At 51.9% G+C, this 111958-nt stretch carries 119 protein-coding genes and 1 other annotated feature (2 of these 120 only partly in view); of the genes, 64 read left to right on the forward strand and 55 right to left on the reverse strand.

The window, feature by feature from the left end; all coding sequences use genetic code 11:
- The 6 genes from pspF to sapF form a co-directional block, all read left to right on the forward strand.
- Positions 1–858, forward strand: partial view of a phage shock protein operon transcriptional activator gene (gene pspF / locus AC2FAP_RS06890; protein ID WP_485452893.1) — the 3' portion only. The gene continues 120 nt to the left of window position 1, outside the view; 858 of the gene's 978 nt are visible here — the last part of the coding sequence; its start codon lies off the left edge, out of view; it ends in the stop codon at positions 856–858.
- A gap of 88 nt (positions 859–946) precedes the next feature.
- A complete protein-coding gene (sapA, locus tag AC2FAP_RS06895; protein WP_020882454.1) occupies positions 947–2587 on the forward strand; it encodes an ABC transporter substrate-binding protein SapA in 1641 nt (546 codons plus the stop codon).
- A complete protein-coding gene (gene sapB, locus AC2FAP_RS06900) occupies positions 2584–3549 on the forward strand; it encodes a putrescine export ABC transporter permease SapB (RefSeq protein ID WP_014170348.1) in 966 nt (321 codons plus the stop codon). The genes sapA and sapB overlap by 4 nt, the downstream gene beginning before the upstream one ends.
- Positions 3536–4426: a putrescine export ABC transporter permease SapC gene (sapC, locus tag AC2FAP_RS06905; protein ID WP_014170349.1), complete on the forward strand. Its 891-nt coding sequence runs from the start codon at positions 3536–3538 to the stop codon at positions 4424–4426. Before sapB ends, sapC begins: the two co-directional genes overlap by 14 nt.
- Positions 4426–5418 carry a putrescine export ABC transporter ATP-binding protein SapD gene (sapD, locus tag AC2FAP_RS06910; RefSeq protein WP_014170350.1) on the forward strand — a complete coding sequence of 331 codons (993 nt, stop codon included), beginning with the start codon at positions 4426–4428 and terminating at the stop codon, positions 5416–5418. Before sapC ends, sapD begins: the two co-directional genes overlap by 1 nt.
- 1 nt (position 5419) lies before the next feature.
- Positions 5420–6226: a putrescine export ABC transporter ATP-binding protein SapF gene (gene sapF / locus AC2FAP_RS06915; protein WP_014170351.1), complete on the forward strand. Its 807-nt coding sequence runs from the start codon at positions 5420–5422 to the stop codon at positions 6224–6226.
- A 147-nt stretch (positions 6227–6373) separates the two neighbouring features.
- Here the strand turns inward: sapF and AC2FAP_RS06920 are convergent, their stop codons facing one another.
- The gene (locus AC2FAP_RS06920) at positions 6374–6964 is read right to left on the reverse strand and encodes a TetR/AcrR family transcriptional regulator (protein ID WP_032678285.1); all 591 of its coding nucleotides are present in this window, start codon (positions 6962–6964) and stop codon (positions 6374–6376) included.
- Between the two features lie 132 nt (positions 6965–7096).
- On the opposite strand from AC2FAP_RS06920, the gene AC2FAP_RS06925 reads away from it, so the two are divergent.
- Both AC2FAP_RS06925 and AC2FAP_RS06930 read left to right on the forward strand, forming a co-directional pair.
- A complete protein-coding gene (locus tag AC2FAP_RS06925) occupies positions 7097–7492 on the forward strand; it encodes a RidA family protein (RefSeq protein ID WP_449541682.1) in 396 nt (131 codons plus the stop codon).
- Positions 7493–7564: 72 nt separating this feature from the next.
- Entirely contained in the window at positions 7565–8389 is an 825-nt protein-coding gene (locus tag AC2FAP_RS06930; RefSeq protein ID WP_032680892.1) for a helix-turn-helix domain-containing protein, read from the forward strand.
- A 52-nt stretch (positions 8390–8441) separates the two neighbouring features.
- On the opposite strand, the gene AC2FAP_RS06935 is transcribed toward AC2FAP_RS06930, so the two are convergent.
- Together AC2FAP_RS06935 and AC2FAP_RS06940 are read right to left on the reverse strand one after the other, a co-directional pair.
- Complete coding sequence (locus AC2FAP_RS06935) at positions 8442–9791, reverse strand: sensor domain-containing diguanylate cyclase (RefSeq protein ID WP_252069425.1); 1350 nt, start codon at positions 9789–9791, stop codon at positions 8442–8444.
- Between the two features lie 238 nt (positions 9792–10029).
- Positions 10030–10923: a helix-turn-helix domain-containing protein gene (locus tag AC2FAP_RS06940; RefSeq protein ID WP_014170357.1), complete on the reverse strand. Its 894-nt coding sequence runs from the start codon at positions 10921–10923 to the stop codon at positions 10030–10032.
- A 317-nt stretch (positions 10924–11240) separates the two neighbouring features.
- On the opposite strand from AC2FAP_RS06940, the gene fabI reads away from it, so the two are divergent.
- The 4 genes from fabI to pdeR all read left to right on the forward strand — a co-directional run bounded on the left by fabI (position 11241) and on the right by pdeR (position 17511).
- A complete protein-coding gene (gene fabI / locus AC2FAP_RS06945; RefSeq protein ID WP_020882447.1) occupies positions 11241–12029 on the forward strand; it encodes an enoyl-ACP reductase FabI in 789 nt (262 codons plus the stop codon).
- 156 nt (positions 12030–12185) lie between these two features.
- Positions 12186–13172, forward strand: a complete 987-nt coding sequence (locus AC2FAP_RS06950) for a CMD domain-containing protein (RefSeq protein WP_014170359.1) — start codon at positions 12186–12188, stop codon at positions 13170–13172.
- 88 nt (positions 13173–13260) lie between these two features.
- Positions 13261–15195 (forward strand): exoribonuclease II, encoded by a 1935-nt coding sequence (locus tag AC2FAP_RS06955; protein ID WP_148576730.1) that lies wholly within the window; start codon positions 13261–13263, stop codon positions 15193–15195.
- Positions 15196–15519: 324 nt separating this feature from the next.
- Entirely contained in the window at positions 15520–17511 is a 1992-nt protein-coding gene (pdeR, locus tag AC2FAP_RS06960) for a cyclic di-GMP phosphodiesterase (RefSeq protein ID WP_025204002.1), read from the forward strand.
- Here the strand turns inward: pdeR and AC2FAP_RS06965 are convergent.
- On the reverse strand, positions 17508–18374 hold the full coding sequence (locus AC2FAP_RS06965; RefSeq protein ID WP_014170362.1) for a crotonase/enoyl-CoA hydratase family protein: 867 nt from the start codon (positions 18372–18374) through the stop codon (positions 17508–17510). The genes pdeR and AC2FAP_RS06965 overlap by 4 nt on opposite strands.
- Before the next feature lie 192 nt (positions 18375–18566).
- Between AC2FAP_RS06965 and AC2FAP_RS06970 the strand changes: the two genes are divergently transcribed.
- The 3 genes from AC2FAP_RS06970 (at position 18567) to osmB (ending at position 20027) form a co-directional block, all read left to right on the forward strand.
- Positions 18567–18749 (forward strand): YciZ family protein, encoded by a 183-nt coding sequence (locus AC2FAP_RS06970; RefSeq protein WP_025204000.1) that lies wholly within the window; start codon positions 18567–18569, stop codon positions 18747–18749.
- A 43-nt stretch (positions 18750–18792) separates the two neighbouring features.
- Positions 18793–19545 carry a DNA-binding transcriptional regulator YciT gene (yciT, locus tag AC2FAP_RS06975; RefSeq protein WP_020882444.1) on the forward strand — a complete coding sequence of 251 codons (753 nt, stop codon included), beginning with the start codon at positions 18793–18795 and terminating at the stop codon, positions 19543–19545.
- Between the two features lie 263 nt (positions 19546–19808).
- On the forward strand, positions 19809–20027 hold the full coding sequence (gene osmB, locus AC2FAP_RS06980; protein ID WP_008501216.1) for an osmotically-inducible lipoprotein OsmB: 219 nt from the start codon (positions 19809–19811) through the stop codon (positions 20025–20027).
- Positions 20028–20131: 104 nt separating this feature from the next.
- Here osmB and yciH read toward each other — a convergent pair whose 3' ends face one another.
- The 5 genes from yciH to pgpB all read right to left on the reverse strand — a co-directional run bounded on the left by yciH (position 20132) and on the right by pgpB (position 23781).
- Positions 20132–20458, reverse strand: coding sequence for a stress response translation initiation inhibitor YciH (gene yciH, locus AC2FAP_RS06985; RefSeq protein WP_014170365.1), 327 nt, complete (start codon positions 20456–20458; stop codon positions 20132–20134).
- A complete protein-coding gene (gene pyrF, locus AC2FAP_RS06990; protein ID WP_020882443.1) occupies positions 20458–21195 on the reverse strand; it encodes an orotidine-5'-phosphate decarboxylase in 738 nt (245 codons plus the stop codon). The genes yciH and pyrF overlap by 1 nt, the downstream gene beginning before the upstream one ends.
- A 185-nt stretch (positions 21196–21380) precedes the next feature.
- Positions 21381–22550: a lipopolysaccharide assembly protein LapB gene (lapB, locus tag AC2FAP_RS06995; protein WP_014170367.1), complete on the reverse strand. Its 1170-nt coding sequence runs from the start codon at positions 22548–22550 to the stop codon at positions 21381–21383.
- Positions 22551–22556: 6 nt separating this feature from the next.
- Positions 22557–22865, reverse strand: coding sequence for a LapA family protein (locus AC2FAP_RS07000; protein ID WP_449541684.1), 309 nt, complete (start codon positions 22863–22865; stop codon positions 22557–22559).
- A 148-nt stretch (positions 22866–23013) separates the two neighbouring features.
- On the reverse strand, positions 23014–23781 hold the full coding sequence (gene pgpB, locus AC2FAP_RS07005) for a phosphatidylglycerophosphatase B (protein WP_020882442.1): 768 nt from the start codon (positions 23779–23781) through the stop codon (positions 23014–23016).
- Between the two features lie 197 nt (positions 23782–23978).
- Between pgpB and ribA the strand changes: the two genes are divergently transcribed.
- Entirely contained in the window at positions 23979–24569 is a 591-nt protein-coding gene (gene ribA, locus AC2FAP_RS07010; RefSeq protein WP_003856813.1) for a GTP cyclohydrolase II, read from the forward strand.
- A 44-nt stretch (positions 24570–24613) separates the two neighbouring features.
- On the opposite strand, the gene acnA is transcribed toward ribA, so the two are convergent.
- The 6 genes from acnA to topA form a co-directional block, all read right to left on the reverse strand.
- Positions 24614–27289 carry an aconitate hydratase AcnA gene (gene acnA, locus AC2FAP_RS07015; RefSeq protein ID WP_073397298.1) on the reverse strand — a complete coding sequence of 892 codons (2676 nt, stop codon included), beginning with the start codon at positions 27287–27289 and terminating at the stop codon, positions 24614–24616.
- 164 nt (positions 27290–27453) lie between these two features.
- The gene (gene ymiC, locus AC2FAP_RS07020) at positions 27454–27552 is read right to left on the reverse strand and encodes a small membrane protein YmiC (protein ID WP_032669830.1); all 99 of its coding nucleotides are present in this window, start codon (positions 27550–27552) and stop codon (positions 27454–27456) included.
- 140 nt (positions 27553–27692) lie between these two features.
- Positions 27693–27863, reverse strand: coding sequence for a hypothetical protein (locus AC2FAP_RS07025; protein ID WP_032669764.1), 171 nt, complete (start codon positions 27861–27863; stop codon positions 27693–27695).
- A 2-nt stretch (positions 27864–27865) separates the two neighbouring features.
- Positions 27866–28006: a YmiA family putative membrane protein gene (locus tag AC2FAP_RS07030; protein WP_214579162.1), complete on the reverse strand. Its 141-nt coding sequence runs from the start codon at positions 28004–28006 to the stop codon at positions 27866–27868.
- Between the two features lie 338 nt (positions 28007–28344).
- Positions 28345–29319, reverse strand: a complete 975-nt coding sequence (gene cysB / locus AC2FAP_RS07035) for an HTH-type transcriptional regulator CysB (RefSeq protein ID WP_006175683.1) — start codon at positions 29317–29319, stop codon at positions 28345–28347.
- Positions 29320–29506: 187 nt separating this feature from the next.
- The gene (gene topA, locus AC2FAP_RS07040) at positions 29507–32104 is read right to left on the reverse strand and encodes a type I DNA topoisomerase (RefSeq protein WP_020882439.1); all 2598 of its coding nucleotides are present in this window, start codon (positions 32102–32104) and stop codon (positions 29507–29509) included.
- Between the two features lie 399 nt (positions 32105–32503).
- Between topA and AC2FAP_RS07045 the strand changes: the two genes are divergently transcribed.
- On the forward strand, positions 32504–32755 hold the full coding sequence (locus AC2FAP_RS07045; protein WP_020882438.1) for a YciN family protein: 252 nt from the start codon (positions 32504–32506) through the stop codon (positions 32753–32755).
- Between the two features lie 34 nt (positions 32756–32789).
- Here the strand turns inward: AC2FAP_RS07045 and sohB are convergent, their stop codons facing one another.
- Positions 32790–33836 carry a protease SohB gene (sohB, locus tag AC2FAP_RS07050; protein ID WP_020882437.1) on the reverse strand — a complete coding sequence of 349 codons (1047 nt, stop codon included), beginning with the start codon at positions 33834–33836 and terminating at the stop codon, positions 32790–32792.
- A gap of 249 nt (positions 33837–34085) precedes the next feature.
- On the opposite strand from sohB, the gene AC2FAP_RS07055 reads away from it, so the two are divergent.
- A complete protein-coding gene (locus AC2FAP_RS07055) occupies positions 34086–34847 on the forward strand; it encodes a YciK family oxidoreductase (protein WP_020882436.1) in 762 nt (253 codons plus the stop codon).
- Complete coding sequence (gene cobO, locus AC2FAP_RS07060) at positions 34844–35434, forward strand: cob(I)yrinic acid a,c-diamide adenosyltransferase (protein WP_410389457.1); 591 nt, start codon at positions 34844–34846, stop codon at positions 35432–35434. The genes AC2FAP_RS07055 and cobO overlap by 4 nt, the downstream gene beginning before the upstream one ends.
- Positions 35435–35469: 35 nt before the next feature.
- Here the strand turns inward: cobO and rluB are convergent, their stop codons facing one another.
- From rluB to rnm, 3 genes are all read right to left on the reverse strand, one after another.
- Positions 35470–36345, reverse strand: a complete 876-nt coding sequence (rluB, locus tag AC2FAP_RS07065) for a 23S rRNA pseudouridine(2605) synthase RluB (RefSeq protein WP_008502809.1) — start codon at positions 36343–36345, stop codon at positions 35470–35472.
- 96 nt (positions 36346–36441) lie between these two features.
- Positions 36442–37062 carry an L-threonylcarbamoyladenylate synthase gene (locus tag AC2FAP_RS07070; RefSeq protein ID WP_003856793.1) on the reverse strand — a complete coding sequence of 207 codons (621 nt, stop codon included), beginning with the start codon at positions 37060–37062 and terminating at the stop codon, positions 36442–36444.
- The gene (rnm, locus tag AC2FAP_RS07075) at positions 37059–37952 is read right to left on the reverse strand and encodes an RNase RNM (protein WP_106504174.1); all 894 of its coding nucleotides are present in this window, start codon (positions 37950–37952) and stop codon (positions 37059–37061) included. The genes AC2FAP_RS07070 and rnm overlap by 4 nt, the downstream gene beginning before the upstream one ends.
- A gap of 127 nt (positions 37953–38079) precedes the next feature.
- On the opposite strand from rnm, the gene trpL reads away from it, so the two are divergent.
- From trpL to trpA, 6 genes are all read left to right on the forward strand, one after another.
- Positions 38080–38124 (forward strand): trp operon leader peptide, encoded by a 45-nt coding sequence (trpL, locus tag AC2FAP_RS07080; RefSeq protein ID WP_106993556.1) that lies wholly within the window; start codon positions 38080–38082, stop codon positions 38122–38124.
- Positions 38101–38195: a sequence feature (Trp leader region), on the forward strand. Its footprint overlaps the gene before it by 24 nt.
- Positions 38196–38221: 26 nt before the next feature.
- Entirely contained in the window at positions 38222–39784 is a 1563-nt protein-coding gene (locus tag AC2FAP_RS07085; protein ID WP_032678293.1) for an anthranilate synthase component 1, read from the forward strand.
- Positions 39784–41379: a bifunctional anthranilate synthase glutamate amidotransferase component TrpG/anthranilate phosphoribosyltransferase TrpD gene (gene trpD, locus AC2FAP_RS07090; protein ID WP_014170382.1), complete on the forward strand. Its 1596-nt coding sequence runs from the start codon at positions 39784–39786 to the stop codon at positions 41377–41379. Before AC2FAP_RS07085 ends, trpD begins: the two co-directional genes overlap by 1 nt.
- A gap of 3 nt (positions 41380–41382) precedes the next feature.
- Positions 41383–42741: a bifunctional indole-3-glycerol-phosphate synthase TrpC/phosphoribosylanthranilate isomerase TrpF gene (gene trpCF / locus AC2FAP_RS07095; protein WP_449541686.1), complete on the forward strand. Its 1359-nt coding sequence runs from the start codon at positions 41383–41385 to the stop codon at positions 42739–42741.
- A gap of 10 nt (positions 42742–42751) precedes the next feature.
- The gene (trpB, locus tag AC2FAP_RS07100) at positions 42752–43945 is read left to right on the forward strand and encodes a tryptophan synthase subunit beta (protein WP_020882431.1); all 1194 of its coding nucleotides are present in this window, start codon (positions 42752–42754) and stop codon (positions 43943–43945) included.
- Positions 43945–44754: a tryptophan synthase subunit alpha gene (gene trpA / locus AC2FAP_RS07105; protein ID WP_014170385.1), complete on the forward strand. Its 810-nt coding sequence runs from the start codon at positions 43945–43947 to the stop codon at positions 44752–44754. The genes trpB and trpA overlap by 1 nt, the downstream gene beginning before the upstream one ends.
- Positions 44755–44797: 43 nt before the next feature.
- Here the strand turns inward: trpA and AC2FAP_RS07110 are convergent, their stop codons facing one another.
- The gene (locus AC2FAP_RS07110) at positions 44798–45826 is read right to left on the reverse strand and encodes a zinc-binding dehydrogenase (RefSeq protein WP_333191663.1); all 1029 of its coding nucleotides are present in this window, start codon (positions 45824–45826) and stop codon (positions 44798–44800) included.
- Between the two features lie 25 nt (positions 45827–45851).
- Positions 45852–46628, reverse strand: a complete 777-nt coding sequence (locus tag AC2FAP_RS07115; protein ID WP_047356776.1) for an SDR family NAD(P)-dependent oxidoreductase — start codon at positions 46626–46628, stop codon at positions 45852–45854.
- A 176-nt stretch (positions 46629–46804) separates the two neighbouring features.
- Here AC2FAP_RS07115 and AC2FAP_RS07120 point away from each other — a divergent pair, with 176 nt between their 5' ends.
- The 8 genes from AC2FAP_RS07120 to AC2FAP_RS07155 all read left to right on the forward strand — a co-directional run bounded on the left by AC2FAP_RS07120 (position 46805) and on the right by AC2FAP_RS07155 (position 52355).
- On the forward strand, positions 46805–47719 hold the full coding sequence (locus AC2FAP_RS07120) for a LysR substrate-binding domain-containing protein (RefSeq protein ID WP_223399144.1): 915 nt from the start codon (positions 46805–46807) through the stop codon (positions 47717–47719).
- Between the two features lie 216 nt (positions 47720–47935).
- On the forward strand, positions 47936–48217 hold the full coding sequence (locus AC2FAP_RS07125) for a hypothetical protein (RefSeq protein WP_014170391.1): 282 nt from the start codon (positions 47936–47938) through the stop codon (positions 48215–48217).
- Positions 48218–48255: 38 nt separating this feature from the next.
- Entirely contained in the window at positions 48256–48600 is a 345-nt protein-coding gene (locus AC2FAP_RS07130) for a carboxymuconolactone decarboxylase family protein (protein ID WP_014170390.1), read from the forward strand.
- A gap of 43 nt (positions 48601–48643) precedes the next feature.
- A complete protein-coding gene (locus AC2FAP_RS07135; RefSeq protein ID WP_080346967.1) occupies positions 48644–49327 on the forward strand; it encodes a cupin domain-containing protein in 684 nt (227 codons plus the stop codon).
- Positions 49324–50427: a flavin monoamine oxidase family protein gene (locus tag AC2FAP_RS07140; RefSeq protein WP_449541687.1), complete on the forward strand. Its 1104-nt coding sequence runs from the start codon at positions 49324–49326 to the stop codon at positions 50425–50427. Before AC2FAP_RS07135 ends, AC2FAP_RS07140 begins: the two co-directional genes overlap by 4 nt.
- Before the next feature lie 173 nt (positions 50428–50600).
- Entirely contained in the window at positions 50601–50957 is a 357-nt protein-coding gene (locus tag AC2FAP_RS07145) for a cyclophilin-like fold protein (RefSeq protein ID WP_449541688.1), read from the forward strand.
- A gap of 109 nt (positions 50958–51066) precedes the next feature.
- Positions 51067–51564, forward strand: a complete 498-nt coding sequence (locus AC2FAP_RS07150; protein ID WP_449541689.1) for a (R)-mandelonitrile lyase — start codon at positions 51067–51069, stop codon at positions 51562–51564.
- Positions 51564–52355: a carboxymuconolactone decarboxylase family protein gene (locus AC2FAP_RS07155; RefSeq protein WP_080463575.1), complete on the forward strand. Its 792-nt coding sequence runs from the start codon at positions 51564–51566 to the stop codon at positions 52353–52355. Before AC2FAP_RS07150 ends, AC2FAP_RS07155 begins: the two co-directional genes overlap by 1 nt.
- Before the next feature lie 75 nt (positions 52356–52430).
- Here the strand turns inward: AC2FAP_RS07155 and AC2FAP_RS07160 are convergent, their stop codons facing one another.
- Positions 52431–53330, reverse strand: a complete 900-nt coding sequence (locus tag AC2FAP_RS07160) for a LysR family transcriptional regulator (protein ID WP_014170396.1) — start codon at positions 53328–53330, stop codon at positions 52431–52433.
- 266 nt (positions 53331–53596) lie between these two features.
- On the opposite strand from AC2FAP_RS07160, the gene AC2FAP_RS07165 reads away from it, so the two are divergent.
- From AC2FAP_RS07165 to AC2FAP_RS07175, 3 genes are all read left to right on the forward strand, one after another.
- Positions 53597–54361 (forward strand): SDR family NAD(P)-dependent oxidoreductase, encoded by a 765-nt coding sequence (locus AC2FAP_RS07165; protein WP_449541690.1) that lies wholly within the window; start codon positions 53597–53599, stop codon positions 54359–54361.
- A 143-nt stretch (positions 54362–54504) separates the two neighbouring features.
- Positions 54505–55374, forward strand: coding sequence for an aldo/keto reductase (locus tag AC2FAP_RS07170; protein WP_063156494.1), 870 nt, complete (start codon positions 54505–54507; stop codon positions 55372–55374).
- Positions 55375–55688: 314 nt separating this feature from the next.
- Positions 55689–56945, forward strand: coding sequence for a mechanosensitive ion channel family protein (locus AC2FAP_RS07175; RefSeq protein ID WP_449541691.1), 1257 nt, complete (start codon positions 55689–55691; stop codon positions 56943–56945).
- Between the two features lie 166 nt (positions 56946–57111).
- On the opposite strand, the gene cspE is transcribed toward AC2FAP_RS07175, so the two are convergent.
- The gene (gene cspE / locus AC2FAP_RS07180) at positions 57112–57324 is read right to left on the reverse strand and encodes a transcription antiterminator/RNA stability regulator CspE (RefSeq protein WP_014170400.1); all 213 of its coding nucleotides are present in this window, start codon (positions 57322–57324) and stop codon (positions 57112–57114) included.
- Positions 57325–57912: 588 nt separating this feature from the next.
- Here cspE and AC2FAP_RS07185 point away from each other — a divergent pair.
- Positions 57913–58518: a hypothetical protein gene (locus AC2FAP_RS07185; protein WP_032669825.1), complete on the forward strand. Its 606-nt coding sequence runs from the start codon at positions 57913–57915 to the stop codon at positions 58516–58518.
- A 317-nt stretch (positions 58519–58835) separates the two neighbouring features.
- On the opposite strand, the gene AC2FAP_RS07190 is transcribed toward AC2FAP_RS07185, so the two are convergent.
- Positions 58836–59369 (reverse strand): hypothetical protein, encoded by a 534-nt coding sequence (locus tag AC2FAP_RS07190; protein ID WP_025203966.1) that lies wholly within the window; start codon positions 59367–59369, stop codon positions 58836–58838.
- A 254-nt stretch (positions 59370–59623) separates the two neighbouring features.
- Between AC2FAP_RS07190 and AC2FAP_RS07195 the strand changes: the two genes are divergently transcribed.
- The 4 genes from AC2FAP_RS07195 (at position 59624) to AC2FAP_RS07210 (ending at position 63745) form a co-directional block, all read left to right on the forward strand.
- Positions 59624–60289, forward strand: a complete 666-nt coding sequence (locus AC2FAP_RS07195) for a Crp/Fnr family transcriptional regulator (RefSeq protein WP_020882419.1) — start codon at positions 59624–59626, stop codon at positions 60287–60289.
- Positions 60290–60595: 306 nt separating this feature from the next.
- Positions 60596–61561, forward strand: coding sequence for a nucleoside hydrolase (locus tag AC2FAP_RS07200; RefSeq protein WP_449541692.1), 966 nt, complete (start codon positions 60596–60598; stop codon positions 61559–61561).
- Positions 61551–62534 (forward strand): adenosine deaminase, encoded by a 984-nt coding sequence (gene add, locus AC2FAP_RS07205; protein ID WP_485452894.1) that lies wholly within the window; start codon positions 61551–61553, stop codon positions 62532–62534. The genes AC2FAP_RS07200 and add overlap by 11 nt, the downstream gene beginning before the upstream one ends.
- 62 nt (positions 62535–62596) lie before the next feature.
- Positions 62597–63745, forward strand: a complete 1149-nt coding sequence (locus tag AC2FAP_RS07210; RefSeq protein ID WP_025203962.1) for an MFS transporter — start codon at positions 62597–62599, stop codon at positions 63743–63745.
- Positions 63746–63926: 181 nt separating this feature from the next.
- Here the strand turns inward: AC2FAP_RS07210 and AC2FAP_RS07215 are convergent, their stop codons facing one another.
- Positions 63927–64406: a MarR family winged helix-turn-helix transcriptional regulator gene (locus AC2FAP_RS07215; protein ID WP_025203961.1), complete on the reverse strand. Its 480-nt coding sequence runs from the start codon at positions 64404–64406 to the stop codon at positions 63927–63929.
- Between the two features lie 140 nt (positions 64407–64546).
- Between AC2FAP_RS07215 and AC2FAP_RS07220 the strand changes: the two genes are divergently transcribed.
- Entirely contained in the window at positions 64547–65368 is an 822-nt protein-coding gene (locus AC2FAP_RS07220; protein ID WP_014170403.1) for an alpha/beta fold hydrolase, read from the forward strand.
- A 75-nt stretch (positions 65369–65443) separates the two neighbouring features.
- Positions 65444–66211, forward strand: a complete 768-nt coding sequence (locus AC2FAP_RS07225) for an alpha/beta fold hydrolase (protein WP_020882412.1) — start codon at positions 65444–65446, stop codon at positions 66209–66211.
- A 105-nt stretch (positions 66212–66316) separates the two neighbouring features.
- Here the strand turns inward: AC2FAP_RS07225 and AC2FAP_RS07230 are convergent, their stop codons facing one another.
- Positions 66317–67258, reverse strand: a complete 942-nt coding sequence (locus AC2FAP_RS07230) for an MBL fold metallo-hydrolase (protein ID WP_219373239.1) — start codon at positions 67256–67258, stop codon at positions 66317–66319.
- A 174-nt stretch (positions 67259–67432) separates the two neighbouring features.
- On the opposite strand from AC2FAP_RS07230, the gene AC2FAP_RS07235 reads away from it, so the two are divergent.
- Positions 67433–68329, forward strand: a complete 897-nt coding sequence (locus AC2FAP_RS07235; RefSeq protein WP_014170406.1) for an AraC family transcriptional regulator — start codon at positions 67433–67435, stop codon at positions 68327–68329.
- Positions 68330–68368: 39 nt separating this feature from the next.
- On the opposite strand, the gene AC2FAP_RS07240 is transcribed toward AC2FAP_RS07235, so the two are convergent.
- The 3 genes from AC2FAP_RS07240 to AC2FAP_RS07250 all read right to left on the reverse strand — a co-directional run bounded on the left by AC2FAP_RS07240 (position 68369) and on the right by AC2FAP_RS07250 (position 70848).
- Complete coding sequence (locus tag AC2FAP_RS07240; protein ID WP_063156498.1) at positions 68369–69574, reverse strand: NAD(P)/FAD-dependent oxidoreductase; 1206 nt, start codon at positions 69572–69574, stop codon at positions 68369–68371.
- Between the two features lie 136 nt (positions 69575–69710).
- Positions 69711–70463, reverse strand: coding sequence for a glucose 1-dehydrogenase (locus AC2FAP_RS07245; RefSeq protein ID WP_449541694.1), 753 nt, complete (start codon positions 70461–70463; stop codon positions 69711–69713).
- Between the two features lie 37 nt (positions 70464–70500).
- Positions 70501–70848 carry a MerR family transcriptional regulator gene (locus AC2FAP_RS07250; RefSeq protein WP_020882407.1) on the reverse strand — a complete coding sequence of 116 codons (348 nt, stop codon included), beginning with the start codon at positions 70846–70848 and terminating at the stop codon, positions 70501–70503.
- A gap of 248 nt (positions 70849–71096) precedes the next feature.
- Between AC2FAP_RS07250 and AC2FAP_RS07255 the strand changes: the two genes are divergently transcribed.
- Positions 71097–71987: a GNAT family protein gene (locus tag AC2FAP_RS07255; protein ID WP_449541695.1), complete on the forward strand. Its 891-nt coding sequence runs from the start codon at positions 71097–71099 to the stop codon at positions 71985–71987.
- A gap of 247 nt (positions 71988–72234) precedes the next feature.
- Here the strand turns inward: AC2FAP_RS07255 and AC2FAP_RS07260 are convergent, their stop codons facing one another.
- Together AC2FAP_RS07260 and AC2FAP_RS07265 are read right to left on the reverse strand one after the other, a co-directional pair.
- Positions 72235–73437, reverse strand: a complete 1203-nt coding sequence (locus AC2FAP_RS07260; protein ID WP_449541696.1) for a sensor histidine kinase — start codon at positions 73435–73437, stop codon at positions 72235–72237.
- Complete coding sequence (locus tag AC2FAP_RS07265; RefSeq protein ID WP_020882404.1) at positions 73434–74120, reverse strand: response regulator; 687 nt, start codon at positions 74118–74120, stop codon at positions 73434–73436. The genes AC2FAP_RS07260 and AC2FAP_RS07265 overlap by 4 nt, the downstream gene beginning before the upstream one ends.
- A gap of 105 nt (positions 74121–74225) precedes the next feature.
- Between AC2FAP_RS07265 and AC2FAP_RS07270 the strand changes: the two genes are divergently transcribed.
- The gene (locus tag AC2FAP_RS07270) at positions 74226–75002 is read left to right on the forward strand and encodes a MipA/OmpV family protein (RefSeq protein WP_449541697.1); all 777 of its coding nucleotides are present in this window, start codon (positions 74226–74228) and stop codon (positions 75000–75002) included.
- A 46-nt stretch (positions 75003–75048) separates the two neighbouring features.
- Here AC2FAP_RS07270 and AC2FAP_RS07275 read toward each other — a convergent pair whose 3' ends face one another.
- A complete protein-coding gene (locus AC2FAP_RS07275; RefSeq protein ID WP_032680864.1) occupies positions 75049–75939 on the reverse strand; it encodes a LysR family transcriptional regulator in 891 nt (296 codons plus the stop codon).
- Between the two features lie 75 nt (positions 75940–76014).
- On the opposite strand from AC2FAP_RS07275, the gene AC2FAP_RS07280 reads away from it, so the two are divergent.
- The 3 genes from AC2FAP_RS07280 to AC2FAP_RS07290 all read left to right on the forward strand — a co-directional run bounded on the left by AC2FAP_RS07280 (position 76015) and on the right by AC2FAP_RS07290 (position 78429).
- Positions 76015–76680 carry an NADPH-dependent F420 reductase gene (locus tag AC2FAP_RS07280; protein WP_072059685.1) on the forward strand — a complete coding sequence of 222 codons (666 nt, stop codon included), beginning with the start codon at positions 76015–76017 and terminating at the stop codon, positions 76678–76680.
- Positions 76681–76698: 18 nt separating this feature from the next.
- Positions 76699–77580: a helix-turn-helix domain-containing protein gene (locus AC2FAP_RS07285; RefSeq protein WP_086532424.1), complete on the forward strand. Its 882-nt coding sequence runs from the start codon at positions 76699–76701 to the stop codon at positions 77578–77580.
- Positions 77581–77682: 102 nt separating this feature from the next.
- Positions 77683–78429, forward strand: coding sequence for an SDR family oxidoreductase (locus AC2FAP_RS07290; protein ID WP_020882399.1), 747 nt, complete (start codon positions 77683–77685; stop codon positions 78427–78429).
- Positions 78430–78571: 142 nt separating this feature from the next.
- On the opposite strand, the gene AC2FAP_RS07295 is transcribed toward AC2FAP_RS07290, so the two are convergent.
- The gene (locus AC2FAP_RS07295) at positions 78572–79294 is read right to left on the reverse strand and encodes an SDR family oxidoreductase (RefSeq protein WP_449541698.1); all 723 of its coding nucleotides are present in this window, start codon (positions 79292–79294) and stop codon (positions 78572–78574) included.
- A gap of 98 nt (positions 79295–79392) precedes the next feature.
- Between AC2FAP_RS07295 and AC2FAP_RS07300 the strand changes: the two genes are divergently transcribed.
- A complete protein-coding gene (locus AC2FAP_RS07300) occupies positions 79393–80295 on the forward strand; it encodes a LysR family transcriptional regulator (RefSeq protein WP_485452895.1) in 903 nt (300 codons plus the stop codon).
- Positions 80296–80455: 160 nt separating this feature from the next.
- Here AC2FAP_RS07300 and AC2FAP_RS07305 read toward each other — a convergent pair whose 3' ends face one another.
- Positions 80456–81355 (reverse strand): LysR family transcriptional regulator, encoded by a 900-nt coding sequence (locus AC2FAP_RS07305; protein ID WP_485452896.1) that lies wholly within the window; start codon positions 81353–81355, stop codon positions 80456–80458.
- Positions 81356–81516: 161 nt separating this feature from the next.
- On the opposite strand from AC2FAP_RS07305, the gene attM reads away from it, so the two are divergent.
- Positions 81517–82308, forward strand: a complete 792-nt coding sequence (attM, locus tag AC2FAP_RS07310; protein ID WP_449541700.1) for an AttM family quorum-quenching N-acyl homoserine lactonase — start codon at positions 81517–81519, stop codon at positions 82306–82308.
- Positions 82309–82395: 87 nt separating this feature from the next.
- Here attM and AC2FAP_RS07315 read toward each other — a convergent pair whose 3' ends face one another.
- From AC2FAP_RS07315 to AC2FAP_RS07330, 4 genes are all read right to left on the reverse strand, one after another.
- On the reverse strand, positions 82396–83415 hold the full coding sequence (locus AC2FAP_RS07315) for an NADP-dependent oxidoreductase (protein ID WP_449541701.1): 1020 nt from the start codon (positions 83413–83415) through the stop codon (positions 82396–82398).
- Positions 83412–83822, reverse strand: a complete 411-nt coding sequence (locus AC2FAP_RS07320; RefSeq protein WP_449541702.1) for a hypothetical protein — start codon at positions 83820–83822, stop codon at positions 83412–83414. The genes AC2FAP_RS07315 and AC2FAP_RS07320 overlap by 4 nt, the downstream gene beginning before the upstream one ends.
- Before the next feature lie 4 nt (positions 83823–83826).
- Positions 83827–84645, reverse strand: coding sequence for an oxidoreductase (locus AC2FAP_RS07325; RefSeq protein ID WP_449541703.1), 819 nt, complete (start codon positions 84643–84645; stop codon positions 83827–83829).
- A gap of 98 nt (positions 84646–84743) precedes the next feature.
- Positions 84744–85523 carry an SDR family NAD(P)-dependent oxidoreductase gene (locus tag AC2FAP_RS07330; protein WP_479435852.1) on the reverse strand — a complete coding sequence of 260 codons (780 nt, stop codon included), beginning with the start codon at positions 85521–85523 and terminating at the stop codon, positions 84744–84746.
- Positions 85524–85763: 240 nt separating this feature from the next.
- On the opposite strand from AC2FAP_RS07330, the gene AC2FAP_RS07335 reads away from it, so the two are divergent.
- The 4 genes from AC2FAP_RS07335 to uspF all read left to right on the forward strand — a co-directional run bounded on the left by AC2FAP_RS07335 (position 85764) and on the right by uspF (position 88497).
- On the forward strand, positions 85764–86312 hold the full coding sequence (locus AC2FAP_RS07335) for a TetR/AcrR family transcriptional regulator (RefSeq protein WP_049023770.1): 549 nt from the start codon (positions 85764–85766) through the stop codon (positions 86310–86312).
- Between the two features lie 166 nt (positions 86313–86478).
- On the forward strand, positions 86479–87690 hold the full coding sequence (yedE, locus tag AC2FAP_RS07340; RefSeq protein WP_047744770.1) for a selenium metabolism membrane protein YedE/FdhT: 1212 nt from the start codon (positions 86479–86481) through the stop codon (positions 87688–87690).
- On the forward strand, positions 87687–87920 hold the full coding sequence (gene yedF / locus AC2FAP_RS07345) for a sulfurtransferase-like selenium metabolism protein YedF (protein ID WP_014170428.1): 234 nt from the start codon (positions 87687–87689) through the stop codon (positions 87918–87920). The genes yedE and yedF overlap by 4 nt, the downstream gene beginning before the upstream one ends.
- A gap of 142 nt (positions 87921–88062) precedes the next feature.
- Positions 88063–88497 (forward strand): universal stress protein UspF, encoded by a 435-nt coding sequence (uspF, locus tag AC2FAP_RS07350; protein WP_014170429.1) that lies wholly within the window; start codon positions 88063–88065, stop codon positions 88495–88497.
- A 29-nt stretch (positions 88498–88526) separates the two neighbouring features.
- Here uspF and AC2FAP_RS07355 read toward each other — a convergent pair whose 3' ends face one another.
- Together AC2FAP_RS07355 and ompW are read right to left on the reverse strand one after the other, a co-directional pair.
- Positions 88527–88865, reverse strand: a complete 339-nt coding sequence (locus AC2FAP_RS07355) for an energy transducer TonB (protein WP_080127469.1) — start codon at positions 88863–88865, stop codon at positions 88527–88529.
- A 542-nt stretch (positions 88866–89407) separates the two neighbouring features.
- Positions 89408–90040 (reverse strand): outer membrane protein OmpW, encoded by a 633-nt coding sequence (ompW, locus tag AC2FAP_RS07360; RefSeq protein WP_014170432.1) that lies wholly within the window; start codon positions 90038–90040, stop codon positions 89408–89410.
- A gap of 282 nt (positions 90041–90322) precedes the next feature.
- Between ompW and AC2FAP_RS07365 the strand changes: the two genes are divergently transcribed.
- The 4 genes from AC2FAP_RS07365 (at position 90323) to yciA (ending at position 92588) form a co-directional block, all read left to right on the forward strand.
- A complete protein-coding gene (locus tag AC2FAP_RS07365) occupies positions 90323–90727 on the forward strand; it encodes a YkgJ family cysteine cluster protein (RefSeq protein ID WP_032680849.1) in 405 nt (134 codons plus the stop codon).
- A gap of 25 nt (positions 90728–90752) precedes the next feature.
- On the forward strand, positions 90753–91496 hold the full coding sequence (locus AC2FAP_RS07370; protein ID WP_020882388.1) for a YciC family protein: 744 nt from the start codon (positions 90753–90755) through the stop codon (positions 91494–91496).
- 52 nt (positions 91497–91548) lie between these two features.
- The gene (locus AC2FAP_RS07375; protein ID WP_020882387.1) at positions 91549–92088 is read left to right on the forward strand and encodes a septation protein A; all 540 of its coding nucleotides are present in this window, start codon (positions 91549–91551) and stop codon (positions 92086–92088) included.
- Between the two features lie 104 nt (positions 92089–92192).
- Positions 92193–92588: an acyl-CoA thioester hydrolase YciA gene (gene yciA / locus AC2FAP_RS07380; RefSeq protein ID WP_014170435.1), complete on the forward strand. Its 396-nt coding sequence runs from the start codon at positions 92193–92195 to the stop codon at positions 92586–92588.
- A gap of 37 nt (positions 92589–92625) precedes the next feature.
- Here yciA and tonB read toward each other — a convergent pair whose 3' ends face one another.
- On the reverse strand, positions 92626–93348 hold the full coding sequence (gene tonB, locus AC2FAP_RS07385; protein WP_025203933.1) for a TonB system transport protein TonB: 723 nt from the start codon (positions 93346–93348) through the stop codon (positions 92626–92628).
- A gap of 221 nt (positions 93349–93569) precedes the next feature.
- Between tonB and AC2FAP_RS07390 the strand changes: the two genes are divergently transcribed.
- On the forward strand, positions 93570–93866 hold the full coding sequence (locus tag AC2FAP_RS07390; protein WP_014170437.1) for a YciI family protein: 297 nt from the start codon (positions 93570–93572) through the stop codon (positions 93864–93866).
- A gap of 35 nt (positions 93867–93901) precedes the next feature.
- Here AC2FAP_RS07390 and leuE read toward each other — a convergent pair whose 3' ends face one another.
- The 4 genes from leuE to AC2FAP_RS07410 all read right to left on the reverse strand — a co-directional run bounded on the left by leuE (position 93902) and on the right by AC2FAP_RS07410 (position 95446).
- Positions 93902–94537, reverse strand: a complete 636-nt coding sequence (gene leuE / locus AC2FAP_RS07395; RefSeq protein ID WP_020882385.1) for a leucine efflux protein LeuE — start codon at positions 94535–94537, stop codon at positions 93902–93904.
- Between the two features lie 67 nt (positions 94538–94604).
- Positions 94605–95015 (reverse strand): Exc2 family lipoprotein, encoded by a 411-nt coding sequence (locus tag AC2FAP_RS07400; protein ID WP_410392548.1) that lies wholly within the window; start codon positions 95013–95015, stop codon positions 94605–94607.
- A gap of 12 nt (positions 95016–95027) precedes the next feature.
- Positions 95028–95156 carry a KPN_01571 family protein gene (locus AC2FAP_RS07405; protein ID WP_014170440.1) on the reverse strand — a complete coding sequence of 43 codons (129 nt, stop codon included), beginning with the start codon at positions 95154–95156 and terminating at the stop codon, positions 95028–95030.
- Positions 95157–95272: 116 nt separating this feature from the next.
- Complete coding sequence (locus AC2FAP_RS07410) at positions 95273–95446, reverse strand: YciY family protein (protein ID WP_086463573.1); 174 nt, start codon at positions 95444–95446, stop codon at positions 95273–95275.
- A 144-nt stretch (positions 95447–95590) separates the two neighbouring features.
- Between AC2FAP_RS07410 and cls the strand changes: the two genes are divergently transcribed.
- Both cls and AC2FAP_RS07420 read left to right on the forward strand, forming a co-directional pair.
- Positions 95591–97051, forward strand: a complete 1461-nt coding sequence (gene cls, locus AC2FAP_RS07415) for a cardiolipin synthase (protein ID WP_485452897.1) — start codon at positions 95591–95593, stop codon at positions 97049–97051.
- Between the two features lie 33 nt (positions 97052–97084).
- Complete coding sequence (locus tag AC2FAP_RS07420) at positions 97085–97414, forward strand: HI1450 family dsDNA-mimic protein (protein ID WP_006810881.1); 330 nt, start codon at positions 97085–97087, stop codon at positions 97412–97414.
- A 31-nt stretch (positions 97415–97445) separates the two neighbouring features.
- Here AC2FAP_RS07420 and AC2FAP_RS07425 read toward each other — a convergent pair whose 3' ends face one another.
- The 7 genes from AC2FAP_RS07425 to AC2FAP_RS07455 all read right to left on the reverse strand — a co-directional run bounded on the left by AC2FAP_RS07425 (position 97446) and on the right by AC2FAP_RS07455 (position 105334).
- Positions 97446–98315, reverse strand: coding sequence for an ion transporter (locus AC2FAP_RS07425; RefSeq protein ID WP_032678336.1), 870 nt, complete (start codon positions 98313–98315; stop codon positions 97446–97448).
- Positions 98316–98329: 14 nt separating this feature from the next.
- A complete protein-coding gene (oppF, locus tag AC2FAP_RS07430; RefSeq protein WP_014170444.1) occupies positions 98330–99334 on the reverse strand; it encodes a murein tripeptide/oligopeptide ABC transporter ATP-binding protein OppF in 1005 nt (334 codons plus the stop codon).
- Positions 99331–100344, reverse strand: a complete 1014-nt coding sequence (oppD, locus tag AC2FAP_RS07435) for an ABC transporter ATP-binding protein (protein ID WP_014170445.1) — start codon at positions 100342–100344, stop codon at positions 99331–99333. The genes oppF and oppD overlap by 4 nt, the downstream gene beginning before the upstream one ends.
- Before the next feature lie 11 nt (positions 100345–100355).
- Complete coding sequence (oppC, locus tag AC2FAP_RS07440) at positions 100356–101264, reverse strand: oligopeptide ABC transporter permease OppC (RefSeq protein WP_014170446.1); 909 nt, start codon at positions 101262–101264, stop codon at positions 100356–100358.
- 14 nt (positions 101265–101278) lie between these two features.
- Complete coding sequence (gene oppB / locus AC2FAP_RS07445) at positions 101279–102199, reverse strand: oligopeptide ABC transporter permease OppB (protein ID WP_014170447.1); 921 nt, start codon at positions 102197–102199, stop codon at positions 101279–101281.
- 83 nt (positions 102200–102282) lie between these two features.
- Entirely contained in the window at positions 102283–103914 is a 1632-nt protein-coding gene (gene oppA / locus AC2FAP_RS07450; RefSeq protein WP_020882381.1) for an oligopeptide ABC transporter substrate-binding protein OppA, read from the reverse strand.
- Between the two features lie 772 nt (positions 103915–104686).
- Positions 104687–105334 carry a YchE family NAAT transporter gene (locus AC2FAP_RS07455; protein WP_449541705.1) on the reverse strand — a complete coding sequence of 216 codons (648 nt, stop codon included), beginning with the start codon at positions 105332–105334 and terminating at the stop codon, positions 104687–104689.
- Between the two features lie 479 nt (positions 105335–105813).
- Here AC2FAP_RS07455 and adhE point away from each other — a divergent pair, with 479 nt between their 5' ends.
- Positions 105814–108492, forward strand: a complete 2679-nt coding sequence (gene adhE / locus AC2FAP_RS07460) for a bifunctional acetaldehyde-CoA/alcohol dehydrogenase (RefSeq protein WP_020882380.1) — start codon at positions 105814–105816, stop codon at positions 108490–108492.
- A gap of 65 nt (positions 108493–108557) precedes the next feature.
- On the opposite strand, the gene tdk is transcribed toward adhE, so the two are convergent.
- A complete protein-coding gene (gene tdk / locus AC2FAP_RS07465) occupies positions 108558–109172 on the reverse strand; it encodes a thymidine kinase (protein ID WP_449541706.1) in 615 nt (204 codons plus the stop codon).
- A gap of 549 nt (positions 109173–109721) precedes the next feature.
- On the opposite strand from tdk, the gene hns reads away from it, so the two are divergent.
- Positions 109722–110135, forward strand: a complete 414-nt coding sequence (gene hns / locus AC2FAP_RS07470; protein WP_008502781.1) for a histone-like nucleoid-structuring protein H-NS — start codon at positions 109722–109724, stop codon at positions 110133–110135.
- A 200-nt stretch (positions 110136–110335) separates the two neighbouring features.
- Here hns and galU read toward each other — a convergent pair whose 3' ends face one another.
- Positions 110336–111244, reverse strand: coding sequence for a UTP--glucose-1-phosphate uridylyltransferase GalU (galU, locus tag AC2FAP_RS07475; protein ID WP_014170452.1), 909 nt, complete (start codon positions 111242–111244; stop codon positions 110336–110338).
- Between the two features lie 200 nt (positions 111245–111444).
- A protein-coding gene (gene rssB, locus AC2FAP_RS07480; RefSeq protein ID WP_014170453.1) for a two-component system response regulator RssB crosses the window boundary here: on the reverse strand, positions 111445–111958 show its 3' portion. It continues 500 nt past the right edge of the window; the window shows 514 of its 1014 coding nt (coding positions 501–1014); the start codon falls outside the window, past its right edge; the stop codon is at positions 111445–111447.

Here is a 111958-nt window from a genome sequence, read left to right on the forward strand (position 1 = left end):
GGTAAGGAACTGATTGCTAACCGTCTACATTATTTATCCGGACGCTGGGATGGCCCCTTCATTTCTCTTAACTGCGCGGCGTTGAATGAAAATCTGCTCGACACGGAGCTTTTCGGTCATGAAGCCGGTGCTTTTACCGGTGCCCAAAAACGCCATCCGGGTCGTTTTGAACGCGCCGACGGCGGCACGCTGTTTCTTGATGAACTGGCCACCGCGCCCATGCTGGTACAGGAAAAGCTGCTGCGCGTGATTGAGTATGGCGAGCTGGAGCGCGTCGGCGGTAGCCAGCCGTTGCAGGTCAACGTGCGTCTGGTGTGCGCGACCAATGCCAACCTCCCGCAAATGGTGGCAGAGGATAAATTCCGTGCCGACCTGCTCGACCGGCTGGCCTTTGACGTCGTTCAGCTCCCGCCGCTGCGCGAGCGAAGAAGCGACATCATGCTGCTGGCAGAGCAGTTTGCGATTCAGATGTGTCGCGAGCTCGGCCTGCCGCTTTTTCCGGGGTTCAGCGAGTATGCAAAGGAGACACTCCTCGCTTACCACTGGCCGGGAAATATCCGTGAGTTAAAAAACGTCGTGGAGCGTTCTGTCTATCGCCACGGCAGCAGTGAGACCGAGCTGGATAACATTATTCTTGATCCTTTTCAGCGTAGCCCGCAGCCAGCTTCCGCCCCGCCCATGTCCGGGGCTTCCCCTGCCCTTTCCCTGGATTTGCGGCAGTTCCAGCATGAACAGGAACAACAGCTGCTTGAGCAGAGCCTGAAGGTGGCGAAATATAACCAGAAACGGGCGGCTGAACTCCTGGGTCTGACCTACCATCAATTAAGGGCATTGCTCAAAAAGCATCAAATGCGCTGACAATATCAGCACTTACCCGCAGACATTTTTACGAAGCAGGCGTAAGTGCGATACACTTTGCAGATCGAACCTAAAAACCTTAAAAATTATGCGTCTGGTTTTATCGTCCTTCTTTGCACTTGGTCTGTTCAGCAGCCTGGCGTTTGCTGCGCCCGAACCCGCTACGCAACCTGATATTCGCGACAGCGGCTTCGTCTATTGCGTAAGCGGTCAGGTTGATACATTTAACCCGCAAAAAGCGGGCAGCGGCCTGATTGTGGATACCCTTGCCGCGCAACTCTATGACCGTCTGCTTGATGTGGATCCCTACACCTACCGTCTGGTGCCAGAGCTTGCCGAAAGCTGGGAAGTCCTGGATAACGGCGCGACCTACCGTTTCCACCTGCGCGATGATGTCGCATTTCAGCACACGCCATGGTTTACCCCAACGCGCAAACTGAACGCGGATGACGTGGTCTTTACGTTCCAGCGTATCTTTAACCGTAATCACCCGTGGCATAACGTTAACGGCAGTAACTTCCCCTACTTCGACAGCCTGCAGTTTGCCGATACCGTTAAAAGCGTTCGCAAGCTGGATAACCGCACGGTGGAGTTTTCGCTGAAGCGCCCGGATGCCTCTTTCCTCTGGCACCTGGCCACCCACTATGCGTCCGTTATGTCTGCTGAATACGCCGCGAACCTGAGCAAAATCGATCGTCAGGAGTTAATCGACCGTCAGCCAGTCGGCACCGGTCCGTTCCAGCTGGCCGAATATCGCTCCGGACAATATATCCGCCTGCAGCGCCATGCGCATTTCTGGCGCGGCACGCCGCTGATGCCACAGGTAGTGGTCGATCTTGGCTCTGGCGGGACGGGGCGTTTATCAAAACTGCTGACCGGGGAGTGCGACGTGCTGGCGTGGCCTGCTGCCAGCCAGCTCACCATTTTGCGCGACGATCCGCGTTTGCGCCTGACGTTACGCCCCGGCATGAACATCGCCTATCTGGCGTTTAATACCGATAAGCCGCCACTGAACAACCCTGCCGTACGCCACGCGCTGGCGCTGGCCATTAACAACCAGCGTCTGATGCAGTCGATCTATTACGGTACGGCAGAAACCGCCGCCTCTATTTTGCCGCGAGCCTCGTGGGCCTATGACAGTGAAGCTAAAATTACGGAATACAACCCGGCAAAAGCGCGTGAACAGCTGAAAGCGCTGGGGGCAGAAAACCTGACGCTGCAACTCTGGGTACCGACCAGTTCTCAGGCCTGGAACCCAAGCCCGCTGAAGACCGCCGAGCTGTTGCAGGCAGATATGGCGCAGGTGGGGGTGAAAGTGATCATCGTGCCGGTTGAGGGTCGTTTCCAGGAGGCGCGCCTGATGGACATGAACCATGATTTAACCCTGACAGGCTGGGCGACCGACAGTAATGACCCGGACAGCTTCTTCCGTCCGTTGCTGAGCTGTGCGGCGATTAACTCCCAGACCAACTACGCCCACTGGTGCAACCGGGAATTTGACGGCGTGCTGCAAAAAGCGCTGGCGTCCCAACAGCTGGCGTCACGCATAGACGCCTATGATGAAGCGCAGAAGATCCTTGCCGAAGAGCTGCCCGTGCTGCCGCTGGCCTCGTCCCTGCGCCTGCAGGCCTATCGCTATGATATTAAAGGCCTGGTGTTGAGTCCGTTCGGCAACGCCTCCTTCGCCGGCGTGTCTCGCGAAAAAGAACAAGAGGTGAAAAAACCATGATCATTTTTACCTTGCGCCGCCTTCTGCTGCTGTTGGTGACGCTCTTTTTCCTGACCTTTGTTGGTTTCAGTCTGAGCTATTTCACCCCGCACGCCCCGCTTCAGGGGTCGTCGCTGTGGGATGCGTGGCTCTTCTGGTTTAACGGTCTGCTGCACTGGGATTTCGGTGTTTCAAGCATCAACGGGCAGCTCATCTCTGAGCAGCTGAAAGAGGTTTTCCCGGCGACAATGGAGCTGTGCATTCTGGCGTTCGGTTTTGCCTTAATGGTTGGTATTCCGGTAGGGATGCTGGCAGGGATTTATCGCAACAAATGGCAGGATAAATTTATCAGCGCCCTCGCCCTGCTCGGCTTCTCGATCCCGATCTTCTGGCTGGCGCTGCTGCTGACGCTTTTCTTCTCCCTCAACCTGGGCTGGCTGCCGGTTTCTGGCCGTTTTGACCTGTTGTATACGGTAAAAACGGTGACCGGGTTTGCTATCGTTGACGCCTGGCTGTCTGATTCAGCCTGGCGACATGAGATGATCGTCAGCGCCGTACGCCATATGGTCTTGCCGGTACTGACGCTGGCGGTGGCACCGACAACCGAAGTGATCCGCCTGATGCGCCTGAGTACCATCGAGGTGTTCGATCAGAACTATGTCAAAGCGGCCGCCACGCGCGGCTTATCGCGCCTGACTATCTTGCGCCGTAATGTGCTGCATAATGCCCTGCCGCCTGTGATCCCGCGACTGGGGCTCCAGTTTTCCACCATGCTCACCCTGGCGATGATTACCGAAATGGTCTTCAGCTGGCCGGGGCTGGGACGATGGTTGATCAATGCTATCCGCCAGCAGGACTACGCCGCCATTTCGGCGGGCGTCATGGTGATTGGCTCTCTGGTGATTATTGTTAACGTGATTTCCGATATTTTGGGTGCTATGGCCAACCCGTTGAAGCATAAGGAATGGTATGCCCTACGATAACGTATACAGTGAAAAGCGCACGCCCGGTGCGCTGCGTACCGTGTGGCGTAAATTCTATGGTGACACCACGGCAATGATTGGCCTTTATGGCTTCGCCGGGCTGGTGTTGCTCTGCGTTTTTGGCTCCTGGTTTGCGCCCTATGGTATTGATCAGCAGTTCCTTGGCTATCAGCTGCTGCCCCCATCCTGGTCGCGCTACGGTGAGGTCTCTTTCTTCCTCGGTACGGACGACCTCGGGCGTGACGTATTGAGCCGCCTGTTGAGCGGTGCGGCGCCGACGGTCGGCGGTGCATTTGTGGTGACGTTTGCTGCCACCATCTGCGGTCTGGCGCTCGGCATCTTTGCCGGGTCGACGCATGGCCTGCGCTCGGCGGCACTGAACCACATTCTCGACACCCTGCTCTCTATTCCGTCCCTGCTGCTGGCCATCATTGTGGTGGCGTTTGTCGGGCCACACCTGTCGCATGCCATGTTCGCGGTCTGGCTGGCGATCCTGCCCCGCATCGTGCGTTCGGTATACAGCATGGTGCATGACGAGCTGGAAAAAGAGTATGTCGTCGCAGCTCGCCTGGACGGTGCAACAACCTTAAACATCCTTTGGTTTGCCGTACTGCCGAACATCGCTGCCGGGCTGGTCACGGAGATCACCCGCGCCCTGTCGATGGCGATTCTGGACATCGCGGCGCTTGGTTTTCTCGATCTCGGCGCGCAGCTGCCGTCGCCTGAATGGGGCGCGATGCTCGGTGACGCGCTCGAGCTTATCTACGTTGCGCCGTGGACGGTCATGTTACCGGGCGCAGCCATTATGGTGAGTGTGCTGCTTGTCAACCTGCTGGGCGATGGTATTCGCCGTGCAATTAATGCGGGGGTGCAATAATGCCGCTTCTTGATATTCGCAACCTGACCATCGAGTTCAAAACCGGTGAAGGCTGGGTGAAAGCCGTCGATCGCATCAGTATCACCCTTGCTGAGGGTGAAATTCGCGGGCTGGTGGGTGAATCCGGTTCAGGGAAAAGCCTGATCGCCAAAGCCATCTGTGGTGTGGCGAAGGATAACTGGCGCGTCACCGCTGACCGTATGCGTTTTGATGATATCGACCTGCAACGCCTCTCTCCTCGCGAGCGTCGCAAGCTGGTCGGCCATAACGTATCAATGATTTTCCAGGAGCCGCAATCCTGTCTTGACCCGTCCGAGCGCGTGGGCAAACAGCTGATGCAGAACATTCCCGGATGGACCTATAAAGGCCGCTGGTGGCAACGGTTTGGCTGGCGTAAGCGTCGTGCTATTGAGCTGTTGCACCGCGTCGGGATCAAAGATCATAAAGATGCCATGCGCAGTTTTCCGTACGAACTGACCGACGGTGAGTGTCAGAAAGTGATGATTGCCATCGCGCTGGCCAATCAGCCGCGTCTGCTGATTGCGGATGAACCGACCAACGCGATGGAACCGACCACGCAGGCGCAGATTTTCCGCCTGCTGACGCGTCTGAACCAGAACAACAACACCACCATTTTGTTAATCAGTCACGACCTGCAAATGCTCAGCAAATGGGCTGATAAGATTGATGTGATGTACTGCGGGCAGACGGTCGAAACCGCCCCGAGTGAAGACCTCATCACCGCGCCGCATCATCCGTATACGCAGGCGCTGATCCGCGCCATTCCAGATTTTGGCAGCGCCATGCCGCACAAGAGTCGCCTGAACACCCTGCCCGGGGCTATCCCGCTGCTGGAGTCCTTGCCGATTGGCTGTCGTCTGGGGCCGCGGTGCCCGTATGCGCAGCGTAAATGTATTGAGACGCCACGTCTGACAGGGGCTAAAAATCATCTATATGCCTGTCATTTCCCGCTGAACATGGAGAGAGAGTGAAATGGTCGAAACCTTACTGGAAGTCCGTAACCTGAGTAAGACCTTTCGCTACCGTACCGGACTGTTCCATCGTCAGACCGTTGAAGCCGTGAAGCCGCTCAGCTTTACCCTGCGCGAAAAACAGACGCTGGCAATCATCGGTGAGAACGGTTCCGGTAAATCCACGCTGGCGAAGATGCTGGCAGGCATGGTTGAACCTTCCGGCGGCGAAGTGCTGATAGATGACCATCCGCTGGAATTCGGCGATTACTCTTTCCGCAGCCAGCGTATCCGTATGATCTTCCAGGATCCGTCGACATCGCTCAACCCGCGTCAGCGTATTTCGCAAATCCTCGATTTTCCGCTGCGTCTGAATACCGATCTCGAGCCAGAAGCGCGACGCAAACGCGTTTTTGAAACCCTGCGGATGGTTGGGCTGCTGCCCGATCACGAGAGCTATTACCCGCACATGCTCGCCCCCGGCCAGAAACAGCGTCTTGGGCTCGCGCGTGCGCTGATATTGCGCCCGAAAGTGATCATCGCCGACGAAGCGCTCGCCTCGCTGGATATGTCGATGCGATCGCAGTTAATTAACCTGATGCTCGAATTACAGGAAAAACAGGGTATCTCGTATATCTACGTGACCCAACATCTGGGGATGATGAAACATATCAGCGACCAGGTGATGGTCATGCATCAGGGTGAGGTTGTTGAACGTGGCAGTACCGCAGATGTTATGGCCTCTCCGCTTCATGAACTGACTAAGCGATTGATTGCCGGCCATTTCGGTGAAGCATTAACCGCGGATGCGTGGAGAAAAGATCGCTAGCGCGTTGGTGCAAGGGGCAGATTAACAACGCTCACCACGCGCGAAATCCTCGCGGCGTTCTAGCGCCCCTTATCCGACAAAAAAACCCCCGGCACACCCGTTCCTTTAAGGGTTAAATAGCAGCTCGCGCGCGTTAACCCTTTCCTTTCACTGATGGCGTAACCCGCTGGCAAGCAGGACAAACACCTCAATCGCATGTGGCAACGTCTTCTGTGGATCGTCACTGGCGGCTATCAACAGTGCAGCATTGAGCGCAGCGCCATTTAACAGCTGTGCAGCGACGTTTGCATCCATGTCTTTCAGGACCTTGCGTTCAATCATTTTTTCTATGGTCTGACGGGTAGATTCCAGGCAGCTATTCTGGCTGGGCCAGTGGGCCGGGTCACCCAGAACAGCCGGACCATCACGCAGTACAATACGCTGCACTTCCGGATCGAGCGCCATTTTGATGTAAGCGACGCCTTCGGCCAGCAGTCGTTCCCAGTCATTCTCGGCGCTGGCGGCAATTTCCTTCGCCTTTCGTGCCATTTCGCTGTCTATCTGGGCGACCACCGCAGCCAGCAAGCCTTTCTTGTCAGTGAAATTATGGTATAGCGCTCCACGTGTTAACCCCACGCTTGCGGTCAGTTCATCCATGGAGGCTGCGGCATAGCCTTTCTCGGCAAAAGCTTTGCGCCCTGCCTGTATCATTTTTTCGCGATTTTCCTGGGCCGTTTCGGCACGGCTTTTTGCAGCCATAAGACGTCCTTGGTTACGTTGTGTTTTTCCGTTTGACATACGTGGCGTATGTGGTTTAGATTTTGACATACGCCGCGTATGTTAATACGACCGCGTGATCTCAACAATACCCCCAATCGAAAAGGAAATGCCATGCACCCACGTGAACCTGTATTTCCCGCTAATCGTCATGCCCTCTATGAAGAACATGGCTATTCTGCTGCCATTCGCTCTGGCGATCTGTTATTTGTCTCAGGCCAGGTTGGAAGCCGCAGCAATGGCACACCTGAAACGGATTTCGGCGCTCAGGTACAACTGGCTTTTGATAATCTCCAGGCTACGCTTTCTGCCGCGGGATGTACGTTTGATGATGTGATCGACGTGACGACGTTTCATACCGATCCAGAAAATCAGTTTTCAACCATCATGGAAGCCAAAAAATTAGCGTTCCCCCGCCCCCCTTATCCGAACTGGACGGCCGTGGGGGTAAACTGGCTTGCGGGCTTTGATTTTGAAATTAAGGTCATTGCCAGAATCCCACCGCAATAAAGCAAGTATTTGGCATAAGCCCCACCGGCAATTTATTAATTACGTCATGACGCCACACGCTGTAGATATCGAATGAAAGAAAGTATTAGTAAATATATTCTCACCTGGGTAGAGGAAAATAATTTTTCTATTTTACATATTGATCAATTGGTTAAAGATACCGGGTATAGCAGAAGAACCATGGAAACATGGTTTAAAGAGAAATATCACCTCTCTTTAGGTGAGTACATCCTAAGGAGAAGGCTGAGCCTTGCGGCCATCATGCTCAGAATGACATCGCTTCCCGTTACGGACATTGCTTATTTATTTCACTACCAAAGCAGCCAGGGGTTTTCAAGAGCCTTTAAAAAGATGTCGGGACTCACCCCTTCTGAATACAGAAATGCAAAAGAGTGGGATTTTGATATCCTTCAGCCCTCATTTTTATTAGACGATCTTAAAACACCCGAAATAACACTCTGTGAACTCAATGAGATTTTTCCGTATACCCATGAGATTATAGAGCACGATCATCTTTTTGATACTGCGGTGCACGATGTCACTAAAAAAATCAAAAAACTCCTGCTTGAGAATCGCGATCGGATCCAACAGCTTGCCATAGTGCCGCGCCGACCAGAACGTCTGGGTAAAAGCCGTTCCTATCTGGTAGAAGTCTTAATTTCATATTGTTTAGACAGCACTAAAACAACAAAGAAAGACACACTTTTACTTACCGGAAAATATGCAAAAATGTCCTTTGAAGGCAGCTGGGAATGTTATAGCGCCTATAACAAAATTGCGTTTGTTAAGGCAATGGTGACGAACCGCCTGACGTTGCGCGATGGCATTCATTTAATGCGTTTTAACGCCTGCAGCGATGAGCGCGTTAACTTTGATATTTACATCCCTGTGTTATAACCCCGTTTTTTCTTGCGCGTAAATCACACCGCGGGAGGCGCGCAACGCCGGTTCAGACCGACCCTGCGGCCTGTCTGCACACGGTTCTGTTTTTACCACCGTGCTTGGCCTCATACAGTGCTTCATCCACATCACGAATGATATCGCTACTGTTGACGTTTTCCTGAATGGCTGAGCACACGCCAATACTTAACGTTACCGTCAGGGGCACCGCGTACAGGTTACCCTGCCCGGTGCGTTGCTCAACATTCTTGCGAATACGTTCTGCGACGACTACGGCCATACTCCTGTCCGTGTCGGGCAACAGCAGGCCAAACTCTTCACCTCCCAGTCTGGCAAAGACGTCATTATCACGAATACTGTCTTTAATAATATCCACGACCGCCAGAATGACGCGGTCCCCCACAGGATGTCCCCAGGTGTCATTAATGGTCTTAAAGTTATCGATATCCAGCATCATAATGCTGGTGCCCTTTTCTGTTCTGAGCATGCGGAGCCGCTGAAGTGCCTCAAAAAAATACTTGCGGTTGAAGATCTGCGTAAGGGGATCGCGGTTAACCCGATCGCCAAAAAATCTCAGCAAGCTGAAGACATGTAACAGTAAGGTACAGATAACAAATAGTTTACTGAACACTTCTACCGCCCGGCTGATATACCAGAGCGACAGGTTATACGTATCGAGTAAGAGCAGGAAAAAGTTATAGGTGATCGCAGAAAGGCACACCACGATGATGCTGTTCCAGACGCCAGATGAAAAGCGTGTCACGTAAGTCATGTAGCAGGCCAGGGCCGACCAGAGAACTATCAGAGCGTTAACGTAGCGGACATCCCAGACAGGATGATACTGATCGGGGCGATACGCGGCTATCGTTAATGTCCAGGTTGGATTGTAGCTGCTCAACGCATGGGCCAGCACCGGGAACATAACCAGGGGGATTAACGATATTAGCGCCAGCCAGACCTTATTCCGTAATGTGAACCGTCGCCGTGCCGTGTGTTTCTCCACCCATACAGCAAGCCCCAGCAAAAAAATAAAACTTAACTGGCGGAAAAAATAAAATACCGCCGTATCGTTAGTTTTTAGCGTATGGGTTAACCCTGCGTCTTCAGGAAGCTGAATGACGATAATCGTTTCTATGAAATAGATGAGACCGCTCAGAAACGCCATGCTCAGGATTAACAGGGATAAATGAGACCGGTCAGACGCATACTGCATCTGGATAAAAATAGAGATAATGGTATCCAGAAAAAATAGCGCAATCATGACGATCAAATAGGTTGTCATGGGTACCCTGAAATCTGGATTATCATTAACAAAAAAGGAGTTCACCGCGATCATCAGTGCAAACAGCAGCGCACCGGACAGCACGATCATTTTCTCAGCCAACGTAATGTTATTCATGTTCATTAATACCGCATAAATAAAAGACGTGAAACGGCAGAGCGATTTACACCATTCTCTGCTTAACATCGAGGGGCAAACCGGTCAGGCTTGCCACCTTCTTTTCAGATGCTTCAGTTAACCGACCTCAGTCTGTTGAAGTGGATTATCCCGGTCGATGTCGTACCGAACCGGGATATTCCCTACTGCGCTTTACTCACCAGTGAGATCACCCTTACCGGCAAGGCCAGAGGCAACGCTAGCGCCATGTGCTGACATTCACCACATCGCCGTGGCTATTGAAGTCTACATACAGCCGCTTATTGTTCTGAAACGTCTGATAAACCGATTCCGAAAGCGCAAGGCTCGTTGCCAGCTCCGTCTGGCCTGCCACATGAGAGGCAGGAACGGCGAGATTCTGGTGTCTATAGCGGTTATAAAAATAGTTCTTTTTGCTGAGCTTACCGTAGGCGCACCAGCTACCGTCATACCGCATAACGGCATATTTACCGGAAAAATGATATTCCTGTTTTTGGTGCGACGTATTATCCGGTGACAGATAATCAATTATGACTTCAGCCATGTTTTCCCGGCTTTTATCCAGGCCTTCTGGACGCCGTCCCCTGATGGCGATTTCTTTTACCTCCCCACGATGATCAAGCAAAAGTTTTCTCAGTCTTTTGGTCACATCCTGTATCGCAGGATTAAAAATATGATCATATTCCGTCAGGGTATCGTTATAGGAAAACGTCCGCGCCAGCCGACATATCTTCACGTCAGGTTTACGGAGCCCTTCTAATAACAGTGAAGGATGGTAACGCTGGAAGTCCCATATTTCATCGCTTCGATATTGAGACGGTGTTTTCCCGGTCAATTTCTTAAACGCGCGGGCAAAACCCTGTCCACTATGATACTGAAAAATGTGAGCGATTTCGGTGACCGGCAGCGACGTCATCCTTAATAAAGACGCGGCATAGCTCATTCGTCTCCTGAGCATATACTCACCCAGCGACTGGTGAAATTGGTGTTTAAACCAGATTTCGAGCGTCCTTCTGCTGTAACCCGTTTTTACGACCAGCCGATCGATATGCTCCAGAGATAAAATATTATCTTCAACCCAGTCTATAACGTGTTTGTTAATGATTTCTTTCATGTTTTGACTCTAACTGGATTGTAATACGTAAAATCCACTAAACGGATCATTTTGCGCAAAAACGCCCGCCTCTGGTTGGATGAGGCGAACCGGTCGTGCAGTGATATAATGGACGGATGCCTGTGAAACAGCGTGATAACGCGTTCGCTCACCCCCTTCCATGACATACGTCACGGGCTTTGAGCGAGAAATAGCGTGACACAAGGGGCACTGAGTGGGATATAATTTCGAGCTAATTTCGAATGACTTTGAAATGTTGCCTGTAATGCTATGATTTACAAGGCAAAAAATAAGCAATGAATATAAGGATTAAATCTATGGGTTTTCTTTCCGGTAAGCGCATTCTGGTAACTGGCGTTGCCAGCAAACTGTCCATCGCATACGGCATCGCACAGGCTATGCATCGCGAAGGCGCTGAGCTGGCGTTCACCTACCAGAACGACAAGCTGAAAGGCCGTGTAGAAGAGTTTGCCGCGCAGCTGGGTTCCAGCCTTGTTCTGGAATGCGACGTTGCACAAGACGAAAGCATCGATGGCATGTTTGCTGAACTGGCAAAAGCATGGCCGAAATTCGACGGTTTCGTTCACTCCATCGGCTTCGCTCCTGGCGATCAGCTGGACGGCGACTACGTGAACGCGGTAACCCGTGATGGCTTCAAAATCGCTCACGACATCAGCTCCTACAGCTTCGTGGCAATGGCTAAATCTTGCCGTGCGATGCTGAACCCAGGCGCAGCTCTGCTGACCCTGTCCTATCTGGGCGCAGAACGTGCTATCCCTAACTACAACGTTATGGGTCTGGCTAAAGCGTCTCTGGAAGCAAACGTCCGCTACATGGCGAACGCGATGGGTCCAGAAGGTGTGCGTGTGAACGCTATCTCCGCGGGTCCAATCCGTACCCTGGCAGCTTCCGGTATCAAAGATTTCCGTAAAATGCTGGCGCACTGCGAAGCGGTTACGCCGATTCGTCGTACCGTTACCATTGAAGATGTGGGTAACTCTGCAGCGTTCCTGTGCTCTGACCTTTCCGCGGGTATCTCCGGCGAAGTGGTTCACGTTGACGGCGGCTTCAACATCGCTGCAATGAACGAGCTGGAAATTAAATAAGCTGTGACTCTCTTCCCTCACGGGAAGAGAGTTTTCCTTCCTCCGCCCGACCCCTTCGTTATTCCGTTCAGCTATTTGTTATCACCTAACAATATTTTTCCCCACATCTGCCTTACGCCAGGATATTGATCGCCATTTTGAGATCAAGGAACGCCCATGGAACAACGCCGTTTTTCCGGCAAAGGCCACTGGTACCACGAAACCCAGTCAAACCACGCGCAGACGGATGTTCTGCCTCTGGTGCCCGAAGCCGCTAACGTCGACGATCGTTTTTTGCTCGATTTAGCCCTGCCTGACGAGATTGTCGCCGCCTGTACTGGCTGGCTCACCCCTGCCAGAACCTTATGCCACCTGTTGTTTCCGCTCTCAATCTCCGTTAACCGGCTGCATACGCTCAGCGCCTACGACAGATTGAGTACTGCATTAACGGTCGCGCAGGCCTGTGGCGTCCAACGGTTGTGTAACCACTATGCCGCCCTCCTCGCCCCGCTTCCCGGCCCTGACTCCTCACGCGAAAGTAACCGCCGCCTGGCACAAATCACCCAGTACGCCCGTCAGCTCGCCAGCTCACCTGATGTCATCGATGATAAAGCACAGCAGCAGCTTGATGAGGTGGGCCTGACAACCTACGACATGGTGCTTATTAATCAGATTATCGGCTTTATCGGTTTTCAGGCACGCGTGGTGGCCGTCTTTCAGGCCCTGCTGGGGCATCCTGTACGCTGGCTGCCCGGCCATCATATTCAGCCGCACACGCTGCCAGCCGCTCCTGAGTCCTGGGTGGCGCTTTTACCTGTCGTTGAACTGCGTTATGCCAGCGCGCATCAGCTTGAATCGCTTTCCCGCTGGCAGGCCGAACCCGCCCTTGAAGCGCTGACGCCGGTACTCAGCCATGAGCCCATCCTGCTCGACCTGACGGGTGAGATCCTGGTAAACAGCCATGATGATATTTCTCTTGATTCGCCGGCGCTTTCGGCGGCAATCGACTTGTTGACGCGTTCTCCGGACCGCTTCAGTGCCGCACAGTTCACCCCGCTCACTGAACAAGGACTGCCTGCGGTACGGGCGATAAAACTGCTCACCCGGAGCGCGATGGATGGCTGGCTTGAACGCCTGAAAGTCGCGTTTGGCAAAGGGGAATAACCATACTAATTACCCAAAGACCGCTTGCTGTGACAGTGAGAATCGCGTAAAACTGTCAGCCGCTCAATGGCTAAGAAAATAGAACATTATGTTTCAGGACAACCCGCTGCTAGCGCAGCTTAAACAGCAACTGCATTCCCAGACGCCGCGTGCAGAAGGGGTCGTAAAAGCCACGGAAAAGGGCTTTGGCTTCCTTGAAGTTGATGCGCAGAAAAGCTACTTCATTCCGCCACCGCAAATGAAGAAAGTGATGCATGGCGACCGCATTACGGCCGTCATTCATACCGAAAAGGAACGTGAGTCCGCCGAGCCGGAAGAACTGATCGAACCGTTCCTGACCCGCTTCGTGGGCAAGGTCCAGCGAAAAGACGATCGTCTTTCTATCGTGCCGGATCATCCCCTGCTGAAAGATGCCATTCCTTGCCGCGCCGCCCGTGGTGTTGAGCATGATTTCAAAGAAGGTGACTGGGCCGTAGCAGAAATGCGCCGTCATCCTCTGAAAGGCGATCGTGGCTTTTATGCTGAACTGACCCAGTTCATCACCTTTGGCGACGACCATTTCGTGCCATGGTGGGTGACGCTTGCACGCCATAATCTTGAGAAAGAAGCGCCAGACGGCGTAGCGACTGAAATGCAGGACGAAGGCCTGACGCGTCGCGACCTCACTGCCCTGGAGTTTGTCACTATCGACAGCGCCAGCACAGAAGATATGGATGATGCGCTGTATGCGGAAGAGAGCGCTGATGGCAAATTGCATTTGACCGTCGCCATTGCCGATCCCACCGCCTGGATCGTTGAAGGCAGCAAGCTGGACGATATGGCAAAAGTCCGATCGTTCACTAACTACCTGCCGGGCTTCAACATCCCCATGTTGCCGCGCGAACTGTCTGATGACCTCTGCTCACTGCGTCCAAATGAAGTGCGTCCGGTCCTTGCCTGCCGCATGACCATCGCCGCCGATGGCGGGATCGAAGACGATATTGAATTTTTTGCCGCAACCATCGAATCGAAAGCCAAGCTGGCGTATGACAATGTTTCCGACTGGCTTGAGAATACCGGCACCTGGAAACCGGAATCAGACGCGATTGCCGCACAGATCCGCCTGCTGCACCGCATTTGTCTGAACCGCGGCGAGTGGCGTAAAACCCATGCGCTGGTCTTTAAGGATCGTCCGGACTATCGCTTTGTGCTGGGTGAGAAAGGCGAAGTGCTGAATATCGTGGCCGAACCGCGTCGCATTGCGAACCGCATTGTTGAAGAAGCGATGATTTCTGCCAACATTTGTGCCGCTCGCGTCCTGCGTGACAAGCTGGGCTTTGGTATTTACAACGTCCACACCGGTTTTGATCCGGCCAATACCGAAGCGCTGGCGGCCCTGCTGAAGAACCACGATGTGCACGTTGACCCGGAAGAAGTGCTGACGCTGCAGGGCTTCTGTAAGCTGCGCCGCGAGCTGGATGCACAGCCATCCGGTTTCCTCGACAGCCGCATCCGTCGTTTCCAGTCCTTTGCTGAAATCAGCACCGAGCCGGGTCCACACTTTGGCCTCGGCCTGGAAGCCTACGCGACCTGGACGTCACCTATTCGTAAGTATGGCGACATGGTCAACCACCGTCTACTGAAGGCGATCATTAAGGGTGAGTCCATTGCGCGTCCGCAAAATGACACCACCCTGCAGATGGCCGAACGACGTCGCCTGAACCGTATGGCGGAACGTGACGTGGGAGACTGGCTGTACGCACGCTACCTGCAGGATAAAGCGGGTACAGATACTCGCTTCGCCGCAGAAATCATTGATATCAGCCGGGGCGGTATGCGCGTTCGCCTGGTGGATAACGGTGCCGTCGCCTTTATCCCTGCCCCGTTCCTGCATGCCGTCCGTGACGAACTGGTCTGCAGCCAGGAAAATGGTACTGTGCAAATCAAAGGCGAAACAGTTTACAAAGTCACAGACGTGATTGACGTAAACATCGCTGAAGTTCGCATGGAAACCCGCAGCGTTATCGCGCGCCCGGTCGCCTGATAACCGCTTAAATTGTCGGCCGTTTCCCTTCGGGAAGCGCCGACAATTTTTCTTTTGAACCCCCGCCGCAAAATCATTATTTTTTCGTACTATTTTCAGCGTATTCCCGCCCAAAATTGCCATAATTATCTACAGTAAAAGAGTGCCGTTATATTCGGTTACGTGAATTTTTATACAATAAATACCCTTTTTCGCCAGACGCGTTTTTTATAAGAAAACCGGGAAAAAACACGACGTTCATTTTGGGGTTGCCGCTGTTTCACAACGGAAAAGTCGACGGCAAATGAATAATTTGTGCGCTAATGAGCAGCTGCGGGAGAAAACATGATGGACGATCTGGAGCAGAATTTGCTGTTTCGTTACATGGGTACGCATAGCCCCTGGTGGCGAATGACAGCTGACAGCAATGCTCTGCACCTTGCCGCCAGCGAAAATGCCGATGTGACTGAGGTGGTGGCGCTGGATGATGAACAAGCCGAACTTATCCGCCAGTTAACCGTCATTACCTCCAGCATCTCCATGACGCTCTCGTTGTACGGCGAAGATGTCCCGGTTCATCTTGTGGGGCGCAAAATAACCCGAAATGAATGGGCCGGCACCGCGTCAGCGTGGAACGATACGCCCTCCGTGGCTCGTGACCTGGCTCAGGGCCTCTCTTTTGCTGAACAGGTTGTCTCTGAAGCCAACTCCGTCATCGTTATTCTCGATCATAACGGCAATATTCAGCGTTTTAACCGGCTGAGTGAAGAATATACCGGGCTGAAAGAACAAGAAGTTATTGGTCAGAACGTGTTCAAGCTGTTTATGAGCCGTAGCGAAGCGGCAGCCTCGAAGCGCAATATCACCGGTTTTTTTCGCAACGGCAGCTCCTACGAGGTCGAACGCTGGATCAAAACGCGTAAAGGGCAACGACTGTTTTTGTTCAGAAACAAGTTTGTTCATAGCGGCAGCGGCAAAAATGAAATTTTCCTTATCTGTTCCGGCACCGACATTACTGAAGAGCGCCGCGCCCAGGAGCGTCTGCGCGTGCTGGCCAATACCGACACCATTACCGGTTTACCAAACCGTAACGCGATCCACGAACTGATTTCAGATGCCATCGCCAGCCGCGGTGAAACGCAGGTAGGCGTGGTGTATCTCGACCTGGATAACTTTAAAAAGGTCAACGATGCCTACGGGCATATGTTTGGCGACCAGCTATTGCAGGCTGTCGCTCTGGCCATTCTGAGCTGTCTGGATGACGGTCAGGTGCTGGCGCGACTCGGCGGTGATGAGTTTATTGTCATGGCCACAGATACCTCTCAGGGCTCTCTGGAAGCGATGGCGTCGCGGATCTTAACCCGTCTGCGCCAGCCGTTCAGAATCGGCCTGATAGAAATCTACACCGGTTGCTCGCTCGGTATCGCCCTCGCCCCGCAGCACGGTAACGACAGGGAAAGCGTCATCCGTAATGCCGATACCGCCATGTACACGGCGAAAGAGAATGGCCGGGGCAAGTTCTGCGTCTTCTCACCCGAGATGAACCAGCGCGTATTTGAATATCTCTGGCTGGATACCAACCTGCGTAAAGCGCTGGATAACGATCAGCTTCTGATTCACTACCAGCCTAAAATTACCTGGCGGGGGGAAATCCGAAGTCTGGAAGCGCTGGTGCGCTGGCAGTCGCCGGAGCGCGGTTTGATCCCGCCACTGGAGTTTATCTCTTATGCCGAGGAGTCGGGATTGATTGTCCCGCTGGGCCGCTGGGTGATGCTTGATGTGGTGCGCCAGGTGGCTAAATGGCGCGATAAGGGGATTAACCTGCGCGTGGCGGTCAACGTCTCCGCACGTCAGCTGGCCGACCAGACCATTTTCAGCGATTTAAAGCAGGCGCTGAAGGATCTGGATTTTGAATACTGCCCCATCGACGTTGAACTCACGGAAAGCTGCCTTATCGAAAACGAAGAGCTGGCGCTCTCTGTGATCCAGCAGTTCAGCAAACTTGGCGCGCAAATTCATCTTGATGATTTCGGTACCGGCTACTCGTCTCTGTCGCAGCTGGCGCGGTTCCCTATCGACGCCATTAAACTCGATCAATCCTTCGTCAGGGATATACATAAACAATCGATCTCCCAGTCTCTGGTGCGGGCCATCGTCGCGGTGGCACAGGCATTAAACCTGCAGGTCATTGCTGAAGGGGTCGAGAGCGCGAAAGAAGACGCCTTTCTGACCAAGAACGGCGTCAACGAACGGCAGGGCTTTCTCTTCGCTAAGCCGATGCCCGCTGCCGCATTCGAGCGATGGCTAAAGCGATATCAGTCGCGAAAACAACGTTAACTGGCTTTGCGTAACGCCCCATGATGGCGGTTTTGCAGCATCACCAGACGCTCCATATAGGCGATATCTTTTGGCTCGAGGCAAAACGCCGCATCAACCCAGTCTTCCGTGATATCCATCAGTTCACTGCGCGGCAGTTGCAGTACCCGGGTTCGGGCGCGCAACATCGCCCTTACCCCGTTCAGCTTCGGTCGCAGCGTGTCGATGAAGGTTCTGACGGAGACGTAGCTCTGCCCGGGCTCAAACAGCACATCGACCAATCCATGCTGTTCGTACCATTCTGCCGTATGCGACTCCCCCTTGTAGATGAGTTCTTCCGCCAGTTTCATCCCTGCCCGACGTGCGACCAGCGAATATGCCCCCATGCCCGGGAACAGGTTGAAGGCAATTTCCGGGAAGCCCAGACGGGCATCGCGCTGAGAGAGAACAAAATGGTGTGCCAGCGCAGCCTCAAACCCACCGCCTAGCGCACTGCCTTCAACCATCGCCAGAGAGACCGCGCCCGTATCAAACCCCCGCGACGCTGCGTGCACACAGTCGACGCAGGCACGTGCATACGCGCGTAACGCTTCACGCCGTCCATTTTGAATGCACTCTACGAAGAACTGTAAATCGCCTCCCGCATTATACATTTCAGGAACCAGTGACCCGGTTACCCAAAAATCGACCAGATACCCGGACTGGCGAACCAGCCAGGAGAGGTTCATGATCTCCTCAATTAACGCATGATTAAAACAAGGCCGAGGTTGCGCCCGCAGCATCATCCAGATGGTGTGCCGCTCTTCCTCGTAGTAGGCTGACAACTGTGTGAAACGTTCAGTATCGGTAAACAGGGTGCAGGTAGGCTGGTTGATAACTGTCATAGTCTAATTCCTCACAGAAAAAGCGCCTTGCGCGCAGTTTTAGACTAATCCACTCATTAAGCCCGCAGCATGTGGGGGAATAAATTTATCACTTTCATTTATGTAATTTAGTTATTGCATTTTTTCCCTTCTCTTTTGATCCCATTTTCTGCATCATTGAAAATATTACCTTTTCGCACCTGGGGTGAGATTATGTCTACTATTGATGCACAAGCTGTAGCACAACGTATTGATACCGTGCTGGATATCCTGGTGGCAGGCGATTATCACTCGGCGATCCGTAATCTGGAGATCCTGAAGTCTGAACTTCTTGCTCAGAAGGGTGCTGAAAACGCGCCTGAGAACGGACAGCCAAAAGCGCCGTGGGAAGTTTGATCCTGCTGTTTTCGAACCTGTTTCGCTTTATTAATTGGATGCTATGAATTCCCGACAACAAATCATTTTGCAGATGGTCATTGACCAGGGACGCGTCAGCGTAGTCGATCTCGCTAAAACCACCGGCGTTTCAGAAGTCACCATCCGCCAGGATCTTAACCTGCTGGAGAAACAGAGCTACCTGCGTCGTGCGCATGGATATGCGGTCCCGCTCGATAGCGAGGATGTTGAGACGCGCATGATGAACAACTACGCCCTGAAGCGTGAACTGGCGGAGTTTGCCGCGTCTTTAGTTAACAATGGCGAGACGGTGTTTATCGAAAACGGCAGTAGCAATGCCTTACTGGCGCGCACGCTTGCCGAACAGAAAGACGTTACTATCATCACGGTCAGTAGCTATATCGCGCACCTGCTCAAAGAGACCCGCTGCGAGGTGATCCTGCTGGGCGGCATTTACCAGAAAAAAAGCGAAAGCATGGTTGGCCCCCTGACCCGCCAGTATGTTCAGCAGGTCCATTTCAGCAAGGCCTTTATTGGTATTGATGGCTGGCAGCCAGAAACGGGCTTCACCGGCCGCGATATGATGCGTTCTGATGTGGTGAATGCGGTGCTGGAAAAAGAGTGTGAAGCCATTGTGCTGACTGACAGCTCAAAATTTGGCGCCGTTCACCCTTATACCATGGGGCCAGTCTCTCGCTTTAGCCGCGTAATTACCGACGAACGTTTGAGCGATGAGCATCGTATTAAACTGGAAGATGACGGTCTTATCGTCAATATTATTAAAAAGTCGTCCTGAGTCCTTTAAGCGCCCGAATGTCGGGCGCCTATGTCCCTACTGTCTGAGATGATTCCTAACCCTCCTTTAAGAGTTTTTACCTGTTTAACCCGCCTTAAAGTCGTAAAATTAATGTTAGCGATATAACAGGAAGTGACTATCACCTGCGTGATTACGTAACGCCTGCGCGACCAGCTTTCACGGAAAACAGTTTTTAAGTATTCAATTCGTCTATACTTAAAGCGTAGCTCTTTCCGTGAATCGATAATTCAGGAGAAAGTATTATGACCTTAACCAGCAAAAAATTAGCCGCCGCTGTTCTGGCAATCACTGTAGCAATGTCCCTGAGCGCTTGCTCTAACTGGTCTAAACGTGACCGCAACACCGCAATTGGTGCCGGTGCTGGTGCTCTGGGCGGTGCGGTATTAACAGATGGCAGTACGCTGGGTACATTAGGTGGCGCTGCTGTCGGTGGTATTATCGGTCACCAGGTCGGCAAATAATTATTAAATAAGCCTTCACCGGTACTGCGATATTAGAACGCATTTCAGGTCTGACTTACGCACGTAAAAAAAAGAGCCACGGCAAATGCCGTGGCTCATCTATTTTAGCCGCCCGCCAGTTTCACTTTCATGCCTTTGGCTTCGAGCAGGGATTTAATTAAATCACGTTTATCGCCCTGGATTTCGATAATGCCGTCTTTCACGGCACCACCGCAGCCACATTTCTTTTTCAGATCGGCGGCCAGCTTAACCAGTTCCGCGTCGTCAAGATCAATGCCGGAGATAAGGCATACGCCCTTACCTTTACGCCCACTGGTTTGACGCTGGATACGAACAATACCGTCCCCCTTCGGGCGCTCGGCTTTCGCTTTTGGTTCGTCTATACGCCCACTTTCTGTTGAGTAGACCAGACGACTGTTTGAATCAGTCATTATGCCCCCTTTTTCAGTGATGCATTGATCGCTTTGAGCGTCTCTGACGGGTTAGCAGACTGCGTCACAGGACGCCCAATGACCATATAGTCTACCCCTGCCGCCAGCGCCTGTTCAGGCGTCATAATGCGACGCTGATCGCCGGCCTCGCTGCCGGCCGGGCGGATACCAGGGGTAACGAGTTTGAAAGCCTGGCCCAGTTCTGATTTGAAACGCACGGCTTCCTGCGCGGAACAGACGACACCATCAAGCCCGCAATTTTGCGTCAGGCGCGCGAGACGCTCTGCATGTTCCGCAGGTGACAACGTCACGCCGAGATCGCGTAAATCACTCTCATCCATACTGGTCAGCACGGTAACCGCAATCAGCAACGGTGCGTCGCTGCCGAACGGCAGGAGCGCTTCACGGGCCGCGGTCATCATTCTTGCCCCACCCGATGCATGCACATTGACCATCCATACCCCCAGTTCGGCAGCAGCAGCCACGGCGTGCGCGGTGGTATTCGGGATATCGTGGAATTTAAGGTCGAGGAAAACGTCAAAACCGCGCTGTTGCAGGTCGCGTACGATTTGCGGTCCAAACAGCGTGAACATCTCTTTGCCAACTTTCAGACGGCAGTCGCGAGGGTCTATACCGTCGACAAAGGCCAGTGCCGCGTCACGTTTATTGTAATCAAGCGCAACAACAACAGGAGAATCAGTAATTACGCGGGAAGCGGAGGAAGTAACAGACGTCATGACCAGCCCTTTTCGTCTATGGGCGCGCAGCGGCGCGGAACAGATAAACGGCGAGCATTCTACCTGCCAGCGCTGCAAATTGACAGGATCGATTTGCTCTCCTGGCTGGCCGGCAAACCGCACGGACTCGATGGGTTCTGAAAACCCATCAGTATGTTGTAACTAAAATAGATCGTTTTTAAAAATTACTGCCCATCAAGGCCTCGGATTGGCTTGATGGTCGACCATGCCCGGCATGAAGGACAGTGCCAGTACAGCGTATACGCCGTAAACCCACACTTCTGGCAACGATAGCGCGGTTTGCTTCGTACCTGCTCGCCTACCATGTCGCGCAGTACCATCAGGCTCTCTTTGGCGCGCCCTTCCTCTGCATCGTTGAGGTGGTAGTCCATCAGCTTATGGAAAACCCGCATGGTCGGATGACGCTGCAGCTGACGCGTAATATAGACCTGCGCGGTATCACTGCCCTCATACTGCTCAACCACGTCCGAGAGCATCAGTTCAGCAGTCGCGCCGGTGTTCTCTTCCACGCAACGACGCAGGAACGCCACCCATTCATCCTGCTTATCCAGTTGTTGATAGCAGGTTTGCAGCATGTCGAGGGTTTCACTGACCAGCTCTTTATCCTGGTCAATAACCCGCAACAGGCTCTCTACAGCTTTGGCATAGTCGCCGTTCGCCATAAAGACGCGCCCCATCATGATGGAGATACGCGCGCTGTTACGGTCAGCGGCTGCACCCTTTTTAAGCAACGCCATGGCTTTGTCCATGTCGTCGTTGCCCATTTGCTGAAGGGCCAGTTCACAGTAGAAGTGGGCTATCTCAACTCGCTGCTTATCTTTGCCCAGCTTCACCAGACGCTCGGCCGTATCAATGGCTTTCTGCCAGTCACTGGTGGCCTGATAAATCTGCAGCAGCTGCTGCAAGGCACTGACGCGGAAATCCGTTTCATCCACCAGCTGCGAGAACATGTCTTCTGCACGGTCGTACAGCCCCGCCGCCATGTAATCACGGCCCAGCTGTTGTACCGCCAGCAGGCGTTGATCGTAGGTCAACGAGGCGCTTTCCATAAGGGTCTGGTGAATACGAATGGCGCGGTCAACCTCGCCGCGCGAGCGGAACAGGTTTCCCAGGGTGAGATGCGCTTCAACGGTGCCCGTATCCTCTTTGAGCATATCGAGGAACAGGTCTACTGCTTTGTCCTGTTGATTGCTCAGGAGGAAGTTCACCCCAGCAACGTAGTCGCGGGAGAGTCGGTTAGCCTCATCCTGTTTTGTTTGTTGCGCACTTCTGCGGCCCATATACCAGCCATAGGCTGCGGCTACAGGCAAAAGCAGAAACAACAACTCCAGCATAGTCGATTATTCCTTGACGACCGGCACACCAGAGCTTTCCGGAATGTCGGACGCAGGCGCAATTTGATGTTCGAGTCGTTTAATTTTACGTTCAGCGCGCGCAAGTGAAACACGAACTTTCAACCAGAAAAGACCGCATACCAGCCAGCCAATCGCAAAGCCCGCGGCGAATAAAATCGCCAGAAGGCTCGATACACGATACTCGCCCTGCGCCAACAGATAGTTAAACGTCACCTGTTGATCGTTTTGTGCACCCAATGTGACTGAAATGACAAAAATCGCCAATACCAGTAAGAAAATGAGTAAATATTTCACATTACTTCCCGTTATGTGGTTCAAGCGAATAAAGTGTGTTCAACTCACCGCAATCAGCCTTATAAACTACCATTTTAGTGACGGGCGCGAAACGGAAAAAGTGACGCGCCAGTCATGGATTTATGGGCAAAACACGGAATATCAACCGTCAGGCGTCGCTTTGGTCCCTTTCGGCGATCTCTTCTTCCTCGACAGGCGGTGGCGTTAACGGACCGCAGATGCGTTCAGCAAGCCATGTTGCCAGCGTCACAAGCAGCCATGAGATCAGCGTAGCCACCACCAAATCCCGCGGCCAGTGCATCCCCAGCAGCAAACGACTGCCCATCACCCCTGTAGCCCAGACCAGTAAAATCGCGATCGTGACCGTACGTCGCCGTGGCCAAAGCAGCCCTACTCCCAGTAACGCCCAGCTGGCAGCAAACATGGTATGGCCGGAAGGAAAAGCAAACCCGGTCTCTTTTTGCCAGTGTTTACGTAAGAACTTCGGGATATCCTGCTGTTCCGCAAGCTGTTCTTTGACCAGCGCACCACGATCTTTACGTTTTAAATTGTAGAACTCATCCACCGGAACATGGTGCGCTTTTTCCAGCCAGACGACAAAAGGACGCGGCTCCTGGACATGATCTTTAACCCAGGACTTCACGCCCTGACCGATGAGGATCGCCCCACCCAGTATCGCAAAGAGCATCAGCGCCGCACGCAGACGAAAGCGCAAACACCACAGAAACCAGGCGCAAAGGATCACATGCGTGATAATTCCCCACGGCTGGGTGACCGTCTCCGTTATCCAGTATAATGTTTTCAGCCATGTGGCGTTCTGCCCCGGCTGCCACATCCAGCCTGAGACCCATACGGCCAGCGGCATAATAAGTAGAATGGCCGCACCTGCTGCCGTACGTCTGGCGATTGAAAGCATGTCTTCTCCTTTTTCGCTAAGCACCACAATCATAACTGAAATTCATCTGTTGGGTGGATATGTCGGATCGTGCGTTTAACGTCCATATAGCATGGCGCCCATTAGGCGAACGTGCTGAGCTTGTGGCAAAATGAACAGATACAGAAAGCCAAACAGGCGAAAGGCACGAAACGTGTCAGCCTACTCTGGAGAATCACATGCAGCTTAAACGTGTGGCAGAAGCCAAACTGCCAACCCCATGGGGCGATTTCCTGATGGTGGGATTTGAAGAACTGGCAACCGGACAGGATCATGTCGCGCTCGTGTTCGGTGACATTTCAGGACAAACGCCGGTACTCTCTCGCGTACATTCGGAGTGTCTGACTGGCGATGCCTTGTTCAGCCTGCGCTGTGATTGCGGTTTCCAGCTTGAAGCAGCCCTTTCTCACATCGCTGAAGAAGGTCGTGGGGTGCTGCTTTATCACCGTCAGGAAGGTCGTAATATTGGCCTGCTGAATAAAATCCGCGCCTACGCGCTGCAGGATCAGGGATACGATACGGTTGAAGCGAACCACCAGCTCGGGTTTGCCGCCGATGAGCGCGACTTTACCCTGTGCGCCGATATGTTCAAGCTTCTTGGGGTAGATGAGGTCCGTCTGCTGACCAATAACCCGAAAAAGGTGGAAATCCTGACCGAAGCGGGGATCAATATCGTCGAACGTGTTCCGCTGATTGTCGGCCGTAACCCGAAGAATGCCCACTATCTTGATACCAAAGCCGCCAAAATGGGTCACCTCCTGAGCGAGTGATCGCGAGATGCCCGGCATCGCCATCGCGAGCCGGGCTGAGTGCGTCAATCCAGCATTTTACGAATCACGTAATGTAATATGCCGTCGTTCTGGTAGTAGGTCAGCTCGGTTGCCGTATCAATGCGACACCGGCATTCAAGCACTTCCGTTTTACCGTCTGCTCGCGTTAACGTCACCGGAACCGTTTTACCCGGCTGCAGGTTTTGCAGACCACTAATATCAATCTGCTCTTCCCCGGTCAGTCCCAGCGTTTTACGGGTGACGCCCTGCGGGAACTCTAGCGGCAGGATCCCCATCCCGATAAGATTCGAACGGTGAATACGCTCGAAAGATTCGGCAATCACCACGCGAACCCCAAGCAGGCGTGGACCTTTCGCTGCCCAGTCTCGACTGGAGCCGGAGCCGTACTCTTTGCCGGCAATCACCGCCAGCGGCGTGCCTTCCTGCTGGTATTTAACGGCGGCATCATAAATCGAAACCACTTCCGTGCCAGGTAAATGACGCGTCATGCCCCCTTCCACGCCTGGAACCATTTCGTTGCGGATGCGGATGTTGGCAAATGTCCCGCGCATCATCACTTCGTGGTTACCACGACGCGATCCGTAGGAGTTGAAGTCCCGGCGTTCCACCCCACGACTTTGCAGATAGCGGCCTGCCGGACTGTCGGCTTTGATACTGCCCGCCGGCGAGATGTGGTCCGTGGTAACGGAGTCGCCCAGCATCGCCAGAATACGCGCCCCGTGGATATCCTTAAGCGGAGCAGGTTCAGCCAGCATGTCATCGAAGAACGGTGACAGGCGAATATAGGTCGAATCATCCTGCCAGCCATAGGTATCCGAGCCCACGACGTTAATTGTTTTCCATTCCGGCGTGCCTTCAAACACTTCCGCATACTCTTTGCGGAACATTTCGGTTGAGACCTTTTCAACGGCTCGTGCGATGTCGCGTGAAGACGGCCAGATATCTTTCAGGTAAACAGGCTCGTTCTTGCGATCGTGACCAATCGGGTCTGTCGTGAGATTGATGTTCATGTTTCCCGCCAGCGCGTAAGCCACAACCAGCGGCGGCGAGGCCAGCCAGTTGGTTTTCACCAGCGGATGAATACGCCCTTCAAAGTTGCGGTTACCGGAAAGAACCGCACCCACGGTAAGATCGCCCTGCTTGATCGCCGTTTCAATCGGCTCAGGCAGCGGACCGGAGTTACCGATACAGGTAGTACATCCGTAACCCACGAGGTTAAAGCCCAGCTCGTCAAGGTACGGGGTGAGTTTTGCCTGCGCCAGGTAATCTGAAACCACTTTAGAGCCCGGGGCCAGCGAAGCCTTAACCCACGGCTGCGGTTTCAGGCCAAGCTCAACGGCTTTTTTGGCCAACAGTCCCGCGGCCATCAAAACGCTTGGGTTCGAGGTGTTGGTGCAGGAGGTGATAGCGGCAATAACCACCGCGCCATCCGGAAGTTGATACTGATGTCCGTTCAGGACATAGTCTATTGGACGGTGATCTTTTTTCGCGACATTGACTTCCAGTTCATTGCTGGCGGCAAAAGCTTTCGGCACGTCCGGTAACGCGACCCGATCCTGCGGACGTTTTGGCCCGGCAAGGCTCGCCTCGACGCTTCCCATATCCAGCTCAAGCGTGCTGGTAAATACCGGCTCATCACCCGGGTTTCGCCACATCCCCTGCGCTTTAGTGTAGGCCTCGACCAGCGCGACCTGCTCTTCACTGCGACCACTCAGGCGCATATATTCCAGCGTGACGTCATCGATGGGGAAGAAGCCACAGGTCGCGCCATATTCCGGCGCCATATTGGCGATCGTGGCGCGATCGGCCAGCGGCAGCGAATCCAGCCCGTCACCGTAGAATTCAACAAATTTACCCACCACGCCATGCTTACGCAGCATCTGGGTGACGGTCAACACCAGGTCGGTGGCGGTAATGCCTTCCGACAGCTTACCGGTGAGTTTGAAGCCCACCACATCAGGAATGAGCATCGACACCGGCTGACCAAGCATAGCCGCTTCCGCTTCAATACCCCCGACGCCCCACCCCAGCACACCGAGGCCGTTAATCATGGTGGTATGTGAATCCGTCCCGACCAGCGTATCCGGATAAGCCACCCACTCTTTATCCTGCAATTCACTCCAGACGGCTTTGCCCAGATATTCGAGGTTAACCTGATGGCAAATACCGGTTCCAGGCGGAACCACGCTAAAGCGGCTGAACGCCTGTTGCCCCCATTTCAGGAAGACATAGCGCTCGTGGTTACGTTCCATCTCCAGACGCACGTTTTCACCAAAAGCGTCATCATTACCAAAGTGGTCAACGGTCACGGAGTGGTCAATCACGAGGTCAACGGGAGAAAGCGGATTCACTTTTGCCGTATCGCCTCCGAGGCGCTTAACGGCTTCGCGCATGGCGGCTAAATCAACCACGGCAGGTACACCGGTAAAGTCCTGCATCAGGACCCTCGCCGGGCGATAGGCTATTTCTCTGTCGGCATGGGCACTCTTCAGCCACCCCGCCAGTGCCTGGATATCCTCGAGGGTGACGGAATCGCCATCCTGCCAGCGTAAGAGGTTTTCCAGCAAAACTTTCAAGGACTTGGGTAAACGCGAAATGTCCCCAAGCGTTCTGGCAGCCAGTGGCAGGCTATAGTAATGCCAGGTTTTGTTTTCTGCCTGTAATGTGTCCTTACTGGCTTCGCGTAGGGTTAACGACATAAGCTCCTCCTTAATTACAGAGATGTCCTGACAATCATCAGGGCTGTAATTAAAGATAACACAAAGATGTCGTAACGTTTTGATAACAACCCGAATTGATAAATTTAGGAATGGTCCAGTGAAGTGCGAAAAACAAAAAACCCCGCCGCAGCGAGGTTTTGGATTTACAGGAAGGCCAGCCAGATGAGCTGAGACCAGAACAGGATCGACACAGAAAAAACGCCGAGCCATGACCAGTATTTGTGAGACATCATGTTATTCATCATAGGGTACACCAGGCATTATTTTTAAAAAGGCTCCGAGGTTTGCCCTCAGTTCTATATTGCTGATGTGTATTTATTAAAGAGTACAAAGGTGCAGAGTCTTTATTCAGACTATTTGCATCATTACGCAATTAACTAAATTATTGTTTTTTGGGTTCGTCTTCTGCGAACACATCAATAAAGGCTTGCTGCTGTGGCGTCAGTTTCCAGGACGCGGGGACAACGGTCGCAGGTGCTTTGCGTCCTTTGTGACCACTGTCACGATGCTGACACATCTGTTTTACCGTTTCTGTACGTACCGTCACTGCCATATTCAACCCCAATATTTCCAGGCAAGGAGAGCAACCACTACCCAAAACAGGGCGGAGACGAGAAAGACCGCCAGCCAGGCTTTACGCTTGAGCGCAGGATCCCTTTGCGGTTCTTCACTTCCTGAAGGCATTGCTAACCTCATACAATCGATATCGCTTATCATTTAGGACCAAACAATTGGTACAATTAATCATCTGTTGAGATAAATCCTAAAGAAACTTTAGCCGAAAAGCCAGTGAATTTACGCATCAATTGGTGGGAAATATTCAATCTTTTGACCAGAAATAAATAATTGAAAAGAAATATTTGCGTAGCCGTAAATTACTTTCTACTTTTGTCGCCAATTCACGACATTAAAACCATACAGATTAAATGGGTAATGACATTATATGGCAGGGAAAATGTAGATGATGATAATTATGATTTAGCTTTGAGGAGTTAATTCGGTATCTTTCCGTGAGGGAAAGATACCGGGAGTGATTATTTTGCCGGAAGTTTGATGTCTTTAAACATCTCTTCAATATCTTCATTTGAGCGTAATGCAACCGCCGTATCGACCACGTCACGCGTTAAATGCGGGGCAAAGCGTTGAATAAAATCATACATATAGCTGCGCAGGAAGGTGCTGCGACGGAAACCAATTTTGGTCGTGCTGTGGCTGAAAATATCGTGCGCATCAAGACGAACCAAATCCGGGTCTGAAACCGGGTCGACGGCCATGCTGGCAATCACCCCAACGCCCAGGCCAAGCCGCACATAGGTTTTAATGACATCAGCATCCGTGGCGGTAAAGACAATGCGCGGCGTTAATCCCGCCCGGTTAAAGGCCGTATCAAGCTCAGAACGGCCGGTGAAGCCGAAGGTGTATGTCACTAAAGGATATTGCGCCAGCTCTTCAATAGTCACCGACCCTTTCCCCGCCAGCGGATGATCCGGGGTCACTACGATAGAACGGTTCCAGTGGTAGCACGGTAGCATAACCAGATCGTCATACAGGTGAAGCGCTTCTGTCGCGATGGCAAAGTCCGCGTTGCCCTTTGAAACCGCTTCAGCGATTTGTGTGGGCGAGCCCTGATGCATATGCAAAGAGACGCGCGGATAACGTTCTATAAAGCCCTTAATAACGCCTGGCAGCGCATAACGCGCCTGAGTATGCGTTGTGGCAATATAAAGCGAACCTTTATCCGGCCAGGTATGTTCACCCGCCACGGACTTAATAGCGTCAACTTTGGAGAGGACTTCCCGGGCAATACGAATGATTTCCTGCCCGGCGGGTGTCACCTGCGTGAGGTGCTTACCGCTGCGAGCGAAAATCTGGATACCTAATTCGTCCTCCAGCATACGAACCTGTTTGCTGATGCCCGGTTGCGAGGTATATAACCCCTCAGCGGTAGAAGAGACGTTGAGGTTGTGATTCACCACCTCAACGATATAACGAAGCTGCTGTAATTTCATGCCAGACCATCCGATTTAGCGCACGCGGTCAATCGCTTAAGACGATTTGATAATAAGAAAAGGGTTAACTATAACCACTATATCATTTATAGCCTGACTGTATAGTACGGAACAAAAAATAATAACAAGGTAATAAAAAAGGGCCGGAAGTCCGGCCCTTTTACAGGTAAGTTACGGTACGGGAAGATTATTTCTTGCCTTCAACCCATTTTCCGTCGACAAAGAAGGCGGACCAGCCGGTCGCTTTACCCTCTTTCTCAGCCGCAACGTACTGCTGTTTTGTTTTACGGCTAAAACGTACCACCGTTTTATTCCCTTCAGGATCCTGCTGTGGCGCATCGGCCAGATAACGCAGTTTCTCAGGCAGACGGTCGCGGAAGCGATGCAGCTCTTCCACCAGCGGCGCGCGGGTTTCACGCGATTTCGGGAAGGTGTTGGCCGCGAGGAAGACCCCGGCAGCACCGTCACGCAGCACGAAATAGGCGTCAGACTTCTCACACGGCAATTCTGGAAGCGGAACCGGATCTTCCTTCGGCGGCGCGACTTCACCGTTACGCAGAATCTTACGGGTGTTCTTACACTCGTCGTTGGTGCACGCCATGTATTTCCCGAAACGCCCCATTTTCAGGTGCATTTCCGAGCCACACTTCTCGCACTCAACGATAGGGCCGTCATAGCCTTTGATGCGGAACTCACCCTCTTCGATCTCATAACCATCACACGTTGGGTTATTCCCGCAGACGTGCAATTTGCGTTTCGGATCGATCAGGTAGCTGTCCATCGCCGTGCCACATTTCTTACAACGACGTTTGGCACGCAGGGCATTGGTTTCTGCATCGTCACCTTCCAGCACGTTAAGAACTTCGTTCTCAGGTACCAGGTTGATGGTGGTTTTGCAGCGCTCTTTCGGCGATAACGCATAGCCGGAGCAACCGAGGAAGACGCCTGTTGTCGCAGTACGGATCCCCATCTTACGGCCACAGGTTGGGCAATCGATGCTGGTCAGTACCATCTGGTTAGGCAGCATGCCGCCCTCTTCAGGATCTTTCTCCGCTTTTTCAAGCTGGTTGGTAAAGTCGCTGAAGAAGCTGTCGAGCACTTTCTTCCATTCCGCCTGATGGCTGGCAACCTGGTCAAGGCTGTCTTCCATCTGTGCGGTAAAGTCGTAGTTCATCAACTCGCGGAAGTTAGCTTCCAGACGGTCGGTTACGATCTCACCCATTTTTTCAGCGTAGAAACGGCGGTTTTCAACACGCACATAGCCACGATCCTGAATGGTCGAAATGATTGACGCATAGGTTGACGGACGACCAATACCGCGTTTCTCCAGCTCTTTTACCAGCGATGCTTCGCTAAAGCGCGCAGGCGGCTTGGTAAAGTGCTGAGCTGGCACGAGGTCAACCAGAGAGAGTTCATCCCCTTTGTTCACCGCCGGCAGCGTTCGGTCTTCGTCGCCTTTACGCAGTGCAGGCATGACTTTCGTCCAGCCGTCGAAACGCAGGATACGGCCACGCGCTTTCAGACGGAAATCACCCGCACCAACGGTAAGCGTAGTGGAATCGTACTGCGCGGGTGTCATTTGACACGCGACGAACTGGCGCCAGATAAGCTGGTACAGCTTCTGGGCGTCGGCTTCCATATCCTTCAGCGATTCCGCTAACACAGAGACGTCAGAAGGACGAATGGCTTCGTGCGCTTCCTGTGAGTTCTCTTTGCTGGCGTACTGGTTAGCGCTTTCCGGCAGGTATTTCTTACCGAAATTGTCACCGATATAGCCGCGCACCATGTTAACCGCATCCTGACTCAGGTTAGTCGAGTCGGTACGCATGTAGGTGATGTAACCCGCTTCATACAAGCGCTGGGCCATCATCATGGTTTTCTTCACGCCATAACCCAGACGCGTGCTTGCGGCCTGTTGCAGCGTAGAGGTAATAAACGGTGCGCCAGGCTTACTGCTGGTCGGTTTGTCTTCACGCTCCAGAACCTGATAGCGTGCTTTTTCCAGCAGCGCCACCGCGGCCATGGTCTGGTCACGGTTTTCAGGACGGAAAGGCTTGTCGTTCTGATGGCTCACCTGCAGCGGCAGAGCATCCCCGCCCGGCGTGGTGACATTCGCGTCGACTTCCCAGAACTCTTCTGGCACAAACGCTTTAATTTCGCGTTCACGTTCAACGACAAGACGCACGGCAACGGATTGCACACGCCCTGCGGACAGACCACGGGCAATCTTTTTCCACAGCAGTGGAGACACCATGTAGCCCACAACACGGTCCATAAAGCGACGTGCCTGCTGCGCGTTTACACGGTCAATGTTCAGTTCGCCCGGCTTTTCAAACGCCTGACGAATCGCATTCTTCGTAATTTCGTTAAACACTACACGGCTGTAGCGTTTGTCATCACCACCGATCACTTCCCGCAGGTGCCACGCAATGGCTTCCCCTTCGCGGTCAAGGTCGGTTGCGAGATAGATGTGGTCTGCTTTTTCAGCAAGCTGCTTCAGCTCATTAACGACTTTTTCTTTCCCGGGCAGCACTTCGTATTGTGCATCCCAGTTGTGCCATGGGTTAACACCCATGCGGTTGACAAGCGCGCTACGTTCATCCTTTTTAGGCTTTTTAGCCCCTTTGGTGGAGGTAGAGTCTGCGCTCTTTTTGCTGGCTGAGCCACTGGTCGGCAAATCGCGGATATGACCCACGCTGGACTTAACCACGTAGTCATTACCCAGATACTTATTGATCGTTTTGGCTTTTGCCGGGGACTCAACGATGACGAGAGCTTTACCCATATTCACCTTTACCTAATTTAATTCTTCCAGGAATACGCCGCACGTTGATTTCCCTTCCACTGACGACGCGTCATTGATATTGCGACTGCGTCAGGGGATATCAACCCCTTTGTCTTACCGAACGTCAGAGAAAAGACGCCCAGGTGATTGAGTTTTCGGGTATTTTTCTCACGCCTCATATGATTCGTGACGAATTACCGGTCGAATGTCAAGCAATTCTGTTGCCAGAATGACGAAAGCGCACACTCTACCTGATAAAATCCGTTACGCAACTTTATTAGCATGCAAAAGCAAATCACGCCAGCCAGGCTCCTGCACCTTATCCCCTCAGATTACAGGGAAAATTTGCCCCCAAAGCGCCCTCGGCGTAGACTATTGTCACTGTTTAAGGAGTGGATTATGCACAATACGACCCAACCAATTGACCGAGTCTCTCTGCTTATCGAAGCAAACAAGCTTATCCGTGATCATGAAGATACTCTGGCGGGCATTGAAGCCACCGGCGTAGAACAGCGTAATGGCGTGCTGGTTTTCAGCGGCGAATATTTCCTTGACGAACAGGGGCTACCTACCCCGAAAAGCACCGCCGTGTTTAACATGTTTAAATACCTGGCGCATACGCTTTCAGAGAAATATCACCTGGTTGATTAATGCAAAACGCGAGGCCTGAGCCTCGCGTTTTTGTTTACAGCAACGGTTTTTGTCCGCGCTGTAGCCAGCGGAGCAACAGCCGATCGGCACTTTCTGCCGCACTGTTGGTAAAGCGATCGAGCAGACGCTTGCGCTGCGTAAAGCGCACGCCCACCAGCTCACGGCCATCCATCAGGTTCAGCAGCAGGTCATCGCTAGTGCCCACTTCATCTACCAGTCCTTTCTCCTGGGCCTGGATCCCGTACCAGTGCTCCCCCGTCGCGACCTGCTCAATATCGAGCGATGGGCGCATACGGTGCACAAAGTCTTTAAAGAGGTGGTGCGTTTCATTGAGATCTTCACGGAATTTCTGACGCCCCTCTTCCGTGTTTTCCCCCAGCAGCGTCAGAGTGCGTTTGTACTGCCCGGCCGTGTGCAGTTCAATGTCGATCTCTTTGTTTTTGAGGAAGCGGTTAAAGTTAGGGATTTGCGCAACCACACCGATTGAACCAATAATAGAAAACGGTGCCGCCACAATTTTATCCGCGACGCAGGCCATCATGTAGCCGCCGCTCGCCGCGACTTTATCCACCGCGACGGTCAGCGGGATCTGTTTTTCACGCAGGCGCTGCAGCTGTGACGCAGCCAGTCCGTAACCGTGTACCACACCGCCCGGGCTTTCAAGACGCACCACCACCTGATCCTGCGGTTTTGCTACAGCAAGAACGGCAGTGACCTCTTCGCGCAGAGAAGAAACTTCATGCGCATCCATGCTGCCTTTAAAGTCGAGCACATAGACGCGGGGCTTTGCCTCATCCTGCGGTGCATTGAGCTTTGCTTTCGCTTTTGCCGCTTTGGCTTCCTGTTTATGCTTTTTCTTCTGCGCTTTAAGCCACTGCTTCTGTTGATGGCTATCGAGCAGCGACAGAGACATATCTTCCTGCATCTCTTTATACTGCTCACTCAGGCGGGTAATGCGTAACTCCCCACGCTGACGCTTACGCTGCGTCAGGTTTACAATCAGAACGGCAATCACCGCAATGGCAATCACCACCGTTGCGATTTTGGCCAAAAACAACCCATACTGAGAAAGTAATTCCACGCGTTCCACCTTGTTTAACCACGATTCTTTCACGGCAGTGTACAACAGCCCTGCCCATGCGTCTCGCTCGTGACATTACCTCTGCGAGCCTGCTTCAGGAATCCCCTCATGGGGTTTAAATATTTGCAAATTGTTAATTTTACAGTAATGCCTCCTGTAGACTGATTGAATTCTCATGCTAATTCGGGCATAAAGCCGAAAAGTCATAAAGAAGGCGTCATTGCGTCACTGCGCGCCAGAGGAGTCCCCGTGCATTATCAACCGCAAAAAAATCTGCTGCAAAATCGCATCATTCTGGTCACCGGTGCCAGTGACGGAATTGGTCGCGAGGCGGCCCTGACCTACGCTGACTATGGCGCGAGCGTTATTCTTATTGGTCGTAATGAAGAGAAACTGAAAAGCGTCGCGCAGGAAATAGAGGCGGCAGGCGGCATTCCGGCCCCGTGGTATACCCTCGATTTACTCACCTGCACGCCAGCGGTGTGCCAGGAGCTTGCTCACCGGATTAGCGCCCACTATCCGCGGCTGGACGGTGTCCTGCACAATGCGGGTTTGCTGGGAGAAGTCCGTCCTATGGATGAACAGGATCCCGATATCTGGCAGCAGGTGATGCAGGTCAACGTCAACGGCACGTTTTTCCTGACGCAGGCATTGCTTCCTTTATTACTTAAATCCGAGTCCGGCTCGCTGGTCTTTACCTCCTCCAGCGTAGGCCGCGAAGGTCGAGCCAACTGGGGGGCATATGCCGTCTCGAAATTCGCGACTGAAGGGATGATGCAGGTGCTGGCGGAGGAGTATCAAAGCCGCCATCTGCGCGTAAATTGCATTAACCCGGGTGGAACGCGCACCAAAATGCGCGCCAGCGCCTTCCCGTCGGAAGACCCGCAGAAACTGAAAACACCCGCAGACATTATGCCGCTCTATCTCTGGCTGATGGGCGACGACAGCCGTCGTAAAACGGGGATGACCTTCGATGCCCAGCCGGGCCGTAAACCAGGGATTTCGCAATGAGTGAAGAACGCCATCAACAACGCCAGCAGCGTCTGAAGGAACAGGTCGATGCGCGCGTTGCGGCCGCACAGGACGAGCGCGGGATAATTATCGTCTTTACCGGTAACGGCAAAGGTAAAACTACCGCGGCATTTGGCACCGCCACGCGTGCTGTCGGTCACGGGCAGAATGTGGGCGTCATTCAGTTCATCAAAGGCGAATGGCCGAACGGCGAACGTAATCTGCTTGAACCGCATGGCGTTGAATTTCAGGTGATGGCGACAGGTTTTACATGGGATACGCAGAACCGGGAAACCGATACTGCAGCTTGTCTTGCAGTCTGGGAGCACGCCAAAAGAATGCTGGCAGACCCCGCCCTGAATATGGTTCTGCTGGATGAGATAACCTATATGGTGGCCTACGACTATCTCCCGCTGGATGCGGTACTGGAGGCGTTACAACAACGCCCGGCGCACCAGACGGTTATCGTCACGGGGCGTGGCTGTCATCGGGAAATACTGGAGCTTGCTGATACCGTCAGCGAACTGCGTCCGGTCAAACACGCATTTGACGCGGGAATCAAAGCGCAAATCGGTATTGATTACTAAGAAAAAAGCCCGGTGATCTTCACCGGGCTTTTATGTTAACCGTTGTTGTTACGGCTGCCAGAGCGGCGGTTACTGCTCACCTGGCTATGGCGTTTCACCGCACGACGGATCTGATTCGCCTTCATACGACGACGATCTTTTTCCACCGCCACTTTAGAGGTGGTTTCTGGCGTCAGGCCGACCAGTTCACGCAGGTAGTTAGTCTGTGTCAGATCCAGCTCGGTATAACCACCCCGTGGCAGACCTTTTGGCAGCAGGATGTCGCCATAACGGACACGGATCAGACGGCTCACCTGCACACCTACCGCTTCCCAAAGACGACGTACTTCGCGGTTACGGCCTTCAGTCAGGGTAACGTTGTACCACTGGTTAATGCCTTCGCCACCGGTAAATTTGATGGTTTTAAATGCCGCAGGACCGTCTTCCAGCTGAACGCCGCGTGACAGATCGCGCAGTTTATTCTCATCAACCTGGCCGAAGACACGCACGGCGTATTCGCGTTCCACTTCACGGCTAGGGTGCATCAGACGGTTTGCCAGTTCACCATCAGTGGTAAACAGCAGCAGGCCGCAGGTATTCACGTCCAGACGCCCCACGGCAATCCAGCGAGCGCCACGCAGTTTAGGCAGACGGTCAAACACCGTCGGGCGACCTTCAGGGTCGTTGCGCGTGCACAGCTCGCCTTCTGGCTTGTAATACGCAAGCACGCGGCAAATCTGCTCAGCGGACTCTTTCACGGAGATAAGATGACCGTCGATGCGGATCTTCAATCCCGGTACGATTTCTACGCGGTCACCCAGCGTGGCGATTTTACCGTCCACACTCACGCGACCCGCTTCAATAATGGCTTCGATTTCACGGCGTGAACCGTGGCCGGCACGCGCCAGCACTTTCTGTAACTTCTCGCTCATTGAGCTTCCTCAGGTGTCGCCTTCACAGGCGTCGAATCAGGTCAAAAGAGGGCTCAGCCCTGCTTTGATGGCCGCGTAGTATATCTGCTTACACCCTTACAAGAAAGGCTTAACATCACCCACGCCTTCACGAATCACTTCTGGCGCATCTTCGGTTAAGTCAACAACGGTGGTTGGCTGCTGACCAAGGTAGCCGCCATGAATAATCAACTCGACCACCTTTTCCAGACGGTCTTTAATCTCTTCGGGATCGGATTCGGTGAACTCGCTGCCAGGCAACATTAAAGAAGTCGAAAGCATCGGCTCGCCGAGGGTTTCCAGCAGCGCCTGCGCAATCGGGTTGGACGGTACGCGCATCCCGATGGTTTTACGCTTTTCCTGTAACAGTCGGCGCGGCACTTCCTTGGTTCCTTTAAGAATAAAGGTGTAGTTGCCCGGCGTGTTATTTTTGATCAGACGAAACGCCACGTTATCGACATACGCGTAGGTCGACAGTTCAGAAAGATCGCGGCACATCAGGGTAAAGTTATGGCCGTCCGGCAGCTGACGAATGCGGCAAATGCGCTCCATCGCCCCTTTGTCTTCAATTTTACAGCCCAGCGCGTAGCCAGAATCGGTCGGGTAGACAATCACGCCGCCTTTGCGAACGATCTCCACGGCCTGATTAATTAAGCGTGGCTGCGGGTTATCCGGATGAATATAGAAAAACTGACTCATACTTCCCTCTCTTCAATTTTCTGCGGCTGTTCCCAGAGCTGCCAGACGGGCTCAACGCCTGCGGGCAACCAGAGCTTGCGTCCCAGCTCGATCCACGCACAGGGTTGATGGAAATCCGACCCCTGCGAACCCAGCAGACCGAACTGACGAGCGTAGGTCGCGAGTTGCGCACGCTCATTGGGCGCCTGCTGACACTGGGCGACTTCCATCGCCTCACCGCCACATTCGGCAAAGTGTGCCAGCAGTCTTTTCAGCCACTTAGCAGAAAGATTATACCGCCCCGGATGGGCGAGCACGGCCTTACCGCCAGAATGATGAATGACATCAATAGCTTGTTCTATTGTACACCACTGTGGCGGAACGTAACCGGTTTTCCCGCGTGCCAAATATTTTTTAAACACGTCCGCCATCGTTGTGGCTTTGCCCGCCTCAACCAGAAAACGGGCAAAATGGCCGCGCGTCACCGCCCCACCGTTTGCCAGTTTCTGTGCACCTTCCAGCGCTCCGGGAATATGCGCTTTTTCCAGTCGCTCACCAATCATTTCGGCGCGTTCGTTGCGGCGCGATTTTTGTTCTTGCAAAAACGCACGCATTGCCGGATGTTCAATATCGATATTGAGGCCAACAATGTGAATTTCGTGATTTTCCCAGACTGTCGAAATTTCGACGCCGGGCACCAGATTCAGCGCCAGTCCGCTGCGGGCAATTTCGGCGCGCGCCGCAGGAATAGCATCTGTCGTATCGTGATCGGTTATCGCCAGCGTGCCAACACGCATTTCAACGGCGCGATGAACCAGGGCTTCGGGTGTCAGCAGGCCATCAGAGGCCTGAGTATGGCTGTGTAAATCATAAATTACGGCGTAGGTGGTATCGCTCAAAGCACTTCCCATAGCAGGTTAAAGACATCCGAAACCCCTATGATAACGGCTTGGCGCGAAATTCTGAAATCAAGGGTTGACAACTCGCCATCGAACTAGTTAACTAGTACGCAAGTTCACACGAGAAAGGTATCTGAAAATGACAGCACATTTCACTCTGCACGGTTGGTGGCGCACATCCTGATTATCGGGCAGTGTCACACGTCTGCAAAATGCAAACAGATACCCAGCCCGCGACTAAGCGGGCTTTTTTTTTGAACAGAATAAATGAGAACAACATAATGCAAACAGCCAAACCACACCTCGAATTGCTGACCTGCGAGGCGGTCTATCGCCACAACCCAACCGCGCTGTTTCATCAGGTCTGCGGTGCGCGTCCGGCAACGTTGCTGCTGGAATCCGCGGATATTGACAGTAAAGACGATCTTAAAAGCCTGCTGCTGGTCGACAGCGCCTTGCGCATTACCGCGCTGGGTGACACTGTCACGATTAAGGCGCTCTCTGAGAACGGTGCCGCGCTGCTGCCACTGCTGGACGCCTCCCTGCCAGCGGGCATCGAGAATGAACGTCACCCGGAAGTGCGGATACTGCATTTCCCGCCGGTCAGCCAACTGCTGGACGAAGATGCACGCCTCTGTTCTTTGTCAGTCTTCGATGCCTTCCGCCTGCTGCAAAACCTGGTCTCGGTACCAGAAGATGAACGCGAAGCGATGTTCTTTGGCGGGCTGTTTGCTTACGATCTGGTCGCCGGTTTCGAAGACCTGCCGGAAACCGAACAGGGCAACCGCTGCCCTGACTACTGCTTCTACCTGGCCGAGACCCTGCTGGTGATCGACCATCAGAAAAAATACACCCGTATTCAGGCGAGTCTGTTCACGCCATCCGTGACCGAGAAAACACGTCTTGAGCAGCGCATTGCTCAGCTGCAACAGCAAATGACCGAAGCGCCACCCGCTCTGCCGGTTCAGCATGTAGAGAAGATGACCTGTGAGGTTAACCAGACCGACGATCAGTACGGTGCCGTGGTGCGTCAGATGCAAAAGGCGATTCGCGCCGGGGAAATTTTCCAGGTCGTCCCGTCCCGTCGTTTCTCACTGCCCTGCCCGTCGCCGCTGGCGGCCTATGACGTGCTGAAAAAGAGCAACCCAAGCCCGTATATGTTCTTTATGCAGGATAACGAGTTCACCCTGTTTGGTGCGTCACCGGAAAGCTCCCTGAAATACGACGCCACCAGCCGCCAGATCGAGATCTACCCGATTGCCGGTACACGTCCGCGCGGGCGTCGCGCCGATGGCTCTCTGGATCGCGATCTCGACAGCCGTATCGAACTGGAAATGCGTACCGACCACAAAGAGCTCTCCGAGCACCTGATGCTGGTTGACCTGGCGCGTAACGATCTGGCCCGCATTTGTACTCCCGGCAGCCGCTATGTGGCTGACTTAACGAAAGTCGACCGTTACTCCTTCGTGATGCACCTGGTCTCCCGCGTGGTGGGTGAACTGCGCAACGACCTCGACGTGCTGCACGCCTATCGCGCCTGCATGAACATGGGCACCCTGAGCGGTGCGCCGAAAGTCCGTGCGATGCAGCTTATCGCCGCCGCCGAAGGGCGTCGTCGCGGCAGCTATGGCGGTGCGGTGGGTTATTTCACTGCGCACGGTGACCTTGATACCTGCATCGTTATCCGCTCTGCCTATGTTGAAGACGGCATTGCCACCGTCCAGGCGGGCGCCGGGGTGGTTCTTGATTCTGTTCCGCAGTCTGAAGCTGACGAAACGCGCAATAAAGCTCGCGCGGTATTGCGCGCCATCGCTACCGCACACCATGCACAGGAGATTTTCTGATGGCTGACATTCTGCTGCTCGATAACATCGACTCCTTTACCTATAACCTGGCAGATCAGCTGCGTGCGAATGGTCACAACGTCGTTATCTATCGTAACCACGTGCCGGCGCAAACCCTGATTGAGCGTCTGGCAACCATGCAAAACCCGGTGCTGATGCTCTCTCCTGGCCCCGGCGCCCCCAGTGAAGCGGGCTGTATGCCTGAACTGCTGACCCGTATGCGCGGCAAGTTGCCTATTATCGGCATCTGCCTGGGGCATCAGGCGATTGTTGAAGCCTATGGCGGATACGTCGGTCAGGCGGGTGAAATCCTGCACGGTAAAGCCTCCAGCATTGAACATGACGGTCAGGCGATGTTTGCCGGGCTGCCGAATCCGCTGCCGGTGGCGCGCTACCACTCGCTGGTCGGCAGCAACATCCCGGCAGGCCTGACCATTAACGCCTCGTTCGAAGGCATGGTGATGGCCGTACGTCACGATACCGATCGTGTCTGTGGGATGCAGTTCCATCCGGAATCAATCCTCACCTCTCACGGCGCGCGTCTGCTGGAACAGACCCTGGACTGGGCGCTGCAGAAACTGGAACAGACCAACACCCTGCAACCTGTTCTGGAAAAATTGTATCAGGCACAGACCCTGAGCCAGCAGGAGAGCCACCAGCTCTTCTCCGCCGTGGTTCGCGGTGAACTGAAGCCTGAACAACTGGCGGCCGCGCTGGTGAGCATGAAAGTTCGCGGTGAAAGCCCGCAGGAAATTGCCGGTGCGGCAACGGCGCTGCTGGAAAATGCCGCCCCGTTCCCGCGCCCGGACTATATGTTTGCGGATATTGTCGGTACCGGTGGTGACGGCAGCAACAGCATCAATATCTCCACCGCCAGCGCCTTCGTGGCGGCTGCCTGTGGTTTGAAAGTGGCGAAGCACGGTAACCGCAGCGTCTCAAGCCGGTCGGGATCGTCAGACCTGCTGGCCGCATTCGGCATCAATCTCGAGATGAACGCCGAACGTTCGCGTGAAGCCCTGGACGACCTGGGCGTCTGCTTCCTGTTTGCGCCGAAATATCACACCGGTTTCCGCCATGCGATGCCGGTTCGCCAGCAGCTTAAAACCCGCACGCTGTTTAACGTGCTCGGCCCGCTGATCAACCCGGCCCATCCGCCGCTGGCGCTGATTGGCGTCTACAGCCCGGAGCTGGTTCTGCCGATTGCAGAGACCCTGCGCGTGCTGGGTTATCAACGTGCCGCGGTGGTTCACAGCGGGGGAATGGATGAAGTGTCGCTGCATGCGCCAACGCTGGTGGCCGAACTTCGCGACGGTGAAATCCTGAGCTATCAGCTGGAGGCGAGCGACTTTGGTTTAACGCCTTACCATCAGGAAGCGCTGGCGGGCGGCACGCCTGAAGAAAACCGTGACATTCTGACGCGCTTATTACAAGGTAAAGGAGAGGTCGCCCACGAGGCCGCCGTGGCTGCCAACGTCGCGATGCTGATGCGTTTACACGGCGAGGAAGATCTCAAAGCCAACGCACAAAAAGTTCTGAACGTACTGCGCTCAGGTGCAGCTTACGATCGCGTTACCGCACTTGCGGCAAGAGGGTAAAGAATGCAGACCGTTTTAGCGAAAATCGTTGCCGATAAGGCCATCTGGGTGGAAGCACGTAAAGCACAGCAGCCACTGGCCAGCTTCCAGAATGACGTTGTCCCGAGCAGCCGTCGTTTCTATGATGCTCTGCAGGGCGCACGCACCGCGTTTATTCTCGAGTGCAAAAAAGCTTCCCCGTCGAAAGGCGTTATCCGTGACGATTTCGATCCGGCGCGAATTGCCGGTATCTACAAACATCATGCGTCAGCCATCTCCGTGCTGACGGATGAGAAGTATTTCCAGGGCAGCTTCGATTTCCTGCCCGTTGTCAGCGGGATCGCGCCACAACCGATCCTGTGCAAAGACTTTATTATCGACCCGTATCAGATCTGGCTGGCACGCTTTTACCAGGCCGATGCCTGCCTGCTGATGCTCTCAGTGCTGGATGACGAACAGTATCGCCAGCTCTCTGCGGTTGCGCACAGTCTGAACATGGGCGTGCTGACCGAAGTGAGCAACGAAGAGGAGCTGGAACGCGCCATTGCGCTGAAAGCCAAAGTGGTCGGCATCAACAACCGCGATCTGCGTGACCTGTCGATTGACCTGAACCGCACGCGCCAGCTGGCGCCGCGTCTGGGCTCTGGCGTCACCGTGATCAGTGAATCCGGTATTAACAGCTACGCTCAGATCCGCGAGCTGAGCCATTTCGCCAACGGTTTCCTGATTGGTTCTGCAATGATGGAACATGACGATCTCAATGCCGCGGTGCGCCGCGTACTCTTGGGTGAAAACAAAGTGTGCGGCTTAACCCGTGAAGAGGATGCCCTGGCTGCGTATGAAGCCGGTGCGATTTACGGCGGGCTGATTTTTGTCGCCTCCTCCCCGCGCGTGGTGACCGAAGCGCAGGCGCGTCAGGTGATGACGGCAGCGCCACTCAGCTATGTGGGGGTCTTTCGCAACGCGGATATCGCCGACGTGGTAGCAAAAGCCGAAGCGTTATCTCTGCATGCGGTACAGCTTCATGGCAACGAAGATCAGGCCTATATCGATGCCCTGCGCAGCGCGCTTGCACCTCAGGTGCAAATCTGGAAAGCGCAGAGCGTGGGCGACAGGTTGCCTGAGCGTAACCTGAATCATGTTGATAAATACGTACTCGATAATGGCCAGGGCGGCACGGGACAGCGTTTTGACTGGTCCCTGTTGCACGGCGAAGTGCTGGACAATGTTTTGCTGGCGGGTGGACTTAGCCCGGCTAACTGCGTGGAAGCCGCCAAAGCGGGCTGCGCGGGCCTCGATTTCAATTCAGGCGTAGAGTCGCAACCGGGCATCAAAGATGCCAGTAAGCTGTCCTCGGTATTTAAAACTCTGCGTGCATATTAAGGAAGAGAAGATGACGACATTACTAAACCCCTATTTTGGTGAGTTCGGCGGGATGTACGTCCCGCAAATCCTGATGCCCGCCCTGCGCCAGCTGGAAGAAGCGTTCGTGAGCGCGCAGAAAGATCCGGCGTTTCAGGCTGAGTTTACCGACCTGCTGAAAAACTACGCTGGCCGTCCAACGGCCCTGACGAAATGCCGTAACCTGACCGAAGGCACCAAAACCACGCTGTATCTTAAGCGTGAAGATTTGCTGCATGGCGGCGCGCATAAAACCAACCAGGTGTTGGGTCAGGCGCTGCTTGCAAAACGGATGGGTAAAACCGAAATCATCGCTGAAACTGGCGCAGGCCAGCACGGGGTGGCATCAGCCCTTGCCAGCGCCCTTCTCGGTCTGAAATGCCGCATTTACATGGGCGCAAAAGACGTTGAGCGCCAGTCGCCTAACGTATTCCGTATGCGTCTGATGGGCGCAGAAGTGATCCCGGTGCACAGTGGCTCCGCGACGCTGAAGGATGCGTGTAACGAAGCGCTGCGTGACTGGTCTGGCAGCTATGAAACCGCGCACTATATGCTTGGCACCGCTGCAGGCCCGCACCCGTTCCCGACGATTGTGCGTGAATTCCAGCGCATGATTGGCGAAGAGACCAAAGCGCAGATCCTGGAAAAAGAGGGTCGCCTGCCGGATGCGGTGATCGCCTGCGTTGGCGGTGGCTCTAACGCTATCGGCATGTTTGCTGATTTCATCGACGAAACCAGCGTCGGGCTGATTGGCGTTGAACCTGCAGGCCACGGAATTGAAACCGGTGAGCACGGCGCACCGTTGAAACATGGTCGCGTTGGGATCTACTTCGGTATGAAAGCACCGATGATGCAGACCGATGACGGCCAGATTGAAGAGTCATACTCTATCTCGGCAGGTCTGGATTTCCCTTCCGTTGGGCCTCAGCACGCCTTCCTGAACAGCACCGGTCGTGCGGACTACGTTTCCATTACCGATGACGAAGCCCTGGAGGCGTTTAAAACGCTCTGTCGCCACGAAGGGATCATTCCTGCCCTGGAGTCCTCTCACGCCCTGGCGCATGCGCTGAAAATGATGAAAGAGAACCCGGAAAAAGAGCAACTGCTGGTGGTTAACCTTTCCGGTCGCGGTGATAAAGACATCTTCACCGTTCACGATATTTTGAAAGCACGAGGGGAAATCTGATGGAACGCTACGATAACGCATTTGCAGCACTGAAATCTCGCCAGGAAGGCGCGTTCGTTCCCTTCGTGACACTGGGTGATCCGGGTCCTGAGCAGTCGCTGAAAATTATCGACACCCTGATCGAAGCCGGTGCCGACGCGCTGGAGTTGGGTATTCCGTTTTCCGATCCTCTGGCCGATGGCCCGACTATCCAGAACGCAACGCTGCGGGCATTCGCGGCCGGTGTCACCCCGGGGCAATGTTTTGAGATGCTGGCCGCTATCCGCCAGAAGCACCCGACCATTCCGATTGGCCTGTTGATGTATGCCAACCTGGTCTTCAGTCGCGGTATTGATACCTTTTATGCAGAATGCGCGCGCGTGGGCGTTGACTCGGTGCTGGTGGCAGACGTACCGGTTGAAGAATCTGCGCCGTTCCGCCAGGCGGCGATGCGCCATAACGTGGCACCTATCTTCATCTGCCCGCCAAACGCCGATGATGAACTGCTGCGCCAGATTGCCTCTTATGGTCGCGGGTATACCTACCTGCTCTCCCGGGCGGGTGTAACCGGCGCGGAGAACAAAGCGGCGCTGCCTCTGCATCATCTGGTCGAGAAGCTGGCTGAATACCACGCGGCCCCTCCGCTGCAGGGCTTTGGGATTTCATCTCCCGATCAGGTCACGGCGGCAATTGACGCTAACGCAGCCGGTGCAATCTCAGGCTCCGCTATCGTTAAAATCATTGAGAAGAACGTGGACAAGCCAGAGCAAATGCTGGCTGAGCTGAAAACGTTTGTGAGCGCAATGAAAGCGGCAACGCGTAAAGCGTAACCTCTCCACCGTCTGGCTCCCCGCCAGACGGTGTTTCTGCCGATCAGTTATCCGGGTTCATCGTAAGCACTATCCGGTAGCGCGCCTTTCCCTGCCGTAACCTGTCGAGCGCCTCATTTGCCTGTTCAAAGGGCATCAGCTCTGTGACTGGCAGCGTCTGAAAGAGGTGGCTGAAACGCAGTGCGCGTTCGGTTTGCGACGGGGTGCTGACAAATGAACCTGTCAGGGTGCGTTCCGCGCCAATCATCATACCCGGCATGACCTGCAACGGTGTGCGTCCGGCGCCTAACAGGATCGCTTTTCCTCTGGGGGCCAGGGCTGGCAATAACGCTGAAACCGCGTCTGCATCCGGGGCAGTGGCCACAATAATCTCGACGCCGCCTTCCGCTCTCAACCGTTCCGCCGCGTTTTCCGTCTGCGCATCGATATAGTGATGAGCGCCCAGCTGTAAAGCGTCATGTGCCTTTTCACTGCCGCGCGCAATCACGATAACCTCAAACCCCATCCTCCGGGCGTACTGAATCGCCATATGGCCTAAGCCACCAATACCGAGAATAGCCACCCTGTCTCCCGCGCTGGCACCGGATTGACGCAACGCGTTAAAGGTTGCCGTACCGGCGCACAAGATCGGGGCCGCGTGAACGGAAGAGAGCGCTGAAGGAATGGCAATCAGCGCGGTATGGCGGATAACAACATACTCGGCGTAACCTCCGTCACAGCTCAGCCCCGGCGTTAGCTGATTTTCACACAGGTGAAAAAGTCCGTTACGGCAAGGCGGGCAATGCTGGCAATATCCCCCAAGACGTCCGACGCCCACGCGCTGACCGGTGTGCCAGATCCCGGGAACTGCATCTCCTTTCCGGGTAATGTGGCCCACAATTTCATGGCCCGGAATGCGCCCGGGCTGCCCCGCTTCCGGTACCTTCTCCGCATCCTGAAGATCGGCACCACAAACGCCGCATACCTCAATTTTAATCAGTACGTCCTCGGGTCCTGGCTCGGGCAACGGTCTGACGACCATTTCAAGCACGCCCGGCGAGGAAATCTGCATAGCACGAAAAGTTTTATTCACGGTATCACCTGTGACGAGCGGTGTATTATGCGTTACGGCCAGCCATGACGCCGCCGTCAATGTCCCAGATTGCGCCGGTGACCCAGCCTGTCTTGTCAGAAAGCAGGAAGGCAACCGTTTCAGCCACATCGCCCGGCGTACCCACGCGGCCAATCGGATGGAAGCTGTCGAAGCTGTTCATCACCTCTTTTACATCGTCTTTCGGGATGAAGCCTTCATAAATTGGCGTGTGAACAACGGCCGGAGACACGGCATTGACGCGAATGCCTTTCCCGCCCAGCTCAATAGCCAGGTTTTTGGTCCACGCATGCAGGCCGGCTTTCGCCATGGAATATGCCGAAGACGGCGTGGCCCCGATGGCCTGCTGTGCCCACATAGAGCCGATATTGACGATGGAGCCTTTAATACCGGCATCAATCATATTGCGCACCACGTCACGGGTGATGAAGAAGGTCGCGCGGTTGATGCTCATGTACATGTCGTAATCTGACGCTTCATGTTCAGTAAACGGTTTCGGGAAGAACACGCCAGCGGCATTGACCAGCAGGCTGATGTCTTTGTGTTCAGCATTGATGGTATTCATCACGTGCTGCATACCCTCTTCTTTCATCAGGTCAGCCACGATGATGGATACCGGCCCGTCGACCGCCAGCGCCTGACGAGCCTGCTCCGCTTTGTCCTTGCGGTTCCCCACCAGCACCACGCTGCCACCGTTTTTCAGAACCCGCTTCGCCGTTTCGAAGCCCATACCGCTTGTACCACCGACCACTAACAGCTTTTTACCGGCAAAAGATGCGTTCATCGCTAACCTCTTTTAAAACATTTGGTTGTCATTGATGAAAAGCCTCGCTCCTCATCGTGTGCATCCAGAATGCCACCCTGCATCAGGGTTGACGACTGAGAAGAAATTGCGACACAGGAAAGAAAATCTTCTTCGCTCAGGTATACTGAAAGAAAGAATAAATCGGAGTACCTGCAATGCGTTCCCTGAACAGACTTAAATGGCTACATGCTTTTGAAGCGACCGCCCGTCACGGTAGCTTTACCGGTGCGGCACAAGAGCTTGGCGTGACGCCTGCCGCAGTGGGCCAGCTTGTTCGTTCGCTCGAAGACTGGGTTGGTCACCCGCTGCTTCGCCGTACGCGGTCGGGTAAGGAGCGTCTGACGCTGGTGGATGAGGCTCAGGATGCGCTGCAGGACATTACGCAGGGCCTGGACAAGCTGGAAAGCGGGTTAAACAAACTGCGCGGACGTCGCGCACGTTCTGTCGTGGTCGTCACCGCCTCTCAGGTATTGATGATGAACTGGCTGATGGAGCGTCTTAACCGCTTCTCAGAAACGCATGACACAATCGATCTGCGGCTTAACGTCACGGAAAAGCTGATGGACGTATCACACGGCGAGGCGGATATCGGCATTCGCTGCGGACAGGGAGACTGGCCCGGCGTGAATAAAACCTGGCTGATGGATGAAGAGGCGGTGCTGGTCTGTAGCCCCCGCCTGGTGCCTCCGGAGAAAATTGCCTGTGGTGACTGGCTCGCCACACAGAAGCTGATCCACGATGACACGCCGCACCCGGGCGCGAATTTTCCCTCATGGGATGACGTTCTCCGTACCGTCAATGCCCCTGGCGCGCTGGAAAGCAGGCTGCATATTAACTCCACCTCCGCCGTGATTCTCTCGGCCCTGAGCGGCCGGGGGGTGGCGATTGTGCGTCACGCGCTGGTGAAACAGCTGATTGAAACCGGGCAATTGGTTCAATTGCACCCAAACCATCGCTGGCCGTTAACATGGTCTTACTACCTGGTGACCCCGCAGCACACCGCCATGCGTGAAGAAGTAAAAATATTTCACGACTGGCTTCTTCATGATGTGGTCTCTGACAATCCTTAACTCCCCCTTTTTTAAGCATCATGCGGCAAGGGTCATCGCGTACCGGCATGATGCTTCTCTCTTCAGACGCCCAACATAGTTTTTCTTTTCTGCAACGCAAGATTAACTGATTTGTTGAAGATAACCGGCTTTCTCATAATCGCCCTCAACGAACGGTAAAGCAGACCGGTACCTTATCCGGCCGCCTTGCCTTAACCCTGAGCGAAGGAGAGAACGATGGCTTATCTGCAAATCAGCCTTGATATCAGTAATGAAAACCGTGCGGCAGCCGCCGGGGTCTACCAGCAATACAAAACCCCGTTCCTGACCACCATCGACGGTGCCACCTCTAAAGAACTGCTTGTTCGTGACGAGGACGTACAGGTCCTGCACGGATTTAAAACCGTGTCCCAGGCACAGGCGTATCTCAGCAGTCCGCTTTTCACCCAGGACGTCGTTGAAGCACTGAAACCGTATCTGAACAGCGCGCCTGAAATCCGCATTTACGACGTCCTGTAACGGGCATTTTCTGAAACCTACACGTACCGGAGCTATGAATGTTTTTAAACTGGAATGAATATCGCACCAGCCTGCTGGCCACCGTCGGGAAATTTGCCAGACTGCAGCCTGAATTTATGAAAGGCTTACAGCAGATGGATAAAGGGGCTTCTGAAAATCAGCACCTTGATCCCAAGACCCACGAACTGATTGCGCTGGCTGTTGCCGTTACCACTCGCTGTGATGGTTGCCTGGCGGTACATGTGGAAGCTGCGGTTAAGAAAGGCGCAACGCGTGAAGAGATAGCTGAAGCGCTTTCCGTTGCCATCAGTCTGAACGCCGGTGCTGCGTTAACCTACACCGCCCGGGCTCTGGATGTTTTTGACAACCTGCCAACAAAATAAACCTGTATACGGCACCGCCTGCGGTGCCGTTTAATGACTGACTATGATGTTACTGAATTCTGATTTTTCACAGCGAGCCATCATTACTCCTGATGACTACCGCTGGGTGCCGTCCCCGCAGCCCGGTGTGGAGCGCGTCATGCTTGATCGCATTGGCCGCGAGCAGGCCCGCGCAACCAGCCTTGTCAGGTATGCCCCTGATTCTGTGTTTCCTGAGCACACCCACCCCGGCGGAGAAGAGATTCTGGTGCTGAGCGGTACCTTTACGGAAAACGGAACCGATTATCCGGCTGGCTGGTATCTGCGCAGCCCGGACGGCTCGTCGCATCGACCGTCCAGCCGTGACGGCACAACCCTTTTCGTTAAGTTGCGCCAGTTCGCCGCCGAAGAACTGGAACCGGTCAGGATCAATACCAACGAGGCGAGTCGCTGGCACGGCCAGCCGCACAGACTCATTTGTCCCCTGTTCGCAAGCGTAGCGGAAACCACCCAGCTTCAGAGGATCGCACCGGGTGAACGACTCTTCTGCGCTCCGCTCGCCGGAGGAGCCGAGCTCCTGCTTCTCGAAGGGGAAATCAGCGCACCGGAAGGTCGTTACCTGAAAGGAAGCTGGCTCAGATTTCCTGAAGGCGATTTGCCGGCGCTGACGGCCGCCGCCTCTGGGGCACTTTTTTATCTTAAAACGGGACATCTCAGCCCGACCACACTGACCGGAGCGATACCATGAAAGGCAGCGTTATTATCATTGGTGCGGGTGTCAGCGGCCTGTATGCGGGCACACTGCTTGAAAAAGCGGGAATGGAATACGTGATACTGGAAGCGAGGAAAAGAACCGGCGGTCGCGTACTTTCAGGTCAGGCGTTAGCAAACACGCCTGATGGGGTTCATGTGGACATGGGCGCGACCTGGTTCTGGCCGGAAATTCAGCCTGACTTCGCACACCTGGTTCATCAACTTGGATTAACGCCTCTCCCTCAGGGGCGACCGGGGGATATGCTTTATGAACGCCAGACGACGTCCCCCGCGCAACGTTATCCTGCCTATGTGACATCACCGGAGTCGTTCAGGCTTCAGGGTGGAATGCAGTCGCTGACGAGCGCATTAACACGCCAGATCCCGGTGCAGAAGATTAAGTCAGACCATCAGGTGGTTTCTATTTCCCGTCTCGGCGAGGGTATGCAGGTCGCGACGCTGTCCGAAACGGGCGAAGGCTCACTTTTCACCGGTGAACACGTTTTCCTCGCCCTGCCTCCCGCGCTGGCAGCAAAAATGACGTTCGAGCCGGCATTGCCGGAGCAGGTACTTTCACACTGGCATAAAACGCCGACCTGGATGGCGCCTCACGCAAAATATGTCGCCCTGTACCAGACCGACTTTTTGCAGGCACAGCATCTCTCCGGCGACGTAAGCAGCCGTGTGGGTCCGATGGTTGAAATACACGATGTGTCAGAGCCCGATACCGGCAAAACGGCTATCTTTGGTTTTATTGGCGTACCGGCAAAATCACGATGGACGGTGAGCGAGGCCGAACTCAAGCGACTGTGCCGGGAGCAACTGGTGCGACTCTTCGGAGAAGACGCGGCAGAGCCTGAAGCCGAGTGGATAAAAGACTGGGCCGCCGATCCGTTTACGACGACAGAATTTGACCTGCAGCAGGACGTCGGGCACGCACAGCCTCAACAGGTTCCGGCGCAGGAAGAATGGGCTGATAAATTAACCGGGATTGCCAGCGAATGGTCACCGCAATTTTCGGGTTATCTGGCCGGCGCAATTGACGCTGCTGCTGAAGGCGTTGGGCACTGGTTACGCCACGTTGCCAGACCCTGAGGCCTGTATCTGCCGATAACAAACATTTTGCTTCCCGGACCGGATTAATGAAATTTATTCATTTTTCTATTCTGATAACGCCTATTAACACGCGGTTTATTTCTGTTAAGAATAGTTGCCAATGACTGCAGACGAATGCCGGCTGGCGCAACGAACTCATACAGGAAAACCCGATGAAGATAAAAATTATACTGAACGACAAGACGCTAACCGCAACGGTGAATAGCAGCCAAACCAGTCGTGACTTTATCGCACTGTTGCCCCTTACGCTGCAGCTGAAAGATTATGCCGGGGAAGAGAAAATCGGCGATCTTCCTCGCCGCCTGTCCACGGCCGGCGCACCCGCGGGTACCGCGGCCGCTAAGGGTGATATCACGCTATATGCCCCGTGGGGAAATCTGGCGATTTTCTATAAAGCACACGGATATGCGTCGGGATTAATTACGCTGGGGCAATTAGACGAACCGGATGCCTTGCCCGTATCACCTGCTGAATATACTGCCCGATTTGAGCTACTGACGGATAAGTAGCCGCCCGAATATGTATTTCCGGCACAGCCGGCGAATCTCATCACAACACATTTATCCCCTTCTCTTTTTCCCGGTACCGGGTTTGCCGTTTCATTCACAACAGGAGAGTATGATGATCCGTTTCACCTCTGTAGCAGCATCACTATTGGTATTTGCAGGTATGTCCGCACACAGCGAAACCACCCCTTCGGCTCAAATGACCGTGTCTGAAACGGGCAGTCGCGCGACGATTGCCGAACCCGCTGACCACTTTACCGGACGTGCTTACATTGACCCCCTCTTCTCACCTGTCGCCCCGCAAAGAGCTGGCGCCGCGTATGTCACCTTCGTGCCCGGCGCACGTTCCGACTGGCATACCCATCCGCTTGGGCAGACACTGGTGGTCACGTCCGGGACGGGCTGGGTGCAGGAGTGGGGGCAGGAGCGAAAAACCGTGCACGCCGGGGATGTCATTCAATGCCCGCCAGGGATTAAACACTGGCACGGCGCAACGAATAAAACCACGATGGTGCATATGGCCATTCAGGAATCGAATGAGCAGGGACAAAACGTGAACTGGCTTGAAAAAGTCAGCGATGCGCAGTACCTGCAGGCGGGAGGGCATTAATGCTGAACAGAACCGCCCTGCTTATCGTTTCACTCTTATTGATTAACGGATGTGTCTCCCAGACTACTCAAAACAGGAGTTCGACAATGAAACCGGAAGACTCACGGGACGCTGTAGCCCAGGTCGCGCCAGCAATGGCTGCCTATTCAGAACAGTTTATTGAAAAAGATCTCTGGAATCGCCCGGAACTGTCGCGACGCGATCGAAGCCTGGTGACGGTTGCAGCGCTGATCAGCCGCAATGATACGGCGGAACTTCCCCACTACCTCAACGTGGCGCTGGACAGCGGCGTAAAACCTGCGGAAATCTCAGAGACAATCACCCACCTGGCTTTTTACGCCGGCTGGCCGAACGCCACCTCTGCGGCGCTGATCACGCGTCAGCTGTTTGCTCAACGCCATATCGATACCGCTTCCTTGCCAGGCGGAAAGGTGGATTTCCTGCCGCTGGATGAAGAGTCGGAAAACAAGCGTGCCACGCTGGTTGAATCAAACTTTGGCAAGGTCTCGCCGGGCGTAGTGAAATACACGACCGACGCGCTATTCCAGAACCTGTGGCTCAGGCCCGGACTGGCGCCTCGGGACAGAAGTCTGATCACCGTCAGCGCGTTGGTCACTGCCGGCCAGGTGGCCCAGGTTCCTTACCATCTCAACCGCGCCATGGACAATGGTTTAACCCGGCCCCAGGCGTCCGAAGTCCTGACGCAACTGGCCTTTGTTGCGGGCTGGCCCAATGTTTTCTCGGCGATGCCGGTCTTTAAAGAGGTGTTTGCCGGCAGGGATAATGCCTGACATTTAGCCACGCAACTGTAAACGCCAGGCACCGGATGAGGGGCCTGGCTTTGCGTTGCTGACAAACGTCTCTCTTCAGGGATGTTTGTAATGGCGTAGCGCGTCGACCACCAGCTGGAATGCTTTCGATAGATTTCGGTTCTCGGGATAGTAAATATAATAGCCATCCCAGTAGGGACACCAGTCGTCGAGCACGCTAATAAGCTCCCCACGGGCGATATGCTTTTCTGCGATATCACGCGGAACATGCGCCAGGCCGTACCCTTCCACTGCAGCCTGAAGGCACTGATAGATCCGGCTAAAGACCAGCTGGCCAGTGACTTTCACGTTCAGGCTTTTACCCTCTTTTTCAAATTCCCAGACGTATAAATTGCCATGCGTAGGAAACCGCAGGTTGATGCAGTTGTAATCAATCAGATCGTTAGGGTGCTGCGGCTGAGGATTGCGGGAAAAATAATCAGGTGAGCCGACCACGGCAAAACGGACATCCGGGCCAATACGCACGGAAATCATGCCGTTGGAGATCTGTTCCCCCAGACGGGTTCCTGCATCAAACCGCCCGGAAACAATATCCGTCAAGGCATAGTCATCAATCAGCTCCAGACTAATGTCAGGATATTCTTTAAGCAGCGGTTCCAGCTTCGGCCAGATAACAGACCCGATAGCATAATCTGACGTTGATATGCGCACCGTACCCGCGGGTTTGCTGTTGAGATCTTTCAGGGACTGCAAACGACCCTGAATACCATCGATGTAAGGCCCCAGGTCATCCAGCATGGACTGACCAATATCGGTTAACGCAATACTGCGCGTGGTGCGAGTCAGCAGTTTCATCCCCAGACGAGATTCGAGGGTACGCATAGTATGGCTCAGGGCTGACTGCGACACGCCTAATTGGGCCGCAGCTTTGGTGAAGCTTTTTTCGCGCGCAACGGCAATAAAAGCCATTAGGTCATTAAGATTTTCTCGTGCCAATCTGGGCCTCTGATATCCGGAAAAAATGGGTGGCTGATTCATCCCAATACACTGTCTCTTCAGACGAAAAGCGTTCTGGCGGTATGGCGTTCATTATAAATGACGGGCGCCTGCGCTGTACGAGAAGCAGTCTATCTAATTTATGAAAATTCCTCATTACTGCATTTTGATTTAGTCAGTTTTAACAACATCACATTTCCCGCAGAATACTTTTACACAACGTGAGACGTCTTCATTGCACGTGATTCCACGGTAAGAGGTATCAAATGGTTAAGTATGATTTTAGTGGCAAGGTGGTGCTGGTCACCGGCGCGGCTTCCGGTATGGGGCTCGCGACCGTCAGGGCATTTTGCGAATCTGGCGCAACGGTGGTGATGACGGATATTCGCGAGGATGCGTTATCTCGCGAAGCGGATGCGCTACTGGCTGAAGGGTATACCGTGAAACCCGTCGTCTGCGACGTGACTGACGAAGAGCAGGTCAGACGCATGATTGAGAACGCAGTACAGGCGTTTGGTCAGCTCGACGCCGCCTATAACAACGCCGGTATTCAGAGCCCTATTGCAGAAACCGCAGATGCCAGCGGCGAAGAGTTTGATCGCGTCAACGCGATTAACCTGCGGGGTATCTGGAACTGCATGAAATATGAGCTGCAACAAATGCGCCGTCAGAAAAGTGGCGCTATCGTTAACTGTTCGTCTCTGGGCGGGCTGGTCGGCATTGCCGGGCGCGGCGTTTATCATGCGACAAAGCATGGCGTCCTCGGGCTGACCAAAAGCGCAGCACTGGAATATGCCGCGCGTGGAATACAGATCAACGCCGTTTGTCCCGGCATTATCCGCACGCCAATGGTCGAAAATATGCTGAACAGCGAGCCTGACGCAATGGCCGAGCTCATGAAGCTGCAGCCGATTGGTCGCCTGGGCGAGCCCGAAGAGATCGCGCGCGCCGTCTTATGGTTGTGCAGTTCCGATGCCAGCTTCGTCACCGGACAGGCTCTGGCAATTGATGGCGGTTATACGGTCCAGTAATCAGATGTCATTCTGGTTTATTCCCGACAGGGTGTAGACCAGCGTTTTCAGCGATTTGAAAGAATTAAGACGATTACCACGGGTTCGTCGTGGTTCTGTTTATACTTTTGAATGGTGTTTAAACAGGGTGGAGGTACTCTTCAGTGGAATATACAGTATTAAGCAACAACCTCAGAATGCCGATGGCGGGTTTTGGTGTTTTTCAGGTCACCGATAAAGAAGAATGTAAACAGTCAGTACTGAGCGCCATTCGTACAGGCTATCGCCTCATTGATACCGCAGCAGTGTACGGCAATGAAGACGCCGTGGGCGATGCCGTTCGTGAAGCCATCGCTGAAGGTCTGTGTACCCGCGAGGAGTTATTTATTACCTCTAAGCTGTGGGTGCAGGACATGGCAAGCTACGAGACCGCCAAAGCCGGTATTGAGGCCTCGTTAAAAAAATCGGGATTAGACTATTTCGATCTCTACTTATTGCATCAGGCAATGCGCGATTATTTCAGCGCGTGGCGGGCTTTGGAAGATGCGTATGATGCCGGAAAGCTAAAAGCGATTGGCGTGTCTAATTTCTACGCCCATGTGCTCACCAACTTCTGTGAAACGGTCAGAATTAAGCCCATGGTAAATCAGGTGGAATTACACCCTTACTTTGCGCAATCTGACGCGCTCGAGACCATGAAATATTACAACGTTCAGCCAGAAGCCTGGGCACCACTTGGCGGCGGAAGGCACAAACCGTACGAAAATGAAATGCTCAAGGGGATTGCCGAAGCGCATCAAAAAACCATCGCTCAGATCATTCTGCGCTGGAATGTGCAACGTGGCGTTACCGTCATTCCTAAATCCACGCACCAGAACCGGATTGAAGAGAACCTGGCTATCTGGGACTTCTCTCTGACTGATGCCGAAATGGCGCAAATCAGTTCGCTCGACTTAGGCTATGTTGGCGATGCGGTTAAACACTTTAACCCTGAGTTTGTTCGCGGGTGTCTGGGTGTAAAAATCCACGACTAAGCGCGACGCGGCGTGCCACCCTCTTCCACTTCTGCAGAGAATGTTACGCCCCTCTCCCTGCTTCGGTACCGAACAGGGAGAGGATATATGTTTTAGCGATCCAGATGCTGAAGGTGGGCATCGTCTGCTTTTATTGCCTGGAACGGTTCTGGAAATAAAGTTACCGACCGAAACAAAATAGGTCTGTGCGACTTAGGATTCAGGCCGTGGACTTGTCTGTACCGGATATGCCATTATATGATTTGGTTAAATCTTTGTATTTATCTTTTGAATAAGGTTAATACAAAATGGCATACTTATTCAGGCGATAAGCGATGGTGTACTTGGATTATTTATTAACATTTATAGAAAGCAATCCGGCTCTGGCCATTGGATTTAATCTTATTCTGTTGGTCATCTCAGGTTTCTTTGCGCACCTGATGTGCAAATTCCTGCTCATAAAAATCGTTCGTAAGGTCTTCTTTGCCAGCCATAAACAGGATGTCCCGCTGGAAAAAGATCGTCGCATAGCCGAAAAGCTGTCGAATTTCATTCCGGTTATTATCGTTTATTACGTCCTGCAGTTTATGCCCAATATGCCAGCATCGCTGGTGACGGCAATAAATACCATTTGTGGGATTTTATTCTTTATTTTTCTGTCGGTTTTCTTCAATGAGATGCTGGATATTGTCAACAGCTCATATTTACGCAAGACGAAGCGTAAAAATCACTCTATCAAAGGCTATATCCAGATAGGGAAAATATTTATTCACGTCATCGCCGCGATCATGATCCTTGCCGTCATGTCGAATAAATCCCCCGCGATTATTATTTCCAGCCTCGGGGCCGTGGCGGCCGTGCTGATGTTAGTCTTTCAGCATACCCTGCTTTCGCTCGTTGCCAATATCCAGCTTTCGTCAAATGACGTCCTGCAGTTGGGGGACTGGATTGAAATGCCCGATAAAAACCTGAGTGGCGAAGTGACCGACATTGCGCTGCACACCATTACTATCCGTAACTGGGATAACACGATCTCGCGTATCCCGACCAAAAACTTTCTGACCGAAACGTATACCAACTGGCAGGCCATGTTTTCGTCAGGCGCACGCCGGATTATGCGCAGCACCACGATCGATCAGCACTCCGTTACATTTCTCACGCAGGAAACGCTGGCCCCGATGCTGGCCCTGCGCGGCACGAATGAACCGCTGGCAAAACTCATCGACGGGCGTGATCCCCTGGGCGTACCGGACAGTTGGTTTATGGATAATGGCCTGACAAATTTAACGCTCTTCCGGCACTACCTGATGGCCTGGCTCGCCGATCGGCCTGATATTATCAAAGATATGTATATTGTGGTGAGAACGCTGAAGCCTACGCCGTCGGGTATTCCCCTGGAAATTTATTGCTTTACCTCTTCCGTACTGTGGATGGAGTATGAAAATACTCAGTCAGCGATATTTGAATACATCACGGCTGTCGCCGGTCAATTCTCGCTCCGCTTATATCAGTATCCGGCAGGACATGATTTCTGGCGTTTATCACAGGAACACAGCCTTCAGGACCGCACCCCACCTCCGGGTGAAGGTTAAGCTTTTTTGAAAACAGGCCGGTCAAACGGAATAATAGACAGCCTATCACCTTCCTGAAGCCATAAAAAAACCCGCACTCGGCGGGTTTTTTTATTATCGGCGAAGCTTAACTGCTCAGACTCGCGTCTTCATCGCTATCGTAAGGCTCACCGACAATGTGCGCGACTTACAGCGGAGAAACGTTACCCGCTGCTGGGCCTTTAGCGCCATTTTCAATGGTGAAGGACACTTTCTGGCCTTCATCAAGAGATTTGTAGCTGTCGCTCTGAATAGCAGAGAAGTGTACGAATACATCTTTGCTGCCGTCGTCAGGAGTGATAAAGCCAAAACCTTTATCAGAGTTAAACCATTTTACTAAACCAGTCATTTTATTAGACATAGATAATTCCTTATTTTTGAGCCACTAAGCGCGGCGATGATGGCCTGTATTTAGAGAGTAACTTATTTGGCACTTAGGAGGAGGCTCACGAAGAAGAGTATCTATTGATAACACCTGAACTGAGGACTGCTTTACTAAACTGCTTTAATAAGGTCTGTATTCCAAACCGATGACGCTATTTAGGCACAGAAAAATTTTTTAAGCAAAGTTTTTATTTTTTATTATAACCACTTAAACACCCGGACGGCTGAATGGCTATGGAAATTAAGGCGCTGGAACAGCGTATTCACGCCCTGTTTAGCTAAAGCATACCGCCCCTTTTGAGGGTGGATACCCGTCTGACGATGGGTCATCGTATGCGCGTGACTGCTCAACCAGAGGCTGATCTCGTCTGGCATGGGATTACATCGCGCAGGCGACTTTCCACCTGGATTTCTGATGCAAGGCTGAAGTCTGAGGTGGAAAGCTAATGCGCCCTCGCTAAGTAGCTCAAAATGCTTAAAATTCATGCCTATAGCGCACAAAGTGAAATAGATTTTCGTTCGAAGCCACTTATCATAGGTGTTTTGAATGAAAGTGGTGGTGTTAATGTCTGTGCTCAAAAGCTTTTTCTTCTTTCTCTTCGCGTCAGCAGCCTGCACTGTGCCCGTGCTTTGCCTGTGGGCGGATATCTATTTATTTAATCTGGATATACCGGAGATATCGCTGACCGAAATTGTGCAGGAAACAGTTTTAGGGGGCATCGTATTTATACACTTCCTGCTGGCGAAGAAATGGGCATTCATGCGCTATTGCAACATCCTGATTGGCGGCTTTTTCCTCTCCATGCTGATTAGAGAACTGGATGCATTTTTCGATCTTCTGGCTCACGGAAGTTGGGTATGGTTTGCACTGCTTTCCGCCGTTTGTGCTTTGCTTTATCCCGTTATCCATTATCGTCTTACCCTTACGCAACTCGCACACTATACCCGTACCCCGTGGTACGGCGTGATGCTCAGTGGTCTGTTGGCAGTCCTGGTCTTCTCCCGGCTGTTTGGAATGCACGGATTGTGGTACGCGATACTTGATCAAAGCTACGTCAGGGTGGTCAAAAATGTCGTGGAGGAAGGCAGCGAATCATTCGGGTATATGCTCTGCCTTATAGCATCTGTAGGGTACTACTGCTCTTTCCGGTCGCTCCCCCGCCAGAAATGATTCTGGTATTTAGAGAGCACGATAAACACGCCAATCTTCCTGTGACGATGAGTTGAACGCCACAGGGAGAGCGGACTTCTATTCTCAAAAGCAAACGTTGTAGCGCCCAATATAATACGTTACATCTCTCTTAACGCCATCCGCGTGCTCCGTGTTCAGGTAATGCCCTTATAAAGTGAAAAAGAATCAATAGTCGTTGAACAGATGAAGATAAAAAAACAACATCAAAAATCTCTTCTTCAGATTTTTAATGGTGAAGTCAATCTCCCTCGCAGCAAAAATTCACGTGATTATATGTGAATTCGCAGACTAACATCTTAACGCTCTATTAATTCGGCGAATCTCTCAAGAAATGCACTAAATGCAGCTTTCGGTAGCATCGGAACGACTTTAATTATAACCGATGGTGATATATCTCGCAGGGAAGGATAGTCTAATACCTTTTCCATACCCAGATCCCTCGCTTCAGTAGCGAGCATGATCCGATCAGCATGCTTAACTTCTGAGGCTTTACAGGAGGAAATATTAAATTTCACTCTGATCAATGACTCAATTTCTTTCTCAAGGTTTATATACTGCGGCATACATTTTTTTAAAGGAGAAGGGAAATCTTTTATGTAAGCCTCGGTGGCATCATGAAGAAGCCCTTCCAGAGCCAAATGCACTGGCGTTAAATAACTTACCAGGACGGAATGCTGAGCCACTGAATAGAAACTTTCGCATTGCCCACCAAAACGGCATTCATTTGACAAGCCCTTAGCGATATCAATTATATCTATATCATTTATACTGAGATTAAGAAAATCAATTTTCTTGCCGCTAAAAGTAACGATAGTGGTTGCTGAATGCATAAAACCGCCCCAAATAAAATAACTCTCAGACCATTTACCTGGAGTATAAAAAACGCTTTATCGAAAAAAAAGGACGCATGTCCTTTTTTCGAAAGGAGTTTTATTATAAGAGTTGATGACGATTTGAGAAAATGGTATAGATGCGCCAGAAATATCATCGCTGACAGGTTAACCTGGGGATGCCAGGCATATGACTTGAGATTATTTCATGCACAATCTATAATAATTCACAAACAAAGCGTTGAGTCACCTTTATGAAATCATTACAAATAGATTTATCACATTCTGACATTCTGAACTCTAAACTTAAATTCATTTTACCAGATGACATACTCAGCAGAGCTAAATTACTGATTTTTAATAAGGGAGAGATTTTACTCCACCAAGGAGATTCCCCATCGGGAGTTTACTGTTTAATTAAAGGTAAGGTACAAATAGAGCATTTATCTAAAGATGGTAAAGATATTACTTTTTGTATAGAAGAACCTCTCTCTGTGATTGGTGCCATTGAAATTTTCCAACATGATAGCACCAGCAGAAATCTGAGTACAGTAAAGATCCTTAAGACGTCAACGATAGTTTATTTTTCACTTAACTATATAAATACAATTGGATTAAATGAGCCAGTTTTTCTTCGTTTTCTTTGCCAACAACTTGCAAATAAATTATTCATCTCTTCTCAATTAAAAACCACTATGTGTTTAAGTTCATTACAGAGAGTGTCAAATTACCTCATGAATGAATATAATAAACATGGTTCCGTTATCAGGCTTGAGCGAAGAGAATTGGTCGCATCATTTCTTTCCATTTCGGTGAGACATCTCAATCGAGTTTTAGCAGAGTTACAAGAAAATCAAATCATAGAACTCAAGAATAAAACGATTATAGTGAAAGACAGTGAATTATTAAAGCCAGAGTAATCTGCAAATAACCTTCGCACCACATTCTACCACAGCCGCTTTCAACGCCATCGGAAGATGGTTCATTTATATGAAGCCTTTTTTTAAATCACAAGTTTTTTATTTTATAAAAGCACTAACCATATATAAAAACTATGGCACACGATTTTTTCACAAATATCTTAGCGAAGTTAACGCTCAGAATACTAATCGTTATTGAAGCGAGACCGACTGGCATGTCCACTAAAAAGAGATAGATGTCCTTTTTTTTGGATGCATTGTTCGTCATCTTATCTCGTGACAAGCTTCCTTACTGAGAGAAATACTATGAGAAAATTACTTATTGATACTGATACCGCTTCTGATGACGCAGTCGCTATTGTGATGGCACTCAGAGAGCGTACCGTTAGGGTTGAAGCAATCACAGTAGTCGTTGGTAACTGTGAGATCGAACAGTGTGTTCAAAACGCATTAGTGAGTATTGAAAAAACCGGAACATATGCTCCTCCTGTATTTTCCGGAATGACAAAGCCGCTTTTTAAAACCCACTTCACTTCTCACCATATTCATGGCAAAGATGGTATGGGTAATATGGAAAATCCCCCCACCACCCTAAAGTCGGAATCACTTCATGCGGTAGATGCGATTCTTCTTTATGCAGAAAAATTCAAAGGTGAACTTGAGATCGTTACCCTGGGACCTCTGACTAATCTGGCAATGGCAGTACTGAAGGAACCAACGCTTGCGAAAAAAATTAAACATGTTTATATCATGGGCGGTGCCGGCCTTACTTCGGGAAATATCACGCCTCTGGCTGAGTTCAATTTTTTTGTTGATGCGGAAGCCGCTAATATAGTGATGCAATCAGGGCTCCCTATGACAGTCGTTGGGTGGGAAATAGGCATGGGAGAAGCTTTCATTAATGAAGATGATATAGCATACCTCAATCAACTGAGCCCCTTGGGTCAGTTCGCCGTAAGATGCAACAAATCCTTGATGGAGTTTAATGCAGGCCGAACGGTACGCAAGGGTTTTGATTTGCCAGACCCCACCACCATGGCAGTAGCGCTTTTTCCTGATATTGTTGAGGAGGCGTTTTCCCGTTATTCCTGGGTGGAGTACAAATGTGAGTCATCGTATGGACATTATGTTATCGATGCGACAAACCTTACAGGGAAAGCACCTAATGCCAGAATTATACTTAAAATAAAAAGTGGTATGTTCAAAGAGAAATTATTCTCGTTACTCGCAGACTCCGCAATGATGTATAGAGGAACTTTAGATGCATTTTAATTCCCGAAGGATTCCGAAAATTGAGCTTCACGTTCATTTGGATACTTGTATTAGCTATCATTGCGCAAAAATGCTGATGCCTGCACTGAATCTTAAAGTATTTCAGTCGAATTTTATCGCACCGAGTCAATGTACTGACCTGGGAGATTTTTTAAGAAGAATTTCTCCGCAGCTGAGCTTATTACAAACCCACACTGCATTACGTCAGGCCGTCGAAGACATGTTTGATCAACTCCATGCTGATGGGGTAATTTATGCTGAGTTACGCTTTGCGCCACTCTTACATCTTAATCAATATCTTACGGCTGAAGAGGTCATTGAAACCGTCCTGGATGCCATGCAGATAAATAGCCATATTTTTGATATCAAAGCCAATTTAATATTATGTACACTGCGTCATTTTACGGCAGAACAGAGCCTTGAGACGGCAAGACTGGTGACAAAATACCTGCATTATGGGGTTGTCGCGCTTGACCTTGCAGCTGATGAAGCCCGCTACCCGCTGGATAACCATGTTGAGGCGTTTAATTATGTACGCCAGCATGGAGGCAACTGTATCGCACATGCAGGAGAGGCTAAGGATTTCGTCAGCGTAAATGAAACGCTTAATAAACTGAAAGTTTCTCGCATCGGACATGGCGTCAGAAGCATTGCTGACAGAGCGACACTAGATCGGTTGCTTGAAGAGCATATCCATCTGGAGATTTGCCCGGGTTGTAACATTGTCTGTAATATTTATCCTTCCATTGAAGAGCACCCTGTTAATGCGCTTTTTCGTGAAGGCATTTCATTAAGCATTAATACTGATGCCAGAACCGTTGCCAACACCTCACTGGATAAAGAATATCAACTATTACATCATGTTTTTGGATGGGACACAGAAGAATTTCTGGTTTGCAATATCAATGCTATTGACACATGTTTTGCCTCGCTACCGCTGAAGAAACAACTCAAAGCCAATCTTTCGGGGTGATAATCCCAGACATACATTTAAACAACAGGCATGAGCGCTCATTACATCGAATATGAAATAACATGACCACATTTTTGTATCTAATACTCTGTGCGATGTCTACCGCCGCCGGCACCGATATGGTTTTGCCTGCTATTCCACTTTTTGCTACAGTCTTTAATACCTCATCGGAGATATCACAAAGGATACTCTCCATATATGTAGCAGGTAATGCCTGTGGTTTATTACTATTTGGTAACCTGGCCGATCGCTTCAGCAAAATCAGGATGCTCTTCTTTGCGCTACTTTTATTTTCACTAACTTCTTTTGGTTGCGCGTACGCTCCAGAAATAACACTTCTTTTAATATTACGATTTATACAAGGGATGGCTTCTGCTGCAGCATCAGTTTTCATCCCTGGATTTATTAGAGGTTTGTTTCCTCATCGGAAGGCAGCCCGGGCAATTGGATTGTTAGGGAGCATACAGGCATTAGTTCCGGCGATAGCCCCTGTAGTAGGTACACTTATCCTGCAGTTCTTTAACTGGAGAATCACGTTTATCTCTCTGGGCGTACTGACGATGGCTTTAGCTGTAATGATAAGGTTTGCAAAGGGACCAGAACGAAACCCAGGCCAGCACACGCCTGGAACGTACGTACAATTATTGAAAAATGCTGTTTATCTTCGCTATGCATTGAGCCAGGCTTTGGCCGTTGGCGGTCTGATAACGTTCGTATTCGGAGCACCAAGCGTCATTATTCTTTCCATGGGCGGGAACCTGAATGACTTCATCCTTATGCAAATGTTGAACGTAGGAGGTTACATCATCGCCGCCAACATTTCTCCGGGGTTGGCTGAACGTTTTAGCCATGAAAAAGTAATTCTTGCCGGCACGCTTATGGCATTGCTCAGCGCCTTCGCGCTATCGGGATATGGTTTCCTGAACGGAAGCCGGGCTTTTGTTATGACCATACTCTTTACGCCAATGGGTTTTGCGCTGGGGTTAAGGGGCCCCGTCGCCTTCTACAGGGGTATCGTTTCTGCAGGCAGTAATGATGCCAGAGGATCTGCGCTTATGATTTTCCTCACCTTCATAACGACTGCGCTGGGGTCACTCATAACTGGACATTTTATTACGGGTGGGCTCACCCCTCTTGCCATGTCAGTCACCGCCATGTTCTTACTGTCATTTTTGCTTTTTGTGTTATTGCCAAAACTGAACCGCCAGTGAATAAACAACAATGGGTAAGTCAATATTCTTTACAGCAGTGCATGAACGCTGTTGAAGAGTCGCTTCGGGGCGCAGCGGACATTGCACCCGCCCACCCCGGCAGTTAAAGCAAAGTTACTCCCCGGTACCTGTCTTGTCAGTCACCAGACGTACACTTATCAGGAACCCGAATCCGCCTCAATCAGGATAGGTCATCGGCGTCCGGTTTCTGCGCACGGTGGATCTTGTCACGGATCTTATCAACTGATGCTTTGATGTCAGCAATGATGTCGGCGTCCATCCCAAGGGTATCCACAATACAGCGCGTGATAGTGCTGGTCTCGCTTTTCAGCGCCTCACCCTTCTCCGTTAGGTGGATAAGCACTTCGCGCTCATCCTTCGGATTGCGTGTCCGGGTGATCAACCCCGCAGTCTCCAGCCGCTTCAGTAAAGGGGTCAGCGTGCTGGACTCAAGAAAAAGAATTCCACTCAGTTCCTTCACTGTTCGCCCATCCTGATTCCACAAGGTGACCATCACCAGATACTGGGGATAGGTCAGGCCAAGCTTATCGAGCATGGGACGATAGAGCTGGGTAAAAGCATGTCCCGCTGAGTAAAGAGAGAAACAGAGCATACCGTGCACATCGGGCAGGGAATCCTCGGAAGTAGTGTGTTTAGTCATATGTCCTCCAGTCCCTCTAAAATAATTTGCATACGATTTAATTGCAAGCGATTGACAAAGGCAAAAAGGGCTGCCATATTCATTTGCACACAAACAAATCGCACACAAACTAATAACACAACACATGACAGGAGAACGAAATGACAACTTTCACCACCACAGACGGAACAGGCATTTTCTACAAAGACTGGGGTTCAGGTCAGCCTATCCTCTTCGCTCATGGATGGCCGTTATCGTCTGATGCCTGGGATCAGCAGATGCTGTTTTTCAGCCAGAAGGGTTTCCGGGTCATCGCACACGACCGTCGCAGCCACGGGCGTTCGGACCAGACTTTCCACGGTAACAATATGGATCAGTATGCGGACGATCTCGCTGAGCTGATTGAGGCGCTGGATCTGAAGGATCTGATTTTAGTGGGTCACTCAACAGGGGGCGGCGAAGTTGCACATTATATCGGTCGTCATGGTACCTCACGTGTGGCTAAAGTCGTTCTGGTCGGCGCTGTCCCTCCTCTGATGCTCCGGACGGATGCCAATCCTGACGGCACCCCGATGGAGGTGTTTGATGCCATCCGCGAAGGCACGGCCAAAAACCGCTCACAGTTTTACTTCGACCTGACGGTTCCGTTCTATGGCTTCAACCGTGACCATGTCCCCACCAATGACGGGTTGCGGGAAAACTTCCGCAGAATCGGCCTGCAGGGCGGTATTAAGGGGCAATATGACTGCATCCATGAGTTCTCTGAAGTCGATTACACACACGACCTGCAGCAGATTGATCGCCCTACCCTGATTATTCATGGCGACGACGACCAGATTGTCCCCATTAAGGCATCTGCACACCGCGCCGCTGAGATCGTCGCGAATGCGACGCTGACGATATATGCCGGTGGTTCACATGGACTGGCGGAGACAGAAGCCGATCGCTTTAACGCTGACGTACTGGCCTTTATTCGCAGCTAACAAGGTGGCCTGTTCCAGACAGGCCGCAACCATCATACGCATAGCCTTTAAACTGAATTGAAAAGAGGAACGATCATGTCCAAATTTGCTGCCTCCCTTGCCGTTGCCACCGTTTTGCTGTCTGCCAGCGCTATTGCAGAAACCGCTAAGCCGACTGTTGTCCTGGTTCATGGTGCCTTTGCCGACTCTTCTAGCTGGAATGGCGTTACCCAAATCCTGCAAAAGGACGGGTATAACGTCGTCGCTGCGGCGAATCCGCTGCGCAGTGTTTCGACTGATGCGGCTTACGTCTCTTCCGTGGTGAACAATATTAAGGGGCCGGTCGTCCTTGTCGGCCATTCCTATGGTGGCCAGGTCATTACGAACGCGGCCCGTGATACAAACAATGTGAAATCGCTGGTGTATGTCGCCGCATTTGCTCCGGATGCCGGTGAAGCGGCGGCCGACCTGGCCGGAAAATTCCCTGGCGGCACGCTTGGCCAGGCGCTCGCCGCACCGGTGAAGCTGGCTGATGGTAGCGTCGATCTCTCCATCGACCAGGCGAAGTTCCACCAGCAATTCGCACATGACGTTTCAGCTAAAGAGGCAGCGCTGATGGCCGCAGGGCAAAGACCGATTACCGAAGCGGCTTTAACTGAAAAGTCAGGTGCGCCTGCCTGGAAAAAACTGCCCTCTTACTTTATTTACGGTGACGGCGACAAGAATATCCCCGCCCAGGGTTTGCGATTCATGGCTGAACGCGCGGGCTCAAAACATACCGTGGTGATCAAAGGCGCATCCCATGTCGTGATGGTTTCTCATCCGCAGGACGTTGCCACACTTATTGAGGAAGCGGCGAAGTAAACATCGCTCTCCCCCAGAACGCCATCCCTCGCCTGAGGGATGGCCGTATAAGTAATGCCTCTTATGTTCCTGCCGGTATCCGTAAAAATGACGTCAGCGGTATTCTTAATAATCCCAGGGACCCGGGATGCAACGGAACGTATCGCCGTCGACAGCAACATGGCAGACAGACGGGAATGAGAGATGAGTAGCGATCAATGACTCCCTGTTATCTGCCAGTTCCTGCAGCAGACGAATGCGAATCTGTGCCGCTTCTTCGGGATAATGGTCGAAACCATTGAACCAGTCAGGATGTTCAAACCCAACCTGGAAAATGGCATCGCCGGCAAAGGTGAGTCGTTCCCCCTCAGAGGCCAGCCTTACCACGCTGTGTCCGGGAGTATGCCCGCCTGTACGAACGACACGCACGCCGGGTGCAACCTCGTATTCCTCTTCGAATGTATGCAGTTGAGTCTGGTACGCTTGCAAAAATTGGGTAGCGGTTTGGCGCAGTGCTTCCGGGAAACCAGGCGGCATGGAAACCTGTGAAAAATCGGGCTCACGCCAAAATTCCACCTCAGCAGCAGCGACATGAATGCGAAGGTCTGACCGCATGCGCGCTTTCACACCCTCAATAAGCAGCCCACCAACGTGATCCATATGCAGATGTGTGATAATCACATCCGTGACGCTGGCAAGATCTATCCCCGCTGACGCCAGGCGGTTAACCGTTCGCCCGGCGCGGGGTAAATCAGGGAAAGCCTCCCCCATCCCTGCATCAACCAGGATCGTCCGGTCACCGCTATGCACGAGAACCACATTTAATGCCCAGTCGAGAAAATCGGCAGGCAGAAACTTATCTTCAAACCAGTGGGTACGTTCGGAGGCCTCCGCGTTATGACCCAACATGGGTCCAGGTAATGACAACACGCCGTCACTGATCACCAGAACATCAATCTTACCGACCTGTAGTGCATAACGTGATGGCACCTTTTCATAAACGGCTTCCACATGCGAGGTACCATTAACAGGTGCTAACGACGCTGCATCATTCTTAGATATCGCCATATTTCCTCCAGACAACATAATTAATCGATTTAAGGGTATACACACCGTAGAAATGACTTTTTCCCCTCTGTTATTTCCCATCATCAAAAATAAACATGCAGACAGAACACAATGAAACAGGGTTAAAACATCGCTATACTCTTATGATGCCCACTGTTATTAACAGGTATACTCATGAAAAATCATGACATTCCTCTTGACGATGCCGTTCATAAAATGGCTCAGGTATTAAAGAACCGACCTGAATTAGGCATAGACAGTGGAGATGCGCTGCAAATTCGCTGTTATCACTGGCCGCATGGGCCATTGCATGAAACTATCCCGCCACTCGATCAACATGTGATTATTGCTCACGTTGGACATATGCAGCGTGTTGAGCGAAAAACAGAAAATAAAATCGTTAAAAACACGATCCGGAAAGGCGCCATCACGACAATTCCTCAGGGAAGTACATCTCGCTGGGATATTGCTGGTCTTGTAGATGTTATGCATTTATATATTCCTGATAATATTTTCGCCGATCTTCTGAATCAAATGGAGATACCCACTGCTGAGTTACTCTTACGCACAGCGCATTTTGATGAGACGGCATCAAAAATTACGCTGGCCGTTGCGGAAATCATTTCGGACAATAACAAAATTAACCAACTGCTCTGCGAGCACTTAACACTGTCATTAATATTACAGTTAATAAAAAACCACTCCAACACGCTGACAGCCGCAGGCCAGTCGCAAGGAGTATTGTCTTCGCGCGCATTAAAAATGGCGCTGGAAAAACTGGATAACAGCCCCATAGGTGATGTCACGATTAAATCACTGGCTCTTGAACTGGGAGTTTCCTCAGCTCATTTCTGCCGTGCCTTTAAAAACAGTACCGGCTTAACCCCGTACGGGTGGCTTAAGCAGCGCGTAATGGAACGCGCTTTCCACGAGTTACAACACACCGATAAACTGATTACAGAAATTGCCATTGAAAGCGGCTATGGCTCGCAAAATGCATTTACCCAGGCCTTCAGAAAAATAACAGGCTTGACCCCCGGTCAATGGCGTGAAAAAAAGAACACGCGTTGATGCTGCCTGCCGCCAGGCAGCATCAACAGAGATGGCCTGTTACGGAACAATAATGTAATCAGGGTTAGCAACAGAAAACATTTTCTCTCTGTCGGGTTCTGGCGGATAAATCCACTGAGTATTAATTTCCTGCTTTATTTTTTTCGCTTCCATGCCCTGGTACATAACCTGATGATCCCAGCCTTCCGTGTAGACCGCCCCCCATTTGCCCAGATCAAGACAGGTAACATATTTTGGCTGGCTGTAAGAATGCAGCGGTAATCCCAGTATTTCTGCTGCCGCGTTATGACCGGCGACGCGCCCCAGGCTCATCGCATGCTGGCAGGACATGACGTTATAATTACCTTCATCATCCGTAGGGACTTTTACGGTATCGCCGGTAACGAAGATACCCCTGGCGGCAGGTGCCCGCAGATACGCATCCCCAATAACACGGCCCAGATTATCGTGGTCGCCCGGGATGAGCCCGGCTAACGCGCTGGCCCGCATTCCCGCCGTCCATATCACCGTTTTACTGGGGATAAATTCATCGTCCGAAAGCATCACCCCCTCAGCGTTGATTGCGCGCACTCTGACGCCCGTTCGTACAGTCACGCCATTACTGGCCAGCGCCTGATTGATGATCTCACAGGCATCCTCGCCCATCGCCTGACCAATTTTGTTCGAACTGTCCACAATAATAACCTGCAAATGGTGCTCCGAACCCAAGAGGTCTCTGAGGCGTTCCGGCATTTCAGTGGCGGTCTCAAGCCCGGTCAGGCCCCCACCGGCGACAACAACAGTATTTCGTGCGGGAGAATAAGGCTCTGAAGCTAACGACATGAGGTGTTGCTCCAGTTCATGAGCAGCATTCAATGAGTTCACATCAAAACTGTATTCCGTGATCCCCGGCAGTTCTGGGTGAAATGCCTGGCTTCCGGTGGCCAGTACAAAACTGTCAAAATTAACCGAGGTTTCGCCACTCTCTTTTTTTACCGAGATAGTTTTATTTTCTGCGTCAATATCGGTGACATAACCGGCAATATAGTGCACACCCGCAGCCTTAAGAACATGCAGAATAGAGGGTGCCATATTTTCAAGTACGGCTTCATACAATCTTGGACGAATGGTTAATGCGGGTTCCGGAGAAACCAAAAAAATCTCAATCCGATCATTTGCCTTTTCCATATGTACCAGCCTTGCTGCTGAAATGGCGGCCCACATACCTGCAAAACCCGAACCGGCAATAATAATACGTTTTTTCATAGCGATACCTGTTAACAGCGGATGATGAAAATGTCGTTACCGCACCAAGAGTAGTGAAAGTCAAACCTGCCTGCTCTAGCAAAATTGATGTGCTTTAATCAAATTTGATGTTTTTTTATCAGCGCTGCGCGCGCCGCTAAATTTGCCCCATCCCGCCATCGACAGACAGGTCGATACCCGAAATAAAACTGCTTTCATCCGATGCAAGAAACAGCGCTGCCGCGGCCACCTCGTCAGGTTTGCCTATACGACCTAACGGAATACGACTTGCGATGCTGGCGTCAAAAATCTCGCGATCGCTCAGGGAAACGCCCATTTTACTGATAATCGGTGTGGCGACGGGTCCTGGGCTCAGGCAATTCACGCGGATCCCACGGCCTTTAAGGTCGGTCGTCCAGCTGCGGGCAAAAGATCGCAGCGCGGCTTTTGAGGCGGCATAGATAGTGTGTCCATCGAACCCTTTATAATGCGCAATGGAGGACGTTAATATTATCGAGCCACCGTCGGACATTAACGGGAGGGCCTGTTGCACGGCGAAAAACGTCCCTTTTACGTTGATATCAAACTGAGTATTAAAATCATCTTCGGAGGAAGCCGGGAAATCGGAAAGCACAATAACACCGGCATTTGCAAACATCACATCCAGCTTGCCGTATTTTTCGTTAATAATGCGAAAGAGGTTTTCATGGCTTCGTATGTCACCGATATCGTGTTGTATTGACAGTGCATTATCGTCACCGAGTTCATTCATCGCCTGCTGCAGGGTTTCTGCATTCCTGCCAGTGATAATCACCTTTGCACCTTCTTCAATAAACCGTTTGGCCGTGGCCAGTCCGATACCGCTACTGCCTCCGGTAATTAACGCGACTTTATTGTCTAACTGTTTCATGATGATATTTCCTGTTATTACTGCTCAGACAGCGCGATCACTCGTAGGCGTGAATACGCGTGGCAAGTGTATTTCTGCGTTCATTAAGTAATTCGATAAGCGTGTCCAGTGCCCGAAGTTTTTCTCTGTGCTGGGCCAGACACTGGATAAAACGCGCATCATCCATGTCGCTTACCTGAGAAAACTTTTCCAGCTCTGCAATCTGTCGGGTACTGAACCCACATTTTAAAAGCGAGATTATCCATCTCACTTTCTCGACGTCTTTCGCGTCGTAATTCCGATAACCGTTGTCCAACCGCTGAGAAACAATCAGTCCTTTAGCTTCATAATGTCTGAGCACTCGGGTGCTGACGCCAGTGAGCGCCGCCAGTTCAGATGGTCGCATACCTTTCTCCTCGTCATAGATGCACTCTACAACATTGACACTAGTGTCAATGTAAAGAGCATAGCGTTAGCTGGAATGTAAGCAGATATTTCCTGAGACAGGCAAAATTAACTCCGCCAACGAAGATTGCAGCAATCTTGATTTTGCCTTGACCGTTTATTGATTAACGGTCGGGATAATCAGCCTGTTCAGACAGAACTGCCCGGCGCTGACAGCGCCCTCTGATGAGATTGCAAGGAGAAACAATAATGGGCTTCAGACATTCGCTTTTTGGATGGGAACGTTCAAACTTCACGCATTACCAGGCGGCTTATTATAAGTACGGCGGCAGTGTTAATACTCACCCCGACATTATCAATTTCTTTATGCAGAAGAAGGAAAAAGATTTCGCATTCTGGCATTACCGACGCGATGGCGAGGTCACCGCAGCGTACTTTACCAGTGATGAAAATACCTTCGGCCTGAATGTCTGGCGCGATTACCCGGTATCTTATGATGAAATTATTATCCCCATGGCTGCCGATCAAAAAATCGTTCTGCCAGTAAAAACAAACCGGCTGTCGTCATCGCTGCGTGGGAATATAATAAATGCCACCTATGCTTTTCGTGAAAAACGTAAGGTTTGCCTGATTAAAACATCTTTCTCAGGTAAAACGGTGAAAAAAAGAAACGGGGAGCTAAAAAAAATGCTGGCTGCGGGCGGAGAATGCATCCCGCTCAGAGAGATGTCACCGGCGGATATTGCTGATATTTACGTGCATCTTTTCAGGCTGCGTTTTGCTGACAGCGTCAGATGCTATAACAGGAAAAACATCACTGAACTGTTATCCGCCCTGCCACATATGGTCACCGGCAATGTACTTTTCTTTGAAGGTGCCCCCGTTGCGATAGATCTCGTACTGTGTGCCCGTAGTGAAAAAAGCCTGTATTTTGATGTTCCTAACGGAGGGATAGACCCGTCGATCACCGCATTCAGCCCAGGAAGTCTGCTCATGTGGAAAAATATTGTTGATGCACGAGAAGTGTGTCGCAATGAAAATAAGGCAATGCAATTTTCAATCGGATTGTATGATAAAAAATGGGACTATAAACTGCTTTGGGCCGAAACCCAGCCTACAGGTAAATCACTGGTTCTTTGAACTGTATTAGCCGCCCTGCCCTCAACAATTATTTATCTCCTTTCGGCGCATCCAATAAAACAATAATGATAATCTGAAATATGACAATCACCGGTGCGATGTACAGTAAAAAACAACCACATCGTACCATTTTACGAAAGGCAGAAAGCAGTGAGAGAAGTAATTCAGGTGACATGGTAAACCCCCGTTTACCATGTATTTAAACTCAATTTTTACAAGATTCAGTTCACCCTTTGTTAAGGAACCGTCAATGCTGTTCCTTTTCGCTTAGCGGTATCGTCATCGTAAACGATAGCCCTCCGCTGGCATTCCGTTCTGCAAAGATAGTACCGCGATGCGCCTCGCATATCGCTCGGGCAATAGAGAGCCCAAGCCCGGACCCACCGGTATGTCGTGAACGGGACTGCTCCTCACGCACAAACGGTGAAAATATGGTTTCAAGCAGTGCGTCCGGGACTGCCGGACCGTTGTCGCGGAAAATAACAGATATCTTTTTATCGCTGACATGATAACGAATATCCAGGATGCCCCCTTCCGCAGCGTAGCGCAGAGCATTGTCCATCAGGATCAAAAAGACCTGGCCTATCCGGTACGGATCAACCCGACAGGTCACAGATTCCCCCTCATGGTAGATAATGTTCACTCCCACCCTTTGGGCTGAAGGCATCGTCCATGCCACTTTCTCACGGATTATCTGGTCCAGGCTGGTTGATACCAGGCTCAAATTCAGCTGGTTGGCATCAGCCAGTTTTAACAGATGCAGATCGTCAACCAGTCTGTTTAAATCATTCATCTGCTGCATGATCATGTTCAACTGGGCCTGACTGGGTTCAAATACGCCGTCCATAATGCCCTGCAGGCGACCGATGGCAGCCGTCAGCGGCGAGCGCAATTCATGTGCCATGATCACATGCGATTTTTTCAAATCTTTCTCGTAGCGTTCCAGCTGCATCGACATCCCGTTAAAGTTCTCGCTGAGGCTTCGCAATTCAAGCGGCAGATTGTCCGGGACGGGCACGCGGGTCCCAAACCCGCCTTCAGCAACAGACCGTGCCGCACCGGCAAGCCGGCTAATATGATGGGATATGGGGCGCGCTGTTTTCAGCGTAAGCATAAAAATAATCGGTATGAATATCAGAACCAGGATGCCAAGAATGACCCAGTCCTTAATCCCCATCGTCGGATCTGAGTAGGACAGCCCATACCAGGTGTCGATAATTTCATGATAGCGGTTGATGTTCTGTTCAGGGTGCTTGCTCAGAACTGAGAGTTCAGCCCTGACGGCCTCTGGCATCCGGTAGGCGTGCCATTTGTTTTCAACAAAAAATCGCACCCACATAAAAAAGGCGATAAGAATAATACTTCCGACTGCCAGAGATATCAGCCGCTTGCATATCCAGTTCCACAGCGTACTCGGTTCGCCTCGTGGAGATAACGTAAACTTTTTCATGCATTTGCAAATCGGTAACCGATCCCTCGTACGTTTATCAGCAAATCAGTCTGCCCCGCTGACTCGAGTTTTTTTCGCAAGTTATAGATATGCGTGTCCACAACGCGCTCCAGGGCTTCACTTTCTGGGAGACACGCTTCAAGAAGCGCCTGACGGGTGAAAGCCTTATTCGGTGACTTAAGAAATGTCATCAGCAGCAGCAGTTCCGTCGGCGTTAAATCCAGCGCTGTCCGTTGCCCGTTCTCGCTCTCAACGCTTACCGTCATGGACTCTGTATCTGCCTGCAGTCCCCGGTACTCAATAAGCGTGCTGCTGCGCTCGCCGGAATAACGACGGAGTACAGCATGGACTCTGGCGACCACCTCACCCGGGTTATAGGGCTTCACCACATAGTCATCCGCGCCAAATCGCAGGGCGCTGATTTTGTCGCTGCCGTCGCGGATGGCGGTGATCATAATCACGGGAATATCACTGCGCCGGCGCAGGGCCAGCAGAACATCGTTCCCGCTCATGCCGGGCAACATCACATCCAGCAAAATAATGTCGGGCTTCCAGCTGAATGCCAGTTCAAGCCCCCGGTTACCGCTGCTGGCCGAAGAGGTCTGAAACTGATCGCGCTTAAGGTAAGCCTCAAGCACATTCGCGGCATCCAAATCGTCTTCAATAATTAAAACACGTTTCACATTCGCACCTTGATGGAATCTTGATTAAATCTTGCAGGAATATTGATTGACCGCCCGCATACTCCGCAATTCATAGATATAAGCATAATTCATTCAGGAAGTTTTATGAAGGAAATAAAAATCGCCTTAGTAACACTCATCGCAGCATCGTTCACTTCACAGGCATCATCAGATAAAAAAGCATCTTATGTCACGATTGGCGTGGGTTCACAATATGCGCCTGAATATACCGGCTCGAATAAATATGATGTCAATACGCTGCCGTATTTCGGATGGACTTACGATGACTGGTCCGTCAATACCGACAAAGGCATTGTCTATTCCCATCAGTTCAGTAATGGCGTTTACCTGGGGCAAGCTCTGGGGTATTCCCTTGGCCGCACGGATAGCGGAAACGCCTGGCTTCAGGAAGGCTCTGATAAACTTAAAGGTATGGGTAAGATTAATACCGTAATGAATACCACCACCACGGCAGGATGGTGGATAGCACCCTGGATAGGCTTTGAGGGAAATATTACGGCACCGCTGACTGAAAGCCAGGGAATGCAATATAAAATTAAACTTAATGTCGTTCTTTTTGCTAACAACACAGATACTCTGCTAATCAGTACCGAAAGAAAATACGGCGACGCACGGTATAATAATACCTGGTTTGGGGTGAATGAAAATCAAAGTACCCATTCCGGATATAGGCCTTTCAACGCGGGTAGCGGATTAAACAGTGTGAATTACGATATTAACTGGCAACACACATTTAATGATAACTGGTCCGGCTATGCGGATTTAGGGTATATCACGCTTGCAGAGCGTGTAAGCAGCAGCCCCATTGTGCAAAAGGATGAATATCTTCTCTTTACCGTCGGGGCATTTTATACATTCTGATGCAGGATATCGGTTATCTGGTGCTCTGACCGCCAGATAACCTGGTTTATTGCGTTTTAAGTTTATTAATAAACCAGCGTCCGGCTGGCCCTGGAGGATATTGCGTCATATGTACCGCATGCATGGAAAAACCAGGGCCAACATCGGGCTGCATCTCCAGGTTCAGGATAACCAGTCTGCCATTAGCAAGATCGTCCTCAACCATAGGCAAAGGCATATAACCCCAACCGAGGCCCGCACGCAAGAATGCATGTTTTGCCCCCATGTCACCCAAACGCCACGTCTTAGCCGACATCACACCAAAGTTGCGACCCGCCGTGAGTGATGAGCGGTCAGCCAATACAAGCTGCACAGCGTTCTCCATAACCGGCCGAAGAATTGGGCCAGCCATTTTAGCCAAAGGATGATCGGGTGAGACCACAGCCACGGCAGGAACACTGAGCAGGAACTCAGAGGCACACCCGGTCGGAACATCCGGTAGCGAGCCGATAATCGCGACCCGACAGTTGCCGGCCAGCAATGGCTGAAGTACCGCGCCCAGCGCCTCAACATAAAGACGCAACGGTGTGCCGGGAAAGGCCAGATGAAATTCCTTCACGACTGCGGTCAGGATCTCTATCGGAAACATCACATCCACAGACACGGCGAGTTCGGGTTCCAGGCCTTCTGCCAGGATACGCGCCTTAGCCTTAAACGCGTCCATTCCGGCAAGCGTATGGCGTGCGGCCTCCAGTAAGGCTGCCCCCGCCTCCGTCAGTTTCGGGTAACGTCCCGTTCGCTCAAATAAAGGAAAACCTACCTGAGATTCCAGATTTGCCAGCGTAGCGCTAACGACGGACTGCGCCCGGCGAAGTTTGCGACCTGCGGCCGAGAAACTGCCTTCATCAACCGCAGCAATGAAAGTACGCAGTTGATCAATCGACATACCATCCAGCATGTATCGCCCCTTTAGATGTATACCATCTAATTATATAGGCTACACAGATAGATCGGTGAGCACTATTCTCCTTTCATGTTCTCAAGCAACGTCGCCAAACACATCAACGCATCTGTTCATTTAAGGAAACAAACTATGAAAACAAATACTGTCGGCATTATTGGTGCAGGCGCCATCGGACAAGCTTTTGCCCACCAGCTGGTCAACGCAGGCGTGAATGTCATCCTCAGTAACAGTCGTGGCCCGGACAGCCTGGCTGAAGTGATTGAGGCATTGGGCGACAAAGCCCGCGCCGGAACGGTACAACAGGCTGCCGAAGCCGAAATCGTTTTTATAAGTACCAACTGGAACAGAACCGAGGCCGCATTAAGTGGGGTGAACTGGGAGGGTCGTATTCTGATTGACGCGACTAACCCGGTACTTTTGCCGGGCTACACCCTTGCAGATCTGGGGGGTAAAAACTCATCCCAGCGCGTTTCAGAATGGGCAGCGGGAGCCCGGGTCGTCAAAGCCTTCAACACGCTTCGGGCAAACGTTCTTGCGCAAGACCCGTCCCAATCTGGCGGGCGCCGCGTGGTCTTTATGTCCGGCGACCACGCTGATGCAAAAGCGGACGTTGAGGAATTAGCCACCCGAATGGGCTTCGCCAGTATAGACTTAGGGAGTCTTGAGATGGGGGGATATCTGCAACAATTCCCGGGTGGTCCCCTTCCCGCGCTAAACCTTGTGAAACTGGCTTAAGAGACGTTATTGACGAATATGGCTCAACGTACTTCCGCTGAATCATTCGAAGCGTACATTCCGGGCGAATTGCTCAAGGAACATCGGGCACAATCTTCCCGGGATGTCTTCATTCAAATTCTGGCGCGTCGGCAGAGGCAGGACAACGTTATTATCCCGGCCGTGCCAGAGCCTTTTATTGTCTGGATACTCTCTGGGCGGGCCGTCGTTGAAGAACGGCCTCTGGGCGGAGAGTGGTCAGAAAACCACGTTACCGCAGGTGATTTTTTTCTCACGACCGACACCTCTCCGACAGAGATGAGATGGCAAGCCGAGCCAGACTGCCCTTTCATCGTTATGCACGTCTATATTGGTGTGTCCATGATGCAGGACATTGAGCTGCGGGAAGTGTCGGGCGAACGCGATGAAACACTGTCAGCCCTGCTGGAACTTATGCGCGCAGAGCTTTATTTTCAACACCCACCCAGTGGACCTTACATCCAGGGTATCGCTCAAGCCCTTGCCGTACATCTCTCCCGTGCTTACCGGACATCGGCAAAGCGACACCACGGCGGGTTGCAGGCATATAAATTACACCGGGTGTTTAAGGCAATGCATGAAGAGCTGGCTCTCCCCTTCGACTTAGCACGTCTGGCTGGCCTTGCCGAGCTTAGTGAATTCCATTTCAGCCGGGTCTTTAAACAGTCTACCGGGCTTTCGCCTTCCCATTATTTTATCCGCTTGCGAATGGAAGCGGCGCGCCGCCTGTTGTCCGAGACAGAGGATTCGATGATCAGCATTGCCCTGACCGTGGGCTACAACAGCCCCAGCCATTTTGCTGCCATATTCCGCAAGCACACCGGTATTTCGCCTTCCCAATATCGCCACGAAAATATGCGTAGCAAAACACCGACAGCGTGAGCAAACCACCGCGCGAAGAGAGTGCCTTTTGCAGACATGATTGACCCGAACTTCAGATGTTCTTTGCTGAAGCGCTTAAACAAACGCATAAGAGGATCAATCATGGAACTCAACGGTAAATCAGCCATCGTGACCGGTGCATCAAGCGGTATCGGCGCAGCCACCGCCATTAAATTGGCCAGAGAAGGGGTCAAAGTGGGACTCGCGGCCCGCCGCCGGGATCGTCTCCAGGCGCTGGTATCAGAAATCAAGGCCTTCGGCGGAGAAGCCATTGCACTGGAAATGGATGTGACTGACCAGGCGTCAGTCTTCGACGGCGTGAAGAAACTGCACGACGCCTATGGCCACATTGATATCGCCTTTAACAATGCCGGACTCATGCCCATTTCAGACATCGCCAGTCTCAAACTGGAGGAGTGGCATCGTATGGTTGATGTCAATATTAAGGGCTTAATGAACACGGTGGCCGCGGTACTCCCTGTGATGCAAGCGCAAAAGTCAGGGCATATCATCAATACGTCCTCGATTGCGGGCAGAAAAACGTTCGCTGGACTCGGGGTATATTGCGCGACGAAACATGCGGTAGCCGCATTTTCAGATGTATTACGCATGGAGCTTTCGTCTCAATACAATATTCGCGTAACCTCACTTCAGCCAGGCGCGGTTGAAAGTGAATTATTCGAGCACATTACTGACGAAAACTACCGTGCACAGATGGAAAACCTGAAGGAACACATGACGTTCCTGAAGTCAGAGGATATTGCTGATTCCATCCTTTATGTGCTGCGCGCGCCGGATCATGTCGACGTGGCAGAATTGTTCATCATGCCCACAGAGCAGCAGTGGTAAGTTTGCCATGCGGGCCACACCGGTTGTCTGGCCCGCGTTATGACCTTTTCAATACACATACAATTTTCACCCTGCACTCTGTGACACGACAAAAAAAAGCTGCCTTACAGGCAGCTTTCGTGGTGAATATGCGTTAGCCAGGTCAGTTCGCAGACGCGGTAGGTCGAATCGTGATTTCTGTTGTATCAACATTTTCAGGTGCTTCAATCACTTGCCGAACAGCGCGGGCAATATCAGCCGGCTGGAGTGCAATGGAACGGTATACCTCCATTGCCGCCTGCGTTTCCGGATGAGTAATGGTCGAGGCAAGTTCGCTTTCCACCACACCGGGGTTGACGCAGGTGACACGGATGCTGGCGCTTTCCTGTCGCAAGCCATCTGAAATCGCCCGAACGGCGAACTTTGTGGCGCAATAGACGGCAGCTGTCGGCACCACAGAGAGAGCACCGATAGAGCCAATATTGATAATCTGACCGGAGCCCTGCGCTTCCATGGTGGGAAGCACGGCACCAATCCCCCATAGCACGCCCTTGATATTCACATCAATGGTACGTTCCCATTCATCATATTTACCTGCTGCCAGTGGAGAAAGGGGCATTATTCCCGCGTTGTTGATCAGAACGTCAATACGCCCCCACCTAGTCAGTGCCGCCTGCACGAAATCAGACATCGACTGGCGAGTTGTGACATCCAGCTCGCAGGCTTCCGCATGCCCGCCTGTACTGCGAATTTCTGCAGCGATAGCTTCAATACGATCTTTCCTGCGTGCCCCAAGTAACAACTTCGCGCCTGCATTGCCAAGCTCTCGTGCAATACCCTCTCCGATACCGCTGGATGCACCGGTGATCAAGATGACTTTATCCATGATTTACTCCTTCAGTTGAGTTCAGAGGGATAATAGAACGAGGGTATTGTTTCGTGTATCCTGCCACTGGTTTACACACTGGTTAGCAAACCTAAACAATGAAAATTGACCTTAATCTTTTACCTCTGTTTCTGGCTGTCGCGGAGGAACGTAGCTTCAGCGCTGCCGCCGAACGTCTTGGCGTGACGCGATCGGCGGTCAGCCAGGGGATCAGACGCCTGGAGGATACGTTCGGGACCTTGCTTGTCATGCGCACCACACGTTCGGTAAACCTGACTGAAGTGGGAGAACGGCTGCGAAAATCGTTGTCCGTACCGCTATCAACGATTGACGCGGCGTGCGAAGACGTTCTCTCTGACAACGGGCCGCGAGGGCATCTGAAAATTGCTGTCACCTCAATTGCAGAAGAATTTCTTTCAGGCCCTCTGCTCGCGTCCTTTGCAGCCGCTAACCCTGCCGTCACCATCGATATCGTCGTGTCGGATGACGAATTTGATATCGTGGCAGCGGGCTTTGATGCCGGCGTAAGGCTCGGTGACGTGATCGAAAAAGACATGATTGCTGTCCCTCTGACGGGACAGCAACGGGAAGTGGTGGTGGCATCACCAACGTATCTGGCGGCCCACAGCGCACCGCGCCATCCGCGAGAGCTTATCCGCCATCGCTGTATCGGCTGGCGCCCATCGCCAGACGTCGCGCCCTATCGCTGGGAATTTGAGGAAGCGGGAATACCTTTCGACGTGGCGGTTGAACCGCATATCACCACCAACGATCTCCGTCTCATGCTCAGGCTCGCGCTTGCGGGGGGAGGAATTACCTTTGCAACCTATGAAACATTCAGGCCATTTATTGAAAAAGGACAGCTTGTTTCATTACTGGATGATTTTCTTCCGCCTTTTCCTGGGTTTTATCTGTACTTCCCGCAACGTCGAAATATGGCCCCCAAGCTGCGGGCTCTGATTGAACACGTCAGGCAGTGGGGGAAGACGTCACTGCAGTAGTTTCAAACCCGCGCAGAATATTTAGCTTCCCAAGAGTTGCCGCGCCGTAGCAGCGAATGACGCATGCTCGACTGGGCAAGCCATTAACAGGGTGTACCTCAGGCAGGCAAGAAATTTTGTTCAACCGTTTATTTAACAGCCTCATATTCGAGTTTGAGAACTATAGCTGCCCTTTTGTTACCGAGCGCGTAAGGCTTGTGCGAAGTTCGTTTTCAAGGAAAGCGACACATGCTCGTGTTTCAGCGGAGATGATATTAGCCGGAGGATAAAGTAGATATGCAGGGAATGAAGGAACAAGGTAGTCGGGTAACACAGGTACGAGATGCCCGTCGGCAATCTCCTGTAGGCAAACCGGAGACTGCAATACCCCGATTGCCCTTCCTGCCAGAAGCACAGTACGTAACGGCCGCCAGTGGCTGGAAGTGAATGTTATTCTCACAGGGACGGTGAGTAACGCGTTGTCAGGCGCGATCAGCGTCACATGGTTATTCATAAACAGGCCCGAAACACGAGCAAACGCATATCGGGCGAGCTCACCCGGTGTACGGGGCATATCATAACGCTGCAAATATTCGGGAGAGGCCACCAGCAACCGCTCAATTTTCCCCAACGGGCGGGCAACATAATATCCTTCCCCCGCTTCACCAAGACGTAGCGAGATATCCACACCTTCGGTGACCGGGTCCGTCACTCTGTCACTGAGCACCAGATCTATGTTTATGCCCGGATAGGCCAATTGCAGTTTAAGCAGGGCGGGCATAAGTAACTCTTCCCCGGCTCCATAGGGTGCGGCAATGCGCAGGGTTCCACTAATTGCCTCACCATTATCCGCGATTGCCAGCGCATGGTCAGCCGCTGCAACGGCGCTTTTGCTCCGTTCATAGAACAGCGTCCCGCTATTGGTGAGAGACATTCGGCGCGTGTGACGTCGCAGCAGGCGGGTATTAAGATGAGCTTCCAGACGCTCTATCCTTTCACTGACCGCCGGCTGTCCGATGCCGAGATCGCGCGCAGCGGCAGACATGCTTCCGCGCTCAACCACCCGAATGAAAATACGCATTGCCGTGAGTAAATCCATTCACCGATTATATTGGTAAAACCGATAAATGAAAGTGGTCCCGCCCCTCTACTGCCAGGCCCTTCTGTTAATGAAAATCTGTGCGTCCACGGCTGTTCTAGCTACGGCGTACAGAACATTTCATTTTTTACGGGAAAAGAAGCATGTCAGATATCAGGCTTTATATGTTCCAGTCGGGCTATCAGCGTTGTAAATATCACGATATCAGGATGAATCAGGGTGAAGGCGCCGACTACATTATACCTGTCCCCTGGTTTTTACTGACGCATCCGCAGGGGAATGTTGTTATTGACGGTGGGCTTGCGGTGGAAGGGCTGAAGGATCCCCGCGCCTACTGGGGACCGGCTGTTGAACAGTATCAACCCATCATGGATACAAACCAGGGCTGTAGAAGACAACTGGCGAAGCTCGGAATAAGGCCAGAATCGGTGCGTTATGTCTTACTCTCCCACCTCCACTCTGACCATACTGGCGCGATTGGCCGCTTTCCTGAAGCCACTCATCTTGTGCAACGTGCTGAGTACGACTATGCCTTTTCACCGGACTGGTTTACCGCCGGGGCCTACTGTCGGAAAGATTTTCATCGCGAAGGTCTCATATGGCAGTTTCTGGCAGGAGATGCCGATGACGGTTTTGATCTGTACGGCGACGGCGTTCTGAAAATCATTTACACGCCAGGCCACTCCCCGGGTCATCAATCTTTCGTCGTCTCCCTGCCGAGTGGAAAATCGTTCACCCTGGCGATAGATGCTGCCTATACGCTTGACCATTTTCAGGATAAAGCCCTGCCTGGCTTGATGACTTCGGCCAGTGAGGTGGCACGATCGGTGGCAAAACTAAGAGTGGTTACCCAGATGCATAATGCGGAAATTATTCCCGGGCACGATCCTGATATCTGGCCGCATTATGCGATGAAGACGGAAGGTTATAACTGATACGAACGGTGATAGTGACTATACCTCTTCCCTGAGGCGATAACCCTGGTCATTTATGCTTAGCGCAGAGGCAAGCCTTCGTTGCTATCACTCATGAATTTTAACCACCACTTTCCCCTTTGCATGCCCGCGAGCCAGATAGGCGAAGGCGTCGCCAGTTTCGGCAAAGGGGAAAACGTTGTCGATAACGGGTTTGATGCGTTGAGCGTCCATGAGTTCAGCGATTTGGCTAAGCTGGCTGCCATCAGGGCGGACAAAGAGAAACGAATAGGTTAATCCTCGTTTATGTGACAGTCGCATGATTTTGCGGCTCATCAGTCCTAATACGAAACGCAGGAAAACATTGAGGTGTCTTTCCCGTGCGAAAGCCGTATCTAACGGCCCGATCAGGGAAACTATCTTCCCTCCCGGTTTAAGGATTTGGGTGGATTTCTCAATCGCGTCACCTCTGATAGTCCCGAGGACAATATCGTAGCCGCTCAGCACTTTTTCGAATTCCTGCTTTTTATAGTCAACCACCTCATCTGCGCCAAGGCGGCTCACCCAGTCAATGTTGGCGGTGCTGGTTGTCGTCCCTACCGTTGCGCCAAGGTGTTTTGCCAGTTGGATAGCAAAACTGCCAATTCCACCGGAGCCGGCCGGGATAAATACTTTCTGCCCCGCTCGCAGCTTCGCGCGTTCCGTCAGCGCTTGCCAGGAGGTGAGACTGACCATCGGAAGCGACGCTGCCTGTACGAAATCCAGAGTGGCGGGTTTTAACGCTGCAAGGTTTTCTGGCACCCGCACAAATTCAGCAAGAGAACCCGTTCCCCTGTCAAAAATACTGGCAAACACCTCATCGCCTGCGTTGAAACGCGTCACGCGACGTCCTGTGGCAACGACAACGCCGGACACGTCACTGCCCAACGTCGCGGGGAGACTGAAATGCAGAACACGTTTGAACATGCCGGTCGGGATCATGTTATCGATCGGGTTCAGACCTACTGCATACACTTTGACCAGAATTTCATCATCACCAGGGGACGGAAAATCTACGTCGTCGAATCCCAGTTCAGGGGATTTACCATAGCGTTTGAACGTAAATGCTTTCATCGTCTTCTTATTCATTTGTCTTTTACTCTGACGGGTTTGCCGGTGGCGTGTTTCTTACCAACGCTGTTGCTGAGTAAAAAAGCGATACCCAGGAATAGCTCGATAAATACTGCAATAACGATCTGCCCATTAACGTGTCCTGCATACCACTCAACAACGCCGGACACGGCTAAAATCAAACATAACGTACCGATCCCTGCTGCCAGGGCATAGCGTGCCAGCGAGGGCTCTGCGTGCCTGGCGAATAAACACATCACCCCCAGGCCCGCGTACAGGGCGGCAGAGCGATGGCCGAGCACATCAGTTCCCGGTGTCGGCGTGATTCCCCACTGCGTTAACAGCAGTTGCGGGCAGAACATCCATATCGCCGCCAGGATGAAAAACAACCCGGCAGTCAAAATAGCCAGTTGAGAAAATTTCATATTCTTATTCTTTCGCGTCGAGCTGAAGACTGTTGCGTACCACCTTGTCCAGAAGTGAAGCAGGCGCAAAGCGGCGAATGAAATTCAGTTTCCCTGCCAGCGTGCCCGCCGTATAACGCACCTTAGGCCGTAAAGCCTGGGCAGCCTTTACCACCACATCAGCCACCACTTCCGGACGTTCCGCCTCGTCCATTGCCTTGCTGACGACGTTGTTCAGCTTAGCCCGGAGCGGTTCATATTCTTCTAGCTTCGCGTCAGGTTCTAAATTGTTTACGTCGAACTGTGTCTTTATATAGGCCGGCTCGATCACGGAGACCCTGATACCCTGTGTGCGCAGTTCATGGTCCAGCGCGCCCGTATACCCTTCAACCGCATGCTTACTGGCTGCATACAGTGCCACGTACGGTAGCGGGACAATCCCTAATATCGAACCAATGTTGATGATGCGCCCACTGCCCTGACGGCGCATGTGCGGGATCACTGCCCGCGTCATTCTGACCAGGCCAAGAAAGTTGGTGTCGAAAATACGCCTGGCCTGATCAATCGAACTTTCTTCCGCGGCCGCAGGAGCAACCCCAAAGCCCGCATTATTCACCAGCAAATCTATCCGCCCTTCCAGGTGCAGTAACGCCTCAATGGCGGCGCTCACGGACGCATCGTCCGTCACATCAAGCGTTAATAACGTAAAGGGATGTGTACCTGCCTGCGCACCGCGCCGGCTGGTGCCATAGACCGTATACCCCGCGGCCAGCAGTTTTTTAGCCGACGCCTCACCGATCCCCGAAGAAGCTCCGGTCACCAGTGCTACACGTTTTTTTGTCATTCTCACTACGCTCTCTTGATGGAGTCCTGCTCACCCTGCAGCGCAACAACACGCTGCAGGGAAACAACGCGGCATAGGGTTATGCCGAATCCCCGTGGCTACACTGTGTACCGTTCTGCCGCTTTAGCCTGATTGATATCCGCCAGCAGAGCCTGACGCGCCTTCTCCAGGTCATCCCAGTGGGCAGCATTTTGTAAAGGAGGGATGGTGACGAGTTCGCGACGATCAAAGCCGGCCAGGGCTGCGTCAACTAACTGACCCACTTCCATCATCTCGGGCGCCTTACTGATATCAATACCTGCACGTTCCCAGATTTCGGTGTAAGTGCCGGCCGGAAGTACCGCCTGGACGTAAACGCCCGCGGAGGACAGCTCAAGATGCAATCCCTGCGACAGGAAAAGCACAAAGGCTTTGGTGGCACCGTAAACCGTCATGGCAAATTCCGGGGCGAGCCCAACGACGGAACTGATATTGACGATAGCGCCTTCTCCGGTTTTGACAAACCGTGGCGCCGCGGCACGAGCAAGCCTCGTCAGCGCAGTGACGTTCAGGGCGATAAGACGCTCAATTGCCTCAGGCGTCTGGCCGGTAAAATTGCCCGACTGTGCCATGCCTGCGTTGTTAATCAGCACCCCTATTTTTTCGTCTTCACGAAGACGAGCTTCCACCGTCGTTAAATCCGCTGCCTGAGTGAGGTCGGCTGGCAGAACATCAACAGAAACGCCCTTCTCCTGTCGCAGACGCTCGGCGAGTGCGTCTAATTTTGTTTTATCGCGGGCAACCAGAACCAGGTCATGTCCACGGCTCGCAAATCTTTGCGCATAAACAGCACCAATACCCGTCGATGCACCTGTAATGAGAACTGAAGTTTTCGTCATATGTGATCTTCTTTATTAAATGTTGAACAGAATCTGCACTGTTCGATGCAGGTAAATCCGGGGATATGTCCGGCTCTCTTTGCTGATCTCAGTCAGACTGACGGAGCGCGCATACCTCTGCGAAGCGCCGTCGGGGACATGGATTTAATGATGATGATCATAATCTATAAAGTCAACTGGTTTGATTATGATCATCATCAATGTATAATTGAGCCTTGTTTTGTAAGGGGGCGGGAAAGCATGAAAGTGTCAAAAGAGCAGGTTCGGGAAAACCGGATGCGCATTGTTGAAACGGCATCAGAACTTTTTCGTGAGCGCGGCTATGACGGCGTGGGCGTGGCGGAGCTGATGTCTGCGGCGGGTTTAACCCACGGCGGGTTTTATAAGCACTTTGGTTCAAAGGCTGACCTGATGTCAGAAGCCATGAACTGTGGTTTTGTACACGCCGCGGAAAACCTGGCGGGTGTGGACAGAGAAAAATTCATTGAATATTACCTCTCCCGACAGCATCGCGATGATATGGCCAGGGGTTGTGTGATGTCTGCCCTGGGCACCGACACCGCCCGTCAGTCCGGGTCCATCAAAGAGACATTTGCAGCCGGGGTTGAACGTCAGCTGGCAATGTTAAGTGACGAAAATGTCTCACGTGCTGACCTGATAGACACCTTTGCACATCTTGTCGGGGCTCTGGTGTTGTCCCGTGCCTGCCCGGATAATTCTGCACTCGCTGACGAAATTCTGGATGTCTGCCGCTCGCGTATTCTGCGTGAGGAGCCGCGGAAAGAGTGAATATTTTGCAGCCGGGTGAGTGATTGCCAGGAGATATCAGGAAGATTTGATGACGGAGGTCATAAAAAAGGTAGGTATTTTTGAGAAAAGTTTTGGAGAAAGAAAAAAAGTTATATATTCCAGCCCGTTAAATCCAAATATACCTTCTGAGTTCAGAGGCTTACTCATGTCATGGCAATACTTCAAACAGACTTACCTGGTTAAGTTCTGGTCACCTGTACCCGCGGTTATCGCAGCGGGGATCCTGTCTACTTACTACTTCGGCATTACCGGTACGTTCTGGGCTGTAACCGGCGAGTTTACCCGCTGGGGTGGACAGCTGCTGCAGCTTGCCGGTGTGCATGCTGAAGAGTGGGGTTACTTTAAGCTCATTCATCTGGAAGGCACTCCGCTGACCCGCATCGACGGGATGATGATCATCGGCATGTTCGGCGGCTGTTTTGCCGCCGCGCTGTGGGCAAACAACGTTAAGCTGAGAATGCCAAAAAGTCGGATCCGCATCGTACAGGCGGTCATCGGCGGCATGATTGCCGGTTTCGGTGCGCGCCTGGCGATGGGCTGTAACCTTGCCGCCTTCTTTACCGGTATCCCACAGTTTTCGCTACATGCCTGGTTCTTTGCCGTCGCTACCGCCATCGGTTCTTACTTTGGCGCAAAATTTACCCTTTTGCCGCTGTTCCGTATTCCCGTCAGGATGGTTAAGGTCAGCGCCGCATCGCCGCTGACGCAAAAACCGGCTCAGGCACACCGTCGTTTCCGCCTGGGGATGCTGGTCTTTTTCGCCATGGTGGCATGGGGACTGTGTACAGCGCTCAATCAACCTAAACTGGGTCTGGCAATGCTGTTTGGCGTGGGCTTTGGTTTGCTTATTGAACGCGCGCAGATCTGCTTTACTTCAGCGTTTCGCGATATGTGGATCACCGGGCGAACAATGATGGCAAAAGCGATTATTGCCGGGATGGCGGTGAGTGCTATCGGCATCTTCAGCTATGTTCAGTTAGGTGTTGAACCGAAAATCATGTGGGCCGGCCCGAATGCGGTGATTGGCGGCCTGCTGTTTGGCTTCGGGATTGTGCTGGCTGGCGGTTGTGAAACCGGTTGGATGTACCGCGCCGTTGAAGGTCAGGTGCATTACTGGTGGGTTGGCCTGGGGAACGTGCTCGGGTCAACTCTTCTTGCGTACTACTGGGATTCCCTTTCTCCTGTCCTCGCGACAAACTGGGATAAGGTCAACCTGCTCAGCACGTTCGGCCCGCTCGGTGGCCTGTTAGTGACGTACGCCCTGCTGCTGGTCGCTTTTTTACTGGTGATTGCGCAGGAGAAACGGTTCTTCCGCCGTGCTGCTGTCAAAAATGAAACGCAGGAGAATGCCGCATGAAAGAGATCGTGCCTGACTATCGTCTGGATATGGTGGGCGAACCCTGCCCTTATCCCGCTGTCGCCACGCTGGAAGCCCTGCCTCAGCTCAGGAAAGGGGAAATTCTGGAGGTGGTGAGCGACTGCCCGCAGTCCATCAACAACATTCCTCTGGATGCTAAAAACCACGGTTACACCGTGCTGGACATTCAACAGGATGGGCCAACCATTCGTTATTTGATACAGAAATAATCCCGCCACAGACGCTCCTTAACCGGGGCGTCTCTCCTGCCCCAAAAATCCGCCTTACGTCCCATTTTGGCGGTAAATACAACCCCCTGTTCTCCCACGGAACTACACTTAAAGTGGATAAAAAACAAACAGGAGGTGTGGCATGTTTGCGTCAATTCTCGTTCCTGTCGATATTTCAGAGCGTCGCCTGACCGAACAGGTGATTCCCTATGTTCAGGCGAACGCAGCAATCAGTAACGGCAAAGTGCATTTTCTGACTGTCGTTCCTTCTTTCCCCTACTATTCCTCTCTTGGGCTGGCCTATTCCGTTGAGATGCCAAAACTGGAAGAAATGCAGCAGGAGGCGCTGGCGAAATTGAATGAGATCGTTACGCAGTTCAATTTACCAGCCGACCGCATTCAGACCCACGCCATTTCTGGCACGCCTAAAGATCAGATCCTGAAACTGGCTGAGAGTATCAATGCAGACCTGATAATTATTGCGTCTCATCGACCTGATATTTCGACCTATCTGTTAGGCTCTAACGCTGCGGTCGTCGTGCGCCACGCAAAATGCCCGGTGCTGGTGGTGCGTTAGCGTGACTGTAAGGAAAGATAAGCCCCGGGCTATCGGGGCTTATTTACTGTGAAAGTGACCGTTTCTGTTTGACGGCTTTTATTCGGTGATAAACACCATATTTGCACGGCACGCAGCGTTTCGCGTTCAAACACCCCTTCAGGCTGTGCAGAGACAATACGTATATCGTATGGATGACCATCGTCGCCCACAGAAAAAGAGAAAACAACGTTACCCTCAATGCCCAGCGCCTGTGCCTTTACGGGCATGGCAGGGAAAGGCTTATTCGTTATTCCATTGCACGGTTTCTGCGCCGGTTCAGGTTGCATGGGCTGTTGATGGCAGCCAGAAATGAGCGTAACCGCAGCCGCAATAATTATTCTTTTCAATATTATGTCCTGTAAAATTTAACGTCTCGCTTTTCGAGAACAGTATATTGCGGCATCTGGCATTAATCTCCTCCCAACTCCGATAGCCTGCTTGCGGAATAACTTTCATAAATGGACTTTCTCATGAATCAAATTCTTCCGTCAGTGTGTATTACTGCTGTGCTTGCCGGATGTGTTCCCCTTACCCCTAAACGCTGTCACAAACAACGTGCCCCCGATGCCTGTACTTATAAGCGTTGCGGTAAAGTCTTGGATAACAATATCCACGGGCTACAGGCCTGCGCCATTGAGCAATCACTGGACGCCGCCCTGACCGGGCCTCACGCATGAAGCGGTAAGCGGTGCAACCTGCACCTCGACTTTAGGAATGGTGTGAATAGGTTATGGTCAGGCGTTGGCTGACGCGGCTAAACGGGCAGTATTTCCGCCGTTTACGGTTCAGCATGTATTTGATGAGATGAGTTCAGCTCGCTGGAATATGGAGGGGCAACTTTAATCGCCCCCTGAGACTGGCCATAACCAGGCCAGTCTCAGGGGATAAATCAGAAACGATAACCCGCGGAGAACATAAACACCCACGGATCGAGGCGAGTGCTGATACTTTGCTGTTCACCGCCCGCTTTAAAGCGAACGTCGGTATCAATGTCCATGTACCAGACCGAGGCGTTAATTAACCAGTCACGGTTAATCAGATAATCCAGCCCCACCTGCCCCGCAACACCCCACGAGTCTTTCAGGCTGAGATCGGTAAGCCCGGCTTCTTTACCGGTATCGTTAAATTTCTCGTCGAAGAAGGTGGTGTAGTTCACCCCTGCGCCAATATACGGACGCACCTTACTGTTAGCATCACCAAAGTACCACTGCGCCATCAGTGTTGGCGGTAAATGGTGCACCGTCGCGATATCCCCGGTTGGCCCTAAACCGACGCGATGACGGAATGGCGTTGCTGCCAGAAGCTCAACACCAATGTTCTCCGTCGCCATATACGTAAAGGTCAAACCGAGCTGGGTATTGTTGCTGACGTTAAAACCGCCCATACCCAGAACGCTATCAGAGCCTTCTGTTGGACGCACCGTTGCCGAACCGGCACGAATAAAGAATTCACCTGCTTCATGCGCATACGCGCCGCCAGAGAGACTGCTTAATACAAGGGCTGCCACCGCTAATTTTTTCATATCCGCTCCATCGTTGTGGTTTTAGTCGCGGAGGAGAATATACTCACAAATGAGTAATAAGTGATCTGCTACAGATCACATTAAAACCAGTAAGTTAACATTCATTGATCTGGGTTAATTTTTGGTGACACACCGTAAAGCGATAAGTTGTCGTCAGGTCAATTTCTGGCATTTCGGCGTTACAAAATTTTCTCTTTTCACCCTCTTGCTCTTCCTCTCGCGGCTGGATAATTTAGCGCTCTCACAAGTTGATTTGATGCGTTCTTCTTTTGCAGGTGTGCCATGAGTGATGTTAACCCGTGCATGACGTGCGGAGCCTGTTGTGCGTATTTTCGAGTCTCTTTCTACTGGGCCGAAGCCAGCGATGGCGGCGGTACCGTTCCGGTTCATCTCACTGAACCGTTAACGCCTTTTCTGCGCTGCATGAGCGGCACCAACCAAAAACCGTGCCGATGCGCTGCGCTTCAAGGTGAACCTGGGGTGTCCACCCGGTGCTCTATCTACGAGCACCGCCCCAGCCCGTGCCGGGAATTTTCCATGTCAGGTGAGGATGGGCAGGTCAATGAAGCCTGTAATCGTGCCCGTGCGCGCTTTGGATTACCGCCGCTTTACAAAGATATGCTTTTCCATACAAGCCTTGATGCTGCCACGACAGTGTTATCCGGTGTACAATTGCCGGCTAATTAACACCTGCAATACTCAAGGAGAGTGCATGTCTATCACGGCGAAGTCTGTCTACCGTGACACGGGAAACTTTTTCCGCAATCAGTTCTTAACCTTTTTACTGATCGCGTTGCTATGCGCCTTCATTACAGTGGTGCTTGGTCATGCGTTCTCGCCAAGTGACGAACAGATTGCCAGCCTGAGCCAGGGCGACAACCTTGCAGATAGCGTGGGGTTGTTTGAACTGGTACAAAACATGACGCCGGAGCAGCAACAAATCCTGCTGCGGGCTTCCGCTGCTTCGACATTCTCTGGTCTTATCGGCAATGCGATTCTGGCAGGTGGCGTTCTGCTGATGATTCAGCTGGTTTCCGCCGGTCAGCGCGTCAGCGCCCTGCGGGCGATTGGTGCCAGCGCGCCGGTATTACCGAAGCTGTTTATCCTCATCTTTTTAACCACCATGCTGGTGCAAATGGGGATTATGCTGGTCGTCGTGCCGGGTGTATTACTGGCTATCGTGCTCTCTTTCGCGCCGGTAATGGTCGTGCAGGATAAACTGGGGATCTTTACCGCGATGCGCAGCAGCATCCGGCTCGCCTGGGCAAATATACGCCTGGTGGCACCGGCTGTTATCGGCTGGCTGTTGGCGAAAACGCTCCTGCTGCTGTTTGCCCCGAATTTTGCGGTACTCACGCCAAATGTTGGCGCGGTGGTGGCAAATACGCTGAGCAACCTCATTTCAGCGGTACTGCTGGTCTATCTGTTCCGCCTGTATATGTTAATTCGTCAGTAATCCTGTGGCCGGGAACGTCAGCCCGGCCCTACACAGAAGATGGAATCACAGAATGAAGCAGTTTCTTGATTTTTTACCGCTCGTGGTCTTTTTCGCTTTCTACAAGCTGTATGACATTTATGCCGCCACGACTGCACTGATCGTGGCCACAGCGGTTGTGCTGATCTATAGCTGGGTTCGCTACCGTAAAGTTGAAAAAATGGCGCTGGTGACCTTCGTCCTGGTCGCGGTGTTTGGTGGACTCACCCTGTTCTTCCACAACGATGAATTCATCAAATGGAAAGTCACGGTAATTTACGCTCTGTTTGCGGGTGCGTTACTGATTAGCCAGTGGGTGATGAAGAAGCCGCTGATCCAGCGCATGCTGGGCAAAGAGCTGACGCTGCCTCAGGAAGTGTGGTCCCGACTGAATATCGCCTGGGCGATCTTCTTTATTCTCTGTGGTCTTGCCAATATCTATATTGCTTTCTGGCTGCCGCAGAATATCTGGGTCAACTTCAAGGTCTTTGGCCTGACGGCTCTGACGCTCATCTTCACGCTGTTAAGTGGCGTTTATATCTATCGCCACATGCCACAGGACGACCAGCACTGATCGTTCACCGACCAGAACGTGTGCAGCAGGCGTTCTGGTCTATTCTCTCCAGCCTGAAATCATAGTAGCATCCCGCCTGAAGTCTTCAGTTACGAGTTAAAACAATGACAACAAATAACGCCCCTCAGGGCGAACTGGTTTTACGCACACTGGCAATGCCCGCTGACACCAATGCCAATGGCGATATTTTTGGCGGCTGGCTGATGTCGCAAATGGATATGGGCGGCGCTATTCTGGCAAAAGAGATTGCACATGGCCGGGTAGTGACGGTGAGAGTGGATGGCATGACCTTCCTGCGCCCGGTTGCAGTGGGTGATGTGGTTTGCTGTTACGCGCGTTGCGTAAAACGTGGCAATACCTCCATCTCCATTAACATCGAAGTGTGGGTGAAAAAGGTCTCGTCCGAACCCATTGGACAGCGTTATAAAGCAACAGAAGCGCTGTTTATTTATGTGGCCGTGGACAACGAAGGTAAACCCCGACCGCTTCCTCAGGCCTGATTGCCCGGTAAAAAAAGCCTCCTTGCGGAGGCTTTTTTTATTCCATCTGTGCCCCGCCATTCAGGCGGAATACAATATTCACGATCAGTCCGTTGCCCGGTTTACCGGCTTCATAACGCCATCTGCGCATCGCCGTTTTCACTTCTCTCTCGAACATATTAGACGGCTGCGCGGACAGTATTTCCACGTTCTCAACACGCCCTTCCGGCGTAACATCGAATTTCACCCGTACACGGCCCTCAATACGTAATGCCTGAGCACGAGCCGGATACTGCGGCTGATTACGGCTGACCGCACGCGGTCCCGCGGGTGCGGTGACTGTCGGTTTGGCTGTCGTCGTGGTGTTATTCATCACCGGACGCGAAGGTGCTGCGTTTTCTACCGTCTGCGTGGCGCGGGGTTCAACCGGACGCGTTTCGCGTTTTGGACGTTCTTCTACCTTCTTCACCGGTTTTGGCTTCGGCTTAGGTTTCGGCTTCGGCTCGGGTTTGTGGATCACCACCGGAGCTTCTTTTGGCGGTTCCGGCACCGGTTCAGGTTCGGGTTCCGGTTCGGCGACGGGCTGTGGCGGCGGAGGCGCAACCTGCGGTGGTTCGAGATCCGCTGGCGATACCATCGTCACAGAAATAGGCTGTGCGGGCGCTGGCATTTCAACAACCTGATGAACCGAGGTATAAAGCAAACCCGCCACGACAGCACCGTGAATAACGACAGAAAGCAGCGTCGGCCAGGGAAAGCGGCGAGGTAAATCAAGGGTCATCGAAGTCATAATCATCAACGTTAAAAAACCGAACACTGATTTTAAATGCAAATAGCAATCATATTCAATAAGACACTTTGTCCTGGCGCAATTTAAGCGCAAGAGAGGCCAAAAAAGGCGCATTCAGATCAGGGTTTTAACATTGTTTTTATCTTTACATTGCAGTCAGTTGTCCTTTCACATAACGTTACTGACACTTTTAATGGTTAAGGAGCTTCACCGTGCTTTACGTGATTTACTCTGAAGATGTCGCTGATTCCCTCGAAAAACGCCAGTCCGTTCGCCCTGCCCATCTGGCGCGTTTACAACTGCTCCAGGATGAAGGTAGATTACTGACCGCGGGTCCAATGCCTGCGGTAGACAGCAATGACCCTGGCGCTGCCGGTTTCGCGGGCTCCACGGTGATCGCCGAGTTTGAATCCCTGGAAGCGGCTCAGGCCTGGGCTGATGCAGACCCGTACGTTGCCGCAGGTGTCTATGCGAAGGTGACGGTTCGCCCGTACAAGAAAGTGTTTTGATGCAAAAGTGGCTCCAAAAGGAGCCACTCATCTCTTTAGTGCAGTGACGCTAAGCGCGCCGCAAATCCGACAAACAGCAGCCCAATCAGCCCGTTCCCCAGCTTTGCCAGTTTCTTTTTGGTTTTCAGATAACGCGTGACAAACGCACCAGAGAAGATCAGGAAGCTCATATACATAAAGCTAATCAGCTCCAGCGTGGTCGCGAGGATCAGGAAAGACGTGCCCGTGTTTTTCGCATTCACATCGATGAACTGCACAAAGAACGAGACATAGAACAAAATAGCCTTTGGATTCGTCAGGCTCAGCACCAGCGAGCGTTTCATGATCATGCTCGCAGGCTCGGTTCCGCTCTCATGGGTATTCTTCTGACGGGTGATGACTGACCAGAGCATTTTGCCGCCGAGCCACAGGAGATAGAAAGCACCGAGGTAGCGCACAATATTAAACAGAACCGGGGTCGTCTGGATTAATGCTGCGACGCCCGCCCAGGCCAGAAACATCAGCACTGCATCGCCGATAAACACGCCAGTGGCGGCGAGATACCCTTTTTTAACACCGTGCCCAATACCGGTTTTCAGTACAAACAATGTGTTCGGTCCAGGCACCAGCACGATAAAAAATGCCCCTACAACATAGGTCCAGAAATTAAGTACACCAAACTCCGCAAACACCTCTCCCTCCTTTTGCTAAAAAACGACGGGAATATCGCTGCAAATACGATATCCCCAAAATCAGACGCTATTGTACGCCGTTATAGCCATCAAGATAAGTCGTAGCCAGTTCGTTACTAAATAAAACGGCGTCCTTCTCTTCCATTTGAGACGTCCATTTATCCGCGGTATTACCGTCGAAAGCATGCTCCGTTTTCGCCTGATTCTTCAGTTGATCGCGAATGCTTTGGGCGTACTGGTTTGCCTCAGACAGTGTGCGTCCTGCAGCGCGATCGGTTTTCCCCTGCTCATAAAGCTCACGGAACTGAGGGACATTCAGACGATAATTTTGCGATACACTTGACGTAAAATTGCCGCCAGTAAAATTGGTTTTATGCGACACGAAATAATAAGCATGCCTTTCCGGTGACGTTTTACTGCTGGCACAACCGCTCAACACGGCAATCCCAAGAAGGGCTGCAACCACTTTTCCGTTCATCTCTTTTCCTTTTTAGTTTATCCAGTGCGATATCCCGCTGAGCAGTAAATTAATCAACGCGGATAATGACGATAATCCTGCGTTTTCCCTGATCGCATCCAGCGCAAGCAGCACAATAAATACCCAGAGATAAGGATTCATCTTTGAAATGCATAAGATTAAGAGGGCGGAGTATATCGCGGAATGAATCGGGGGAGAGACTGCGAAAAATGATAGCCTGAAAATCAGTGGGCACCTTAACGGTGCCCTGATGGTTCTCAGATAACCTGTGTAGCGAACAGCAACGCGTTACGGTGTCTGGTCATTCCACATTTTCTGATGGCGTGTATACGCATATTGCGGCGGGATTGTGCTTCCAGCCAACGAGCCTTGCGACGACTCACCTGTCGCAACATGCGCCAGCGCCCTACTTCTGTTCTACTGCGCTTCATGTTTACAACTCTTTCTCTAACAGAAACCCCATTATAAACCCAACCCCGCAGCAAACCAGCGCTTTTAACTGGCGTTTTTATTTGCCAGATGATTCCTGATGCGTACACTCATAACAATACGCTTTCAAAAGGATTTTTTTACCTATGACAACCTTCTACACCGTGGTGAGTTGGCTGGTCATTCTGGGATACTGGCTGTTAATCGCGGGTGTGACTTTGCGCATCCTGATGAAGCGCAGAGCCGTACCCTCTGCCATGGCCTGGCTGCTGATAATCTACATCCTGCCGCTGGTGGGGATTATTGCCTATCTCTCTTTCGGTGAGCTTCATCTGGGTAAACGCCGTGCCGAGCGTGCCCGCGCCATGTGGCCTTCAACCGCCAAATGGCTCAACGATCTCAAAGCCTGCAAACATATCTTTGCCGAGGAGAACAGCAGTGTTGCCTCCTCGCTGTTTAAGCTGTGCGAACTCCGTCAGGGTATTGGCGGCGTTAAGGGCAACCAGCTCCAGTTGCTGACCTCCTCGGATGACGTCATGCAGGCCCTCATCCGCGATATTCAACTGGCTCGCCATAATATCGAGATGGTGTTCTATATCTGGCAGCCTGGCGGCATGGCCGATCAGGTTGCTGAATCGCTGATGGCCGCTGCGCGTCGGGGCATTCATTGCCGCCTGTTGCTGGACTCCGCTGGCAGCGTCGCCTTCTTTCGTAGCCCCTGGGCGGGCATGATGCGTAATGCCGGTATTGAAGTGGTTGAGGCGCTGAAGGTCAATCTCTTGCGTGTGTTTCTGCGCCGGATGGACCTTCGCCAGCACCGTAAAATGATCATGATCGACAACTATTTTGCCTATACCGGCAGCATGAACATGGTTGACCCGCGGTTCTTCAAGCAGGACTCGGGTGTCGGGCAGTGGGTAGACCTGATGGCGAGAATGGAGGGGCCCATTGCCACCTCGATGGGTATCGTTTATTCCTGCGACTGGGAGATAGAAACCGGGAAACGTATCCTGCCGCCACCACCGGATGGCAATATCATGCCATTTGAAGAGGCCAGCGGGCACACCATCCATACTATCGCTTCCGGACCGGGCTTCCCGGAGGACCTGATCCATCAGGCGTTGCTGACGGCCACTTACGCAGCGCGTGAATATTTGATCATGACCACCCCCTACTTTGTTCCCAGCGATGACCTGCTGCACGCCATCTGTACCGCGGCACAGCGCGGTGTCGATGTGAGTATCATCTTGCCACGCAAAAATGACTCGCTTCTGGTGGGCTGGGCCAGCCGGGCATTTTTCAGTGAACTGCTGGCTGCGGGGGTGAAAATCTACCAGTTTGAAGGCGGATTACTCCATACCAAGAGCGTGCTTGTCGACGGCGAGTTAAGTCTGGTGGGTACGGTTAACCTGGATATGCGCAGTCTGTGGCTGAACTTTGAAATCACACTGGTGATCGATGATGCCGGCTTTGGCGGCGATCTGGCCGCGGTCCAGGATGATTATATCTCCCGCTCGCGACTGCTGGATGCCAGACTGTGGGTTAAACGCCCGCTGTGGCAGAGAATTACCGAACGACTGTTTTACTTCTTTAGTCCGTTGCTGTAAAACGTGCCCAACGATGTTAAACAGGTAGTCATCATGGAAATGGATCTGAACAATCGCCTGACCGAAGACGAAACGCTCGAACAGGCCTATGACATTTTTCTCGAACTGGCGGTTGATAACCTCGATCCCGCAGACGTGATCCTCTTTAATCTCCAGTTTGAAGAGCGCGGGGGCGCCGAGTTGTTCGACCCTTCTGAAGACTGGGCTGAACATGTGGATTTCGACCTCAATCCTGACTTCTTTGCCGAAGTGGTGATTGGCCTGGCCGATGAAGATGGCGGTGAAATTAACGACATCTTCGCCCGCGTCCTGCTGTGTCGCGAGAAAGACCACAAGCTGTGTCATATTCTCTGGCGCGAATAATAAAAAAGGCTGCGATTGCAGCCTTTTTTATTTAATCCGGTAACTCACTTCCGCACTGATTACAAAACCGCGCGCTGTGTTCATGTTCACCCTGGTGACATTTCGGGCATTTTCGTTGCGCCTTACGGTTCTGAAAGGCGCTGCTCATGTGCGTAGTAATGAGCCCTGTCGGGACCGCAATCACCGAATAACCAATCAGAATCAGTACCGAGGCGACAATCCGTCCCAGCGGAGTGTGAGGGGCTATATCACCATAGCCAACGGTTGTGACGGTCACAATCGCCCAATAAACAGAAGCATTCAGCGTTGAGAAGCCATTCTTCGGCCCTTCTATCAAATACATCAGCGCGCCGAATATCACCATGACGATGGCAATAAATGAATAAAACAGGATCAGCTGATGCCGCGCGCTGACGATGGCACTCCAAAATATCCGCAATGACGGCATAAACCGCAGCAGTTTAAGAATGCGTAACACTCGAATAACGCGCATCGCTCGCCAGGCAAAAACATAGCTCAGACTGATTTCCGGCCATAGCCACATGACATAGAGCGGCAGGATCGTGGCTAAATCAATAAATCCCCAGAAGCTGAAGACATATTTGGCCGGATCAGGCCAACAGAATACCCGCAGGAAATATTCAGCGGTAAAGACCAGCGTAATGACCAGCTCCAGCCAGACAAAGAGATGCCATTCTTCCAGCGTCAGGTGATACTGCGTTCCGACGCCCGATTCGATAAAAATGATCACCACGCTGAGCAGCGCAAACAGGGCGCAGAGGGCTTCAAAACGCCGCCCGGTTACCGTTTCAGGATCGAATAAAAGATGATAGAGCCGCCGACGGACGGAGGTGAATAATCGCGACACATTAACCTCGCAAATAATAAGGGCTGACATCATGTCAGCCCTTGCGATTATAACGGGTCTACTTTCAGGCAGGAAACCGCATGTCGGAAACTGCCCTCCAGAACCGGACGTGTTTTTGCACATTCCGGCCCGGCCATCGGGCATCGCGTACGGAATACACAACCGGACGGCGGGTTAATCGGGGACGGTAATTCACCTTCCAGAAGCTGGATGGTTTTATTTTTTTCCAGATCCGGATCGGGAATCGGTACCGCAGACATCAGTGCCCGAGTATATGGGTGCAGTGGGTTATGGTACACCTCATCGTAAGTCCCTAATTCCACCGCATGACCCAGATACATCACCAGTACGCGGTCAGAAATGTGTTTCACCACCGCGAGGTCATGCGCAATGAAGATCAGCGACAGCCCCATTTCACGCTGCAGTTTCTGCAGCAGGTTAACCACCTGCGCCTGAATAGAGACGTCCAGCGCCGAGACGGGCTCGTCACAGATAATCAGCTTCGGCTCAAGGATCAGTGCGCGGGCGATACCGATACGCTGGCACTGACCACCGGAGAATTCGTGCGGGTAACGGTTGACGAGGTTAGGCAACAAGCCCACTTTCATCATCATTGCCTTCACACGGTCGCGTACTTCCTGACGCGGCATCTTCGGATGATAGGTCCGCAGTGGCTCAGCAATGATCTCCCCGATGGTCATACGCGGGTTCAATGAGGCCAGCGGATCCTGGAAAATCATCTGGATGTCGCTACGCACATCGCGCCACTCGTCTGGCTTCATGCCCAGCAGATCTTTACCCAGCCAGGCAACTTTGCCGTCGGTGGCTTTCACGAGGCCTATGATGGCACGCGCAAACGTGGATTTACCGCAACCGGACTCACCCACCACCCCCAGGGTTTCCCCTTCATACAGACGAAGCGTTACGCCATCGACCGCTTTCAGGGTTTTCGGCGGCTGCCAGAACCACTGTTTTCCGTCTTTAATGTCGAAATGCACCTTAAGGTCAGCAATTTCGAGCAGGACATTTCTTTTTTCATCTAATGCGTTCATACCAGATCCTCCTGCGGCTTAAAGCAGGCGCGCAGACGGCCTGGTGCAAACTCTTCCAGCGGCGGCGCGGTATTGCAGATTTCCATCGCGTGCGGGCAGCGTGGCTGGAACGGACAGCCTTTCGGCAGACGCAGCAGGTTTGGCGGGTTGCCAGGAATGGTCAGCAGGGATTCCCCTTCTGCATCGAGGCGCGGCACCGCATTCAGCAGACCAATGGAGTAAGGGTGTGCAGGCTGGTAGAACACGTCGCGCGCCTTACCATATTCCATGGTGCGACCGGCATACATTACCAGTACCTTGTCACAGATACCGGCCACTACGCCCAGATCGTGAGTGATCATGATAATCGCGGTATTGAACTCACGCTTAAGCTCGTTCAGCAGCGTCATGATCTGTGCCTGAACAGTCACATCAAGCGCGGTAGTCGGTTCATCGGCAATCAGCAGTTTTGGCCGGCACATCAGCGCCATCGCAATCATGACACGCTGACGCATACCGCCGGAGAACTCATGCGGGAACATGCGCATACGCTTGCGCGCTTCCGGCATTTTCACCGCGTCGAGCATTTTGACGGACTCCTCAAAGGCTTCCGCTTTGCCCAGGCCTTTGTGCAGCATCAGCACTTCCATCAGCTGCTCGCCGACACGCATATACGGGTTCAGCGAGGTCATCGGGTCCTGGAATATCATCGAAATCTGCTCAGCGCGCAGCTTGTTCAGCTCGTATTCCGGCAGGTTGAGGATCTCACGCCCGTTGAATTTGGCGGAACCGCCAATGACACCGTTAGACGCCAGCAGCCCCATCAACGCAAAGGCAGTTTGGGATTTACCGGAACCCGACTCGCCCACGATCCCCAGCGTTTCACCCGCACGCAGGTTGAAGTTGAGATCGTTCACGGCGGTCACATCGCCATCCGGCGTTTTAAAGGTCACGCGGAGGTCTTTTACGTCCAGCAGAAGGTTACCCTGCTGTTGCGCCTGTGGCGCAGTGGCCGTTTCAATAATCGTCATGACGGCGCTCCTTAACGGTCTTTCGGGTCGAGGGCATCACGCAGGCCATCGCCGATAAAGTTGAAACAAAACAGGGTGACGACCAGGAAGCCCGCCGGGTACAGAAGCAACCACGGTGAGACTTCCATTGAGTTTGCACCATCACTCAGAAGCGCGCCCCAGCTGCTTAGTGGCTCTTGTGTACCCAGACCCAGGAAGCTCAGGAAAGATTCAAACAGGATCATGCTTGGTACCAGCAGCGAGGCATATACCACCACCACGCCGAGCACGTTAGGAACGATATGGCGAACCACAATATTACCGGTGGAGACACCGCCCACCTGCGCCGCTTCGATAAACTCTTTACGCTTAAGACTCAGCGTCTGACCACGAACAATTCGCGCCATATCCAGCCAGGACACCATCCCGATTGCCACGAAGATCAACAGGATATTCTGGCCAAAGAAGGTCACCAGCAGGATAACGAAGAACATGAACGGGAAGGAGTTTAAGATTTCCAGCATACGCATCATGACGGAGTCCACTTTACCGCCAAGGTAGCCTGAGAGTGAGCCGTAAAGCGTACCCACGATCACCGCCACCAGGGCGGCAGCAATACCGACCATCAGCGAAATGCGGCCACCGATAGCGACACGCACCAGCAGGTCGCGCCCTGAGGAATCCGTACCAAAATAGTGCCCGGACGTCATATCGGGTGCGCTGGACATCATGCCCCAGTCGGTGTCGAAATAGGTAAATTGCGACAGAATCGGCGCCAGGGTGACAAACAGCGCGATGAGCACCAGAACAACCAGACTGGCGACCGCGGCGCGGTTATGCATAAAGCGACGACGGGCGTCTTGCCAGAGGCTACGACCTTCTACTTCCAGTTTTTCACTGAAGTTTTCCAGCGCCTCGCTGTTTTTCTTACTCAACATCATGGCGTGCTCCAGTATCAGTAACGGATTTTCGGGTCGATAACGGCATACAGCACATCGACGATAGCGTTAAACAAAATGGTCAGTGCGCCGACAAGGATTGTCAGGCTCAGTACCAGTGAATAGTCGCGGTTCAGCGCGCCATTAACGAACAGCTGACCAATGCCCGGCAGACCGTAAATGGTTTCGATAACCATTGAGCCGGTGATGATCCCAACGAATGCCGGCCCCAGGTAGGAGAGCACGGGCAGGAGCGCAGGCTTGAGTGCATGGCGGAATATAATCCGGCGCATCGGCAGCCCTTTCGCACGCGCGGTACGGATGAAGTTCGAGTGCAGGACTTCAATCATGGAACCGCGGGTGATACGCGCGATACTGGCGATATAAGCCAGGGAGAGAGCCACCATTGGCAAAATCATGAACTTCAGTGCCCCGCCATTCCAGCCGCCCCCGGGCAGCCATTTCAGCGTAATGGCAAATATCATCACCAGTAATGGCGCGACAACGAAGCTGGGTATAACCACCCCGGTCATCGCCACCCCCATTACGGTATAATCCCATTTGGTATTTTGTTTGAGCGCGGCAATAACGCCCGCGGTGACGCCGAGAACGACGGCAAGGATGAATGCCGCAGCACCCAGTTTCGCCGATACAGGGAAGCTGGACGCCACCAGGTCGTTAACGGAATAGTCTTTGTATTTGAATGACGGCCCAAAATCACCGTGCGCCAGTTGCTTCAGATAGTTGAAGTACTGCGTGGAGATAGGATCGTTTAAATGATACTTCGCTTCGATATTGGCCATCACTTCCGGTGGCAGCGTACGTTCACCGGTAAATGGACTTCCCGGCGCGAGACGCATCATAAAGAAGGAAATCGTAATTAGAATAAATAACGTTGGTATCGCTTCTAAGCAGCGACGCAGGATAAATTTCAACATTGCCCGTACCTTCTGGCGTGTGCCTGATGAATGTTACAAAGTAGACACAGTGGGGCAAGCCAGGCCTGCCCCACGTATTGCCATTAATGCTTGATAATATAAAGATTCTTAACGGAAATATTATCCAACGGGTCTTTACCGGTATAACCCCCTACCCACGGTTTCACCAGGCGGGCGTTAACGTAGTAATAGACCGGTACAATTGCAGAGTCTTTATCGAGCTGCTCTTCTGATTTCGCGTACAGATCAGCGCGCTGCGCATCGTCTGTGACTTTCAGCGTATCTGTAATGATCTTATCGAATGCCGGGCTCTTATAGTGCGCGGTGTTATTCGAACTGTCACTCAGCATGGTGTTCAGGAAGGATGTTGGTTCGTTATAGTCCGCACACCAGCCGGCACGAGCCACGTCGAACGTCCCCTGATGACGGGTATCCAGGAAGGTTTTCCACTCCTGGTTTTCCAGCTTCACGTTCACGCCCAGGTTTTTCTTCCAGATAGACGCGACGGCGATAGCCAGTTTTTTATGCAGGTCAGACGTGTTGTACAGCAGGTTAAACGTCAGCGGCTTGTCAGCGGTATAACCGGCTTCAGCCAGCAGTTTTTTCGCTTCTTCGTTACGTTTTTCCTGTGACCACTTGAACCACTCAGGCTCAACCAGTTTCATACCGTCGGTATAAGGAGGGGTATAGCTGTATGCCGGCAGGTCGCCCTGGTTTTTCACTTTGTTCACGATAATATCGCGGTCCAGTGCCAGCTTCAGCGCTGTACGCACGCGCACGTCAGTGAATGGTGCTTTCTGGTTGTTGATTTCGTAGTAGTAAGTGCAAAGATACGGATCAACATGCACTTCTTTCGGGATCTCTTTTTTCAGCTTCTGGAACAGTTCAATCGGCATGTTGTTATAGGTCATGTCGATTTCGCCGCTGCGGTAACGGTTAACGTCAGTGACTTCAGAAGAGATTGGCAGGTAGGTTACCTGATTAATGACGGTTTTCGCGTTATCCCAGTACTGCGGGTTACGCTCCAGAACCATACGTTCGTTGACCACCCAGTCTTTCAGTTTATAAGCACCGTTGGTCACGATATTGGCAGGCTGGGTCCATTTTTCACCAAATTTTTCCACCGCGGATTTTGGTACCGGGGAAACGGACGGGTGAACCAGTAATTTGTAGAAGTACGGAACTGGCTCGCTCAACGTCACTTCAAAGGTATTGGCATCAATCGCTTTCACACCCAGGTCGGTGACCGGTTTTTTACCGGCGATGATGTCATCAATATTGGCGATGTGGCCATATTGCAGGTAGCTCGCATACGGAGAGGCGGTGGTTGGATTCGCCAGACGCTGCCAGCTATATACGAAATCTTCGGCGGTAACCGGCGTACCGTCGGACCATTTCGCATCTTTACGCAGATGGAAGGTCCAGACTTTGAAATCTTTATTTTCCCATTTTTCCGCCACACCCGGTGCCGGGTGGCCGTCTACGTCGGTCACCAGCAAGCCTTCGAACAAGTCGCGGTTGACGTTAGACTCCGGAACACCTTCAATTTTGTGCGGGTCAAGAGACTGAACTTCCGCACCGTTGTTACGAACCAGCGTCTGTTTCTCAGCCAGTTGAACGCCTGCAGGAACGTCCGCAGCCATTGCAGCGTTGCCCGCGATTAGCGCAGTTAAAATCCCCGCCGCTACCAGATTTTTTTTTGTGATGATGGACATTGTGTTGGTACTCCACTCATTATAATTACTGGCCTTCGCCAGCTGTGTAATCCCCTGTTGGGGCCTGTACAGCGCAGGAGTTTTTTTTGCTGCTGTCAGGTTCTTCTTTTTACTTCTTGCTATCACCGACTTTTTTATTACTGACCGCTCGTATGGCCGTCTTGCGTCGATTCTTCACAGGTCTCCCCTGTCTGAGGCCTGCGCTGGATATCTGAGAAGAGGACTATATGAAAATAATTCTCATCTGCTTGTTTTATGCTGCAAAATATTAGGCCGGAAAGTATCAAATGGCGTAAACGCGCGCCAATACATTTTGCAAATTTGTTAAGCAATTCTCTTTTACGGTGAGTGCCGTATCTCGGGGGGCAGCCCTGCCTGACATCAAATACCGCATAAAAACATTGGTATTCAATATGATAGAGAAAACATTCTCTACAAGCGCGTCGCTGCGCTATCATCGAGTGGTTTTGTACAAAAATTTAACAACTGATTATTATTTAGCACATTCCTCTAGGGGAACGTTGAAATTACTAATATCATTTCGGTTATGACTCAGCAAGCCCCAGAGTATCATGTGAGTAAAATAACAGATCGATTGAAGGTTTTATGCGCAGAGAGGCACGAGGTAAATTGATAACTTATTGAAATATAAGAAAAGCGGATTATTAGTAGAATTTATTATGATATGTGAGCATTTCAACTTTAGTTATATGATTTGCTGATAATCACGTAAAAAAACGGAGCCTCAGGCCCCGTTCTTTCATTTGAAATATTAGTGCAGTAAGCCGGGGAAAATGCTTTTAATACCGGTGACAATAAATTCGATGCCTAACGCCATCAACAACAGCCCCATGATACGCGTAATGACGTTGATGCCCGTTTGCCCCAGCCAGCGCACCAGCCAGGGTGCCATACGGAAAACACCCCAACAACACAGTGCGAAGATAGCGATGGCGAAAGAAAAGCCAATCAGGTGCATAAGGCTATGGTAACGTGTCCCCCAGACAATGGTGGAACTGATTGCCCCAGGCCCTGCCATTAAAGGCAACGCAAGCGGGACCACGCCGATACTTTCGCGAATGGCGGTTTCTGATTTCTCCTGTTTGTTCTGTTTATCCTCACCCAGCTTACCGCTGATCATCGACATGGCAATGGTCACCACCAGGATGCCACCCGCGATGCGGAAAGAATCAATTGAAATGCCGAACAGCTGGAGAATGGCATCACCCAGGAAAAGCGAGGTGAGCAAGATAATGGCCACTGACAGGTTAGCGGTGAGGTTGGTTTTGTTCCTGGCCGCCGCCGTCTGGTAACTGGTCATACTAATGAAGACAGGGATGATCCCTACCGGGTTGACCAGGGCAAACAGACCAATAAAAAATTTAAAATACGTTGGAAAATCAAAGAGCGTTTGGATCACGTTTTGCTCCGCTTATGCACATGCCCGGGACTGACACTTTGTCATGAAAAATCGCGCTGAAGATACGCTTTTTATGAGCATACTTCACCAGAAATCTGTGCCTAAACGTTATCCTTTCAGGATGTTAAACAGATGTAGAATCAGTGATAGCATCACTTCCAATAGTTACTTAATTATTTAACACTGGAAATATCTACAATAAATAACCCTGCTGAAAGGTATCAGCTTGGGGAAAAATTGACGCAGATCATGATTTTCGTACTCAGAAGTGAGTAATCTTGATTACGCCCCCCAGGAAGGTCACCTGTTACAAAGGGATGATGTTAAGGTAAGGCTCTTTTAGTAAGTTAGCGCGCCAGAGCATAAAGTAACTCTTTGTTTTACTTTATCTAACGCAAGTCGTAGTGGCTCTGTCTATACTGTCAGACGTATCGAGCGCTGGTTTACTAAAAGAGTTTAAACATTATCAGGAGAGCATTATGGCTGTTACTAATATCGCTGAACTGAACGCACTCGTCGAGCGCGTGAAAAAAGCCCAGCGTGAATACGCCAATTTCACCCAAGAACAGGTTGATAAAATCTTCCGCGCGGCCGCTCTGGCTGCTGCAGATGCTCGAATCCCTCTCGCTAAAATGGCCGTTGCTGAATCCGGCATGGGTATCGTTGAAGATAAAGTGATCAAAAACCACTTTGCTTCAGAGTATATCTATAACGCCTATAAAGATGAGAAGACTTGCGGCGTCCTGGCTGAAGATCATACCTTCGGTACCATCACCATTGCTGAACCTATCGGTATTATTTGCGGTATCGTTCCAACGACTAACCCAACGTCTACTGCCATCTTCAAATCGCTGATCAGTCTGAAGACCCGTAACGCAATCATCTTCTCCCCTCACCCACGTGCTAAAGATGCCACCAACAAAGCAGCGGATATCGTGCTGCAGGCTGCTATCGCTGCGGGTGCGCCAAAAGATCTGATCGGCTGGATCGACCAACCGTCTGTTGAACTGTCTAACGCCCTGATGCACCACCCGGACATTAACCTGATCCTGGCAACCGGTGGTCCTGGCATGGTTAAAGCAGCATACAGCTCCGGTAAACCGGCTATCGGTGTAGGTGCGGGTAACACGCCTGTTGTTATCGACGAAACGGCCGATATTAAACGTGCTGTTGCATCTGTACTGATGTCTAAAACCTTCGACAACGGTGTTATCTGTGCGTCTGAACAGTCCGTTGTTGTTGTTGATTCCGTCTATGATGCGGTTCGCGAACGTTTCGCCAGCCACGGCGGCTACATGCTGCAGGGCAAAGAGCTGAAAGCCGTTCAGGATATCATTCTGAAAAACGGCGCGCTGAACGCCGCCATCGTTGGTCAGCCAGCCTATAAAATCGCTGAACTCGCCGGCTTTACCGTTCCGGCAACCACCAAGATTCTGATCGGCGAAGTTAAAGTTGTCGACGAAAGCGAACCGTTCGCTCATGAAAAACTCTCGCCTACGCTTGCTATGTACCGTGCGAAAGATTTCGAAGACGCGGTAGTAAAAGCGGAGAAACTGGTTGCAATGGGGGGTATCGGTCATACCTCTTGCCTGTACACCGACCAGGATAACCAGCCAGAGCGCGTTGCTCACTTCGGTCAGATGATGAAAACTGCGCGCATCCTGATTAACACCCCGGCTTCTCAGGGTGGTATCGGTGACCTGTACAACTTCAAGCTCGCACCTTCCCTGACTCTGGGTTGTGGTTCCTGGGGTGGTAACTCCATCTCTGAAAACGTTGGTCCAAAACACCTGATCAACAAGAAAACCGTTGCTAAGCGAGCTGAAAACATGTTGTGGCACAAACTTCCGAAATCTATCTACTTCCGCCGTGGCTCTCTGCCAATCGCGCTGGATGAAGTGATTACTGATGGCCACAAACGTGCGCTCATCGTGACTGACCGTTTCCTGTTCAACAACGGCTACGCAGATCAGATCACTTCTGTTCTGAAAGCGGCTGGCGTTGAAACTGAAGTGTTCTTTGAAGTTGAAGCTGACCCAACCCTGACCGTAGTACGTAAAGGTGCTGAACTGGCGAACTCCTTCAAACCCGATGTGATCATCGCACTGGGTGGTGGTTCCCCAATGGACGCCGCGAAAATCATGTGGGTTATGTACGAGCACCCAGAAACACACTTCGAAGAACTGGCGCTGCGCTTTATGGACATCCGTAAACGTATCTACAAGTTCCCGAAAATGGGCGTAAAAGCGAAAATGATCGCCGTTACTACCACTTCCGGTACAGGTTCAGAAGTCACGCCGTTTGCTGTTGTAACCGACGATGCAACCGGTCAGAAATACCCACTGGCTGACTACGCGCTGACGCCAGATATGGCTATCGTTGATGCCAACCTGGTCATGGAAATGCCGAAATCACTCTGTGCGTTCGGTGGTCTGGATGCAGTGACTCACGCCCTGGAAGCTTACGTTTCCGTCCTGGCTTCTGAGTTCTCTGACGGTCAGGCTCTGCAAGCTCTGAAACTGCTGAAAGAAAACCTGCCAGCGTCTTATAATGAAGGGTCTAAAAACCCGGTTGCCCGTGAACGTGTTCACAGTGCAGCAACCATCGCCGGTATCGCGTTTGCTAACGCCTTCCTGGGTGTTTGCCACTCAATGGCACACAAACTGGGTTCACAGTTCCACATTCCTCACGGTCTGGCGAACGCCCTGTTGATCAGCAACGTTATCCGTTATAACGCGAACGACAACCCAACCAAGCAGACTGCTTTCAGCCAGTACGACCGCCCACAGGCACGTCGTCGTTACGCTGAAATCGCAGACCACCTGGGTCTGAGCGCACCGGGCGACCGTACTGCGGCGAAGATTGAGAAACTGCTGGCATGGCTGGAAAGCCTTAAAGCTGAGCTGGGTATTCCTAAATCGATCCGTGAAGCGGGCGTTCAGGAAGCTGACTTCCTTGCGCATGTTGATAAGCTGTCTGAAGATGCATTCGATGACCAGTGTACCGGTGCTAACCCGCGCTACCCGCTGATCTCTGAGCTGAAACAGATCTTGCTGGATACCTTCTACGGCCGCGAGTTCAAAGAAAATGACACTGTTGCTGTGAAAGCCGACGCACCTGTCATTAAAGCTGACAAGAAAGCGAAGAAAAACGCGTAAATGACAGCCTGATAAAAAACCCGCCTCTGGCGGGTTTTTTTATGTCTGCATTTTACTGTGAAGGATTATTTGCGGTTGTCAGGCTGAAGCGCCGTCAGTGAGCCGACAATCAACGCTTCCTTATAATGCTTACGGCACACTGATACGTAGCGCTCATTGCCACCTATCACCACCTGCTCGCCATCAGCATAGGGTTTTCCGGCCTGGTCGAGGCGAAGCACCATGCTGGCTTTACGGCCGCAAAAACAGATGGTTTTAAGTTCAACGAGTTTATCCGACCACGCAAGTAAATACTGGCTGCCGGCAAAAAGCTCGCCGCGAAAGTCAGTGCGCAGTCCATAGCACAGAACGGGAATATCAAGCTCATCGACAACCTCTGAAAGCGCATGAACTTGCTCACGCGTCAGAAACTGGCTTTCATCAACCAGAACACAATGGATGGGCTGTGAAGCATGCGCTGCGCGGATATCCTCCAGCAGGTCAGTTTGCGGGTTAAACAGCCTCGAAGGCGATGAGAGGCCTATTCTGGAACTCACCTTCCCTGCACCAAAGCGGTCGTCAATTTCAGCCGTATAAACAACGGTACGCATCCCACGTTCCTGGTAATTGTATGAGGATTGCAGTAGCGCTGTCGATTTCCCGGCATTCATTGCCGAATAGTAGAAATAAAGTTGTGCCATTGGCCGTAAAACCCTAATCAATGTGTAATATTACCGATGATTCATTGTACCATATTTTGTCTGGTTATCAGCGATACGACGCACAGACTATGCGGTTCAGCGCGGGGTTTACCGCCGGCGTTTTGCAAAAATAATGCGTTAAAACATGAAGTAAACGCATCCAGCCCAGCCAATATGTTATAGGGTCAGCCAAACATAACACTTCATTTTATAGTGGAATCATCGTTCATTAAAATTCACTATTTATTAACTATTTCTGCCTTAACATACCCGGTGTAAACTAATACAAAAGGCTGATATTTATCCGCCGCAACTATAATTCCTGAGGCAAATGTCACAAAAAAAAGATGCAATCGACTGCGTTAAGCCACTTTACGTGATAACAAGCGAGACTGGCGGGTTATGAAATTTAAGTTAGCGTAATTAATAATAGCGGCAATATTCACTATTTTTTGAATTCCTTACATTCCCAGCTATTGCACAACTGAATTTATCGCTCTATTATTAGGACAACAAACCACCCCCCATTATAAGTTTGAGATTACTACAATGAGCGAAGCACTTAAAATTCTGAACAACATCCGTACTCTTCGTGCGCAGGCAAGAGAATGTACCCTCGAAACGCTTGAAGAAATGCTGGAAAAATTAGAAGTTGTAGTTAATGAACGTCGCGAAGAAGAAAGCGCTGCTGCTGCTGAAATCGAAGAGCGTACTCGTAAACTGCAGCAATATCGTGAAATGCTGATTGCTGATGGTATCGATCCAAATGAATTGCTGAACAGCATGGCTGCAGCTAAAACCGGTACCAAAGCAAAACGCGCTGCTCGTCCTGCTAAATATAGCTATGTTGACGAGAACGGCGAAACTAAAACCTGGACCGGCCAGGGTCGTACTCCTGCTGTTATCAAGAAAGCAATGGACGAGCAAGGTAAACAGCTGGATGACTTCCTGATCAAGGATTAATCATCTCGCTTACAGAAAAATCCCGCGTAATGCGGGATTTTTTTTACCCGCAATTTACCGCAAACATCCCCTTACACTCTGTCATAAAGCGTTATTTGGCTATTTAGTTTGCCTTACAATCGTACGTGATGACGGCGTGTTATGGGCATAAAAAAACCGGTGGGCAGAGCCTCACCGGTTCAGATCAAATGAAGCCTGAGTTATTTCTTAATACCCGCGCTCTCTTTGAGCCAGGCTTTAAATTCTTCACCGAGCGTATTGTGGCGAATGCCATATTCTACAAACGCCTGCATATAACCGAGCTTATTACCGCAGTCATGGCTCTTACCTTTCATATGGTAAGCTTCAACGGTCTCTTTCTCGATCAGCATATCAATGGCATCGGTAAGCTGGATTTCATCACCCGCTCCTGGAGGCGTTTTCGCCAGCAGAGGCCAGATTTCAGCACTCAGGACATAACGACCTACAACCGCCAGATTAGAAGGCGCTACGTCGGCTTTAGGCTTCTCAACCACGCCAATCATCGGCACGCTCTCACCCGGTTCAAGGTTAACGCCTTTGCAGTCAACAACACCGTAAGCGGTAACGTCATCCACAGGTTCAACCATGATCTGGCTGCTGCCTGTTTCATCGAAGCGTTTGATCATCTCAGCCAGATTGTCCTGAGAAAGATCTGATTCATATTCGTCCAGAATAACGTCAGGCAGGATCACCGCAACAGGCTCATCACCTACAACGGGATGCGCACACATGACTGCGTGGCCCAGACCTTTAGCCAGCCCCTGACGCACCTGCATAATGGTGACGTGTGGCGGGCAAATAGACTGAACTTCTTCCAGTAGCTGGCGCTTAACACGTTTTTCCAGCATGGCTTCGAGTTCAAAACTTGTATCGAAATGGTTTTCGATAGAGTTTTTTGATGAATGTGTAACCAGCACAATTTCAGTAATGCCGGCCGCGATACATTCGTTAACGACATACTGAATTAATGGCTTATCAACCAGAGGCAGCATCTCTTTAGGAATCGCCTTAGTTGCTGGTAACATCCTGGTCCCCAATCCCGCTACCGGGATGACGGCCTTTCTGACTTTCGAATTTAGGGCAGCCATTCAAATTCTCCTGAGCTGTTCAAGTTTTGAACTTTTATGCAATAAATAACGCGTTAAGTATATCAGCCTCATCCCGCAGTCCGGGTCTGAAAAGAACGCGTTGCCGATCAATTAGGACAAATACGCATGATTCCGGGCAGCGATAGTAGCACTCCCCGTAAATCACAGGTAAAGCAATCTTAAAATTAAGATCCAACTGCTTATTCCGTGGACAACATTAAGCGTAGCCGTCCCCCAGCACCCCAAATTTGGCACTGCCAGGAGGAACAGCGATGGCTAATTTGATTAAGATAAGCCGTACCCAATGTTCCAAGCGGGACACCGTTACTGACCTGAATATGATGTTCCCCGGTATTCAGCGAGGCATTAAGCCCCGCGGAAACGAGGATAAGATTTTTCAAACCGCTGTGGTAATAACCTACCAACAGCGGAAACTGTCCGGGTAAATTGGCCTGACGGAAAAGCTGGTTTACCTGTTTGAGTAAACTGCCTAACTCGGGAAGCCGCTGCCCCTGATGGGAGAGTTGTTCCTGCAGCAACCCGTTAAATAGCGCACGAAGTAATAACGCGGCTAATACACCATTATCCCCTGCCCGGGTGACATCAAGACAATAAAATGCAAGGTCTGAATCCGATAATGGCGCAATATCGAGCACCAGCCCTGGCTGGTCAGCGGCCACCAGCTGGCGATAATTCACACGACAGTGAGAAATA

The organism is Enterobacter cloacae complex sp. 394I7 (assembly GCF_057320345.1).

Coding starts and splice junctions, on each gene's coding strand:
- AC2FAP_RS07320 (WP_449541702.1), bottom strand. CDS start 83,822: ATGAAATTTTCTCAACTGGCTATTTTGACTGCCGGGTTGTTTTTCATC.
- AC2FAP_RS07230 (WP_219373239.1), bottom strand. CDS start 67,258: ATGGCGATATCTAAGAATGATGCAGCGTCGTTAGCACCTGTTAATGGT.
- AC2FAP_RS07270 (WP_449541697.1), top strand. CDS start 74,226: ATGAAGGAAATAAAAATCGCCTTAGTAACACTCATCGCAGCATCGTTC.
- topA (WP_020882439.1), bottom strand. CDS start 32,104: ATGGGTAAAGCTCTCGTCATCGTTGAGTCCCCGGCAAAAGCCAAAACG.
- AC2FAP_RS07290 (WP_020882399.1), top strand. CDS start 77,683: ATGGAACTCAACGGTAAATCAGCCATCGTGACCGGTGCATCAAGCGGT.
- trpCF (WP_449541686.1), top strand. CDS start 41,383: ATGCAGACCGTTTTAGCGAAAATCGTTGCCGATAAGGCCATCTGGGTG.
- AC2FAP_RS07255 (WP_449541695.1), top strand. CDS start 71,097: ATGGGCTTCAGACATTCGCTTTTTGGATGGGAACGTTCAAACTTCACG.
- AC2FAP_RS07280 (WP_072059685.1), top strand. CDS start 76,015: ATGTTCTCAAGCAACGTCGCCAAACACATCAACGCATCTGTTCATTTA.
- AC2FAP_RS07070 (WP_003856793.1), bottom strand. CDS start 37,062: ATGAGTCAGTTTTTCTATATTCATCCGGATAACCCGCAGCCACGCTTA.
- AC2FAP_RS07195 (WP_020882419.1), top strand. CDS start 59,624: ATGAAATCATTACAAATAGATTTATCACATTCTGACATTCTGAACTCT.
- AC2FAP_RS07260 (WP_449541696.1), bottom strand. CDS start 73,437: ATGAAAAAGTTTACGTTATCTCCACGAGGCGAACCGAGTACGCTGTGG.
- sapD (WP_014170350.1), top strand. CDS start 4,426: ATGCCGCTTCTTGATATTCGCAACCTGACCATCGAGTTCAAAACCGGT.
- AC2FAP_RS07150 (WP_449541689.1), top strand. CDS start 51,067: ATGATGATCCGTTTCACCTCTGTAGCAGCATCACTATTGGTATTTGCA.
- cobO (WP_410389457.1), top strand. CDS start 34,844: ATGAGTGAAGAACGCCATCAACAACGCCAGCAGCGTCTGAAGGAACAG.
- AC2FAP_RS07335 (WP_049023770.1), top strand. CDS start 85,764: ATGAAAGTGTCAAAAGAGCAGGTTCGGGAAAACCGGATGCGCATTGTT.
- AC2FAP_RS07275 (WP_032680864.1), bottom strand. CDS start 75,939: ATGCTGGATGGTATGTCGATTGATCAACTGCGTACTTTCATTGCTGCG.
- attM (WP_449541700.1), top strand. CDS start 81,517: ATGTCAGATATCAGGCTTTATATGTTCCAGTCGGGCTATCAGCGTTGT.
- ribA (WP_003856813.1), top strand. CDS start 23,979: ATGCAGCTTAAACGTGTGGCAGAAGCCAAACTGCCAACCCCATGGGGC.
- AC2FAP_RS06940 (WP_014170357.1), bottom strand. CDS start 10,923: ATGAAAGAAATCATTAACAAACACGTTATAGACTGGGTTGAAGATAAT.
- AC2FAP_RS07295 (WP_449541698.1), bottom strand. CDS start 79,294: ATGGATAAAGTCATCTTGATCACCGGTGCATCCAGCGGTATCGGAGAG.
- AC2FAP_RS07405 (WP_014170440.1), bottom strand. CDS start 95,156: ATGAATCCTTATCTCTGGGTATTTATTGTGCTGCTTGCGCTGGATGCG.
- AC2FAP_RS07215 (WP_025203961.1), bottom strand. CDS start 64,406: ATGACTAAACACACTACTTCCGAGGATTCCCTGCCCGATGTGCACGGT.
- rluB (WP_008502809.1), bottom strand. CDS start 36,345: ATGAGCGAGAAGTTACAGAAAGTGCTGGCGCGTGCCGGCCACGGTTCA.
- AC2FAP_RS07235 (WP_014170406.1), top strand. CDS start 67,433: ATGAAAAATCATGACATTCCTCTTGACGATGCCGTTCATAAAATGGCT.
- ymiC (WP_032669830.1), bottom strand. CDS start 27,552: ATGAATAACATGATGTCTCACAAATACTGGTCATGGCTCGGCGTTTTT.
- ompW (WP_014170432.1), bottom strand. CDS start 90,040: ATGAAAAAATTAGCGGTGGCAGCCCTTGTATTAAGCAGTCTCTCTGGC.
- AC2FAP_RS06950 (WP_014170359.1), top strand. CDS start 12,186: ATGGAACAACGCCGTTTTTCCGGCAAAGGCCACTGGTACCACGAAACC.
- AC2FAP_RS06925 (WP_449541682.1), top strand. CDS start 7,097: ATGCACCCACGTGAACCTGTATTTCCCGCTAATCGTCATGCCCTCTAT.
- yciH (WP_014170365.1), bottom strand. CDS start 20,458: ATGACTGATTCAAACAGTCGTCTGGTCTACTCAACAGAAAGTGGGCGT.
- AC2FAP_RS07125 (WP_014170391.1), top strand. CDS start 47,936: ATGGCTTATCTGCAAATCAGCCTTGATATCAGTAATGAAAACCGTGCG.
- AC2FAP_RS07325 (WP_449541703.1), bottom strand. CDS start 84,645: ATGACAAAAAAACGTGTAGCACTGGTGACCGGAGCTTCTTCGGGGATC.
- AC2FAP_RS07240 (WP_063156498.1), bottom strand. CDS start 69,574: ATGAAAAAACGTATTATTATTGCCGGTTCGGGTTTTGCAGGTATGTGG.
- AC2FAP_RS07130 (WP_014170390.1), top strand. CDS start 48,256: ATGTTTTTAAACTGGAATGAATATCGCACCAGCCTGCTGGCCACCGTC.
- yedE (WP_047744770.1), top strand. CDS start 86,479: ATGTCATGGCAATACTTCAAACAGACTTACCTGGTTAAGTTCTGGTCA.
- AC2FAP_RS07140 (WP_449541687.1), top strand. CDS start 49,324: ATGAAAGGCAGCGTTATTATCATTGGTGCGGGTGTCAGCGGCCTGTAT.
- AC2FAP_RS07285 (WP_086532424.1), top strand. CDS start 76,699: ATGGCTCAACGTACTTCCGCTGAATCATTCGAAGCGTACATTCCGGGC.
- AC2FAP_RS07120 (WP_223399144.1), top strand. CDS start 46,805: ATGCGTTCCCTGAACAGACTTAAATGGCTACATGCTTTTGAAGCGACC.
- AC2FAP_RS07135 (WP_080346967.1), top strand. CDS start 48,644: ATGATGTTACTGAATTCTGATTTTTCACAGCGAGCCATCATTACTCCT.
- AC2FAP_RS07115 (WP_047356776.1), bottom strand. CDS start 46,628: ATGAACGCATCTTTTGCCGGTAAAAAGCTGTTAGTGGTCGGTGGTACA.
- galU (WP_014170452.1), bottom strand. CDS start 111,244: ATGGCTGCCCTAAATTCGAAAGTCAGAAAGGCCGTCATCCCGGTAGCG.
- AC2FAP_RS07200 (WP_449541692.1), top strand. CDS start 60,596: ATGAGAAAATTACTTATTGATACTGATACCGCTTCTGATGACGCAGTC.
- yciA (WP_014170435.1), top strand. CDS start 92,193: ATGACAACAAATAACGCCCCTCAGGGCGAACTGGTTTTACGCACACTG.
- AC2FAP_RS07410 (WP_086463573.1), bottom strand. CDS start 95,446: ATGAAGCGCAGTAGAACAGAAGTAGGGCGCTGGCGCATGTTGCGACAG.
- AC2FAP_RS07315 (WP_449541701.1), bottom strand. CDS start 83,415: ATGAATAAGAAGACGATGAAAGCATTTACGTTCAAACGCTATGGTAAA.
- pyrF (WP_020882443.1), bottom strand. CDS start 21,195: ATGACGTCTGTTACTTCCTCCGCTTCCCGCGTAATTACTGATTCTCCT.
- AC2FAP_RS07155 (WP_080463575.1), top strand. CDS start 51,564: ATGCTGAACAGAACCGCCCTGCTTATCGTTTCACTCTTATTGATTAAC.
- yedF (WP_014170428.1), top strand. CDS start 87,687: ATGAAAGAGATCGTGCCTGACTATCGTCTGGATATGGTGGGCGAACCC.
- AC2FAP_RS07145 (WP_449541688.1), top strand. CDS start 50,601: ATGAAGATAAAAATTATACTGAACGACAAGACGCTAACCGCAACGGTG.
- AC2FAP_RS07330 (WP_479435852.1), bottom strand. CDS start 85,523: ATGACGAAAACTTCAGTTCTCATTACAGGTGCATCGACGGGTATTGGT.
- sapB (WP_014170348.1), top strand. CDS start 2,584: ATGATCATTTTTACCTTGCGCCGCCTTCTGCTGCTGTTGGTGACGCTC.
- oppB (WP_014170447.1), bottom strand. CDS start 102,199: ATGTTGAAATTTATCCTGCGTCGCTGCTTAGAAGCGATACCAACGTTA.
- sapF (WP_014170351.1), top strand. CDS start 5,420: ATGGTCGAAACCTTACTGGAAGTCCGTAACCTGAGTAAGACCTTTCGC.
- tdk (WP_449541706.1), bottom strand. CDS start 109,172: ATGGCACAACTTTATTTCTACTATTCGGCAATGAATGCCGGGAAATCG.
- AC2FAP_RS07175 (WP_449541691.1), top strand. CDS start 55,689: ATGGTGTACTTGGATTATTTATTAACATTTATAGAAAGCAATCCGGCT.
- AC2FAP_RS07245 (WP_449541694.1), bottom strand. CDS start 70,463: ATGAAACAGTTAGACAATAAAGTCGCGTTAATTACCGGAGGCAGTAGC.
- AC2FAP_RS07375 (WP_020882387.1), top strand. CDS start 91,549: ATGAAGCAGTTTCTTGATTTTTTACCGCTCGTGGTCTTTTTCGCTTTC.
- trpD (WP_014170382.1), top strand. CDS start 39,784: ATGGCTGACATTCTGCTGCTCGATAACATCGACTCCTTTACCTATAAC.
- trpB (WP_020882431.1), top strand. CDS start 42,752: ATGACGACATTACTAAACCCCTATTTTGGTGAGTTCGGCGGGATGTAC.
- pdeR (WP_025204002.1), top strand. CDS start 15,520: ATGATGGACGATCTGGAGCAGAATTTGCTGTTTCGTTACATGGGTACG.
- AC2FAP_RS06965 (WP_014170362.1), bottom strand. CDS start 18,374: ATGACAGTTATCAACCAGCCTACCTGCACCCTGTTTACCGATACTGAA.
- sapA (WP_020882454.1), top strand. CDS start 947: ATGCGTCTGGTTTTATCGTCCTTCTTTGCACTTGGTCTGTTCAGCAGC.
- cysB (WP_006175683.1), bottom strand. CDS start 29,319: ATGAAATTACAGCAGCTTCGTTATATCGTTGAGGTGGTGAATCACAAC.
- osmB (WP_008501216.1), top strand. CDS start 19,809: ATGACCTTAACCAGCAAAAAATTAGCCGCCGCTGTTCTGGCAATCACT.
- oppC (WP_014170446.1), bottom strand. CDS start 101,264: ATGATGTTGAGTAAGAAAAACAGCGAGGCGCTGGAAAACTTCAGTGAA.
- AC2FAP_RS07025 (WP_032669764.1), bottom strand. CDS start 27,863: ATGGCAGTGACGGTACGTACAGAAACGGTAAAACAGATGTGTCAGCAT.
- cspE (WP_014170400.1), bottom strand. CDS start 57,324: ATGTCTAATAAAATGACTGGTTTAGTAAAATGGTTTAACTCTGATAAA.
- AC2FAP_RS06955 (WP_148576730.1), top strand. CDS start 13,261: ATGTTTCAGGACAACCCGCTGCTAGCGCAGCTTAAACAGCAACTGCAT.
- rnm (WP_106504174.1), bottom strand. CDS start 37,952: ATGGGAAGTGCTTTGAGCGATACCACCTACGCCGTAATTTATGATTTA.
- AC2FAP_RS06930 (WP_032680892.1), top strand. CDS start 7,565: ATGAAAGAAAGTATTAGTAAATATATTCTCACCTGGGTAGAGGAAAAT.
- AC2FAP_RS07250 (WP_020882407.1), bottom strand. CDS start 70,848: ATGCGACCATCTGAACTGGCGGCGCTCACTGGCGTCAGCACCCGAGTG.
- cls (WP_485452897.1), top strand. CDS start 95,591: ATGACAACCTTCTACACCGTGGTGAGTTGGCTGGTCATTCTGGGATAC.
- AC2FAP_RS07365 (WP_032680849.1), top strand. CDS start 90,323: ATGAGTGATGTTAACCCGTGCATGACGTGCGGAGCCTGTTGTGCGTAT.
- AC2FAP_RS07165 (WP_449541690.1), top strand. CDS start 53,597: ATGGTTAAGTATGATTTTAGTGGCAAGGTGGTGCTGGTCACCGGCGCG.
- tonB (WP_025203933.1), bottom strand. CDS start 93,348: ATGACCCTTGATTTACCTCGCCGCTTTCCCTGGCCGACGCTGCTTTCT.
- AC2FAP_RS07305 (WP_485452896.1), bottom strand. CDS start 81,355: ATGCGTATTTTCATTCGGGTGGTTGAGCGCGGAAGCATGTCTGCCGCT.
- AC2FAP_RS07045 (WP_020882438.1), top strand. CDS start 32,504: ATGCACAATACGACCCAACCAATTGACCGAGTCTCTCTGCTTATCGAA.
- AC2FAP_RS07400 (WP_410392548.1), bottom strand. CDS start 95,015: ATGAACGGAAAAGTGGTTGCAGCCCTTCTTGGGATTGCCGTGTTGAGC.
- AC2FAP_RS07225 (WP_020882412.1), top strand. CDS start 65,444: ATGTCCAAATTTGCTGCCTCCCTTGCCGTTGCCACCGTTTTGCTGTCT.
- sapC (WP_014170349.1), top strand. CDS start 3,536: ATGCCCTACGATAACGTATACAGTGAAAAGCGCACGCCCGGTGCGCTG.
- AC2FAP_RS07210 (WP_025203962.1), top strand. CDS start 62,597: ATGACCACATTTTTGTATCTAATACTCTGTGCGATGTCTACCGCCGCC.
- AC2FAP_RS06935 (WP_252069425.1), bottom strand. CDS start 9,791: ATGAATAACATTACGTTGGCTGAGAAAATGATCGTGCTGTCCGGTGCG.
- oppF (WP_014170444.1), bottom strand. CDS start 99,334: ATGAACGCATTAGATGAAAAAAGAAATGTCCTGCTCGAAATTGCTGAC.
- AC2FAP_RS07420 (WP_006810881.1), top strand. CDS start 97,085: ATGGAAATGGATCTGAACAATCGCCTGACCGAAGACGAAACGCTCGAA.
- add (WP_485452894.1), top strand. CDS start 61,551: ATGCATTTTAATTCCCGAAGGATTCCGAAAATTGAGCTTCACGTTCAT.
- adhE (WP_020882380.1), top strand. CDS start 105,814: ATGGCTGTTACTAATATCGCTGAACTGAACGCACTCGTCGAGCGCGTG.
- pgpB (WP_020882442.1), bottom strand. CDS start 23,781: ATGCTTTCAATCGCCAGACGTACGGCAGCAGGTGCGGCCATTCTACTT.
- hns (WP_008502781.1), top strand. CDS start 109,722: ATGAGCGAAGCACTTAAAATTCTGAACAACATCCGTACTCTTCGTGCG.
- AC2FAP_RS07190 (WP_025203966.1), bottom strand. CDS start 59,369: ATGCATTCAGCAACCACTATCGTTACTTTTAGCGGCAAGAAAATTGAT.
- AC2FAP_RS07085 (WP_032678293.1), top strand. CDS start 38,222: ATGCAAACAGCCAAACCACACCTCGAATTGCTGACCTGCGAGGCGGTC.
- AC2FAP_RS07220 (WP_014170403.1), top strand. CDS start 64,547: ATGACAACTTTCACCACCACAGACGGAACAGGCATTTTCTACAAAGAC.
- fabI (WP_020882447.1), top strand. CDS start 11,241: ATGGGTTTTCTTTCCGGTAAGCGCATTCTGGTAACTGGCGTTGCCAGC.
- AC2FAP_RS07185 (WP_032669825.1), top strand. CDS start 57,913: ATGTCTGTGCTCAAAAGCTTTTTCTTCTTTCTCTTCGCGTCAGCAGCC.
- yciT (WP_020882444.1), top strand. CDS start 18,793: ATGAATTCCCGACAACAAATCATTTTGCAGATGGTCATTGACCAGGGA.
- acnA (WP_073397298.1), bottom strand. CDS start 27,289: ATGTCGTTAACCCTACGCGAAGCCAGTAAGGACACATTACAGGCAGAA.
- lapB (WP_014170367.1), bottom strand. CDS start 22,550: ATGCTGGAGTTGTTGTTTCTGCTTTTGCCTGTAGCCGCAGCCTATGGC.
- AC2FAP_RS07370 (WP_020882388.1), top strand. CDS start 90,753: ATGTCTATCACGGCGAAGTCTGTCTACCGTGACACGGGAAACTTTTTC.
- trpA (WP_014170385.1), top strand. CDS start 43,945: ATGGAACGCTACGATAACGCATTTGCAGCACTGAAATCTCGCCAGGAA.
- AC2FAP_RS07300 (WP_485452895.1), top strand. CDS start 79,393: ATGAAAATTGACCTTAATCTTTTACCTCTGTTTCTGGCTGTCGCGGAG.
- uspF (WP_014170429.1), top strand. CDS start 88,063: ATGTTTGCGTCAATTCTCGTTCCTGTCGATATTTCAGAGCGTCGCCTG.
- AC2FAP_RS06920 (WP_032678285.1), bottom strand. CDS start 6,964: ATGGCTGCAAAAAGCCGTGCCGAAACGGCCCAGGAAAATCGCGAAAAA.
- AC2FAP_RS07425 (WP_032678336.1), bottom strand. CDS start 98,315: ATGATGTCAGCCCTTATTATTTGCGAGGTTAATGTGTCGCGATTATTC.
- oppD (WP_014170445.1), bottom strand. CDS start 100,344: ATGACGATTATTGAAACGGCCACTGCGCCACAGGCGCAACAGCAGGGT.
- AC2FAP_RS06970 (WP_025204000.1), top strand. CDS start 18,567: ATGTCTACTATTGATGCACAAGCTGTAGCACAACGTATTGATACCGTG.
- AC2FAP_RS07030 (WP_214579162.1), bottom strand. CDS start 28,006: ATGAGGTTAGCAATGCCTTCAGGAAGTGAAGAACCGCAAAGGGATCCT.
- oppA (WP_020882381.1), bottom strand. CDS start 103,914: ATGTCCATCATCACAAAAAAAAATCTGGTAGCGGCGGGGATTTTAACT.